The organism is Frondihabitans sp. PhB161, from assembly GCF_003814635.1.
GTDB lineage: Bacteria > Actinomycetota > Actinomycetes > Actinomycetales > Microbacteriaceae > Frondihabitans.
In genome coordinates, this window is the sequence record NZ_RKQW01000001.1 from 1,354,877 (window position 1) to 1,470,219 (window position 115,343).

The 115,343-nt window shown below is 68.3% G+C and carries 96 protein-coding genes (2 of these 96 running past the window's edge); 53 read left to right on the forward strand and 43 right to left on the reverse strand.

The features are described from left to right. The 5 genes from EDF39_RS06585 to EDF39_RS06605 form a co-directional block, all read left to right on the forward strand. Positions 1–166, forward strand: partial view of a serine O-acetyltransferase gene (locus tag EDF39_RS06585; protein WP_123941497.1) — the 3' portion only. The gene continues 218 nt to the left of window position 1, outside the view; only the last 166 of its 384 coding nucleotides appear in the window; its start codon lies off the left edge, out of view; it ends in the stop codon at positions 164–166. A gap of 142 nt (positions 167–308) precedes the next feature. Then, complete coding sequence (locus EDF39_RS06590) at positions 309–2,111, forward strand: DUF4012 domain-containing protein (protein WP_123941499.1); 1,803 nt, start codon at positions 309–311, stop codon at positions 2,109–2,111. Positions 2,112–2,161: 50 nt separating this feature from the next. Then, a complete protein-coding gene (locus EDF39_RS06595) occupies positions 2,162–2,713 on the forward strand; it encodes a hypothetical protein (protein ID WP_123941515.1) in 552 nt (183 codons plus the stop codon). A 118-nt stretch (positions 2,714–2,831) separates the two neighbouring features. Further along, on the forward strand, positions 2,832–3,722 hold the full coding sequence (locus tag EDF39_RS06600) for a VOC family protein (protein WP_123941517.1): 891 nt from the start codon (positions 2,832–2,834) through the stop codon (positions 3,720–3,722). A 52-nt stretch (positions 3,723–3,774) separates the two neighbouring features. Continuing rightward, positions 3,775–4,383 (forward strand): TetR family transcriptional regulator, encoded by a 609-nt coding sequence (locus EDF39_RS06605; RefSeq protein ID WP_055960164.1) that lies wholly within the window; start codon positions 3,775–3,777, stop codon positions 4,381–4,383. Positions 4,384–4,412: 29 nt separating this feature from the next. Here EDF39_RS06605 and EDF39_RS06610 read toward each other — a convergent pair whose 3' ends face one another. The 6 genes from EDF39_RS06610 to gabT all read right to left on the reverse strand — a co-directional run bounded on the left by EDF39_RS06610 (position 4,413) and on the right by gabT (position 12,668). Further along, a complete protein-coding gene (locus EDF39_RS06610; protein ID WP_158613177.1) occupies positions 4,413–5,237 on the reverse strand; it encodes an MBL fold metallo-hydrolase in 825 nt (274 codons plus the stop codon). A gap of 53 nt (positions 5,238–5,290) precedes the next feature. After that, positions 5,291–6,862, reverse strand: coding sequence for an APC family permease (locus tag EDF39_RS06615; RefSeq protein WP_123941521.1), 1,572 nt, complete (start codon positions 6,860–6,862; stop codon positions 5,291–5,293). Between the two features lie 119 nt (positions 6,863–6,981). Then, positions 6,982–8,403 (reverse strand): NAD(P)/FAD-dependent oxidoreductase, encoded by a 1,422-nt coding sequence (locus tag EDF39_RS06620; protein WP_255410119.1) that lies wholly within the window; start codon positions 8,401–8,403, stop codon positions 6,982–6,984. Then, the gene (locus tag EDF39_RS06625; protein WP_123941525.1) at positions 8,400–9,818 is read right to left on the reverse strand and encodes an aminobutyraldehyde dehydrogenase; all 1,419 of its coding nucleotides are present in this window, start codon (positions 9,816–9,818) and stop codon (positions 8,400–8,402) included. Before EDF39_RS06625 ends, EDF39_RS06620 begins: the two co-directional genes overlap by 4 nt. Positions 9,819–9,840: 22 nt before the next feature. Continuing rightward, a complete protein-coding gene (locus tag EDF39_RS06630; protein WP_123941527.1) occupies positions 9,841–11,322 on the reverse strand; it encodes an NAD-dependent succinate-semialdehyde dehydrogenase in 1,482 nt (493 codons plus the stop codon). After that, positions 11,319–12,668, reverse strand: coding sequence for a 4-aminobutyrate--2-oxoglutarate transaminase (gene gabT / locus EDF39_RS06635; RefSeq protein ID WP_233572994.1), 1,350 nt, complete (start codon positions 12,666–12,668; stop codon positions 11,319–11,321). The genes EDF39_RS06630 and gabT overlap by 4 nt, the downstream gene beginning before the upstream one ends. 145 nt (positions 12,669–12,813) lie before the next feature. Between gabT and EDF39_RS06640 the strand changes: the two genes are divergently transcribed. After that, a complete protein-coding gene (locus EDF39_RS06640) occupies positions 12,814–14,340 on the forward strand; it encodes a PucR family transcriptional regulator (RefSeq protein WP_123941531.1) in 1,527 nt (508 codons plus the stop codon). A gap of 119 nt (positions 14,341–14,459) precedes the next feature. Here the strand turns inward: EDF39_RS06640 and EDF39_RS06645 are convergent, their stop codons facing one another. Beyond that, positions 14,460–15,539: a phosphotransferase enzyme family protein gene (locus EDF39_RS06645; RefSeq protein WP_123941533.1), complete on the reverse strand. Its 1,080-nt coding sequence runs from the start codon at positions 15,537–15,539 to the stop codon at positions 14,460–14,462. A gap of 190 nt (positions 15,540–15,729) precedes the next feature. Between EDF39_RS06645 and EDF39_RS06650 the strand changes: the two genes are divergently transcribed. The 3 genes from EDF39_RS06650 to EDF39_RS06660 all read left to right on the forward strand — a co-directional run bounded on the left by EDF39_RS06650 (position 15,730) and on the right by EDF39_RS06660 (position 18,771). Beyond that, positions 15,730–17,076, forward strand: coding sequence for an aspartate aminotransferase family protein (locus EDF39_RS06650; protein ID WP_123941535.1), 1,347 nt, complete (start codon positions 15,730–15,732; stop codon positions 17,074–17,076). A 242-nt stretch (positions 17,077–17,318) separates the two neighbouring features. Further along, complete coding sequence (locus EDF39_RS06655; RefSeq protein WP_123941537.1) at positions 17,319–18,062, forward strand: GntR family transcriptional regulator; 744 nt, start codon at positions 17,319–17,321, stop codon at positions 18,060–18,062. Between the two features lie 73 nt (positions 18,063–18,135). Continuing rightward, positions 18,136–18,771 (forward strand): hypothetical protein, encoded by a 636-nt coding sequence (locus tag EDF39_RS06660; RefSeq protein ID WP_123941539.1) that lies wholly within the window; start codon positions 18,136–18,138, stop codon positions 18,769–18,771. Positions 18,772–19,047: 276 nt separating this feature from the next. Here EDF39_RS06660 and EDF39_RS06665 read toward each other — a convergent pair whose 3' ends face one another. From EDF39_RS06665 to EDF39_RS06680, 4 genes are all read right to left on the reverse strand, one after another. After that, entirely contained in the window at positions 19,048–20,610 is a 1,563-nt protein-coding gene (locus EDF39_RS06665; protein ID WP_123941540.1) for an amino acid permease, read from the reverse strand. 532 nt (positions 20,611–21,142) lie between these two features. Then, the gene (locus EDF39_RS06670) at positions 21,143–22,417 is read right to left on the reverse strand and encodes an MFS transporter (RefSeq protein WP_123941542.1); all 1,275 of its coding nucleotides are present in this window, start codon (positions 22,415–22,417) and stop codon (positions 21,143–21,145) included. Next, the gene (locus EDF39_RS06675) at positions 22,414–23,070 is read right to left on the reverse strand and encodes a GntR family transcriptional regulator (protein ID WP_123941544.1); all 657 of its coding nucleotides are present in this window, start codon (positions 23,068–23,070) and stop codon (positions 22,414–22,416) included. The genes EDF39_RS06670 and EDF39_RS06675 overlap by 4 nt, the downstream gene beginning before the upstream one ends. A 181-nt stretch (positions 23,071–23,251) precedes the next feature. Continuing rightward, positions 23,252–24,214, reverse strand: coding sequence for a sugar-binding transcriptional regulator (locus EDF39_RS06680; protein WP_123941546.1), 963 nt, complete (start codon positions 24,212–24,214; stop codon positions 23,252–23,254). Between the two features lie 176 nt (positions 24,215–24,390). On the opposite strand from EDF39_RS06680, the gene EDF39_RS06685 reads away from it, so the two are divergent. After that, on the forward strand, positions 24,391–26,238 hold the full coding sequence (locus EDF39_RS06685; RefSeq protein ID WP_123941548.1) for a glycerol-3-phosphate dehydrogenase/oxidase: 1,848 nt from the start codon (positions 24,391–24,393) through the stop codon (positions 26,236–26,238). Between the two features lie 620 nt (positions 26,239–26,858). Here EDF39_RS06685 and EDF39_RS06690 read toward each other — a convergent pair. Next, entirely contained in the window at positions 26,859–28,391 is a 1,533-nt protein-coding gene (locus EDF39_RS06690) for an MFS transporter (protein ID WP_123941550.1), read from the reverse strand. 134 nt (positions 28,392–28,525) lie between these two features. Beyond that, positions 28,526–29,143 carry a hypothetical protein gene (locus EDF39_RS06695; RefSeq protein WP_123941552.1) on the reverse strand — a complete coding sequence of 206 codons (618 nt, stop codon included), beginning with the start codon at positions 29,141–29,143 and terminating at the stop codon, positions 28,526–28,528. A 116-nt stretch (positions 29,144–29,259) separates the two neighbouring features. Between EDF39_RS06695 and EDF39_RS06700 the strand changes: the two genes are divergently transcribed. Then, a complete protein-coding gene (locus EDF39_RS06700) occupies positions 29,260–29,778 on the forward strand; it encodes a DinB family protein (protein WP_123941554.1) in 519 nt (172 codons plus the stop codon). Between the two features lie 8 nt (positions 29,779–29,786). Here the strand turns inward: EDF39_RS06700 and EDF39_RS06705 are convergent, their stop codons facing one another. Continuing rightward, positions 29,787–30,266 carry an NUDIX domain-containing protein gene (locus EDF39_RS06705; protein WP_123941556.1) on the reverse strand — a complete coding sequence of 160 codons (480 nt, stop codon included), beginning with the start codon at positions 30,264–30,266 and terminating at the stop codon, positions 29,787–29,789. Between the two features lie 140 nt (positions 30,267–30,406). Between EDF39_RS06705 and EDF39_RS06710 the strand changes: the two genes are divergently transcribed. The 7 genes from EDF39_RS06710 (at position 30,407) to EDF39_RS06740 (ending at position 37,148) form a co-directional block, all read left to right on the forward strand. After that, a complete protein-coding gene (locus EDF39_RS06710; protein WP_123941558.1) occupies positions 30,407–30,880 on the forward strand; it encodes a hypothetical protein in 474 nt (157 codons plus the stop codon). A gap of 105 nt (positions 30,881–30,985) precedes the next feature. Continuing rightward, the gene (cysK, locus tag EDF39_RS06715; protein WP_123941560.1) at positions 30,986–31,921 is read left to right on the forward strand and encodes a cysteine synthase A; all 936 of its coding nucleotides are present in this window, start codon (positions 30,986–30,988) and stop codon (positions 31,919–31,921) included. Positions 31,922–31,925: 4 nt separating this feature from the next. Continuing rightward, positions 31,926–32,453 carry a serine O-acetyltransferase gene (gene cysE, locus EDF39_RS06720; protein WP_123941562.1) on the forward strand — a complete coding sequence of 176 codons (528 nt, stop codon included), beginning with the start codon at positions 31,926–31,928 and terminating at the stop codon, positions 32,451–32,453. 107 nt (positions 32,454–32,560) lie between these two features. Beyond that, positions 32,561–33,766: an acyltransferase gene (locus tag EDF39_RS06725; protein ID WP_123941564.1), complete on the forward strand. Its 1,206-nt coding sequence runs from the start codon at positions 32,561–32,563 to the stop codon at positions 33,764–33,766. Positions 33,767–33,887: 121 nt separating this feature from the next. After that, the gene (locus EDF39_RS06730; protein ID WP_123941566.1) at positions 33,888–35,168 is read left to right on the forward strand and encodes an aminotransferase class V-fold PLP-dependent enzyme; all 1,281 of its coding nucleotides are present in this window, start codon (positions 33,888–33,890) and stop codon (positions 35,166–35,168) included. Continuing rightward, entirely contained in the window at positions 35,168–35,629 is a 462-nt protein-coding gene (gene sufU, locus EDF39_RS06735) for a Fe-S cluster assembly sulfur transfer protein SufU (protein WP_123941567.1), read from the forward strand. Before EDF39_RS06730 ends, sufU begins: the two co-directional genes overlap by 1 nt. Before the next feature lie 220 nt (positions 35,630–35,849). Beyond that, entirely contained in the window at positions 35,850–37,148 is a 1,299-nt protein-coding gene (locus EDF39_RS06740; RefSeq protein WP_055960088.1) for an LCP family protein, read from the forward strand. On the opposite strand, the gene coaBC is transcribed toward EDF39_RS06740, so the two are convergent. Then, positions 37,145–38,380 (reverse strand): bifunctional phosphopantothenoylcysteine decarboxylase/phosphopantothenate--cysteine ligase CoaBC, encoded by a 1,236-nt coding sequence (gene coaBC / locus EDF39_RS06745; RefSeq protein WP_123942345.1) that lies wholly within the window; start codon positions 38,378–38,380, stop codon positions 37,145–37,147. The two genes, EDF39_RS06740 and coaBC, sit on opposite strands and share 4 nt — an antisense overlap. 70 nt (positions 38,381–38,450) lie before the next feature. Between coaBC and EDF39_RS06750 the strand changes: the two genes are divergently transcribed. The 3 genes from EDF39_RS06750 to EDF39_RS06760 all read left to right on the forward strand — a co-directional run bounded on the left by EDF39_RS06750 (position 38,451) and on the right by EDF39_RS06760 (position 40,297). Further along, positions 38,451–39,182, forward strand: a complete 732-nt coding sequence (locus tag EDF39_RS06750; protein WP_158613178.1) for an NRDE family protein — start codon at positions 38,451–38,453, stop codon at positions 39,180–39,182. Positions 39,183–39,289: 107 nt separating this feature from the next. Beyond that, positions 39,290–39,868 (forward strand): alpha/beta hydrolase, encoded by a 579-nt coding sequence (locus EDF39_RS17490; RefSeq protein ID WP_158613179.1) that lies wholly within the window; start codon positions 39,290–39,292, stop codon positions 39,866–39,868. Between the two features lie 186 nt (positions 39,869–40,054). Further along, entirely contained in the window at positions 40,055–40,297 is a 243-nt protein-coding gene (locus tag EDF39_RS06760; RefSeq protein ID WP_055960079.1) for a hypothetical protein, read from the forward strand. A 123-nt stretch (positions 40,298–40,420) separates the two neighbouring features. Here EDF39_RS06760 and EDF39_RS06765 read toward each other — a convergent pair whose 3' ends face one another. Further along, positions 40,421–41,065, reverse strand: coding sequence for an MOSC domain-containing protein (locus tag EDF39_RS06765; protein WP_123941573.1), 645 nt, complete (start codon positions 41,063–41,065; stop codon positions 40,421–40,423). Positions 41,066–41,128: 63 nt separating this feature from the next. Continuing rightward, positions 41,129–41,473: an antibiotic biosynthesis monooxygenase gene (locus EDF39_RS06770; RefSeq protein ID WP_055960073.1), complete on the reverse strand. Its 345-nt coding sequence runs from the start codon at positions 41,471–41,473 to the stop codon at positions 41,129–41,131. A 347-nt stretch (positions 41,474–41,820) separates the two neighbouring features. Between EDF39_RS06770 and EDF39_RS06775 the strand changes: the two genes are divergently transcribed. The 3 genes from EDF39_RS06775 (at position 41,821) to EDF39_RS06785 (ending at position 44,804) form a co-directional block, all read left to right on the forward strand. Beyond that, positions 41,821–42,444, forward strand: coding sequence for a superoxide dismutase (locus EDF39_RS06775; protein WP_123941575.1), 624 nt, complete (start codon positions 41,821–41,823; stop codon positions 42,442–42,444). Positions 42,445–42,605: 161 nt separating this feature from the next. Beyond that, a complete protein-coding gene (locus EDF39_RS06780; RefSeq protein WP_123941577.1) occupies positions 42,606–43,760 on the forward strand; it encodes a Gfo/Idh/MocA family protein in 1,155 nt (384 codons plus the stop codon). A gap of 120 nt (positions 43,761–43,880) precedes the next feature. After that, entirely contained in the window at positions 43,881–44,804 is a 924-nt protein-coding gene (locus EDF39_RS06785) for a sugar phosphate isomerase/epimerase (protein ID WP_123941579.1), read from the forward strand. Here EDF39_RS06785 and EDF39_RS06790 read toward each other — a convergent pair. From EDF39_RS06790 to EDF39_RS06815, 6 genes are all read right to left on the reverse strand, one after another. Further along, positions 44,795–45,844 (reverse strand): hypothetical protein, encoded by a 1,050-nt coding sequence (locus EDF39_RS06790; RefSeq protein ID WP_123941581.1) that lies wholly within the window; start codon positions 45,842–45,844, stop codon positions 44,795–44,797. The genes EDF39_RS06785 and EDF39_RS06790 overlap by 10 nt on opposite strands. Before the next feature lie 400 nt (positions 45,845–46,244). Beyond that, positions 46,245–47,165 carry a cation diffusion facilitator family transporter gene (locus tag EDF39_RS06795; protein WP_123941583.1) on the reverse strand — a complete coding sequence of 307 codons (921 nt, stop codon included), beginning with the start codon at positions 47,163–47,165 and terminating at the stop codon, positions 46,245–46,247. Further along, positions 47,165–47,527, reverse strand: coding sequence for a metalloregulator ArsR/SmtB family transcription factor (locus tag EDF39_RS06800; RefSeq protein WP_123941585.1), 363 nt, complete (start codon positions 47,525–47,527; stop codon positions 47,165–47,167). The genes EDF39_RS06795 and EDF39_RS06800 overlap by 1 nt, the downstream gene beginning before the upstream one ends. A 190-nt stretch (positions 47,528–47,717) precedes the next feature. After that, complete coding sequence (aroD, locus tag EDF39_RS06805) at positions 47,718–48,491, reverse strand: type I 3-dehydroquinate dehydratase (protein WP_123941587.1); 774 nt, start codon at positions 48,489–48,491, stop codon at positions 47,718–47,720. Next, on the reverse strand, positions 48,488–49,336 hold the full coding sequence (locus EDF39_RS06810; RefSeq protein ID WP_123941589.1) for a shikimate dehydrogenase: 849 nt from the start codon (positions 49,334–49,336) through the stop codon (positions 48,488–48,490). Before EDF39_RS06810 ends, aroD begins: the two co-directional genes overlap by 4 nt. 9 nt (positions 49,337–49,345) lie before the next feature. Continuing rightward, positions 49,346–50,230 carry an alpha/beta hydrolase fold domain-containing protein gene (locus EDF39_RS06815; protein ID WP_123941591.1) on the reverse strand — a complete coding sequence of 295 codons (885 nt, stop codon included), beginning with the start codon at positions 50,228–50,230 and terminating at the stop codon, positions 49,346–49,348. A gap of 140 nt (positions 50,231–50,370) precedes the next feature. On the opposite strand from EDF39_RS06815, the gene EDF39_RS06820 reads away from it, so the two are divergent. The 5 genes from EDF39_RS06820 to EDF39_RS06840 are packed head-to-tail and all read left to right on the forward strand — an operon-like array spanning position 50,371 to position 56,144. Next, entirely contained in the window at positions 50,371–51,129 is a 759-nt protein-coding gene (locus tag EDF39_RS06820) for an NUDIX domain-containing protein (protein ID WP_123941593.1), read from the forward strand. Then, entirely contained in the window at positions 51,126–52,436 is a 1,311-nt protein-coding gene (gene nadA, locus EDF39_RS06825; RefSeq protein WP_123941595.1) for a quinolinate synthase NadA, read from the forward strand. The genes EDF39_RS06820 and nadA overlap by 4 nt, the downstream gene beginning before the upstream one ends. Before the next feature lies 1 nt (position 52,437). Then, the gene (gene nadB / locus EDF39_RS06830; protein ID WP_123941597.1) at positions 52,438–54,093 is read left to right on the forward strand and encodes an L-aspartate oxidase; all 1,656 of its coding nucleotides are present in this window, start codon (positions 52,438–52,440) and stop codon (positions 54,091–54,093) included. Then, on the forward strand, positions 54,080–54,979 hold the full coding sequence (gene nadC / locus EDF39_RS06835; protein ID WP_123941599.1) for a carboxylating nicotinate-nucleotide diphosphorylase: 900 nt from the start codon (positions 54,080–54,082) through the stop codon (positions 54,977–54,979). Before nadB ends, nadC begins: the two co-directional genes overlap by 14 nt. A 13-nt stretch (positions 54,980–54,992) precedes the next feature. Beyond that, positions 54,993–56,144: a cysteine desulfurase family protein gene (locus tag EDF39_RS06840; RefSeq protein WP_123941601.1), complete on the forward strand. Its 1,152-nt coding sequence runs from the start codon at positions 54,993–54,995 to the stop codon at positions 56,142–56,144. A gap of 477 nt (positions 56,145–56,621) precedes the next feature. On the opposite strand, the gene EDF39_RS06845 is transcribed toward EDF39_RS06840, so the two are convergent. The 3 genes from EDF39_RS06845 to EDF39_RS06855 all read right to left on the reverse strand — a co-directional run bounded on the left by EDF39_RS06845 (position 56,622) and on the right by EDF39_RS06855 (position 60,532). Next, on the reverse strand, positions 56,622–58,706 hold the full coding sequence (locus EDF39_RS06845; RefSeq protein ID WP_123941603.1) for a fructose-specific PTS transporter subunit EIIC: 2,085 nt from the start codon (positions 58,704–58,706) through the stop codon (positions 56,622–56,624). 72 nt (positions 58,707–58,778) lie between these two features. Further along, entirely contained in the window at positions 58,779–59,747 is a 969-nt protein-coding gene (locus EDF39_RS06850; protein ID WP_123941605.1) for a 1-phosphofructokinase family hexose kinase, read from the reverse strand. After that, positions 59,744–60,532, reverse strand: coding sequence for a DeoR/GlpR family DNA-binding transcription regulator (locus EDF39_RS06855; RefSeq protein WP_123941607.1), 789 nt, complete (start codon positions 60,530–60,532; stop codon positions 59,744–59,746). The genes EDF39_RS06850 and EDF39_RS06855 overlap by 4 nt, the downstream gene beginning before the upstream one ends. A 235-nt stretch (positions 60,533–60,767) precedes the next feature. Between EDF39_RS06855 and EDF39_RS06860 the strand changes: the two genes are divergently transcribed. Beyond that, complete coding sequence (locus tag EDF39_RS06860; protein ID WP_123941609.1) at positions 60,768–61,385, forward strand: hypothetical protein; 618 nt, start codon at positions 60,768–60,770, stop codon at positions 61,383–61,385. Positions 61,386–61,459: 74 nt separating this feature from the next. Further along, positions 61,460–61,855 (forward strand): VOC family protein, encoded by a 396-nt coding sequence (locus EDF39_RS06865; protein ID WP_123941611.1) that lies wholly within the window; start codon positions 61,460–61,462, stop codon positions 61,853–61,855. A gap of 207 nt (positions 61,856–62,062) precedes the next feature. Here EDF39_RS06865 and EDF39_RS06870 read toward each other — a convergent pair whose 3' ends face one another. Next, on the reverse strand, positions 62,063–62,812 hold the full coding sequence (locus EDF39_RS06870) for a fumarylacetoacetate hydrolase family protein (RefSeq protein ID WP_123941613.1): 750 nt from the start codon (positions 62,810–62,812) through the stop codon (positions 62,063–62,065). A gap of 13 nt (positions 62,813–62,825) precedes the next feature. Continuing rightward, complete coding sequence (locus tag EDF39_RS06875) at positions 62,826–63,776, reverse strand: D-2-hydroxyacid dehydrogenase family protein (protein WP_123941616.1); 951 nt, start codon at positions 63,774–63,776, stop codon at positions 62,826–62,828. Positions 63,777–63,878: 102 nt separating this feature from the next. On the opposite strand from EDF39_RS06875, the gene EDF39_RS06880 reads away from it, so the two are divergent. Beyond that, complete coding sequence (locus EDF39_RS06880) at positions 63,879–64,877, forward strand: LLM class flavin-dependent oxidoreductase (RefSeq protein WP_123941618.1); 999 nt, start codon at positions 63,879–63,881, stop codon at positions 64,875–64,877. A 247-nt stretch (positions 64,878–65,124) separates the two neighbouring features. Here EDF39_RS06880 and EDF39_RS06885 read toward each other — a convergent pair whose 3' ends face one another. The 5 genes from EDF39_RS06885 to EDF39_RS06905 form a co-directional block, all read right to left on the reverse strand. Continuing rightward, positions 65,125–66,165, reverse strand: coding sequence for an LLM class flavin-dependent oxidoreductase (locus tag EDF39_RS06885; RefSeq protein WP_123941620.1), 1,041 nt, complete (start codon positions 66,163–66,165; stop codon positions 65,125–65,127). 453 nt (positions 66,166–66,618) lie between these two features. Then, a complete protein-coding gene (locus EDF39_RS06890; protein WP_123941622.1) occupies positions 66,619–70,467 on the reverse strand; it encodes an ABC transporter ATP-binding protein in 3,849 nt (1,282 codons plus the stop codon). Continuing rightward, positions 70,464–70,934: a MarR family winged helix-turn-helix transcriptional regulator gene (locus tag EDF39_RS06895; protein ID WP_123941624.1), complete on the reverse strand. Its 471-nt coding sequence runs from the start codon at positions 70,932–70,934 to the stop codon at positions 70,464–70,466. Before EDF39_RS06895 ends, EDF39_RS06890 begins: the two co-directional genes overlap by 4 nt. Positions 70,935–71,781: 847 nt before the next feature. Beyond that, positions 71,782–72,441: a hypothetical protein gene (locus tag EDF39_RS06900; RefSeq protein ID WP_123941625.1), complete on the reverse strand. Its 660-nt coding sequence runs from the start codon at positions 72,439–72,441 to the stop codon at positions 71,782–71,784. A 65-nt stretch (positions 72,442–72,506) separates the two neighbouring features. Beyond that, complete coding sequence (locus tag EDF39_RS06905; protein WP_123941627.1) at positions 72,507–73,748, reverse strand: beta-ketoacyl synthase; 1,242 nt, start codon at positions 73,746–73,748, stop codon at positions 72,507–72,509. 215 nt (positions 73,749–73,963) lie between these two features. Here EDF39_RS06905 and EDF39_RS06910 point away from each other — a divergent pair, with 215 nt between their 5' ends. Then, positions 73,964–74,530, forward strand: coding sequence for a hypothetical protein (locus tag EDF39_RS06910; RefSeq protein ID WP_123941628.1), 567 nt, complete (start codon positions 73,964–73,966; stop codon positions 74,528–74,530). Between the two features lie 242 nt (positions 74,531–74,772). Here EDF39_RS06910 and EDF39_RS06915 read toward each other — a convergent pair whose 3' ends face one another. The 3 genes from EDF39_RS06915 to EDF39_RS06925 all read right to left on the reverse strand — a co-directional run bounded on the left by EDF39_RS06915 (position 74,773) and on the right by EDF39_RS06925 (position 78,072). Continuing rightward, entirely contained in the window at positions 74,773–74,967 is a 195-nt protein-coding gene (locus tag EDF39_RS06915) for a hypothetical protein (RefSeq protein WP_123941630.1), read from the reverse strand. 287 nt (positions 74,968–75,254) lie between these two features. Then, positions 75,255–75,890: a TetR/AcrR family transcriptional regulator gene (locus tag EDF39_RS06920; RefSeq protein ID WP_123941632.1), complete on the reverse strand. Its 636-nt coding sequence runs from the start codon at positions 75,888–75,890 to the stop codon at positions 75,255–75,257. A 142-nt stretch (positions 75,891–76,032) separates the two neighbouring features. Next, entirely contained in the window at positions 76,033–78,072 is a 2,040-nt protein-coding gene (locus tag EDF39_RS06925; protein ID WP_233572995.1) for a protease pro-enzyme activation domain-containing protein, read from the reverse strand. Positions 78,073–78,242: 170 nt separating this feature from the next. On the opposite strand from EDF39_RS06925, the gene EDF39_RS06930 reads away from it, so the two are divergent. Beyond that, positions 78,243–78,662, forward strand: a complete 420-nt coding sequence (locus tag EDF39_RS06930) for a hypothetical protein (RefSeq protein WP_123941634.1) — start codon at positions 78,243–78,245, stop codon at positions 78,660–78,662. A 210-nt stretch (positions 78,663–78,872) separates the two neighbouring features. Here EDF39_RS06930 and EDF39_RS06935 read toward each other — a convergent pair whose 3' ends face one another. Then, entirely contained in the window at positions 78,873–79,160 is a 288-nt protein-coding gene (locus EDF39_RS06935) for a hypothetical protein (RefSeq protein ID WP_123941636.1), read from the reverse strand. Positions 79,161–79,510: 350 nt separating this feature from the next. On the opposite strand from EDF39_RS06935, the gene EDF39_RS06940 reads away from it, so the two are divergent. Then, complete coding sequence (locus tag EDF39_RS06940; protein ID WP_055959973.1) at positions 79,511–80,353, forward strand: aldo/keto reductase; 843 nt, start codon at positions 79,511–79,513, stop codon at positions 80,351–80,353. Between the two features lie 110 nt (positions 80,354–80,463). On the opposite strand, the gene EDF39_RS06945 is transcribed toward EDF39_RS06940, so the two are convergent. Beyond that, positions 80,464–81,552 (reverse strand): hypothetical protein, encoded by a 1,089-nt coding sequence (locus EDF39_RS06945; RefSeq protein WP_123941638.1) that lies wholly within the window; start codon positions 81,550–81,552, stop codon positions 80,464–80,466. A gap of 447 nt (positions 81,553–81,999) precedes the next feature. Here EDF39_RS06945 and EDF39_RS06950 point away from each other — a divergent pair, with 447 nt between their 5' ends. The 7 genes from EDF39_RS06950 to EDF39_RS06980 all read left to right on the forward strand — a co-directional run bounded on the left by EDF39_RS06950 (position 82,000) and on the right by EDF39_RS06980 (position 89,767). After that, positions 82,000–83,565 carry a DHA2 family efflux MFS transporter permease subunit gene (locus EDF39_RS06950; protein ID WP_123941640.1) on the forward strand — a complete coding sequence of 522 codons (1,566 nt, stop codon included), beginning with the start codon at positions 82,000–82,002 and terminating at the stop codon, positions 83,563–83,565. A gap of 30 nt (positions 83,566–83,595) precedes the next feature. Then, the gene (locus EDF39_RS06955; protein ID WP_123941642.1) at positions 83,596–84,255 is read left to right on the forward strand and encodes a molybdenum cofactor guanylyltransferase; all 660 of its coding nucleotides are present in this window, start codon (positions 83,596–83,598) and stop codon (positions 84,253–84,255) included. Positions 84,256–84,263: 8 nt separating this feature from the next. Continuing rightward, positions 84,264–84,530: a DUF6457 domain-containing protein gene (locus tag EDF39_RS17605; RefSeq protein ID WP_199726155.1), complete on the forward strand. Its 267-nt coding sequence runs from the start codon at positions 84,264–84,266 to the stop codon at positions 84,528–84,530. Further along, a complete protein-coding gene (locus EDF39_RS06965; RefSeq protein WP_123941644.1) occupies positions 84,527–85,708 on the forward strand; it encodes a molybdopterin molybdotransferase MoeA in 1,182 nt (393 codons plus the stop codon). Before EDF39_RS17605 ends, EDF39_RS06965 begins: the two co-directional genes overlap by 4 nt. Positions 85,709–85,738: 30 nt before the next feature. Then, entirely contained in the window at positions 85,739–86,671 is a 933-nt protein-coding gene (fdhD, locus tag EDF39_RS06970; protein ID WP_084815995.1) for a formate dehydrogenase accessory sulfurtransferase FdhD, read from the forward strand. Continuing rightward, positions 86,668–88,974 (forward strand): FdhF/YdeP family oxidoreductase, encoded by a 2,307-nt coding sequence (locus tag EDF39_RS06975; protein ID WP_123941646.1) that lies wholly within the window; start codon positions 86,668–86,670, stop codon positions 88,972–88,974. The genes fdhD and EDF39_RS06975 overlap by 4 nt, the downstream gene beginning before the upstream one ends. 85 nt (positions 88,975–89,059) lie before the next feature. Next, positions 89,060–89,767 carry a metal-dependent transcriptional regulator gene (locus EDF39_RS06980; RefSeq protein ID WP_123941648.1) on the forward strand — a complete coding sequence of 236 codons (708 nt, stop codon included), beginning with the start codon at positions 89,060–89,062 and terminating at the stop codon, positions 89,765–89,767. A gap of 373 nt (positions 89,768–90,140) precedes the next feature. Here EDF39_RS06980 and EDF39_RS06985 read toward each other — a convergent pair whose 3' ends face one another. Then, on the reverse strand, positions 90,141–91,424 hold the full coding sequence (locus EDF39_RS06985) for a sodium:proton exchanger (RefSeq protein ID WP_123941651.1): 1,284 nt from the start codon (positions 91,422–91,424) through the stop codon (positions 90,141–90,143). A gap of 331 nt (positions 91,425–91,755) precedes the next feature. Between EDF39_RS06985 and EDF39_RS06990 the strand changes: the two genes are divergently transcribed. Continuing rightward, positions 91,756–92,322: an NAD(P)H-dependent oxidoreductase gene (locus EDF39_RS06990; protein ID WP_055959949.1), complete on the forward strand. Its 567-nt coding sequence runs from the start codon at positions 91,756–91,758 to the stop codon at positions 92,320–92,322. Positions 92,323–92,513: 191 nt separating this feature from the next. Further along, entirely contained in the window at positions 92,514–94,679 is a 2,166-nt protein-coding gene (locus EDF39_RS06995; RefSeq protein WP_123941653.1) for a glycosyltransferase family 39 protein, read from the forward strand. 937 nt (positions 94,680–95,616) lie between these two features. Here the strand turns inward: EDF39_RS06995 and EDF39_RS07005 are convergent. Continuing rightward, positions 95,617–96,762: a hypothetical protein gene (locus EDF39_RS07005; protein WP_123941655.1), complete on the reverse strand. Its 1,146-nt coding sequence runs from the start codon at positions 96,760–96,762 to the stop codon at positions 95,617–95,619. Between the two features lie 83 nt (positions 96,763–96,845). On the opposite strand from EDF39_RS07005, the gene EDF39_RS07010 reads away from it, so the two are divergent. Together EDF39_RS07010 and EDF39_RS07015 are read left to right on the forward strand one after the other, a co-directional pair. Beyond that, a complete protein-coding gene (locus EDF39_RS07010) occupies positions 96,846–97,280 on the forward strand; it encodes a MarR family winged helix-turn-helix transcriptional regulator (RefSeq protein ID WP_158613180.1) in 435 nt (144 codons plus the stop codon). A gap of 114 nt (positions 97,281–97,394) precedes the next feature. Next, positions 97,395–98,168: a Pr6Pr family membrane protein gene (locus EDF39_RS07015; protein WP_123941659.1), complete on the forward strand. Its 774-nt coding sequence runs from the start codon at positions 97,395–97,397 to the stop codon at positions 98,166–98,168. Here the strand turns inward: EDF39_RS07015 and EDF39_RS07020 are convergent. Next, complete coding sequence (locus EDF39_RS07020) at positions 98,108–99,586, reverse strand: FAD-dependent oxidoreductase (protein ID WP_158613181.1); 1,479 nt, start codon at positions 99,584–99,586, stop codon at positions 98,108–98,110. The two genes, EDF39_RS07015 and EDF39_RS07020, sit on opposite strands and share 61 nt — an antisense overlap. A 145-nt stretch (positions 99,587–99,731) precedes the next feature. On the opposite strand from EDF39_RS07020, the gene EDF39_RS07025 reads away from it, so the two are divergent. The 4 genes from EDF39_RS07025 (at position 99,732) to EDF39_RS07040 (ending at position 104,898) form a co-directional block, all read left to right on the forward strand. Then, positions 99,732–100,223, forward strand: coding sequence for a CarD family transcriptional regulator (locus tag EDF39_RS07025; protein WP_055959934.1), 492 nt, complete (start codon positions 99,732–99,734; stop codon positions 100,221–100,223). A gap of 1,026 nt (positions 100,224–101,249) precedes the next feature. Continuing rightward, positions 101,250–102,755, forward strand: a complete 1,506-nt coding sequence (locus EDF39_RS07030) for an alpha-N-arabinofuranosidase (RefSeq protein WP_123941663.1) — start codon at positions 101,250–101,252, stop codon at positions 102,753–102,755. Between the two features lie 97 nt (positions 102,756–102,852). After that, positions 102,853–103,899, forward strand: coding sequence for a LacI family DNA-binding transcriptional regulator (locus tag EDF39_RS07035; protein ID WP_123941665.1), 1,047 nt, complete (start codon positions 102,853–102,855; stop codon positions 103,897–103,899). Between the two features lie 30 nt (positions 103,900–103,929). Beyond that, positions 103,930–104,898 carry an aldose 1-epimerase family protein gene (locus tag EDF39_RS07040; protein WP_123941667.1) on the forward strand — a complete coding sequence of 323 codons (969 nt, stop codon included), beginning with the start codon at positions 103,930–103,932 and terminating at the stop codon, positions 104,896–104,898. A 370-nt stretch (positions 104,899–105,268) separates the two neighbouring features. On the opposite strand, the gene EDF39_RS07045 is transcribed toward EDF39_RS07040, so the two are convergent. After that, positions 105,269–107,749, reverse strand: a complete 2,481-nt coding sequence (locus EDF39_RS07045; protein WP_123941669.1) for a right-handed parallel beta-helix repeat-containing protein — start codon at positions 107,747–107,749, stop codon at positions 105,269–105,271. Positions 107,750–107,975: 226 nt separating this feature from the next. Between EDF39_RS07045 and EDF39_RS07050 the strand changes: the two genes are divergently transcribed. Further along, complete coding sequence (locus tag EDF39_RS07050) at positions 107,976–109,388, forward strand: hypothetical protein (protein ID WP_123941671.1); 1,413 nt, start codon at positions 107,976–107,978, stop codon at positions 109,386–109,388. Here the strand turns inward: EDF39_RS07050 and EDF39_RS07055 are convergent. Further along, positions 109,277–110,857 (reverse strand): DUF6056 family protein, encoded by a 1,581-nt coding sequence (locus EDF39_RS07055; RefSeq protein ID WP_158613182.1) that lies wholly within the window; start codon positions 110,855–110,857, stop codon positions 109,277–109,279. The two genes, EDF39_RS07050 and EDF39_RS07055, sit on opposite strands and share 112 nt — an antisense overlap. Positions 110,858–110,915: 58 nt before the next feature. Here EDF39_RS07055 and EDF39_RS07060 point away from each other — a divergent pair, with 58 nt between their 5' ends. Together EDF39_RS07060 and EDF39_RS07065 are read left to right on the forward strand one after the other, a co-directional pair. Next, on the forward strand, positions 110,916–111,602 hold the full coding sequence (locus EDF39_RS07060) for a hypothetical protein (protein ID WP_123941675.1): 687 nt from the start codon (positions 110,916–110,918) through the stop codon (positions 111,600–111,602). A 215-nt stretch (positions 111,603–111,817) separates the two neighbouring features. Then, positions 111,818–115,343 carry the 5' portion of a PKD domain-containing protein gene (locus EDF39_RS07065; protein WP_123941677.1) on the forward strand. 1,706 nt of this gene lie beyond the right edge of the window, so only the first 3,526 of its 5,232 coding nucleotides appear in the window; its start codon is at positions 111,818–111,820; its stop codon lies off the right edge, out of view.

Below are 115,343 nucleotides of genomic sequence, written 5' to 3' on the forward strand. Positions count from 1 at the left end.
TGTCGGCAACCGTGTTGACTTCGGGGCCGCCAGTCTCGTCCTTGGGCCCTACTCGATTGGTGACGATTCAAAAATCGGGGCGGCATCCGTGGTGCTTGCCGATGTCGAGGCTGAAGCAGTCGTGGTTGGTAATCCGGCCCGGACTGTGAAGTCACGCATTTCATAACTTTTCACGGATGCTTGTCGTCAGATGCGGACGTGACGTCACCTGAGGAGTTGAGCTCACTTAAGGATTTTGGCCCTGGCGGCGGCGATGAAGAAAGCAAGACCGTGCCGGATGCGAGAACGACACATGTTTGAATGAGCGCATGGCACTCGGGGAAGCCGGCGACGTTCGCGTTCGGCCGCAGCGACACATCGTCCGCTGGGTGATCCTGCTGATCGTGGTGCTGCTGGTCGCCTGCGTGGTGTGGGTCGGCGTGCGCGGCGTGCTGGCGAAGAACCACCTCGAGAAGGCCGTTGCGCTCGCAACTCAGGTGCAGAGCGACGTAACCAGCGGTAATGCCAAGGCGGCGCAGGCGAGTGCCGCCGAGCTGGCCGCCGAGACGAGCGACGCGAGACGACTGACCGCCGATCCGATCTGGAGGGGGGCTGAGATCGTGCCTCTGGTCGGCCCCAACCTGACGGCAGTGAGAGAGGTCTCCGGGATCCTCGCCGATGTCAGCACCGACGCGATCGAACCGATCGCCGGAGTGCTCGGCACGGTCAACGTCGCCCAGTTCAAGCCTGTCGACGGAGCCGTCGACCTCGAACCGCTCGTCAAGGCGCAACCGACGATCGCTTCCGCGACGGCCTCGCTGCAGACAAACCTCGAGCGTGCCCGCGCCGTCGACACCACCGGAACGGTCGGCCAGGTCGACACCGCAGTCGACCAGCTCACGTCGGTGCTCGCCAAGGCGAGCAGCGCGGCTGAGACCGCCGACCAAGCTGTCACCCTGCTACCCGACATGATGGGGCAGAGCGAGCCGAAGAAGTACCTCCTCCTGTTCCAGAACAACGCCGAGCTGCGATCGACCGGCGGCGTGCCGAGTGCCGTCGCGCTCATGACCGCGGAGAAGGGCCGCCTCGCGTTGCAGAAGCAGGCGTCGTCGGCAGACTTCCCCGAGCTCGCGAAGCCCGTCATCGACCTGCCGCTCGAGACCGAGGGCATCTACGGCTCGATCACCGGCCGCTTCTTGCAAGACGTCAACCTCACGCCCCGCTTCCCGCTCACCGGCGAGATTGCCCAGCAGCTGTGGAAGAAGCGCTACGGCGCCACCGTCGACGGAGTCATCTCGATCGACCCGGTCGCCCTCGGCTACCTGCTCACGGCGACCGGAGATGTCACGCTGCCGAACGGCGACATTCTCACGAGCAGCAACGTCGTCACCTCGCTGCTCTCGGATTCGTACGCCAAGTACCCGGATCCTGCGGTGCAAGACACCTACTTCAAAGCCGCAGCCGGCGCGATCTTCGCGAAGGTCGCCTCGGGCGACTTCGACCCGAAGCTGATGCTGACGGCTCTGACGAGGGCGGGCGACGAGGGGCGGATCCTGGTCTGGAGCGACGACAAAGCGCAGCAGAAGACCATCTCGAAGACGGCCTTGTCGGGCGAACTGCCCCGAGGATCCAAGACGAGACCGGCTTTCGGCATCTACCTCAACGATTCGACGGGCGCGAAGATGGATTATTACCTCTCGACGCAGGTCAGCATCGGGCAGGTCACCTGCCGCAAAGACGGACGCCCGAACTACGTCGTCGACGTCACGCTGACGAATAACGCTCCGGCCGACGCCTCCACGAGTCTTCCGGAATACGTCACCGGGGGAGGGGTCTTCGGCGTAGCACCCGGAAACGTGCAAACGACGGTCTCGATATACGCCCCCAAAACAGGGGTCTTCACCGGTGTTATACAAGACGGAAAGACGCGATCGCTCCATACCGCGACCGACTCCGGGTACCCCGTGAGTCAGTTCGAAACCCTGGTAAAGCCCGGAAAATCAACGACTTGGCGTCTCCAGTACATCGGGCCGAAGAATGCGACGGTAATTCCGTCCCTCACACAGACACCCGGAGTTAATGTTCTGGAAACAAAACAAATCTTGATTACCTGTAACTCCCTCGTAAGCTGAGGATGCTGCACTTACCAACCGCGCGGCTTCGATCACATCAGGGGATTATTTTGAAAAAGCTTATTGCTGCCGCGCTGCTCGTTGTAGTCGGCGTCTTCGCAGTTCCGGCCGCGGCTAACGCTGCCGGCTACGTGCCCACCAGCAACATCTCGGTCAGCGGCGCCGCCGCTCCGGGTGGAACCGTCGTCACCGGCTTCGCTGCTGGCTCGTTCACGCCGAGCGAGACTGTCTCGTTCTCGGTCACCGGTAGCGGACTCGCCACGCTCAGCGCGGCCACCGCCACCGCCAGCATCACGAAGCAGGCCGACGCCTCGGGCGCCACCGCGCTGAACGTGAAGCTCCCCGCCGGCGCCACCGGCTCCTACTCGGTCACCGCCACCGGCCAGACCTCGGGCAACGTCGCAACCGCCGCCATCACGGTCGCTCCCGTCGACGCTGCCGCTGCCGGCGGGTCCACCGTCGCCGACCCGTCGGGCGCCCTCGCCTTCACCGGTTCGAACGGCTCCATGCTGATGATCTGGGTCGCCGCCGGAGCAGTCATGCTCGGTATCGCGCTCATGCTCGTCCTCACGCTCGTTCGTCGTCAGCGCGCCAACGCGTAACTCGACAGCAGCTCTTCGAAGGCCCCGGTTTCGATCGGGGCCTTTGTCGTGTCCCCTGGGTGCGTGGTCTGGGGTGAATCAGTTGTCGCTACAACCATTGACTGCTACAGTCGGTGACATGTCCTCGACCTCTGCTGATCTCCTCGCCCCCGACACCAGCATGGGCGCGGTGACCCTGCGGGTGGCCGACCTCGACGGCATGACCGCCTACTACCGCGACGCCGTGACGCTCAGCGTCCTCGCGCAGGAGCCCGCGACGGCGGGGTCACCGGCACGCAGCATCCTCGGCCGCGGTGCCACGATCATCGTGATCCTCGAGCACGCACCTGAGCTGAAGCACGCGGGGCCTCGAGACGCCGGGCTGTTCCACACGGCCATCCTCTTCGAGACCGAGGCCGACCTCGCGTCCGCCGTCTACTCGGTCGCCAGCCGCTTTCCGCGCTCGTTCACCGGAAGCGCCGACCACCTCGTCAGCAAGGCGTTCTACTTCACCGACCCCGAGGGCAACGGCATCGAGCTGTACTGGGATCGCGACCGGACGGCCTGGAGCTGGACCCACGGCCAGATTCACATGGCGACTCTCGCCCTCGACCCGAACGCCTTTCTGCAGGAGCACCTCAGCGAGCACGATCTGGCTGCAGCGCCGTCCCGTGCCGCGACCGTCGGGCACGTGCACCTCAGCGTCGGTGACGTCGCCAGCGCGCGGCAGTTCTACGTCGACCAGCTCGGCTTCGAGACGACCACCGAGTTCGGCGCCCAGGCCCTCTTCGTCAGCGCCGGCAAGTACCACCACCACATGGCGATGAACACCTGGCAATCGGCGGGGGCGGGTCGACGGCAGCTGGCACTGGGGTTGGGCCTAGTGCGCATCGAGGTGCCGAGCGACGACGAGATCGGAAGTCTCGGGGAGCGCCTGGCCCACTTCGGTGTGGCAACGGCAGACGACGGGCGGATCCTGAGTTTCGACGACCCGTGGGCCAATCGAATTCAGGTGTCGGCCAAAAGCTGACGAACGGCTCGGCCCGGGTGCGTTTCAGGGGTGCGGCGGCTAGCATGCCGCCATGGGCATCCGGGAGGAACAGCGGGCAGCCACGGTCGCTCGGATTCTCGAAGCCGCGGGCGCCGAGTTCGAAGATCGCGGCTACGAGGCCACATCGTACGGTTCGATCGCAACCCGGGCCGGAGTCGCGAAGAGCCTCGTCAGCTACCACTTCGCCACCAAGGCCGAGATCGCTGCGAGTGTCGTCGCCGAAGCTTTTCCGCAGGGCACCTTCTTCGGCACCGAGCCGTCTCCCGACGGGCCCCTCGCCGACATCGTGCAGTCGACCGCGTACGTCGCCCGGCAGTTCGCAACCAACCCGCTGGCCCGAGCCAGCCTCCGCATCGTCAACGAGCACAAGCTCACCGACCCGAACGCCCCGCGCGCCTACGTCGGCTGGGTCGCCCGAATCTCTGACAACCTTCGCCGCGCGGCCGCCCTCGGGCAGATCACGATCGGCGTCGACACGCACCGCGAGGCCACCGTGCTCGTCGGGCTGTTCGTCGGGCTGCGGTACGTGACCGACACCCTCGACGAGCGCGAGCGGTTCACCGACATCGTGATGGCGTCGATCCGGCAGCGGCTCGTGTACCTCGGGGCCGACGAGGGAGCGCTCGCGCGCGTCGCGTAGGGGCGGCTGGGCGCTGGGGCGGCTGGTCGCTAGGCCGGCGCGCTGGTCGCCGGGGCCGGCGGCAGTCGATCGTCGTGAGGATCGCGGCTCGACCGCAGCGCCTCGATGTGGTGACGGTCGCGGGTAAGGCGAGCCGTCGGATCCTTGCCGGGCGTGCCGTGGCCCGGGATCACGATCGCGGCTCCCCGGGCGAACGGTTCGAGCGCGGTGAGGCCTGCGGCGTAGGCGCCGAGGGGGTCCGCGGCTGGGTTGCTCGGCGATGCGCTGGCTAAACCCTCGCGGTCGGCGGTCGAGGTGGTCCTAGGCCCAACTCGCAGACCGGACTCGAGGGTGTGTGCCGAAACCGAGGGGGCAACCGGCGGCGGCTCGAACGGCAGGGGCGGCTCGATGTCGCTGAGCATGTCTCCGGCGACGAGGATCCCACGGCTCGGCACCCAGACCGCGGTATGCCCCGGCACGTGGGCGTCGTGTTCGATCAGCTGCACGTCGACGCCTCGCCAGGGCAGGCGGTCGCGCGGTGCTGCCGTCACCGCGCCGACGAGCGGAAGCAGTTCGGTGGGCCACGCCCCGAGCTCGGCCAGGATCGCGGGTCTGTCGTCGCGCGCCCGCCTCGCCGTCTCGGCGGACGCCCAGCGCGGGGCGTTGCCGATCCCCGGGTGCCAGAGAAGGTGGTCGAAGTGGGCGTGGGTAGAGAACCCGGCCGTGACGGTCAGCCCGCGGCGGGCGAGGGCGTCGGCGATCGAGGCGAGCTCGTCGACCTCCCAGGCGGGGTCGATGAGGAGGCAGTCACGGCCGTTCGACCCGACCACCACTGTGGTGGTGGTCGAGTCGCGGCGGCTGGTGGCAACCAGCACCCCCGCGGCGACCTCGACGAACGGGTCGCCGCGGGGGCCGAATGATGCGGAGGTCAGTGGAACTTTGGCCCTTCCGGCGTGGAACGGGCCGATATGTCGTCGAGCTCGTGCTGCAGGGTGGCGTTCTCGCGGCGGGTCTTCGTGCCGAGGGCCCAGAAGACGACGCCCAGCACGATGAAGGCGACCACGGGGAGCAACTCGGTGAGGAGGTAGAGGCCGCCCTCGGAAGCCCCCCAGCCGTCGGGCCTGAAGCCCTCGCCGAACCAGTCGAAACCGAAGCCGGGCGCCATGAGCTGGATGACGGCGAACGCCAGGATCACCATGAGCAGTACCGTCAGCGGCTTGTGGAACGGCATCCGGTAGGGCCGCGGGGTGTCGGGGTGGCTTTTACGGAGCTTCCAGAGCGACGGGAAGATCAGCAGGTAGCTGATCAGCGTCGTCGAGATGGTCACACCGAGCACGGCGAAGAAGAACTTCGAGGCGCTGCCGTCGGCGATCGTGTTGGCGAGCACCAGCACGATGGTCGAGACGATGCCGCTGAAGATATTGACGCGCACGGGCGTGCCGAGCTTGGCGTTGATCACGCCGAGGAACCGGGGCGCGGCGCCGTCGTAGCCTGAGACGGCGAGTGCCCGGTCGGATCCCATGATCCAGGTCACGCCGGAGGTCAGCACGCAGAGCACCACGAGGGCACCCGCGACGCCGCCGAGAGTCGCACCCATGCCCGACAGCACGACGCCGTCGCTCGTGGTCTGGCCGCCGTAGACGGTGAACACCGACTTGATGGCGTCGACGAAACCCTCGAGGCCGCCGACCTGACTGACCGGGAGTACCAGCAGGATGCCGAGGATCGGAACCGCGTAGAGCAAGAAGGAGAACAGCGCCGACCGGGCGATGGCGAACGGCACGTCGCGGGTGGAGTCTTTCATCTCTTCACCGGCGCTGTTCGGCAGCTCGAAACCGACGTAGTTGAACAGCAGCACGCCGACCAGAGCGACGAAGCCGCCGGCCGTGGGCACGAAGCTGCCCGCGCCGAGGCCCTGGACGCCGTTCTGTACGCCGAAGATGATCACCGAGACGACGAACCCGCCGATGAGCACGAAGCGGGCGAACGCGCCGACCGTCGTGATCCACTTGCCGATTCGGAACGACAGCACCGCGGCGAGCACGGCCACCCAGATGAAGGGAATCGTGATCAGGTAGAAGACCGGGGTCGACTGGTCGCCGCCGCCGAGGAAGAACTCCTGAATCGCCAGTGCCGCGACGGCTGCGAGAGTGCCGCCGAGCCACACCGGGTTGGTGATCCAGTAGAGCACGTTGTTGATGGCCCCCACGAGGTGGCCGAACGCCATTCTCGTCCAGAGGTAGGGGCCGCCCTCCTGCGGAAAGGCGGTGCCGAGCTCGGAGAAGAGCAGCGCCTGCGGCACGAAGAACAGCACCGCCAAGATCACCATCCAGGTGAATGCCTCGCCGCCCGACGCGGCGACGGCCGCGATCGTGTCGACGCCGACGATGGTGCAGATCAAGAAGAACAGGATGTCGAAGCGACCGAAGTGCCGTTTCAGCTTGCTGCTCTCGGTGGCCGCGGGGGCTATCTGGGAGGGGGTGTCGTAGTCGAGTGCCATGGGTGCCGAGCCTCTTTCAAGAGAGTGGATGGAGCAGGGCAGAGATGTACAGCGGCAGAGAATGGTGCGGGGAGCGGATATGAAGTTGTGTTCGGGCGGGTGGGGCGGGCTGAAGGGGGTTAGGGGGCGGCGACCACTTCGGCGCCGAGGTCGCTGACGACCTCCGCCGCGAGTCGGTGACCCACCCGGATCGCCCCGTCGACGTGCTGGTAGCCGAGGCCGGCCAGGTCGCTCGACCCGAACCGGATCGGGCCGACGGGGGTGAGCTGATGGGCGCCGTAGCGCGTCAGGCCGCCGAGGTCGAAGCTCGTGGCGTAGGCGCCCTGGGTCCATTCTTCGGCCGCCCAGTCGCTCTCGTAGTAGACACTCGGGTTGCGGGCTTCGGGGCCGAAGTACGCGGCGAGAGAGTCGAGGATCCGCGCCCGGCGCTCCTCGGGGTCGAGCTCGAGCGCGCGATCCGCCTTTTCATCCGACACGAACCCGACCAGCGTGCCGCGGGTCTCGCCGTGGTTGCTGTTGTCGTAGGCCTCGTGCACGAGCTGGTAGGGGCTGAACGCGGTGCCCGAGAGGGCGGCATCGCGCCAGAACGGGGTCTCGTAGGTGGCGTGCACCTTGATGACGAGGCCGAGCGAGAGGTGCTGGTGCATCTGGTTGCGGCGGCGGGGGAGCGCCGGCACGTAGTCGATGCGACCGTAGAGGTTCGGCGGCACGGCGACCAGTGCCCGCTTGGCCTCGACGCGGAGGTCGTCGGTGGTCGCGACGACGCCGGAGTCGCTCCACTCGAGCGTCTGCACCGGCTGATTCAGGTGCACGCGATCGCCGAGCGATGCGGCGAGGGCCACGGGTACGCTCTGCAGGCCTCCGACGACGCGCTTGTCGAGGATGAAGTCGGCGTCGACGAGGTTGGAAAAACTGCCGGCGCTCGCCGCCATGAGCAGGGCTTGCAGGGTGGAGAACGCGTGGGCCGGCTTGGTCAGCATGGCGTCGGCGATGAAGAGCGCGATGTTGTCGCGGGCCTCTTCGTCGGTCGACTGCGCGGCGAGCCACTCCTTGAACGACACCCGGTCGAGCGCTTCGGCGTCGGGGTGAGTCCACGGCGCGTCGGGGTCGGTCTCGGCCACCAGGCGGTCGAGCAGCTCGATCAGTCGGACGATCTCGCTCTCGGTCGACTCCGACCCGGGAAAGATGTCGCCGGTGAAGCGCTTGGCCTCGCCATCGCGGCCGATGTAGACGCTCTCGCCCTCGCGGTAGCGGGAGTACGTCTCGAGGCCGAGCTCGTCGAGGGTGGCGATCAGCGCGGTCTGGTCGGGTGAGACCCATTGCCCGCCGATCTCGTACATCTGGCCTTCGATGCTGTTGGTCCAGAGCCGTCCGCCCACGCGGTCGCGGGCCTCGAGCACGACGACGGAGTGCCCCGCCTTGACGAGGTCGGCCGCTGCGGTGAGGCCGGTTGCGCCGGCGCCGATGACGACGACGTCGGTGGTGATGGTGTTCGGCATTGCGGCCTTTCGGAGGGAGGTGGTGCGGGTGGTGGGCGTCAGTGGGCAGACATGACGTGCTTGATGCGGGTGTAGTCGTCGACCGAGTAGGCCGAGAGGTCTTTGCCGTAGCCGGACTGCTTGAAGCCGCCGTGCGGCATCTCGGCGGCGAGGGGAATGTGGGTGTTGATCCACACGCAACCGAAGTCGAGGTCGCGGGCGAATCGCTCGGCGGTCGTGTGGTCGGCCGTCCACACGCTGGAGGCCAGGGCGTACCGCACACCGTTCGCCAGTTCGAGCGCCTCGTCGGCAGTGTCGAATGACTGCACCGTGAGCACCGGGCCGAACACTTCGTCTTGCACGATCGCATCCGTCTGCTCGACGTCGGCGATCACCGTCGGGGCGAAGAAGTATCCGACATCGCCCACCCGAAAGCCACCGGTGCGAATCGTGGCGTGCTCGGGCAGAGAGTCGATCGCGTTCGACACGGCCGCGAAGTGCCGGGCGTTGTTGAGCGGACCGTAGAAGGCGTCGTCTCCCACGCCCGTGATCGTGCTCTCAGCGGCCCGCATCAGGGCGTCGCAGAACGCATCGTGGATGGAGCGGTGCACGATCACCCGGGTCGCGGCCGTGCAGTCTTGACCGGCGTTGAAGAACCCGGCCTGCGCGATCGACTCGGCGGCCGCGTCGATGTCGACGTCGGGGAACACGACGACGGGGGCCTTACCGCCCAGCTCGAGGTGCACCCGCTTGAGGCCGGCCGCGCCCGACGTGGCCACGGCCCGCCCGGCGCGCACGCTTCCCGTGATCGCGACGAGCCCGGGAACAGGGTGCTCCGCGAGCAGTGCACCCGTCGACGCGTCGCCGAGCACCACGTTGAAGACGCCGTCGGGCAGGATGCCCCGGGTCAGGTCGGCGAGCACGAGCGTTGACTCTGGTGTGGTGTCGCTCGGCTTGAGCACGATCGTGTTGCCGGCGGCGAGGGCCGGGCCGATCTTCCATAGCGCCATCATGAGCGGGTAGTTCCAGGGGGTGACCTGGGCCACGACGCCGATGGGCTCTCGGCGCACCGACGAGGTGAGCCCCTCGAGGTACTCACCCGAGGCGAGCCCGGTGGCGCTTCGGGCGGCACCGGCGAAGTAGCGGAGCTGGTCGGCGCCGACCGCGACCTCCTCGGAGGCGATCGTCGCCTTGGGCTGACCGGTGTTGCGAGCCTGCGCCTCGACGAGGTCGTCGGAGCGCGCCTCCAGAGCGTCGGCCAGAGCCAGGAGCGCCTTCTGGCGAGCGCTCGGCGTGGTGCGCTTCCATGCCGGAAAGGCCTCGGCCGCCGCAGCCATCGCGGCGTCGACGTCGGCGGCACCCGAGATGGGCGACACGGCGACGACCTCCTCGGTGCGGGGGTCGATCACGTCGAGCGTGTCGGTGCCGACCGCGGGCACGAAGGCACCCGCGATGAAGTTCTGGAGGGTCGGGCTCATGTCGGTCGTCTCTCGTTGGCGGTCAGCTCGTGGGCAGAAGCGTGTAGGTCGTGTCGAGGTACTCCGCGATGCCCTCGGTGCCGCCCTCGCGCCCGAGGCCCGACGACTTGACTCCGCCGAACGGGGCCGCGGCGTTCGAGACGACGCCGGTGTTGAGGCCGAGCATGCCCGACTGAAGCTTGGCGATAAGGCGGTGACCGCGAGCGAGGTCGGTCGTGAAGGCGTACGAGACGAGGCCGAACTCGGTGGCGTTGGCGAGCGCGATGCCCTCGTCTTCGGTCTCGAAGGTGGCGATCGCGGCGACCGGGCCGAAGATCTCCTCTTTGAGCAGGCGGGTGCCGGGGGTGATGCCGGTGAGCACCGTGGGGGAGAAGAAGGATCCCGGCCCCTCGATCTTTGACCCGCCCGTCGCGACCGAGGCACCCCGCGAGGTCGCGTCGTCGACGAGCTCGGCGCTCTTGGCCACGGCGGCGTCGTTGATCAACGGCCCGATCGACACCCCCTCGTCGGTGCCGCGACCGACCTCGAGCGCTTCGACACGAGCGGTGAGCCGTTTCGAGAACTCGTCGGCGACGCCCGACTGCACGAAGAAGCGGTTGGCCGAGGTGCAGGCCTCGCCGATGTTGCGGAACTTCGCCAGCATCGCCCCGTCGACCGCGGCGTCGAGATCGGCGTCGTCGAAGACGAGGAACGGGGCGTTGCCGCCGAGCTCCATCGACGTGCGCAGCACGTTGTCGGCGGCCTGCTTGAGCAGCACCTTGCCGACAGGGGTCGACCCGGTGAAGCTCACCTTGCGAAGGCGGTCGTCGGCCATGACGGCCTTCGAGACGCCGGAGGCGTCGGTCGTGGTCACGACGTTGACGACGCCGGCCGGAACGCCCGCCTCGATCAGGAGCTGGACGAAGTAGAGGCTGGTGAGCGGGGTCAGCTCGGCGGGCTTCAGCACGATCGTGCAGCCGGCGGCGAGAGCGGGCGCGATCTTGCGGGTGGCCATCGCGAGAGGGAAGTTCCACGGCGTGATGAGGAAGCAGGGCCCGACCGGTCGGCGCGACACGATCATCGTGCCGGTGCCCTCGGGGTTCGCGCCGTAGCGGCCCGAGATGCGCACTGCCTCCTCTGAGAACCAGCGCAGGAACTCCGCGCCATAGGTGACCTCGCCGCGGGCCTCGGCCAGCGATTTGCCCATCTCCATGGTCATCAGCAGGGCGAGCTCATCGCGGTGCGCGATGGCGAGGTCGAAGGCACGCCGCAGGATCTCGGAGCGCGTGCGGGGCGGAGTCGCGGACCAGTCGTCGGCCGCGGCGGCAGCGGCGTCGAGGGCAGCGATCGCGTCGGCGGGCGTGCCGTCGGCCACGTCGATCAAGGTCTCGCCCGTTGCAGGATCGATCACGCCGAACGTCGCACCGCCCGATGCCTCACGCCAGACTCCACCGATCAGAAGCCCCGTCGGCACGGTGTCGAGCAGTCGCTGCTCGGTCTCGTTTGCGGCGGCGGTCGTGGTCATGATTCCTCCAGGGCGTGGGCGACGACGTCGAGGCCCTCGTGGAGCAGGGCGTCGTCGATTGAGAGCGGCGGAAGAAAACGAATCACGTTTCCGTAGGTGCCGCAGGTCAGGATTATCACTCCGGCGGCGTGACTCGCGGCAGCCACGCGACCGGTGAGAGCAGGATCCGGGTCTCCCGTCGCCGGGTCGACCAGCTCGATCGCGATCATCGCTCCGCGCCCGCGTACGTCGCCGATTCGCGGGTCGCCCGCCTGCAGGGCCGTCAGTCGCGTCTTCATGAGCGTCTCGATGTCGCGGGCGCGCCCGGCGAGGTCGTCGACCTCGTAGGTCTCGATGGCCGCGAGCGCGGCAGCGCAGGCGAGCGGGTTGCCGCCGTAGGTGCCGCCGAGGCCGCCGACGTGCGGGGCGTCCATCATCTCGGCACGACCGGTGACGCCGGCGAGCGGCAGGCCTCCGGCGATGCCCTTCGCCGTGACGACGAGGTCGGGCACGATGCCCTCGTGCTCGGAGGCGAACATAGCGCCCGTCCGCGCGAAGCCGGTCTGCACCTCGTCGGCGATGAACACCACCCCGTTCTCGCGAGCCCAGTCGACGAGGGCCTCGAGGAACCCGGGTGCCGGCACGATGAAGCCGCCCTCGCCCTGGATCGGCTCGATGAGGATCGCCGCGGTGGAGGCGGCGCCGACCTGCTTTTCGATCATCGCGATGGCTCGCTTCGCCGCCTCGGGCCCGGAGAGCCCGTCGCGGTAGGGGTACGACAGTGGCGCCCGGTAGATCTCGGGGGCGAAGGGGCCGAACCCGCTCTTGTAGGGCATCGCCTTGGCGGTCAGTGCCATCGTGAGGTTGGTGCGCCCGTGATAGGCGTGCTCGAAGGCTATGACGGCTTGGCGGCCGGTATACGAGCGGGCGATCTTGACGGCGTTCTCGACGGCTTCGGCCCCGGTGTTGAACAGGGCCGAGCGCTTTTCGTGGTCACCGGGCGTGAGCCGGTTGAGGGCCTCGGCGACGTCGACGTACGAGTCGTAGCCGGTGATCATGAAGCAGGTGTGGGTGAAGCGCTCGACCTGGCGCTGAACGGCCTCGACGACACGCGGGGCCGCGTTGCCCACGCCGGTCACGGCGATGCCGGTGCCGAGGTCGATGAAGCTGTTGCCGTCGACGTCGACCAGCACACCGCCGCCGGCGACGTCGGTGAAGACCGGCAGCGAGATGCCGACGCCCCGGGCGACCGCGGAGGTCTTGCGGGCGAGGATCTCGCGGGAGCGCGGCCCGGGAATCTCGGTGACGATCTTCCGCTGCTGCGGCAGCGAGGGCCCGCCGACGAGCGGTTCGACGTGAGTGGTCACGGACGGCCTCCGTATGGTGCGTGGCGAATGGGTCGTAGCGAACGAATGAAGCCAATCTAGGCAGTGGCCCCGACACCACGACTGCCATTTCGGCAATCTGTGGAGAACTGCTGGACCGAGCGGCAGTTGGGGATAACCTCCGAGGGTGAAGACCTCGTCCGCGCCGACCGTGCAGCCTCCGACCGTCCGCGGGCTCCTCGCCGAACCGCCGCTCCGCCTCCGGGTCCGGCTCGACGGCGACGGGCGCGACACCGCCATCGACTGGGTGCACAGCTCCGATCTCGTCGATCCCACGCCGTTCCTCACCGGCGACACGATGCTGCTCACCACCGGCACGCAGTTTCCCGCCGACGACGACGCTGCCTTCTACGGGAGCTACGCCGATCGCCTCCTCGATGCCGGCGTCGTGGCCCTCGGGTTCGGCCTCGAGGTGATCCGCGAGGGCACCCCGCCCTCCCTCGTCGACGCCTGCGACGCTCGCGGCATCACTCTCGTCGAGGTGCCCTACGAGGTCCCCTTCATCGCGCTGATCCGCTGGGTGGCCGATCGCATCGCCGCCCGCGATCGCGAACGCGACGCCTGGACTCTGGCCGCCCAGCGCGCCGTCTCGCTCTCTGCCCTGACCGCCGGCACGCTCGAGGCCGTCGTGCAGACGCTGGCCGACCAGGTGAGCGGTGCCGTGGTGATCCTCTCGCCCTCGGGCGAGACGGTGGTCGAGGTGCATTCCGCCGCCGTCGATCTGGGGGCACTGGCTGACGAGGGGCGAAGGATCCTGCGCCGCGGCACCCGCGCCTCCGCCGACGTGACGCTGCCCGAGTGGCTCGGCTTCGCCACAGTGCAGACCCTCGGGCCTCGCGGCGCCCTTCGGGGTGCGATCGGCATCGCCGGCGCCGGGCGGCACGACGTCGCCACGCAGGCCGTCGTCACCGGTGCCGTCGCGATCGTCGAGGTGCTGCTCCGCTACGGCGACGCCGAACGCCGACTCGAGCGCCGTCTCGGGGGAGTGCTGGTGCGACTGCTGCTCGACGGCCATCTCGCGGGGGCGGGGGCGGCCGCGGCCGAGTTCGGGTCGAAGATTCCCGACGCCCTCCGGATCGCCGTCGTGCCGCTGCCGGCGGGAGTGGCCGACGCGGAGCGCGATCGACTCCTCGACGAGCTGACGCGGGAGGGGCTGGCGTTCGCCGACTCCTCTGCCGAACGAGTGGTAGCGGTGGTGCCGGCAGCAGCGACCGACGCGTTCTCGCGGGCGGTGGCCGGCAGTGCCACCCTCGCGGCACTCCCGGTGGGGCTGTCGGCCGTGCTGGCACCGGCCGAAGCCTCGACCGGGTTGGCGCAGGCGGTGCGGGCCCTCGATCAGGATCCTGACGCCGGTGTGCACGTGTTCGGCGACTCGGCGGCCGGGCTCCTCGACGATCTCTGGTCGCCCGCGGCCGAGAACCTCGCGCGGCGTCGCCTCGGAGTGCTGGTCGGCGAGCCGGGAGAGCTCGTCGATTGCGCGCGGCTCTGGCTCGACCACAACGGCCACTGGGAGTCAGCGGCGCGCGAGGCCGGGCTGCACCGGCACACGCTCAAAGCCCGAATCGCGCGGATCGGCACGCTGCTCGAGCTCGACCTCGATTCGTTCGCCGGTCGTGCCGAGCTGTGGGCGCTCTTGCAGGCGTCCCGCGCCTAGCGCCGGGCCGCCGGCCGGCCGGGCCGACGGGCCGCCGCGATACGTATCGCGGTCACACCGACGGGCCACGGCAGGTCTCGGAGTCCGCACCGCGTATCCCGGCAGAGCGGCGCACTCCGCTACGCCCCGACGAGCCAGAGCGGATCGGCGTTGTAGCGCGCCGCGACCTCGACCGTGCCGGGCTTGTTCTCGTCCCAGAGGTCGGCGGGCAGCGCGTCGGCCCGGTGCGTCGTGGCCCAGCCGAGCATGGTGAGCCGACGCATCAGCGAGAGCGCTCCGGCGAGTTCGAGGTCGTCGCGGCTGAGAGTCGCGACTTGCCGGTAGCCGTCGAGCCAACGGGCGCCCATCTCGAGCGCCGACGGTCGGTGCTCGTAGAACGTCAGCGCCGATCCGAAGTCGTAGAGGAAGTAGCCGTACCCGCAGTCGTCGAAGTCGATGATCGTCATGGCGCCCTCGTGGGTCATGACGTTCGAGGGGCGGAGGTCGGAGTGGATGAGTCCCCAGTGCTGCGGCGTCCGCGGGATGCCCGACAGGGTGGCCCGGGCCGTCGTCTCGGCGCGCTCCAGAACGGCGCGATCGCCGGGCGTCAGCGGGGCGTTCCGCCAGTCGCCCCAGCGTGCGAGGCCGCCGGTCATGTCGTCGACGGTCCAGTCGAAGCGCTGGAATCCGGTCGGTCGCGCCCAGCCCCGAGAGTGACCGTGCAGCTGCGCCGTTAGGCGGCCGATCTCGACGAAGTGGTCGGCGAAGTCAGTCTGATCCTCGAGGATCGTACCCGTCACGAAGTCGAAGCCGACCGCCGTCCAACTCGCCCCGCCGTCGTCCTTCGGAAACTGCACGAAGTCGCCGTCGGCCCCGTGCCGCGGTGACGGTGTCGGCACCCCCGCGTCGCGCTGCAGGGCCTCTACCCAGAGCAGTTCGCTTCGCACGTGCTCGACGCTCACCGCGTATCCCGGGCGTCCGAGACGGACGACCAGACTCGGATCCTCGTTCACCGAGACCTTGAAGGTCACGTTTTCCGAGACCGCGATCAGGGTGACCCGGGTGGCCGCGAGCGGCAGACCCCAGGCGAGGCAGATGCCGTCGTGAACCCAGTGCGGAGCATCGTCGCCGCGGCCCACGTGATCGAAGGCCGACAGCGATCCGGCCGGTGTGCCCGACGGTGCGGGCACGGTCTCGGTCGTCGGGTGCGAGATCGTCATAAGCGTCGAACCTAGAGGTCACAATTCAGGATCCGACTCCTGAGACGCGATCCTTTACCAGCCGTTCACGCGGGTAACACGCCATTCATCCTGAGGGCTGCGCTCGTAACGTCCCGGCAACACGGCGGGCCCCCTCGCCTCCTCGTCGATCGAGAGAATGGACGTGCACCCACCGAACGACGGGAACCCCATGGCGAGCACCGCATCCATCCTCGACGGCAACAGCTTCAAGGCGTCGGACGCCGACGGGCTCGACCCGCGCACCCGGGCGCTCGCCGAGCGGCGCGAGGTGCTCGGCTCGGCCTACCGCCTCTTCTACAAGCATCCGGTCGAGCTCGTGCGCGGCCTCGGAGCCCACGCTTGGGACGCCGAGGGCAACGAATACCTCGACCTCTACAACAACGTGCCGAGCATCGGCCACGCCCACCCGAGGGTCGTCGAGGCCGTGCACCGGCAGATGTCGACGCTGAACACGCACACGCGATACCTGCACGAGGGCGTGCTGAACTACGCCGACGACCTCCTCTCGACCATGCCCGATGCCATCGACCAGGTCATGTTCGTCTGCACCGGCTCCGAGGCGAACGACCTCGCGCTGCGGGTCGGCCGCGAGTACACCGGCGGCACCGCGTGGATCGCGACGAGCGAGGCGTATCACGGAAATACGGCGCTCGTCTCGGCGCACTCGCCGTCGCTGCGCGGCCCCGAGCAGATGGACCCGACGCTCCGCATCATCGACCCGCCCGACACCTACCGCCTGCAGTCCGAGACCGCCGAGGGGGCCGGAGCCTGGTGGCTCGGGCAGCTCGGAGCGGCCATCGCCGAGATCGAGGCGTCGTCAGACGGGTTCGCCGGTCTCATCCTCGACTCGTCGTTCTCGTCGGACGGCATCTTCCTCGGCCAGCCGGGCATGATCCGGGCGGCGCTCGAGCTCGTCCACGCGCACGGCGGCGTCGTCATCGCCGACGAGGTGCAGCCCGGCTTCGGCCGCACCGGCGAGGCGTTCTGGGGCTTCGACCGCCACGACTTCGTGCCCGACATCGTCACCACCGGCAAGCCGATGGGCAACGGGATCCCGATCGCGTCGATGGCAGCGAAGCGCGAGGTGCTCGACGCGTTCGCCGCGAAGCGCCCCTACTTCAACACCTTCGGCGGCAACCCGGTCGCGATCGCGGCGGCGCAGGCCGTGCTCGACGTGATCCGCGACGAAGAGCTGCAGGCGAGGGCACTCACCGTCGGTGCCGCCCTGCGGGAGAGCCTCCGCGAGCTCGCGGCCGTGCACCCCGGCATCGGCGACATCCGCGGCTCCGGGCAGTACACCGGCGTCGAGATCGTCGCCGATCGCGCAACGCGAGCCCCCGACTCGGGCGTCGCGCTCGACCTGCTCGAGCAGCTCCGCGACCGGCGCGTGCTCACCAGCGTCTGCGGGCCGAACAACAGCGTGCTCAAGCTGCGGCCGCCGCTCGCGTTCACCGCCGCCGACATCCCGCGGCTCGTTGAGGCGCTCGACGGCGGGTTGACGGCGCTCGGGGTGTAGCTGCGGCTCATGTCGCGTGCGGCCCGGTGAGGTGACGCGGTTCGGCCAATCCGACGCGGCTCGCCGCGTCGCTATGGCCGAAACGCGTCGGTTTGCGAGCGGCCGGGCGTCGCACGGGCCCGGGCGGCATCGCGCGGGCCACATCGGCGTCGCTACGATGAGCCCCAGTCGCCGCCGCAGTCGCCGCCCGCCCCGCCCCAGCCGCCCCGCCCGCCCGTCCGCCCGCGCCTCCAGGAGACCCCGTGCCGCGAGACCCCTCCGAGCTCACCAGCCGGATCCAGCGCCTCATCGCCCGATCCGAGCTGCGCGTGGGCGACCGGATCGGCTCGGAGCGGGCCATCGCCGAGCAGTTCGGCGTGCCCCGGTCGGCGCTCCGTGAGGCCCTCGAAGAGCTGGAGGCCGCGTCGCTGATCCGCCGCACCATGGGCCGCACCGGCGGCGTGTTCGTGGCCGACGGAAAGATCGAGCGCCAGCTCAACACGATCATGGGCGTGCCGGACATGCTGCGCCAGCAGGGATTCATCTCGACGACGCAGGTGCTTTCGGAGGGGATCGGCCTCGCCACGCCGTCCGAGCAGCGCAGTCTGGCGCTGGCCGACGGCGACAACGTCTTCCGCATGCGTCGGCGTCGTGACGCAGCCGGGACGCCGCTCTCGCTCGACACGATGGTGTTGCCGATGCGCCTGTTACCCGGATTTCAGGATCGTGACCACACCGAGTCGGTGTATCGGATCCTTGCCCGTGACTATCGCATCGAGATGGCGCAGGCCGACGAGACGATCGACGTGACACCGGCGACGGCCGAGCAGGCGGCGATTCTGGGGGTGGCCGAGGGGGCGCCGCTGTTCGAGATCTGGCGCATCACCTTCGACGCGGCCGATACGCCCGTCGAGTTCTCGCACGACTTCTTCCGCACCGATCGCACGCGCATCTCGCTGCGCCGCTACGGCGCTAGATGGAAGCGCGCCGTGCCGCCGACCCGCTGAGTTCGTTCTGCAGGATGACCCCGTAACCGCGCCGGCAGGAGTAGCCTCAACCCACAATCACCCGGGGGGAATCATGCTCAACAAGGCATCCAAGACGACCATCGCTCTCATGATAACCGGAGCGGCCGTGGCGGCGCTCGCCGGGTGCTCGGGGGCGACGACCACTGCAGCCGTGACGACGGGGGCGAATGCCGGTGCGTCGGATCCTTCGGGCGGGACGACGGCGTCGAGCCTCGCCACCCCGACAACGCGTGCAACGACCTCGGCCGCCGTCGCTGTCGGCGCGATCCCGACGAAGTGCAAGTCGCTCATGAGCGCGACCACCTACAAAAAAGACGGCTTCGCGAAGACCCCGCTCACGCAGCCGTCCGCGCCCAAGACGCAGCTGAGCGCGGCTGTCAAGTCGGGCGGGGCGTCGATCTTCTGCCTGTGGCGCGACCCCCGGGCCGATATCAGCGGCATCAGCATCCAGGTCGTCACCGTCGACTCGTCGAAGGCCCTCGCCCAGTTGAAGAAGCTCCCGGCTAAAGGATTCACCTGCAAGAAAGCCTCCGACGCCTACACCTGCCAGAAGATCGGCCGAGACTCCCAGTACCCGGTCGAGACGGGCGACACGTACTACACGCGGGGTGATATCGGCATCCGGATCCAGCAGGCGAACGTCCCGACGTCGGGTCTCCTCAAAGAGGTCGTCGCGCGGGTCTTCTAGCGGTCGGCGTGTGCCGGACGCGATTCAGGAATTCTGGCTTGAGCGGGGCGGAAACACGAGGATCCGCGCCCACCCCGCGCTCGGCTACCTGATTTGCGCGCAGGGGTGTGGGTGAGCGGGGTGCCGCGGATCCTTGATTCGCGAATCAGGAAGTCTGGCGCGAGCGGGCGCAAACACGAGGATCCGCGCCCACCCCGCGCTCACCTGCCTGATTTGCGCGCACCCCGGCACAGCCGCACCGCGGCACCCCCGCACCGCCGCACCGCCCGGCCCGCCTCACACCAGGTCAGACTCCTTCGTGCGGGCCGGCGCATCCGCCAGCGCGTCGCCCGGCACCGGGATCGCGTCGAGCGCGTCGTAGTCCTCGACCTGGGGGTCGCGGTGCAGCCCTCCCGAGATCGCGTACTCCTCTTCGGGAGCGAGCACCAGGTTCTTGCGTCCCACGGTCGCGAAGAGCACGATGCCGACGACGTAGACGATCAGCATGATGACGATCGCCGACCAGAGTGCGCGGTTCAGGATCTCACCGATGAAGATCGCGAAGCCGATTATTCCTGCGATGTACGCACCACCGAGACCCCACGGCGACTTGTACGGGCGCTTCGCGTTCGGGTACTTGCGGCGCAGGATCACGAACGACACCATCTGCAGCATGTACGAGAGCACGGCTCCCCAGACTGCGATGTTGAGCACGAGCCCGCCACCGCCCGCCGGCACCGCAGCCTCGGCGGCGAAGAGGGCGGCCAAGCCGAGAACGGCGGCGACGGCGATGGCCAGCACGGGCGTCTGACGCTTGCCGGTGACGGAGAGTCCGCGCGGGTAGTAGCCGGCCCTCGACAGCGAGTACATGTTGCGGCCGGCGGCGAACATGATGCCCTGCAGGCTGGCCAGGAGACCGACCAGCGCGAACGCCGAGAGGACGGTGGCGACCTTGTCGTTGGGGATGATCGCGCGGAACCCGTCGAGCAGCGGTTCGGCGGATGTTCCGGCAGCCGCTCCGCCGAGGACGGCCGGGTTGAGGAACAGCACGATCGCACCGCAGGCGATCAGCGTGACGAGGCCCCAGACGCTGGCGCGAGGAATGTCGCGGGTCGGGTTGTGCGCCTCCTCCGCCGACAGCGGCAGCTCCTCGATGCCGAGGAACAGCCACACGCCGAACGGCAGGGCGAAGAAGATCGGCAGGATTCCGTGGGGGAGGAACGCACTCTGACCAGGATCCGGCGCGACGTCGAACAGGCTCCCGAAGTCGAGCTTGCCCGAGAATGTCGCCATCAGCGCGAACGTCAGCAGCACGGCCAGCGAGATCAGGGCGACGACCAGCGCGAACTTGAACGACACCGACGAACCGAGCGAGTTGAGCCCGATGAAGGCGGCATAGAGAATGATCCACCAGACCCAGGTCGGCAGGCTCGCGCCCGTGAGATCGGACAGGATCGCGTCGGCGTAGCCCGCGGAGAAGTACACGACGGCCGCGGTGGTCAAGACGTACTCGATCGTCTCGGCGAGGCCGGTGATGAACCCGCCCCAGGGGCCCATACTCGCGCGGGCGAACGAGTACGCGCCGCCGGTGTGCGGCATCGCGGCGCTCATCTCACTGATCGAGAAGACCATGCCGAAGAACATGATCACGACGATGCCGACCGCGATCAGGAGTCCGCCCCAGCCGGCCGTCGTGATGCCGGCGTTCCAGCCCGAGAAGTCGCCCGAGATCACGGCGGCGATCCCGATTCCCCAGATGCCCCAGAAGCCGGCGGTCCGGCGGAGTTGGCGTTTCTCGAAGTAGTTCGGGTCGGCTGACGTGTACGTCACGCCGCTGGTGGTGCTGGATCCGGTCGACATTCGGGTCTCCTCTGAGCAGCCTGGTGATGGGATCCCCCAGTGGAGCGTGCCGGCGGCGGCCTCGTGTGAAGGCGGCATGAATGGGTTGTAACAAGCGTGTTAACCGACTCGGCAGACGCTTACGGAGTTCCGGCAACTCAGGATCCGGGCCCGGCCACGCTGATGCCCACCGGGCCTGGCCGGATCCTTCGCCGCGTGCCAAGATCAGCGCATGCAGCAGCGCACAGCCGCGATCATGCGGTTGCAGGTGCCCTGAGCGGCGTGCGGTGCGTGGCGGTGCACTTTTCAGGCATCTAGTCCCGCGGCGAGCGTGGGAGGTGGGCTCGCGCGGGCTTGCGCGCCTGAATTCCTGTTGTGCGCACGCGAACGCTCGCGCACGCGTCCGCGTTGTGGGGCGGTGCGTGGCGGTGCACTTTTCAGGCATCCAGTCCCGCGGCCAGCGTAGGAGGTGGGCTCGCGCGGGCTTGCGCGCCTGCATTCCTGTTCTGCGCACACGACCGCGACCGCGCACCCGCCCATGCGCACGCACCGACTACGACGCAGGCAGGTGCTTCCTGAACGACACCAGCACGAGCGCCAGCGACACGAGCGCGAGCCCGATGACGATGAGCAGGATGAGCGTGACCGGCACGATCGCGGAGAGCGCCGCGATCGCGAGCGGTGCCAGAAATCCGACGTAGGCCACCGCATAGAAGACACCCGTGAGTCCGGCGAGGCCAGCGGATCCTGCGATCCTCTGTACTTCCTGAAGACCGGACACGAGCCCGATGCCCATGCCGAGGCCGATCACGACGTTGGCCGCGAGGCCGATCCAGACCGACTGCAGGGTGATCGCCACGATGACGACGCCGAGCCCTGCGGCGATGAGTCCGACCATCACGGCGAGGCCGCGCGCGCTCGTGCCCGAGTGGATGCGCCGGGCCACGGGTTGCAACGCTGACGAGACGCCGAGGGCGGTGACGGTCGCCGCGGTGGCGAACACTAGACCCCAGGATCCGGTCGCCGCTCGCAGCTGAGTCGGCAGGTAGCCGTAGCCGATCGCCGCCCCCGCGAAGATCCAGGGGCACGAGACGACTACGACCCGCACGAAGCGGCGGTGCGATGCGCTTGGGATCCGCAGCTGCCGCCACCACGGCCCGGCCACCCCGCCGCTCCGGTGTGACTCGGGAGCCCGCAAAACGACCACGACAAACGGGATCGTAACCAGAAGGTGGATGACGAAGGGCAGCACCTCGGGTATTGGCCCCCACTGCGCGATAAGTCCCGCCACGAGTGCGCCCGAGCCGGAGCCGAGGGTGAAGGCCAGCGATGCGCGCCGTGCGCCGGCAGCGCGATCGGCTCCCGGATCGAACGGGGCCTGCGACAGCTCCTTGATCCACGAATTTCCGACCGCCATCGCTACGCCAACGGTCGCTCCTGAGAACAGTCGCCCGACGAGCAGGAACTCCGGGCCGAACGGGCCAAGAGCCAGCAGGCTGCTGCCGACGAGCGCCGCTCCGAGGCCCGCCAGCAACACGGGTTTACGGCCGTGACGATCCGACAGCGAGCCGGCGACCAGCAGCGCGGGTGCCAACCCGAGCACGTACACGCCGAGGAAGGCGTTCACCAGCACCGAGCTGTAGTGCTGCCGGTCTTCGTACATCAGCAGCAGAGGGCTGAACTGGTTGCCGCCCCACGAGCAGACGAACACGGCACCCCAGATCAGGATCCACGGCCCCCGAGCCGCACGCCCGCCCCGCCGCGATCCCGGTGTAGGCCCGGGCCCCGCGCTCGGCACCGCCTGGGTCGCCCCGGTGTCGACGTTCACAGGATGCCCCGCAAGATGTCGACGTGGCGGGCCAGCACTCGGCGATACGCGTCGGCATCACCGGCGTCGATCGCGGCGGCCAGCTCGCGATGGTCGTCGAGCGTCACGGCGAGGTGCTCTGGGCGGACTCGGATCAGCTGGTGTCGGAGTCGCTGAGCGCGGTCGTGCAGGATCCTTGCGAAGTGGCTGGCTATCGGGTTGCGGCTGGCCGCGATCACAGCGGTGTGGAACGCGTCGTCGGCGTCGATAAAGCCGTCGATGTCGCCCCGGATGACGCAGTCTTCCTGAATCGCGAGCTGATCGGCGAGCTCCCGTGCGAGATCGCCCCGGTCGACGCTGATGGCGCGCGCCGCCGCCGCCGCTTCGACGGCCTCGCGCATCTCGACCACGTCGTCGGCCTCGCTCGGCGACATGGGCCGAACGACGGCACCCTTGCGCGACTCGAGCGTCAGCAGTTCGTCGGCGGAGAGTCGCAGGAATGCCTCGTGCACCGGCGTGCGGCTCAGACCGAGCTCCTGGCAGACGGTGGTCTCGCTCAGCGATGCCCCGCCCGTGAGATCGCCGCGCAGGATCCGCGCCTTCGTCACGAGGTAGGCGCGCTCTGCGGCGCTCGCCTCGGTTGATGCTGCAGGGCTGCTCGCGGGGTCGCTCATGCTGCTCACTCTGGGTTGCATGCATCGTTGCATGCAAGACGTAACGGGACGTCGCCGGTCGCGAATCAGGAATGCAGGCGCGGCGGGGAGGTGCAACCCAGGTGGGGCGACGCCGAGGGGACAGGATTCCTGAAGGACGAGCGGCAGAGCCGCGGCAGACCAGGATCCTGCCCTCCGCCGCTCACTCCAGAAGTGCCCGGGCGGTGCTCTCGTCGACGATCAGATCGGTCACGAGGCCGGCCGCGAGAGCGCCCCGGATGCCCGGTACCTTCGAGGTGCCGGCGACCACGCAGACGCGACGCGGCGCCCGCCGGATGGTCGCGAAGTCGGGCCCGGAGGCGCGCTTGTTGAGGGTGATGTCGCTCGACGAGCCGTCCTCGCGGAAGAACACCGTCGCGACGTCGCCGACCACCCCGTCACGGCGGAGGCTCGCGTGGTCGCTCTCTTCGAGGTAGCCGCCCGAGTAGACGTGGCTCGGTACGAGCGCATCTGGGGCGCCGATGCCGAAGACGACCACGTCCATGGAGTCCTGAAAGGCGAGCACGCGCTTGGTGCTCCGCTCGCGCCAGAGCGCCTGCTTCGTGTCGGGGTCGTCGAAGAACGCCGGCACCGGAAACTGCTGGACCTGAGCGCCGAACGCATCGCCGAATCTGCGAAGGATCTCGCTCGCGTAGACGATGCCGGTCGTACGGGTGTTCGCGGCGCCGTTGAGTTGGACGATCATCGAACCGTGGGTGGCCTTCGGCACGAGATAGCGGCTGATCGCGCTGACTGTCGAGCCCCAGGCGAGGCCGATCACCATGTTCGAGTCGACGAACGGGGTGAGAATTCGTGCAGCCGAGAGGGCGACCCGGTCGAGGCGATCGACGTCGGTCGTCTGGTCGGGAATGGGTACGACGTGCGCCACCACGTTGAACCGCCAGTGGAGCTGATCGCTGACGAGAGTCGCCTGGTCGAGGGGCGACTTGATCTGGATGTCGACGAGTCCGGTTTCGCGGGCATAACTCAGGAGTCGGGAGACGGACGAACGGGAAGTGCCCAGCTCGCGGGCGATCGCCTCCATCGTGAGATCTTGCAGGTAGTAGAGGTGGGAGGCGCGCAGGGCGTCCTGCGTCTTATCCGCCTGGTGCGGTGCGTTCGACATGGGTCGGCCCTCTCTATGCACGTATGTGCACAGGGGTTGACCGCCTGCTCACACGAGTCAAGTATGGACGAGTCGGCGATCGATGCACCATTCCGATCGATCGCGATCCGACACCACGACGAGTAGCACCGACGCCACGGCGCCGAAGCTCTCATAGCAGCGAAAGTGACAAGCCAGTGACGAAGTCGAAGAAGACAGACGACATCCGCGCCAACGTGTCCCGGATCAAGGAGCGCCCCACGGCGCAGGTCCTGATCATCGGTGGAGGCATCAACGGAATCGCGACGTTCCGCGACCTGGCGCTGCAGGGCGTCGACGTCGTGCTCGTCGAGCGCAACGACTACGGCTCCGGAGCTTCGGCTGCGTCGAGCCACATGATCCACGGTGGTATCCGCTACCTCGAGAACGGCGAGTTCCGTCTCGTGCGCGAGTCGGTCGAGGAGCGCAACGGCCTCCTGAAGATCGCCCCCCATTACGTCAAGCCGCTTCAGACCACGATGCCGATCTTCTCGACGTTCTCCGGCCTGATGAACGCCCCGCTGCGCATGCTCACGCACAAGCAGCGCTCCACCAAGGAGCGCGGCGCCGTGCTGATCAAGGTCGGCATGACCCTGTACGACTCCTTCTCGCGCGACGGTGGCACTGTTCCCCGTCACAAGTTCCTGACGAAGTCGGCCGCGCTCCGCGACATGCCTGCTCTGAACAAGAACCTCAAGTACACCGGCACCTACTACGATGCGTCGGTCCACGAGCCCGAGCGCCTCGCCCTCGACGTCCTGAAAGACGGAATCGCCGCTGGCAACCGCGGTGCCGCCGGCTCCAAGGCCCGCAGCGCGAACTACCTCGAGGCGGTCGGTGCTCAGGATGGCGGCGTGCTCGTTCGCGACGTCGTCACAGGCGACGAGTTCACGATCACTGCACCCGTGGTCATCAACGCGTCCGGCCCCTGGACCGACCTCACCAACAAGGTCTTCGGCGCCGAGTCGCAGTTCATGGGCGGCACCAAGGGCTCACACATCGTCGTCGACCACCCCGCTCTGCTCAAGGCCACGAACGGTCGCGAGCTGTTCTTCGAGAACAACGACGGCCGCATCGTCCTGATTTACCCGCTCAAGGGCCGCGTCCTGATCGGTACCACCGACCTCGAAGCCGACATGAACGAGCCGGCGATCTGCACCGAGGAGGAGGTCGACTACTTCTTCGACCTCGTCAAGCACGTGTTCCCGACCATCTCGATCACGCGCGACGACATCGTCTACCGCTACTCGGGCGTGCGTCCGCTTCCGAAGCACGACGACCTCGCCGCCGGATTCGTCTCCCGCGACTACCGCATCGTCGAGACCGAGGTCGCGTCGCTTCCCAAGACGAAGGTGCTCTCGCTCGTCGGTGGTAAGTGGACCACCTTCCGTGCCCTCTCCGCGCACCTCTCGACCGAGGCCACCACGCGCCTCGGCGTCGGACGCACGGTCGACACGACCGGCATGGCGATCGGCGGTGGCAAGGGCTTCCCGACGCTGCCCGGCGACCGCGCCCGCTGGATCACCGACCACCAGGGCGGCCTCGACCGCGACCAGGTCGACCGCCTCCTGACGCGCTACGGCACCCGTGCCGAAGACGTCATCGAGACGCTCCTCGACCAGCCGTCCGAGCCGCTCGCCTCCGACAACCAGTTCACGGCTGCCGAGATCGCCTACTTCGCCGAGAACGAAGACGCCGTGCACCTCATCGACGTCGTCCTTCGCCGCACCAACCTCGCCTTCGTCGGCGGTGTCACCATCGAGCTCCTCTCCGAGCTCGCCGGGATCCTCGAGACGTCGCTCGGCTGGTCCGACGATGCTCGCGACGCCGAGATCGAAGACACGCTCGAGATCCTGCGCACCTTCCACGGTGTCGAGGTCGCGTCGCAGCACGTGCCCGCTGGTGCTGGTGCGAACGCAGGTGCTGGTGCTCCGGCCCCCGCTGCCGCACCTGAGTCCGCTGAGAGCCCGGTCACGTCGGCCGCGTCCGGGTCGCCCCAGGCATAGCCCGTAACGCACCACTGCCCCGCTGCTCGAGCTTCCTGCTCGGGCGGCGGGGCTCTTGCGTGGGCGGTTTTCAGGCACGTGGGTGCGCCGCATGCGTGGAGGTGGCGCGGCGCCGTCGCGTGGGGACTGCATGCCTGAGTTGCGCGCGTTGGGCTGGGGGAGCGGGGCGTGCAGGATCCTGCGCGGGATACGTGGGCGACCCCGGCCCCGGCCACATGCACGTTTCAGGTATTCAGGCCTGGCCGTGCGTGGGTGCCGCCTGCTTCCGTGTCGCTGCGCCTCGTTTCCTGTTCTGCGCACCGCACGCCCACGCAGAAGAAGCACGCACGTTTCAGGTATCCAGGCCCGCCCGCGCGTCACCCGCGCCACCATGGTCTTGGCCACGTGCACATTTCAGGCATTCAGGCCCGGCCGTGCGTGGGCACCGCCTGCTTCCGTGTCGCTGCGCCTCGTTTCCTGTTGTGTGCGCTCCACGCGCACACCGCCCGCCCGCCCGCTCGCACCCGCCCGCCCGCTCGCACACCGCCCGCCCGCGCACGCACAACCGCACGCCCCCACCCGCGCGCACAAAAAGGGCCCCCCGCCACCGGCGGAGAGCCCCTTGGGTGCTGGCGCGAACGCTAGTGCGCCGCCACCGGAACGTCGTCGTGCGACGGAGTGCCCGCGGCCGCAATCTGGGCCTGGCGCACGGAGTGCTTCTGCAGCACAGTGCCGCCGATGATCGCGATAATCACGAACACGCCGGTCGAGACCCAGAACGACAGGTGGTAGCCGGAGAGCACGGCGTTGGCCTGGTCGATCTTCGAGGTGCCGTTCGCGTTGAGGTACCGGGTGACCGCCCCAGCGCTGAGCGTGGAGAGCAGCGCCGTGCCGATCGAGCCGCCAATCTGCTGCATCGTGTTGACCGTCGCCGAGGCCACGCCGGCGTCTTCGCGGCCCACGCCGGAGGTCGCTGTGTTCATGGCCGACGAGAAGATGAGGCCCATGCCGAGACCCATGACGATCAGACCGGGCAGCACCGTGCTGGCGTAGCTCGTGTCGAGACCGATGCGGCTGAGGAGAGCCAGGCCCGCAGCGCCCAGCAGACCGCCGACGAAGATGAGCAGACGCGGCCCGACTCGCGGCAGCAGGCGGCTGCCGAAGACGGTGGCGCTGAGCATGATCGAGAGCGGCATCGGCAGGAAGGCGACACCGGTCTTCAGCGACGAGAAGCCGAGGGTCAGCTCGAGGTAGTAGGTCAGGAACAGGAACACGGCGAACATGCCGATTCCGGCCAGGCCGATGACGAGGTACGAGCCGCCGCGGTCGCGGTTCAGGATGACGCGGAGGGGCAGCAGCGGGTGCCTGACACGCGACTGGATCAGAACGAACGCGGCCAGGAGGACGACGCCGCCGGCGAGGCAGATGATCGTGATCGGGTCGCTCCACGAGTTCGTCTCGGCGTTCGAGAAGCCGTAGACGATTCCGACGAGGCCGAGGGTCACGGTGATGACGCCGGGCACGTCGACGTAGTGCTTCTGGTCAGTCGTGCCGCGCTTCTTCAGGAACGCGACGGCGCCCACGAGTGCGACCGCGGCGAAGATGACGTTGACGAAGAGGCAGAACCGCCACGAGGTGTACTCGGTGAGCACACCGCCGAGGAGCAGACCGACTGCCGCCCCAGAACCGGCGATGGCGCCGAAGATGGCGAACGCCTTGGCCCGCTCCTTCGGGTTGGAGAACGTCGTGGTCATGATGCCGAGGGCCGACGGCGCCAGCAGTGCACCGAAAATGCCCTGCAGCGCCCGGGCTGCGACGAGCCAGCCGAACGATTCGGCTGCGCCGCCGAGCACGGAGGCCACGGCGAAGCCGATGAGGCCGATGATGAAGGTCGTCTTACGGCCGAAGATGTCGGAGAGGCGGCCACCGAGGAGCAGGAGACTGCCGAAGGCCAGCGAGTACGCGGTCACGACCCATTGGCGGTTGTCGTTGGTGAACCCGAGGGCGCTCTGCGCGGAGGGCAGGGCGATGTTTACGATGGTGGCGTCGAGCACCACCATGAGCTGGGCGAGCCCGACGACGGTCAGGATCAGCCACTTATGGTCGCGGACGGCGCCACCCGGAGTACGCGTCGTGGCGACGGACCCCGTAGGCGTAGATGTGGTGGTGGTCATGGCTGTCCTGACGATCGAGACGGGAGGAGGTGGGCGTTCGTCATTGGACGCGGTGTGCTGAGGTCAGCCTAAAAAGAGCCACCGACACTGGGGATGCAATCGTGCACCCACTGCAATTATTCCCGCCCGAACGACTATTCGCCAGGAGTCTCGGATGAATTCTTGCGGGCAGGCCTCGAGCGACGCGACGAGGCGAGTTCTGCCAGGTCGACGTCGAGCAGCTCTTTCAGCCGAGCCTCGCGCTGAGCGCCATAGGCGGTATCGGGCACGACGACCGCGTTCACGTGACTCATGATGGCGCCGCCGACGTCGTTCCAGGCGCGGTCGCGAGCCGACATCACGATCTCGGCGATGAGGGCGTCGTCGCGAGAGCGCTCCTCGAGGCGGGCTGCGATGGTCGTGTAGATCGTCTCGCGTGCGGCGAGGGCCGAGTTGTCGTCGGCGCGGTAGTCGAACTGGTGCCGCGAGCGACCCTTCGACTTCAGGGCCTTCGTGCGCGCATCGACCATTCGGGTCGCAAGGTCGCGCTGCTCGGCGGCGAGACGGCGGAGCTCGTCACCCACGGCCTCCGCGGTGTCGTCGCGGTCGAACGACTTCTGCTCGCGAAGCGCCCGAATGATGATCCGGTTGGCGACGCCGATCGTCGCCGCCGACTTCGCGATCAGCAGGCCGTCGCTGACGGCCCCCTCGACCTCTTTGGGGTCGACGGTTTCCGCCGCGAGTGCGGCACGCTTCGACTTGGAAATCACCACCCTTCGAACCTAGTGCCCACCGCCGACGATCGCCGGGTGAAGGGGTGGCACTTGTGGAACGGTGACTGGCAGTCCTCCGTCTTCGCGTGGGATCCTCGGCTCTCTAGCCTGGGGGCATGCCGATCGTTCCCGACACCAAGAACTGGACCTGGGTGCTCGACGAGCCCTGCACCGACTGCGGATTCGATGCCGCGACGGTCGCCTTCGCCGACGTTCCGGGCCTCGTGCGCCGCAATGCTGCAGCGTGGGCCTTGCCGCTCGCCTCACCCGACGTGGCACTCCGACCGGACGACAGCACCTGGTCGCCCCTCGAATACGCGGCTCACGTGCGCGACGTGTTCCGTATCTTCGACGCACGCCTCGCTCTCATGCTGACCCAAGACGGCCCGACCTTCGCGAACTGGGACCAAGACGCGACGGCCGTCGCCGACGACTACGGAGCGCAGGATCCGACGGTGGTCGCGAGCGAACTGGCCGAGGCCGCAGAGGCGGTCGCCCGGTCGTTCGACACGGTGCCCGCCGGATCGCTCGGCCGCACCGGCTTCCGCTCCGACGGCAGTGCATTCACCGTCGAGAGCCTGGCCACCTACTTCGTGCACGACCCGATCCACCACCTGCACGACGTTGTCGGCTGACGGGGCGTTCAGGAGTCGAAGCGGGCCTCACGCTCACCGCTGAGGGCGGCGTCGACGCGCTCCGCCATGTCGGGCGACATCTCAGGAAGGGCGTCGGCCGGGAACCATCGAGCCTCGGTGTTCTCGCCATCGGCAGGAAACGGCTCACCTGACACGTACTCGAAGAGGAACGTGTGGTCGATGTACTGGGCACGGTCGCCGTTGGCATAGACGATTTCGTCGGTCACGCCGAGCCGAGAGAAGCGCACGGGCACCGCCACGACATCGGCCTCTTCTTTGACTTCGCGTGCGGCGGCGACCGCCGGCTGCTCGCCCGGGTCGATGATGCCGGTCACCGGGGTCCAGGCGCCCGTGTCGGCCCGCCGCACCATGAGCACATCGCGAGGCTCTCCTGAATCGCGGACGACGACCGCGGTGACACCCGAGATCCAGAGGGGGACGGTGCCGATCTTCTCGCGGAGGGCAAGGACGAAGTCGGGGATGGCCATTCGTCGAGGCTAGCAATCGCTCCGGGGGAGCCGACCCCGCGAACTGGGGGCCTGAAGCCCCGGAAGGGGGACTGCCCCTGGCCGGCCGAGGCGGGGAACATCGATATGGGCCCGACGGGCGGGCCAGGGGAGTACCACAAGTGACCATCGTCAATCCTGCAGGAGCCGACGCGCTCCGCGAGATCGAGCTGCCGTACACCCGCATCAAAGCGGGCGACGGCCGCGGGACGCCTATGCGCCGATACTCCGTGCTCGACTCCACGCTTCTGATCGCCGCCGCGCAGTCCATCGTGATCGCGGCGCTCCTGCCTCTCGAGGGAACGGCCAAGATCGCTGCGATTCTCGCGGGTGTCGCCTTCACGGTCATCGCCGCGGTCATCAGTCGCCGTCGCAGCATCCACAGCCGAACCGTCCGCGCGGAGCGAGCGGCGATCATCCGCTGGCTTGCCATCTACAGCCCTCTCGATCATCGGAGCAGACTGGCCCTCGCCTGGTCGGAGCCGCAGGAGATCGGCGATCGGCAGTACGAATTCCGTTCTCTCAACGAGGGTGGCCGTACGCTCTCGCTGATCATTGACCTCGACATTCAGGTCGCATCGCTCGCCACTCTCTGATCGGATCCGTCGCCCCTGGCGCCTGTGGAAAATCGTCCCGAGGAAAGTGAGTGCGCGCCTAGAATCGAGGCGTCCCCAGTACCGACGACGGAACGAGACCCGAGCATGACCGGCATCTACGACGACATCACCCAGGCGTTCGGCAACACCCCTCTCGTGCGCATCAACAAGCTGGGCGAAGCGGGCGGCCCCGAGATCCTGGGCAAGCTCGAGTTCTACAACCCCGGCGGCAGCGTCAAGGATCGCCTCGGCGTCGCGATCGTCGACGCGGCCGAAGCCTCCGGCGACCTGAAGCCCGGCGGCACGATCGTCGAGGGGTCGAGCGGCAACACCGGCATCGCGCTCGCTCTCGTCGGGGCCGCGCGCGGTTACCGCGTCGTCGTGACGATGCCCGAGACGATGAGCGTTGAGCGACGAGTGCTCATGCGCGCCTACGGTGCCGAGATCGTGCTGACGCCCGGCGGCGAGGGCATGCGCGGTGCTCACGACCGTGCCGAGCAGATCGTGGCCGAGACTCCGGGCGCCATTCTCGCCCACCAGTTCGAGACCGTTGCCAACGCCGAGATTCACCGCACCACGACCGCACAGGAGATCCTGCGCGACACCGACGGCCGGGTCGACGTCTTCATCGCCGGCGTCGGCACGGGCGGCACCATCACGGGTGTCGGTCAGGTGCTGAAAGACAAGGTGCCGGGCGTCCGCATCGTCGCGGTCGAGCCGGCCGATTCGCCGCTCCTCTCGCAGGGTAAGGCCGGGCCGCACAAGATCGCGGGCATCGGTGCCAACTTCGTTCCCGAGGTGCTCGACACATCCGTCTACGACGAGGTCTTCCCCGTCGAGCTCGACGACGCGCTTCGTGTCGCCCGCGACCTGGCCACCCAGGAGGGCATCCTGAGCGGCATCTCGTCGGGCGCGATCATGCACGCGGCCCTCGAGATCGCCAAGCGCCCCGACATGGCAGGCAAGCGGATCGTCGCCATCGTCTGCGACACCGGCGAGCGGTACCTCTCGACAGTGTTGTTCAGCGACCTCTCGGACTAGCGCGGTGCGTCTGGTCGCGCGGCTGCGCGACGATGTCGCGGCGGTTCGGCGGGGTGATCCCGCCGCCCGCGGCTCGTTCGAGATCGTGCTGCTCTATTCCGGCCTTCATGCGATCTGGGCCTATCGAGTTACGAGCAGGTTGTGGCGCGTCCGACCCTTCGTCGGCGCGCGGTTCGTCGCGCGCCTGCTGTCGCAGCTGACTCGCTCGCTGACCGGCATCGAGATCCACCCCGGCGCCCGGATCGGCGACCGGCTCTTCATCGACCACGGCATGGGCGTCGTGATCGGCGAGACGGCCGTCGTCGGCCACGACGTGCTGCTCTATCACGGCGTGACCCTCGGGGGCCGGGGCACCGGCACCGCCTCGCGACGGCACCCGACGCTGGGTGACCGGGTGATCGTGGGCGCGGGGGCGGCCGTGCTGGGGGCGATCAGCGTCGGCGCCGACGCCCGCGTGGGCGCGGGTGCCGTGGTCACACACGATGTGGCGGCTGGCACCACCGTCGTGGGAGTGCCCGCGCGTCCGCTCTAACGTGGGCGTGCCCGCGCATCCGCTCTAGCCGCACGATCCGGTCGACAAGCGACACTCAGCAAATCGTTATCAGGCTCTCCATAGGTGAGAAAGAGTTCACTGGTCTGATGGCGACGACGACCCCGATCAAGCCGGTCACCGCTCCAACCCGTCCGGCGAGAGACATTTCGAAGCACGACAAGGCCCCCGCGAAGGGCGGACGAGTGCTGCCCCTGGATGGGCTGCGCGCGCTCGCCATCCTCGGCGTCGTTCTCTACCACCTGCACGTTCCCGGCATGAAGGGCGGCTTCGTCGGTGTCAACGTGTTCTTCGTGCTCTCGGGCTACCTGATCACGTCGCTGCTGCTAGAAGAGCACCGTCGGGAGGCCACGATTCGGTTGGGTCGATTCTGGGTGCGCCGGATCCTTCGGCTCTATCCGTCGCTCGTGGCCGTCGTGGTCGTGGCAGCAGCCCTGTGGTTCCTGGTGGGCGATTACGGCTACTCCGACGTCGGCGCCGGAAGCGGTGCGTTGATCGCTCTCACGTACACCGGCAACTTCATGCGCGCGTTCGCCCACGTGTCGCAGGGCGTCTTCGCGCCCGGCTGGAGCCTGGCGATGGAGGAGCAGTTCTATCTGATCTGGCCCCCGATCCTGCTTCTACTGCTCTCGAAGGGGCTGCGTCGCAAGGTGATCGCCTGGATCGGCGCCGCTGCCGTCATCGCCTCCTGCGTCTTCTCGGCTGTTCTCTACGACACGCCCTCGGGGATCGCGACTCCCGACATCTACTTCAGCCCGGTGTCGAACATCGCTCCGCTCATGATGGGCTGCGTTCTCGCCCTCGCCCTGACGCACGAACGGGCACGCACGTTCTTCGCGGGCTGGTTCGGGGCCGTGGCCAGCTGGATCGGATTCGTAGGCGTGGTCACGATCGCGGCGATGATGAACGACGGTCTGCCCGGCGAAGGCTGGCAGCAGACCGCGACGACCTTCGGCGTCACCCTGCCCCTGGTCGGCCTCGCGTCGGCCCTGCTGATCGGCGGAATGGTGTCGCGGCGTTCCCCGCTGTCGATCGCCCTGTCGTGGAAGCCCATGGCCTGGTTCGGCCGGAACGTGTCGTATTCGCTCTACCTCTGGCACATGGTCGTCATCGCCCTGGTCGACCCCTACGTCCACGGCCTCTGGGGCAAGTTCGCCCTGGTCGTGGCGGCCAGCCTTGTCGCCATCGGCAGCCACTTCGCCGTCGAGAAGCCGTTCTTGAAGATCAAGAAGCGCTTCGAGCCCGCGTCGTGGTCGCAGCCGGTCAAGCGCGAGGCCGTTACGGCCGACGCGTAACCGTCGGGGGCTCCGAGCGCTCGCGTTGCATCGGCTCCCCAGGCGCTCGGTAAAGACGCCCAGGGCGTAACCCTGTGGAGAACGCCTCGACAAATCAGACGAGTGTGGAATCGTTGTTTTCGTGACGACAAGCACCGCATTCGACATCAGCGCGAAACGACTCGATTTTCCCGGCCTCCACCACGAGGTGAACGGGTTCCCTCTGGCGTACCTCGATACCGGCGCGACCGCTCAGCGGCCGACGTCGGTGCTCGACGCTGAAAGGCGTTTTCTCGAGACGACCAACGCTGCCGTTCACCGCGGCGCGCACACGCTGGCGGGGCTCGCGACCGAGGCCTACGAAGAGGCTCGTGAGACCGTCGCCCGCTTCGTCGGTGCGGCGTCGTCCGACGAGATCGTCTGGACTTCCAATGCCACCGATGCGCTCAACCTGGTCGCGCACGGGTTCGAGGCGGCGACCGACGGGCGGGGAGGATCCCCCGCGAAGCGTTTCGCCCTCTCACCCGGCGACGAGATCGTGGTGACCGAGGCGGAGCATCACGCCAATCTCGTTCCGTGGCAAGAGCTCGCGGCCCGGACGGGTGCGGTGTTCCGGTACGTGCCCGTGGCCGATGACGGCACGTGGAGTCTCGACGACGCACGCTCCGTGATCGGGGCACGCACCCGGATCCTTGCCTTCGCGCACATCTCGAACGTCACCGGCTACGTCGCCCCGGTCGAAGAGCTCGTCGAGCTGGCCCACGGTGTCGGGGCCCTCGTCGTGCTCGACGCCTGCCAATCCGCGCCGCACCGCCCTCTCGACCTGGCGCGGCTGGGTGTCGACTTCGCAGCGTTCTCCGCCCACAAGATGCTCGGCCCGACCGGCATCGGTGTGCTCTGGGGCCGTAAAGAGCTCCTCGACGCGTTGCCCCCGTTCCGCACCGGAGGGTCGATGATCTCGACCGTGACGATGGAGTCGACGACGTTCCTGCCCGCCCCGCAGCGGTTCGAGGCAGGCACGCAGCCGGTGTCGCAGGCCGTCGCCTTCGCTGAAGCGATTCGCTACCTCGAGGCCGTCGGCCTGGGGGCCATCGAAGCCCACGAGGACCGCCTCGCGGAGCGTCTCGTCTCCGGCCTCACTGCCCTGCCGGGCGTTCGCGTCGTCGGCCCGGCGGCCGGAGTGCCGCGCTCCGGTCTGGCGAGCTTCGACGTCGCCGGGGTGCACGCGCACGATGTCGGCCAGTACCTCGACGCGCAGGGCATCGCCGTGCGTGTGGGGCACCACTGCGCGCAACCGCTCCACCGTCGCCTCGGGCTGACCGCGACGACCCGCGCCTCGACCTACCTCTATACGACCGACGACGAGATCGATCGACTGCTCGCCGGCGTCGCCGAGGTCCGCGGCTACTTCGGGGTGGCCTGATGGCTGACGCACTCGCGGGGCTCTATCAGCAGGTGATCCTCGACCACTCCAAGGCGCGGACGGGCGAAGGCGAACTGCCCGGTGCCGACGCGGAACACTTCGAACGGAACCCGACCTGCGGCGACGAGATCACGGTTCGCGTGGTCATGGAAGCAGGCGCCGACACGATTCGCTCACTCGCCTGGGAGGGCGACGGCTGCAGCATCTCGATGGCCTCCGCCTCGGTGCTGGCGGGGATGGCGCCCGGGCTGACCCTGGCCGAGCTCGCCGAACGAACAGAGGCCTTCCGCGGCATGATGCGCTCGAAAGGCGTGGGCGAGCCCGACGAAGATCTTCTGGGCGACGCGGTCGCCTTCCAGGGGGTGTCGAAGTTCGTCATGCGGGTGAAGTGCGCGATGCTCTCGTGGGTGGCGGCGGAGGCGTGCGCGACGCAGCTCGGGGCGCGGCTGGCGCCGAGCTAGCGGGCGCTGAGTCGCCCGGCGTCGAGCTAGTCGCCGCCGAGCAAAGAGACGCCCAGCGGACTCCGCGACGTGCCGCGGCGCGACGGAGAGTCCGCATGACGTATCGGCGCGCGATGGTTCGCACGTCCGACGCCCCCAGGACGGGGGTGTGTCGCACGTCACAGGAGCATGCACCTGTCGCTTACTCTGAGAATCCGACCCACGTCTCCGTTGGAGTGCAATGGCTCAGATTCAGCACGGGCGGCTCCGCGAGAGCCACCCGGTCGCCTCCGCGTTCCGATTCGTGGGGCTCGCGGTTGCGGTCGCGCTCGTCTCCTCGGCGTGCGTGGCGGCGTATGCCGCCCACGATGTCGTCGCGACCGCCGCTCCTCCGGTGCACATCCCCCACCTTCCGGGCCGCACGGCAGAGCCTCTGCCCAAGGCACCCGCCGGTCAGACGGTCGGCGAGGTGAACATGCTCCTGGTCGGAACCGACACGCGCTCCAAGCAGGGGGCCGAGTACTCCGATTCCGCTAACCAGAGCGCCAGCACCGGCTCCGGCAACAACGACGTCAACATCCTCCTTCACATCTCGAAGAACCACGATTCGATCTCCGTCGTGAGCTTTCCGCGAGACCTCGAGATCCCCATCCCGTCCTGCCCCACGGCGTCGGGCGGATCCTCGTATTCCAGTAGCAAGTCCATGCTCAACACGGCGCTCAGCCGCGGGGGAGACGATCGCAACGGCCTCGCCTGCGCCGTCCTGACCGTCGAACAGCTCACCGGCCTCGACATCCCCTACGCGGCCAGCGTCACATTCGACGGCACCAGCGCCATCTCGTCGGCGATCGGCGGGGTGACCGTCTGCCTGGCGACCCCGATCGTCGACTACAACGTCACGCCGCCCCTCGATCTCAAAGCGGGCGAGCGCACGCTCGTCGGCAGCGAAGCGCTTTCGTTCCTGAGAAGCAGGAAAGGCGTCGGCGACGGAAGCGACCTGGGGCGCATCAGCAACCAGCAGGTGTTCATGTCGTCGCTGGCCCGCGAGCTCACCAGCTCGACGACGCTGACCAACCCGTTCAAGCTCTATTCGATCGCGTCGGCGGCGGCCAAGAACATGCTGCTCTCCGACACATTGAACGTGAAGACCCTCCTCGGCATCGTGCAGGCGGTTCAGAAGGTCGGACTCGACAACATGGTGTTCGTCCAGTACCCGGTGGGTCAGGATCCTGACAATATCAACCGGGTGGTGCCCAACGTCTACGCCGCGGAGCAGCTGAACACGGCGCTTCAGTCCGATCAGCCCATCCGCTTGAGCGGAACCACCGGCGACGCGGCGGAGGTCGACACGAGCCCGTCGGCGACGTCGACGCCGAAAGCGACAGCGACGCCAACTCCCACGGGCGGTGCCGCACCGACTCCCACCGCCACCAAATCCACGCGACCAGGATCCGCCCCTGCCCCCGCGGTCACCCTCCCACCGTCGGTATCCGGTCAGACGGCAGCCCAGAAGACCTGCTCCAAGAAGGGGCAGTACTAGTCGGCTGCGGCCCGCAACTCCACCACCTGGTCGATCAGTGCATCGGCTACCTCGCGCTTCGACCCGCTGGCCTCGGCCTTGATCGACCCGTCGGGTGTCAGCATCAGGATGGCGTTGTCGTCGGTGCCGAATCCCGCCGCCCAGCCCACGGCGTTGACCACGAGCAGATCGGCCTTTTTGCGAGCGGCTTTGGTGCGGCCGAGCTCCAGCAGGGACTCCCGGTCGGGGGCGGTCTCGGCCGCGAACCCCACGATCAGCTGACCGGGCCGTCGGTTCGCCGCGAGCCCCGCCAGGACGTCGGGGTTGCGCACGAGCTGAAGCGTCAGATCGTCGCCGTGGTCGTCTTTCTTAATCTTCGACTCCGAGACGGTGGCCGGGCGGTAGTCGGCCACGGCAGCCGCCATGACGATCAGATCCGAGACCTCCGCGATGCTCTCGACGGCGAGAGCCATCTCGGACGCGGTGGTGACGGCAACCGTGTCGAGGCCGGTGGTATCGACATCAGGATCCAGGTGGGCGGCCACGAGAGTCACCTCGGCGCCGCGATCGGCTGCGGCTCGTGCGAGCGCCACGCCCTGCTTCCCACTCGAGCGGTTGCCCAAGAACCGCACCGGATCGAGGGGCTCCCGAGTGCCCCCGGCGGAGACGACCACTCGCACTCCCTCGAGGTCGCGAGCGCGTGGTTCGTCCTGAGGAGTGGCCGTGCTCTCCTGAAAAGCGGCCAGGGCGGCGGCGACGATGGCTTCGGGCTCGCTCATTCGCCCTTCTCCGGCATCGGCGCCGGTCAGGGCCCCTGACTCCGGCCCGACGAAGGTCACGCCGCGAGAGCGCAGCGTGGCGACGTTGGCGCGCGTCGCCGCGTTCAACCACATCTCGGTATGCATGGCCGGAGCCACGACGAGCGGTGCACGCGATGCCAAGATCGTCGTGCCGAGGAGATCGTCGGCCAGGCCGGCGGCCAGCTTGGCGAGCGTGTTGGCCGTCGCCGGAGCGACGATGACGAGATCGGCCGCCTGCCCGAGCGCCACGTGGCGCACCGCCGCGACATCGTCGTAGAGCGACACCGTCACGGGGTTGCGGCTCAGCGCCTCGAGCGTGGGGAGGCCGACGAAACGGAGCGCGGCCTCGGTCGGAACGATGTGCACGTCGTGCCCGGCCTTCACGAGCAACCGGGCGACGCCGACCGCCTTGTACGCGGCGATGCCGCCGGTGAGCCCTACGACGATGTTCAGGCGGTCGCCCACGATGGTCCTTCCGTTGCTGGCTGGGAGTGCCGGGGGCACTCGCCTCTATCCTGGCCGAGTGTGCACCGTCATCATCGGATTCGACCCGACCGCCGACTGGCCGGTAGTGCTCCTCGGCCTCCGCGACGAGGCCGTCGACCGCCCGTGGGACGCCCCGGGAGCCTGGTGGCCGGAGCTCGGCGACGCCGTCCGCGGCGTGCACGACCGCGAAGCGGGCGGGGCGTGGTTGGCGACGAACGCCGAACCAGCGCGGGCGGCCGTGGTGCTCAACCGACACGAGGTGGTCGCCGAGCCGGCCGACGGCTACATCTCGCGGGGCGCGCTGCCGCTCGACTCGGTGACGGGCTCGCTCGGTGAGCCGTCGGATCCTCGGTTCCGGTCGTACAACCTGGTCGAGCTGACGCCCGAATCGGTGCGGTTCACGCGATGGGACGGCCGCGCCGTGACGTCGACGGAGCTGCCCCCGGGCGTGCACATGATCACGCACGAGGGGCCGGACGTCGCCTCGGTTCCGCGCGAATTGCGCTGGCTGCCGGAGTTCCAGGCGGCGGCGCGACCGACGGGTGTGCTCGATTCAGGATCCTGGCAACCGTGGCTCGGGGTCCTCGCCGACAGCTCCTCCCTCTCGACCAGCGACGACCAGGCGCTTTTCCGCTCCGACGTCATCGACGGTCACCACTACGCCTCCCTCTCCGTCTCGACTCTCGCCCTGCAGCCGGGACGCGTCGACCTGCGCCACGCGCGACTCGATCACCCCGGGCATCTGGAGGGCGGGCTCCACTGGGGCTGAGCCGTCGTCGCGTGGCGTCGCGGCTTCTGTCGCTCTCGCGGCTTGCCAGGAGCGTCACAGATCGTCACGTCGTGGCGGCTGTCGCTCGAAACGCGGACCATCGATACATGCCCACCTCCGCGCGCGGAACCGTCGTCCTCCTTGGTGGAGGCGATCCCGGCGTAGATCTCCACCATCTGGTCGATGTGCTGAAGGTCGCCGAGTTCAGCGTCGAGACGATCGCCGACGTCGCTCTCGACACCCGCGCGTCGTTGCAGCGAGCGCGAGACGTCTTCGCTGATGCCACCCGTGAGCTTCCGCGGATCCTGATCGGCTCCGGCGTCGGGGCCACAGCCGCCGCGTCGCTCGCCGCCGAGCCGTTCGTCACGGTGGAAGCGCTCGTGCTTGCCAACATCGTCACGTCGGCGTCGCGCGGAATCAGCCTTCCCCCGGGAATCGCGCTGACCGAGGCCCGCTCCATCCGTCAGCCCACGCTCGTCTTCCACGGTGATGCCGACCCGGTGACCGACATCGCCGACGCTGCGAACTGGGCGACGCAGCTGCCGCGCGGCGTGGTGCGCGTCGTGCGTGGGGGAGGTCACGGCGTGCTCGGGGGAGACTCGCGGCGATCGGTCGCGGCGTCGATCGTGCTCTTCGCCGAGAGGCAGCGCGCTGGGGAGCCCGTGCTGACCGACGGGTTCGCCTGAGGGTGGGTCGCGGCGTGGTGGTGCTGTGCGCCCGTCAGGAAATGGGTCGCGCACGGGCGTGGGCATGGGGATCTCGCGACCTGGAGCGCCCGCATTCCTGACGGATGCGCACGCGCCGCCCCCTCCGCACGGGCGTTCGCCCGCTACAGCGCCTACCGTGCACCTCGCCCCCACGAAAGGAACACCATGAGCGATCAGCCCGACACCACCGAACCCCTCGGCGGCGTGACCTCCGGCGAAGCCGACTACGTCGCGGTGAACTCGGCCGGAGTCTCCGCCGAACGCCACGTGCCGAAAGGCGATGAGGAAGTCGGCAAAGGCGAGCAGCTCGACGAGGCCGGACACTTCGACCCCGAGCAGCAGGCGGACGGCAGCGACGGTGGCGACGAGCTGGAGCAGGCGCCTCAGGCGCGACCCGCGAGCGACTGATCTGGCGTCACTGCTCAGTTCTGAGGCGCAGAAGTCAGGAAACGAGGTTCGGGAGGTGCGTGCTTTCGCGCCCCCGTGGGATCCTCGGGGCTCGTTACCTGAAAAGTGAACGAGCGCGGCGACTCACGCCAGCTGCTGAGCGGCCGTCTTGCGCGCGATCTTGACGACAGGATCGGCCACGAAGCCGCCCTCTCGCTCGATCTCGAGCAGATCGCGGGCCTGCTCGGCGGTGAGTCCGGCGAAGCAGTCTCCGATCGTGATTCCGTGGGCGGGGCGAGCGCCCACCACGATCTCGTCACCAGCGACCACCGGACCGGCCTTGATCACCCGGAGGTATGCGCCGGGGCGACCTTCGGTCGTGAAGCGCTTGACCCACTGGGGCTCGCGCATGCGGCGTGCGAAGGTGGCGCACGGGGTGCGTGGCATCGTCACCTCGACGACCAGGCTTTCGCCGATGTGCCAGCGCTCGCCGAGCATTGCCCCGGTGACATCCAGGCCCGACGTCCGCAGGTTCTCACCGAAGAGCCCTGGCTCTACGTCGCGACCCAGCAGTGCCCCGAAGTGAGCGGCGTCTTCGTCGGCGAAGGCGTACACGGCCTTGTCGGGACCGCCGTGATGCACCCGGTTGGCCTGAATGTCGCCGTAGACGCCCATCTTCTTGACTGCCACGGGCTCATCAAGAGGCTGCTTGTCGATCGCGGTCACGCCGAGCGACCCCGAATCGGGCTGGAGGCGGGCGACGCGGCAGACGGCAGTGATCGCAGGCATGAGCCCATGGTGCCATCCCGGTCGGCGCACCGCGAGAGCGAGGATAGCTCGAGGCGCAGGGCTCTAGAGCTCGACGACCTCGAATTCGAGAAGATCGGCGCCGGTCGCGACGGGCTTGGGGGCGGTCGGCTGCTCGGAAGCGGCAGAAGGGTCGGGCGCCGCAGCGGACTGCGCGCCCTGGCCGTGAGCCGCCTTCGCGCCGTTGGCTGACCACTCCTGGAAGCTCTCTTCGGAATCCCACGTGGTCACGACGAAGTAACGCTCCTCGCCCTTGACCGGACGCAGAAGCTGAAAGCCCTCGAACCCCTTGGAGCCGTCGACGGAGTGCTTGCGCGCGGCGAAGCGCTTCTCGAGCTCCGCTCCCTGGCCTTCAGGAACGTGGATGGCATTGATCTTGACGACAGACATCAGGTTCTTTCTCTCGGGGCAGCGCTACTCGCACCGCTTCACGAAACTTCGCTGGGGGACGAAGACAGCCTATCCAGGGCGTCTCTGGCGACGCCGGGAGTCTCCACAGGGGCCCCGGGGTCGCGCGAATCAGGAACTCAAGAGCGCAGGATCCCACGGGGCGGGGAAGAACGCCCCTCCCGCGCCCAGATGCCTGATTTGTGAGCGGGGGCCGAAGGTAGGGAGCGCGTCATATGTCGCCTCAATCGCTCGAACCTGAACGCCCGCTTGACCTCGGGTCCACTTGAGATCCTAGGCTTGAAGCGACTCCGAACACCGGACGGAAACATCGAGAGAAAGCGACCATCGTGGCTGAATACACTCTTCCCGACCTTGCCTACGACTACTCGGCCCTCGCGCCGAGCATCTCGGGCCGCATCATGGAGCTGCACCACTCCAAGCACCACCAGACCTACGTCACCGGCGCGAACACCGCGAACGCCGCCCTCGCCGAAGCACGCGAGACCGGCAACCTCGCGAACGTCAACAAGCTTGAGAAAGACCTCGCGTTCAACCTCGGCGGCCACGTCAACCACTCGATCTTCTGGACCAACATGTCGCCCGACGGCGGCGACAAGCCCACCGGCGACCTCGCCACCGCGATCGACGACCAGTTCGGGTCGTTCGACAAGTTCACTGCCCACTTCACCGCGACCGCCCTCGGCGTCCAGGGCTCCGGCTGGTCGGTGCTCGCGTACGACATCCTCGGCCAGAAGCTCAGCATCTTCCAGCTGTTCGACCAGCAGGGCAACGTGCCCTTCGGCCTCGTGCCGCTGCTGATGCTCGACGTGTGGGAGCACGCGTACTACCTCGACTACCAGAACGTCCGCGCCGACTACGTCAAAGCGTTCTGGAACATCGTCTCGTGGGAGAATGTCCAGGCCCGCTACACCGCCGCGACCACCAAAACCGACGGCCTCCTCGTCTTCTAAGACCCGCTGTGCTGTGCGCCCATCGCCCTCGTGGCGGTGGGCGCTTCTTTTTTAGACGCCGGTGACCCGACTTACGGCGCGATAGTGAGGACTTTTGATTGACAGTCGGCAGAAGTCCCGGTTAGATCGACTCGAGACCGTTCAACGAATGAAGGATTTCCATGGCTCCCTCCTCTCTGCGCGTCGCCATCGTCGGCACGGGCATGATCGGCGCGGTCCATCGCCGTGCCGCCCGAGATGCCGGTGCCGAAGTGATCGGAGTTCTCGGATCGAGTGCGGCCCGCTCGGCTGAGTTCGCCGCAGCATGGGGCGTCCCCAGCGGTTACGCCACCTTCGATGAGCTTCTCGCCGACTCACCCGACGTCGTGCAGATCTGCACTCCTAACGGCTCGCACTTCGACTACGCCCTCCAAGCCATCGACGCCGGCGTCAATGTCGTCTGCGAGAAGCCGTTGGCGATGACTGCCGAGGAGGCCGCGGTGCTCGCCGAAGCCGCTACTGCCGCGGGGGTTGTCGCCACCGTTCCGTTTGCCTACCGCTATCACCCCATGGTGCGAGAGCTTCGTGCGCGACGACTCGCAGGTGAGCTGGGCGAAGTGCATCTCGTGCATGGCTCCTACCTCCAAGACTGGCTGCTCGATCCTGAATCGTCGTCGTGGCGGGTGGACGCCGCGGTCGGTGGTCGATCTCGTGCATTTGCCGACATCGGATCGCACTGGTGCGATCTCGCCGAGTTCATCTCGGGCGAGCGGTTCGTGGCGGTGTCGGCGACCACGACGGTCGTCTATGCCGAGCGACCTGTTCCGAGCGGCCCCTCCTTCGGCGCCGAGCGGTCGTCGTCGTCCGAGGTCATGCCGGTGACGACCGAAGACGCGGCCATCGTGACTTTCAAGACAGCCTCCGGAGGAGTAGCCAACACTGTCATCTCGCAGGTCTCTGCCGGTCGGAAGAACCGGCTCTGGGTTGAGGTCGATGGATCGAAGGCCTCCGCGGTCTTCGATCAGGAAAACCCCGAGACGGTGTGGTTGGGGACGGAATCGGGCACCATGCTCCTGCACCGTGCAGAGGGTGTGCCGGATCCTGATCAGGCTCGTCTCAATCGAGTGCCATCGGGTCACCCGCAGGGCTACCCCGACGCGTTCTCCGCGTTCCTGGCCGACACGTACGCGGCTGTTCGGGGCGAGACTCCCGATGGGCTTCCGACATTCGCGGATGGTCTGCGCGCCGCACGCATCATCGATGCCGTCCTCGACAGCGCCGAGTCGTCGTCATGGACGTCGATCGCCGAGGCATCCCCGGTGCTCACCGAAGGCTGAACCCTCGGGCGCAGGCAGCCTGCAGCCGTCGTTGCACCCTGCCGCGTCGTCAGCGGCACCCGCCGATCGTGGCAGCCACACCCAGCCGACCCCGGTCGGCACACCTGAATTGGAGAATGCGTGAAACTCGGAATGCTGACCGCCTGCTTGCCGGACTGGTCTCTCGACAAGATCGCCACGTTTGCTCGAGACACCGGATACGAGCGACTCGAGGTCGCAGTCTGGCCCAAGGTCGGAGGTCGCGAATTCGAGGCGTCTCATCTGCCGGTCGCGACTTTCACTGACGACGATGCGGCTCAGACCCGCGAGATCCTCGATCGCACCGGTCTCGAGATCAGTGCCCTTGCGTACTACGAGAACAATCTGCACCAGGATCTCGACACTCGCGAGGCTGTTCGCACGCACTTGAAGCATTCCGTCGACGCCGCTGCCAAACTCGGCGTGCCCTACGTCGGCACGTTCATCGGCCGCGACAACTCGAAGAGCGTCAAAGAGAACATGGTCGAGGGCTCTCGGGTGCTGCCGGAACTCGTCGACTACGCCGGAGAGCGCGGGGTCAAGCTCATCATCGAGAACTGCGTGATGGAAGGCTGGCACCCCGACGGTTACCCGGGCAACATCGCCTATAGCCCGGAGCTCTGGGACTGGGTGACGGGGCTCGGTTTCGGCCTCAACTGGGATCCTTCGCACCTCACCTGGATCGGGATCGACCCCCTGGAAACGATCCTTCCGTTCGCCGAGCACATCGTTCACGCGCAGGCGAAAGACCTGGAGCTGTTTCCGGATAAGCGCAACCAGTACGGCTTCTTCGGCAAGGTCGATAAGGGCGATAACCCCTGGGAGATGGGCTGGTGGCGCTTCCGGGTGCCCGGTCGCGGAACCGTCGACTGGCCCCACGTGGTCGACCGACTCTACGAGGCAGGCTTCGACGGAACCCTCTCGGTCGAGCACGAAGACCCGCTGTGGGGTGGCTCGGACGCCAAGATCACCGAGGGTCTTCGCATCGCTCAGAAGACCCTGCGCCCTCTCATCGCTCACGAGTGAGACTCGGCCCTCGCGAGGTCTGAGGCGGGTCTTCGATCGAGTATGCCGACTGCCTCGCGTTCGCTCGATGTGAGGCGCCGCTCCGGTGGAGCAAAGTGATCGCTCCTGAGATCGTCTATGCCCAAGCGTCGGCATCTCCATCGCCTGCGGCGTGGTGCGCGGCGAGGTGATGGAGCCCGAGATGCCTGACGCCGAGGGGGCGGCAGACTCGGAATGTGCCGGGCAATGGCCTCGCGAGCGGCTACCGTGACGCGGTGCCAGGCTCGCCGAATGAGTGCGGAGCTCAGCCGCATCGGGACGCGGCCCTCACACGTGATGGCGAGGTCTTTCGAGCGATCCGCTTCGAACGAGTCGGCGTGAAAGGCGTAGCCGTCGATCTCGACACCCAGAACCCCGTCGACGACGAGGTCGATCGAACGGCCGCCCTCCACACCGACCTGCGTCTGCACGTCGTGCCCGTCGGCGACGAAGCGAACCCGGCCGACGCTCTCGAGGAAGCTCTGCGACTCCGCATCCGACCAGGTGACGATGCCACGGGCGTCGGCAGGCAGGGCGCGTGCGACTTCGTGGAGCTCGGCAGGTGTGAAGTGGGGTGACCGGCGTGCCCAATCCCACAGGGCGACCGCCTCTTCGAACTCGGCCTCGACGACGGCTCGCGCTAGGGCGTCTCGCGGGTCAACGGCCCAGGCAGGGCCGCGTGCGACGACCGAGGGGCGGTCGTGAACGACGCGCACTCCTCGTCGCCGATGAAGCCTCGCCGCATTTCGAGCGACGGAGACCACGGGTGGGGGATCGGCCGCCCACATCCAGCCACCGAGCAGCTTGACGGCCGCAGCGCCGGTGAGGCGGCCGCCTACGCTCATTGCGACGAAGCGGGGGTCGTCCGGTTCGAAGGTGGAGTACCAGCCGCGCCTCGGGCGCCGCACGATGCCGTCGCGGACAGCGCAGGTGAGTTCGCGGGGGCGGATGCCATGACGGAGGAGATCTCGGCGGTGAAGGGCGCCGCCGGCTGCTGTGACGAGTTCTTGGATGGAATTCATGCCACCAGCGTGGGGCTGTGTCAATGGGCGCGGAGTCGCCGACGGCGATCTGTGGAGAAGTGGGGCCGGGGTGCGCCCTGTGGAGACGAGGACGTCGGGGTGAAGGGACGCGCACGTCTCAGGAGTTGAGGATGGGGTGGGAGCCGGGGAGTGGGATCCTGCGTTTGGTGGGGCCCATGTTCCTGACGGACGAACCGGTGCGAGCTCGGCGAGCCAGCCAGGTGCTCCGGGTGAGGGGGCAGGCGGAATTGCGGCGGAGGAGCGCGGGCCGCGCGCAGGGATCAGGACTAGGAGCGCGCCCGCTGCGCAGAGTCGCGAAAGGCAGCCACCCGCGAGGCCAGATGCCTGAATTGCGCCCCCGAATCGGAGACGACCCCACCGCACGACCCGCGCGCGAGCCCTAGTCGTGCCCGGGGTGCTCGTGCTGCTGGTGCGTCACCGGTTCGAGCTGGAACGTAGAGTGCTCGATTGGAACGCTGAAGTGGTCGAGCACGCAGGTTTGGAGATCGTCGAGAATGCGCGGCGCATGGCCGTCTTCGAAACAGCCCTGCTCGACCACCACGTGGGCGCTCAGGACGGGTAGCCCGGTCGCGATCTGGGAGGCGTGCAGGTCATGGACGCCCTTCACGTGCGGCAGCTCGAGCATGTGAACGCGCACGGCATCGAGGTCAAGGCCCCGTGGCGTCGACTCCAAGAGAACGCTGGTGGTTTCGCGCAGCAGCGAGATGGTGCGCGGAACAATCAAGACAGCGATGAGCATGCCGGCGACGACGTCGGCTCGCGCCCAGCCGGTGAAGGTGATCACGAGCGCGGCGACGATGACCGCAACGGAACCGAGCGCATCGTTCAGGACTTCCAGGAAGGCGGCGCGGAAGTTGAGGTTGGTGCCACGCTCAGAGCTCAGGACGGCCAGCGAAACGGCGTTTCCGACGAGGCCGATGATTCCGAAGACGAGGAGCGAGGACGAGGGCACCGACGGCGGCTCGAAGAGACGCTGGACTCCCTCGACAAGCGCGTAGATACCGACCGCGAGCAACACGGCTGCCTGCCCGAGAGCGGCGAGAACCTCGGCCCGACGGTAGCCCCAGGTGAGGCTCGCGGTCGCGGGCCGTGCCATCAGCGAGGCGGCGACAAGTGCCGCGGTGAGCCCGGCGGCATCGGTCAGCATGTGGCCGGCGTCGACGAGCAACGCCAGGCTGTCGGTGACGACGGCTCCCACGACCTCGGCGACGAGAATGGTGAGCGTGATTGCCAGCGCGATCGCCAGGCGGATGCGCGACGAGGGGCCAGATCCTGAAGTGTGACCGTGGTCGTGAGCCATCAGATGCTCTCGTGGTGGTGGCGGATCGTGCCTCCGACGGAGTGCTCCGCCTGGTGGATGGCATCTTGCACGAGTTTCGAGGCGTGGTCGTTCGCGAGGCGGTAGAAGACCCTGTTGCCGTCCTGACGAGTGGACACCATGCGGGCCATCCGGAGCTTGGCGAGATGCTGCGAAACCGCGGTCGGTGATTTGGAGACGCGTTCAGCGAGGCTGTTCACCGACTGCTCGCCTCCACCCAGGGCCAGAACGAGTCGTACGCGAGTCGCGTCGGCGAGCATGGAGAAGACTTGGACGGCGAGTTCGACGTAGGGCTCATCGGTGTCGACCGGGTCGACAGGGACAACCTGCGTATCTTCGAGCATGCGTAGATAGTTGCACGCGAAGATGGCAGGCGCAAGGGAACCGGTCGCGAATCAGGAGATGAGGCGCGGCGAGCGCCAGAACACAAGGATCCGACGGGGAGACAGGCCAGATCTCCTGAACGACGCTCGCGGGTCACAAACCCAGCGACGACCAGCGTCTGCGAGCGCCCGCCAGCGCCCGCCGCGCCCACTAACCCTGAGCCGAGTGCACCGCCACGAGCGCCCGCCGCACGTCGCGCGCGGCGAGCTGCCCCGGCGCGCTCGCGGCGCTCACCGAGCCGAACGTCGCCGAGGATCCGAAGACCTCGCCGGCAAGACGGCTCACGACGCCGAGCGGCCCCATCGCCATGGTGATCGCGGGCCGGACGGCCTTCGTCGTCGCGAACTCGGTGGTCGCCTGCATCAGCGTCAGCACGTCGCTCGGCGTCTTCGGCATTACCGCGATCTTCACGACGTCGGCGCCGAGATCCTGCTGGAGTGACAGCCGGGCGAGAATTTGCTCGATCGTCGGGGTGCGCTCGAACTCGTGCGACGACATAACGACCGAGGCGCCGGCCGCGTGGGCGCCGTTCACGATGCGCTCGAGCGAGCCGAGTTCGGTGAACATCTCGACGTCCACGGCTTCCACCAGCCCGGACGCGAGAGACAGGAGGGCCTCGTACGAGCCCGCGTCGATGTCGCGGTGCCCGCCCTCCGGCTTCGAGCGAAAGGTGAAGAGTATGGGCACACCGTGCCGGAGCTCGTCGCGCACGGTCTCGATCGCTCCTTGTACTTCGTCGAGGTCGTCGACGGCGTCGAAGTGGTCGATGCGGAGTTCGACGAGATCGAGGTCGTCGTAGTCGAGTGCGGCGATCTCATCGATCAAGGCCTCGCGGGTCGAGCCGAGGAGGGGCACGATCACCGCCGGCATTCCCGGTCCGAGCACGACGGTGCCGATGTGGGCGGGGCGAATATGGTCGCTCATGCGGAGGCCTCCGCGGGGAGCCCGACAGAGACACGCATGGCCGTCCTGATGTCGTCTTCGCTCGGGAGCGGGGAGTCTTGCCGGAGCCCTGAGAAGAGGCGCACCTGGCCGATCGCCTGTTCGACGAGCATGTCGAGGCCGCTGACCGCGATCGCTCCGGCGGCCTGCCAGGAGGTGGCGGGTGGGCTCGGCCACGGGTCGTAGGCCACGTCGAGCAGAACGGATTCGGCGGAGGCCGGCGCGATCCGGGGCTTGTCGACGTCACCGGGGAGCGTGCTGATGACGAAGTCGAGGGTGCGGACGGCGTCGTCGACGGTGAGTGGCTCGACGGTCAGATCGAGGTCGAGTCTCTCGGCCAGGTCGCGCGCGTCGTCGGCCTTCGAGGTGTCGCGAAGGAGGAGGGTGATGCGACTGGCCCCGAGTTCGGCTGCGGCGGCGAGTGCCGAAAGGGCGGTTGCGCCTCCGCCGAGGATCGTGCACGATTCGTGCCGCGTCGACGTGGCTCGGCCGACAGCGCGTGTGATGCCGTCGACGTCCGTGTTGAAGCCAGCGAGAGTCGCGCGGCCCTGATCGTGTTTCAGGATGACAGTGTTCGCCACGCCAAGGGCCTGAACCAGCGGGGAAGCGTCGTCCAAAAGGGGGATCACCTCACGCTTCAGGGGCATGGTGAGGCTGAGGCCGAGCCAGCTCTCGTCGAGCCCGCCCACGAACGCCTTGAGCTCGCCCGAGGCGACCTCGGCGCGACCGTAGTCCATTTCGAGGCCGAGGCGCGCGAACGCGGTCGACTGCAGAAGGGGGGAGAGGGAATGCTCGATGGGTGACCCGAGCACGGCGAGACGGCGCATTCTGCGATCTTAACGAGGCTCGCGGAGGACCGAGGCCATCTCGTCGAGAGCCGTTCGCGCCTCAGGAACCCAGGGGGCACCCGGAAAGTCGTGGAAGCCGCCGTGGACGACGTGCAGGTCGACATGCCCACCCGCGCGAGCGATTCTCCGTGCGAGTTCCTCCGCGTCGGCGAACAGAACGTCGTGATCGCCCTGCTGAATGTGAACCGGCGGCAGCGAGGCCAGGTCGCCGAGAAGCGGACTGACGAGCGGATCGGTCGGTGCCAGCTCGCCAGCCCACATCCGGCCGGCCTCGGCAAGCCCACGCGGCGCCAGCATGTGGTCGAGGGGCGCTAGGGCATCGACTCCGGGATTCGTCATCGTGGCCTCGACCCAGGGGGAGATCAGCACGATGCTCGCGGGCTGGATGCCGCCTCGGTCTCGGTACTGCTGCGCCTGCGCCAGAGCGAGCCCGCCGCCCGCCGAATCGCCCCCGAGGTGGACGGCCGCGCCGAACTCGGTCGTCGCCTGATCGAAGACTTCCTCGAGAAACGGCAGGGCGTCCGACACGGTGTACTCAGGCGCCAGACCGTAGAGGGGAACGTCGATGCTGACGCCGCTCCGTGCGACGAGCCGCGCCAGGATTCCCCACTGGGCCGCACCGATCGGGAACACGTAGCAGCCGCCGTGCATGTAGATCAGGTGGGTGCCGCTGGGCGAGCGCCGGGGAGTCAGCCGGATGACCCGCCGCCCGGCGACAGTGCGCTGGGTGACGTGCGCCACGCGTTTCACCAGCGGTGTCGGCTCGGCAGCATCGCCGCGCGATTCGATCGCGTGGCGGAGCGTGACGGCGTCGGTCGTTGTGCGCTTTCGCAGAACGAGGAGCCTGCGGGTGGCGGTGAGCAGCGTCGACATGAGCCGAGGGTAGCGGGATGAAGAGCGAGGGGGTGCCGAGCGGCGCGGGCCGGATCCTTTGCCAGCACTAGGTCAAACTGACCTTAAGGGTTAGAGTCAACTCGACCTTAACTCTGGACACCGACCGGCGAGGCATCCTGATGAGCGAACCAGCACCGCACGACGTCGCAGTCGCGTCGCCCGCGCTCGCCGTCTCGACGGTCATCTTCTCGCTCCTGCCCTCCGAGTCGACCGGGCGCATGGCGCTGCACATTCCTCTTGTCCGCCGTATTCGTGAGCCGTACCGAGGCCTGTGGGCGCTGCCGGGAGGGCCTCTCGGTGCCGACGAAGACCTCTCCGACGCCGCCCGACGGCATCTGCTCGACACCACCGCACTCTCGCCGACCTATCTGGAGCAGCTCTACGCGTTCGGGGCACGCGGCCGTTCACTCGCCGAACGCGTCGTGTCGATCGTCTACTGGGCGCTCGTAGCCCGGCAGGCAGAAGATCAGAGCTCGGGATCCGGCACGGCCGACCCCGTGCCACTCGTCCAGGGGGACCCGAACGTCTGCTGGTTCGACGCCGACGACCTGCCGTCCCTGGCCTTCGATCACGGCACCATCGTCGACTACGCCCTCTGGCGGCTCCGCACGAAGATGGAGTACAGCCGCATTGCGGGGGCATTCATCGGCGACACGTTCACGCTCGCCCAGCTGCGCGAGGTGCACGAGGCCGTGCTCGGGCGCGAACTCGACCCCGCCAACTTCCGCCGGATGATCGAGGCGAGCGATGCGGTCGTTCCGACGGGCGAGTTCTTGACCGGCACGAAACACCGGCCTCCGCGTCTCTACCGCTACAACCACGCGTCCGCTCCGAGCGGCGACAACCCCCTGAGCACTCGAGAAAGCCGAACCGCATGACCAGCGTCGACACCACCATCCGTCGCATCACGAACGGCGAGAGCCAGGGCGAAGTGTGCGCCACCGACCTGCGCGAGGCGCCCTGGGCCTTCGACACGGGCGTGCCCTCGTACGGTCCGGGCTCGTCGATGTTCGACCCGATTCCTGCCCGGTCGCCCCTGCAGGGGGAGATCCCCGCGGAATACCGCGAGGCATCGGCTGACGAACTGCACCGTCGGATCCTTGCCGCGAAAGCGATCCTCGGCGACCGCGTCCTGATGCTCGGACACTTCTACCAGCGCGACGAAGTCGTGCAGTACGCCGACTACGTGGGCGACTCGTTCCAGCTCGCGGTCAAGGCGAAGGCGTCGCCCGAGGCCGAGGCGATCGTGTTCTGCGGGGTGCACTTCATGGCCGAGACGGCCGACCTCCTGTCGACGCCGTCGCAGGCCGTGATCCTGCCCAACCTCGCGGCCGGCTGTTCGATGGCCGACATGGCCGACATCGACAGCGTCGAGGCGGCGTGGGAGCAGCTCGAAGGCGTCTACGGCGACCTCACCGCACTCGACGACGAGGGCAAGGTGCCGGTGATCCCCGTCACCTACATGAACTCCGCCGCCGATCTCAAGGGGTTCTGCGGTCGCCACGGCGGCATCGTCTGCACCTCGTCAAATGCCGAGACAGTGCTCGAATGGGCCTTCGCGCGAGGTCAGCGCGTGCTCTTCTTCCCCGACCAGCACCTCGGGCGCAACACCGCGAAGGCGATGGGCGTACCGCTCGAGGCGATGCCGATGTGGAACCCGCGTCGCCCCCTCGGCGGATCGACGCCCGAGCAGCTCGACGACGCCAAGGTGATTCTCTGGAACGGCTTCTGCTCGGTGCACAAGCGCTTTACCGTTGCGCAGATCGATGCGGCACGCGCGGAGCACCCCGGTGTTCAGGTGATCGTCCACCCCGAATGCCCCATGCCAGTCGTCGACGCGGCTGACTCCTACGGTTCGACCGACTTCATCGTCAAGGCGATCGCTGCGGCTCCCGCCGGATCGACGTTTGCCATCGGCACCGAGATCAACCTCGTCCAGAGACTCGCGCAGGAGTATCCGCAGCACACGATCTTCTGCCTCGACTCGGTCGTCTGCCCGTGCTCGACGATGTACCGCATCCACCCCGGCTATATGGCGTGGGCTCTCGAGGCGCTCATCGGCACGGCCGACCGCCCCGCCGAGGTGCTGAACCGCATCACGGTGCCGGCCGGCGTCGCCGAACCGGCCCGGGTCGCTCTCGAGCGGATGCTCCAGGCCAAGCCGAACCACACGGTCTCGGTCTGACATGACGCTCACGAATCAGGAACAACGCGAGGTCGTGGTCGTCGGATCCGGTCTCGCCGGTCTCACCGCGGCCCTCCGCGCCGAGTCGCTCGGGCACAGCGTCACGCTCGTCACAAAGGGGGCTCTCGACGAGAGCAACTCGCGCTGGGCGCAGGGGGGCATAGCCGCCGCTGTCTTCGACGACGACTCGGTCGCCCTGCACGTGACCGACACCCTCGCAGCGGGCGCGGGGCTCTCGATTCGCCGGGCGGTCGAAGTGCTCTGCGCCGACGGGGCGGTTCGCATCGACGACCTCGTCCGCTGGGGAGTCGACTTCGATCGAGACGGGGCGGACTGGTCTCGCGGGCTCGAAGCAGCCCACAGTCGGCCGCGGGTGCTGCACGCCGACGGGGACGCGACCGGTAAGGCCATCGTCCTCGCCCTCATCGAGCGCCTCGGCCACACCACCGTCCGCGTCATCGAGAATGCGTTCGTTCTCGACCTGGTGGTTGCGCGGGTGCAGCCGGCCGGAGCGCGCAGTGCCGCTGGCACGCGCGTCGTCGGCGTCGACCTGCTGGTCGCCGGTTCAGAGCTCAGGATCCGAGGCGACGCCGTGGTGCTCGCGACCGGAGGTGCCGGGCAGCTCTACGAATTCACTACCAATCCGGCCGGAGCCACCGGAGACGGCCTCGCAGCGGCCTGGCGCGCCGGTGCCCGGGTCGACGACCTCGAGTTCTACCAGTTCCACCCCACGGCACTGGCGGTACCCGGAAGCTTCCTGATTTCTGAAGCGGTCCGCGGTGAGGGGGCCGTTTTGCTGGACGCAGGCGGACGCCGATTCATGGCCGGGGTCGACCCCCGCGCCGAACTCGCACCACGCGACATCGTCGCGCGCGGGATAGCCGCACAGATGGCGGCGCAGGCGGGGCTGCCCGTGCATCTCGACGCCACCGCCCTCGGCCGAGCCACCCTGGAGCGCCGGTTCCCGACGATCACCGCCGCCACGCGCGCGGCCGGGCTCGACTGGTCCGTCGACCCGATCCCGGTCACACCTGCAGCTCACTACTTCATGGGCGGAGTGACGACTGACATCGACGGCCGTACGTCCATTCCAGGTCTCTATGCGGTCGGCGAAGTCGCGTCGACCGGCGTCCACGGCGCGAACCGTCTGGCCTCGAACTCACTGCTCGAAGCCGCCGTATTCGGGTGGCGGGCGATCGAGGCGATCGGTGGCGACGATCTCGGCGACGCGAGCACTCTCGAAGGCGCTCGCCCCGAGCCCGTCGCGCGAGACGGGGCGACCGGGGCGAGCCGTGGGATCCTGCGTTCTGATCTGCAGCGGGTGATGTGGGAGCACGTCGGAGTGACCCGGTCGGAGCAGGGGCTGCGTAAGGCCGAGAAGTGGCTGGCGGAGGCGACCGTCGAGGTGCCACAGGACCGCCTCGGCGGCGGAGACAGCGTCGATCGCACGGACCGCACCGACCGCACGGACCGCACCGACCGCTTCGACCTCGTGACTGCCAACCTGCTCGATGTCGCTCGTCTGGTCGTCGCCGGGGCGCTTGCTCGCGAGGAGTCGCGCGGGGCACATTTCAGGATCGACTTTCCGTATCCATCCACCGAGTTCGCCCACCCGCTGTCGTGGGCACGAGAGGTACCGCAGCATGCTCACCGATGACGCGATCGAGCAGGTCGTCCGACTGGCCCTTCGGGAGGACGCCCCCTGGGGCGACGTGACGAGCGAGGCGCTCATCCCCGTCGACGCCACCGCGTCCGCCTCCGTCGTGGCCCGCGAGGCCGGGGTGCTGAGCGGGGTCCGAGTGCTGAGAGAGACCGCGCGGCAGGTCGATCCGTTGATCGAGGTCGAGACCCGTGCTGCCGACGGCGATCGGTTCGAGGCCGGAGACACGGTGGCTGTCGTGCGTGGATCGGCACGATCCATCCTGAGAGCCGAACGCGTCGCGCTCAACCTGCTGCAGCGGCTGTCGGGCATCGCGACTCTGACCTCCGAGTACGTGGCTCTGACCGCGGGCACGTCAGCCCAGATCGTCGACACGCGCAAGACGACTCCGGGGCTCCGCGCGCTCGAACGCGACGCGGTCGTGGCCGGTGGCGGACTAAACCACCGCTTCTCTCTCTCGGACGCGGTGCTCGTGAAAGACAATCACCTGGCCGTGCTCCTGGCCTCCGGATTGACGGTGACCGAGGCTCTTCTGACCATGAAGGCGAAGCTGTCGCATACGACTCACGTGGAGGTCGAGGTCGATCGCCTCGACCAGATCGAAGAGGTCCTTGCCGCCGGAGTGGACACGATCATGCTCGACAACTTCTCGCCCGCCGACCTCGTCGCCGGGGTCGCCGCCGTCGCCGGACGAGCTCTCGTGGAGGCGAGCGGAGGCGTCAATCTCGAGACGGTCGCCGCCATCGCCCGATCCGGGGTCGATCTCATCTCGGTGGGCGCTCTCACGCACAGCGTGCGGGCGCTCGACCTCGGTCTCGACATCTCGATCGACTCCCGCGCGGGTTCGTCGGGCCGAGCACCCGCCGGATTCGCCGCCCTGTGATGGGTCGCTGACCGTGCTCTATCTCGACGCCGCAGCCACGTCGCCTGTTCGTCGCGAGGCGCTGGAGGCGATGTGGCCGTATCTCACGGGTGATTTCGGCAACCCGTCTAGTAGGCACACCGTCGGTGAGTCGGCCGCGCGTGCACTTGAGGGTGCGCGCTCCGCCGTCGCATCCTGGCTCGGATGCCGCCCGGGCGAGGTCGTCTTCACGGCGGGGGGAACAGAGGCCGACAACCTGGCCATCAAGGGCATAGCCCTCGGCAACCCGCGCGGCCGCCACCTGGTGACCACTGAGATCGAGCACGAAGGGGTGCTCGAGTCGGTGTCGTTTCTCGCCCGATTCCTCGATTTCGAGGTCTCGTTCGTGCCGCTAACTCCGACCGGAATTGTCACGCCCGACGCCCTCAGGTCCGTCCTGAGAACTGACACGACGCTCGTCTCGATCGCCCACGCCAACAACGAGATCGGCACCGTCCAAGACATCCCGGCGCTGAGTGCCATCACCAGGGCTGCGGGCATTCCGTTCCACACCGATGCCGTTCAGTCCGCAGGATGGCTCGACACGCGAGTCGACCACCTCGGTGTTCAGGCTCTGACGATCTCGGGCCACAAACTCGGCGCGCCCAAGGGGGGCGGCGCCCTCTTCGTGGCCGGCCGTCTACCGATCGAACCGGTTCTGCACGGCGGTGGACAGGAGCGAGGTCGCCGTTCAGGAACAGAGAATGTCGCAGGATCCGTGGCGCTGGCCGTGGCCGCTCAGCTTGCCGAATCCGAGCGTCTCGCGCGAGAGGACTCGGCGCGCACTGCCCGCGACGCCTTCATCACCGACGTCCTGGCGCGCGTTCCCGATGCTCGGCTCACCGGCCCGGCAGGTGCTTCGCGCCTGCCGGCGAACGCCTCGTTCGTGTTCCCGGGCACGAGTGGCGAATCGGTGCTGCTCGAACTGGAGCGCCGAGGCGTCGTGTCGTCGAGCGGCTCCGCGTGCGCGGCTGGAAGCGACGAGCCGTCACACGTGCTGACGGCGCTGGGCGTGCCGGCGGACGTGGCGCAGACGTCGGTGCGATTCACGTGGGGCGGCGAGGTGACGGCCGCGGCGCTGACCGAGGTGGCCGCGGCGGTCGAGGCGGCGGTGGGTGTGGTGAGCGGGTTGGGCGCGCGGCGCTGAGGGCGCGCGTTTCAGGAGTGTGAGCGCGGGTGGGCCGCGCGTGCGGGGCTGAAGCGCCGCGTCGCGCCTGGTGGCCTGAGTTGGGCTCGTGGGAGGGCCGTGCGAAGCGCTCGCTTGCGAGGCGCGGGTGCGTGTGAGGGTGGTGGCTTGCGCGGGTGCGTGTTTCAGGAGTGTGAGCGCGGGCGGGCCGCGCGTGCGGGGCTGGAGCGCCGCGTCGCGCCTGGTTGCCTGTGTTGCGCGCGTGGGAGGGCCGCGCGGAGCGCTCGCTTGCGAGGCAGGTGCGTGTGAGGGTGGTGGCTTGCGCGGGTGCGCGTTTCAGGAGTGTGAGCGCGGGTGGGTCGCGCGTGCGGGGCTGGAGCGCCGCGTCGCGCTCAGATGCCTGAGTTGCGCGCGCGAGATACCCCGCCGCACGCACAAGGGCGCCACCCCGCACGAAGCAGGATGGCGCCCAGGAGCAGCAAGCAGCAAGCAGCCCAGCTACACAGCCACGGGTTCGCGCTGGTCCACGACCGCAGCGGCGGAGGCAGCCTCTTTCTCGTCCGCACCCACGGGGCGGCGGCGCACGAAGCGCTTGAGCGCGACGAGCACGACCGCGGTCACGACGGTGCCGGAGAGGATCGCGACGGTCCACATGAGCAGGTTGCCGATCGCGAAGAACACGAAGAAGCCACCGTGCGGTGCCTGAGAAGTGACCCCGGCCGCCATCGAGATGGCACCGGTCACGGCACCACCGACCATGCTGGCGGGGATGACGCGCAGCGGGTCGGCCGCAGCGAACGGGATTGCACCCTCCGAGATGAAGGAGGCGCCGAGCAGCCATGCCGCGCCGCCGTTGGTGCGCTCGACCTGCGAGAAGCCCTTGCGGTAGAGCACGGTCGAGGCGAGCGCCATCGCGAGCGGGGGCACCATTCCGGCACCCATCACGGCGGCCATGATCATCCACGGGGCGGGGTTGTCGACCGAGCCGGCCGAGAGACCGGCGACCGCGAACGCGTAGGCCACCTTGTTGACGGGGCCACCGAGGTCGAAGCACATCATGAGGCCGAGGATCACGCCGAGCAGGATCGCGCCGGAGCCGGAGAGGCCGTTGAGGAAGTCGGTCAGAGCCTTCATCAGGGAGGCGATCGGGCCGCCCAAGAACAGAAGCATCAGGCCGGAGGCGAAGATGGACGCGAAGAGCGGGATGATCACGACGGGCATCAGGCCGCGGACGAAGCGGGGCACGTCGAGCTTGCCGATGTAGTAAGCGGCAGCACCGGCGAGCAGACCTCCGACGAGCCCACCGAGGAATCCGGCATTCATGAACACGGCGATCGCACCGGCGACGAAACCGGGTGCGATACCCGGGCGGTCGGCGATCGCGTAGGCGATGTACCCGGCGAGAGCTGCGACCAGGAAGCCCATCGAGGCGCCGCCGATCTGGAATGCGGCGGCACCGAGGTAGTACCACAGACCCTCGGGGGGCAGGTTCGCGAGCGAGTAGTTCTGCAGGGCGTAGACCGCGTTGTTGACGGTGTGGCCGTCGGCGGTGAGCGCGATGCCGAAGCCCGAGAGCAAGAAGCCGAGGGCGATTAGTAGACCTCCGCCGGCGACGAACGGGATCATGTACGAGACGCCGGTGAGCAGCCAAGTCTTGAGCGACGAGCCGAAGCCGCGACGGCCCTGCGCCATGGCGGGACCCGAGGCGACGCTTCCTGTCACACGAGCGGCACGCGGGTCGGTCGAGGCCGCGATGGCCTCCTCGACCATGGCGGTCGGCTCGTCGACTCCGCGCTTGACGGGGCCCTGCACGAGCGGCTTGCCGGCGAAGCGGCCGCGGTCGCGGACGTCCACGTCGACGGCGAAGATGACGGCGTCAGCGGCCTCGATGACCGCAGGATCCAACGGGGTCACCCGTCCGGAACCCTGCGTCTCGATCTGGAGGTCGGCGCCGAGTCGCTTTGCTGCCGCGACGAGTGCGTCGGCGGCCATGTACGTGTGGGCGATTCCGGTGGGGCAGGCGGTGACGCCGACCAATTTCACGCGGTGACCCGAGTCGGATCCTGAATTCTGACCGGCGGAGCCGGCGGCGGGAGCGGTAGTGCCGGTGACTCCGCGAGCGGCGTCAACCTCGCCACCGACCTCGGCATCGACGAGGGCGACCACGTCGGCGGGCGTGGCCGCAGCGCGCAGGGCAGCCGTGAAGTCGTCGCGGATAAGCGCTCGGGCGAGCGTCGAGAGCACGGTCATGTGGTCGGCGTCGGCGCCTTCGGGCACCGCGATCATGAAGACGATGTCGGCGTCGCCGTCCGGAGCGCCGAACGGCACCTTGCGAGCCAGGCGCGACATCGCGAGTGTCGGCTCAGAGACCGACGACGAGCGGGCATGCGGAATGGCGATACCGCCGGGCACTCCGGTGCCGACCGAGGCCTCGCGCTTGATGGCGTCGTCGGCGAGTGACTCGGCCGATCCGGCGCGACCGTCGGCGGCGACACGCGCCGCGAGGGCGCGGATCACGTCGGACGAGGTCTCGCCGAGATTCTCGTCGAGACCGACGAGCTTCGTGTTGATGAGGGTGGACATGGGCTGGAGCTCCTTTGCTGCGGCTGCTGCTGTGGTGCGCTGAGGTGAGATGAAACGGCTAGGGGAGGAGGATCAGGCGCGAGTTGCGGACGCCTGCGAGAGAGACACGACGTCGATCACGTCGGGGAAGGTCTGCGCGAGAGTCGGCACGAGGCTTCCCGGCAGGGAGGCCGCGGCGGCGCCTGAGGCGACGGCCTGGGCGAGCCGGCCCGCGGGGGAGGCCCCCGCCGTCTCGGCGAGCAGGTAGCCCGCGAGAGACGAGTCGCCTGCTCCGACGGTTGACAGAGCCACGATGGTCGGGGCTGCGGCAAACCAGGCGCCGGTGCCGTCGACGAGCACGGCGCCCGCGCTTCCGAGAGTGAGCAGAACAGCGCCGACTCCGCGGGAGAGAAGGATCCGGGCACCCGCGACGGCCGCATCGCGGTCGGTCTCGTAGACGGCCGGGTCGCCTCCGACGATCTCGGCGAGCTCTTCGGCGTTTGGTTTGACGAGGTCGACCCCGACGCCGGACTCGATGAGGGCCCGAAACGGGGTTCCTGAGGAGTCGACGGCGATGCGAGGTGCGTCGGCGCCGAACGCGAGTCGCACCGAATGGACGACCCCCGCGAGGAAGTCGTCGGGCAATCCGGGAGGGAGCGAACCGGCGATAACCAACCATTCGGTGGATGCGGCGTGCTCGACGACCAGGTCGACGAGGGCGACGGCCTGGGTCGAGAGGTCGGGGCCGGGCTCGTTGATCTTGGTGGTCGTGCCATCGGGGTCGGTGATCGTGATGTTCTGGCGAACGTGGCCGTCGATCGGCAGGTTCACCGTTGGAACGCCACGGGCTCGGAGCGCGACCAGCATGGGGTCGTCGAGGGCTCCGGGCAGGATCGCGACGGTGTCGGCGCCCGAAGCAGCCAGGCCGCGCGAGACGTTAACCCCCTTGCCTCCGGGCTCGTCGGTGGTGCGGATCGACCGCTGCACCGCACCGTGTGCGAGAGGCGCAGACAGCTCGATCGTGCGGTCGAGCGAGGGATTGGGTGTGAGCGTGAGGATCATGCGACGAGCACCTCCACGTCGGCGTCGCGAAGGGCTCCGGCCAGGTCGGCCGCGGGCTCCAGGTCGGTGATGACGGTGTCGAGCTCATCGAGCCGGGCGAAGCGGCTGAGTGCCTCGACGCCGTGCTTGGTCGAGTCGACGACGGCGACGGCGCGGCGCGCGGCCCGGATGTACGCCGTCTTGACCGCCCCCTCCAACTCGTCGGGGGTGGAGAGGCCGAATCCGGCGCTGATGCCGTTGGCGCCGACGAACGCGATGTCGGGTCGGAGGGCGGTCAGCTGTTCGACCGTGGCGCTGCCGACGGCGGCGCTCGTCAGGCCGCGGACGCGACCACCGAGCAGACGAAGATCGATGTGCTCGCTGTGCTGGAGCAGTGCGGCGATCGGCACGGCGTTCGTGATGACGGTGAGGAGAACGCCCGGGGTAGCGGGTGTCCAGCCGGTGAGCTCGGCGGCGACGGCAGCGGTGGTCGTGCCAGCGTCGAGGGCGATGGAACCAACGAAGGTCGGGGGCACGAGGTGTGCGGCGAGACGCGCGATCGTCGATTTGGCGGGCGTCTGCTGGTCTTCACGCTCGGCCAGGCTCAGCTCGGTGACGCTGGTGTGACCCGCGGCGACGGCTCCGCCGTGCACCCGCTGGAGTGCTCCGGCCTGCTCGAGGCTGTCGAGATCGCGGCGGATCGTCTCGGTCGTGACGGCGAAGCGCTCGGCCAGATCAGAGGCGACGACGCGGCCCTCGACGCGGAGGAGCTCGGCGATCGAGTCGTGGCGTTCGATTGCATACATGGGGTGACCTCCTCGTCGCCTGGATCTGTCTGTGCTTTCGACAGACCATAGGCCCGTTTCGCAGACAAAGCAAGATGATCGCAGAAAAAGCCACATGCAAGCCGGCGCAGGCAGGCGTGGGAAGGGGCGTTCGTCAGGAAACGAGACGCGCGACAGGCGCCAGCGCGCGGATCTTCCGGGGTGCGCGCCTGGCATCCTGAATCACGATCACGGCACCCGCGCGTAGGCTCCGCCCATGACTCGCACCCGCCCCGACGACCACTTCGTCGGACGCATCGCCGGCGTGGGGACGACCTCCGGCACGCGCATCGTCGTCGGCATGTGGCAGAGCTCGCCACTCGGGCGCTTCGTCGACGTGATGATCGAGACCAAGGCGGGGCGCAGGATCCTGCTGGCCCCTTGTCAGGAAGTCGCGGACTACGTGAGCGCGACTTACACGTTCGACGAGGTCCGCGTGCAGACGGTCACCTGGGCGAAGATCGACGGCGGCCTGCGCGTCGACGGCGAGGGAGAGCTGGCGCTGACGCTCGGCGTGGGGCAGATCTCAGGCCTGGGAATGCTGCTTCGCGCCGTGCCGAGGCCGATGGCGACACGGCCCGGGTGGCTGCGGTTGATCGACCCGGTGGCCCGGATCCTCGTGCCCGGTTCGGCGACGGCAGGCACTGCCGGAAGCGGCCGGCGTGAGTTCTACGGGGTCACTCTGGCGCGCCACATCACGGCGCTCTCGGGGTCGTTCGGGGGCAACGATCTGGGCACGCTCGCGCCCCTCACCCCGGCCGTGCGGTTCGGGTTCGCCTCATCGCCGGCCACCCCCACACTTGTCGACGTCACCACGACGATTCGGCACGGCTAATGCGACGCGGTCACCCCTGCACAGGGGCAGCGGCACGGGTAGCGGGCGCGCGCGAACGCGAGTAGACAAGCCGCATGACAGTGCGGTGGGAAAGCGTCGTCGTGGATTGCCGCGACCCGAGAGCGCAGGCGGCCTGGTGGGGCGAGACGCTCGGCTGGCCGGTCGTCTACGACGAAGAAGACGAGGCGGGAATCGCGCCGCCCTTTGTCGCTGAGCACACGCGCGAGACTCCGCCGATCGAGCGCTGGCCGGAGATGACGTTCGTGCCTGTTCCTGATGGCAAGACCATCAAGAATCGCCTCCACATCGACCTCGCGCCCGGCATCGACGACTCTCAGGAGGCAGAGGTCGCAGCGCTCGTGGCCCGGGGCGCCCGCCTGGCCGACGTCGGGCAGGGCGACGACGTGACCTGGGTCGTACTCGAAGACCCGGAGGGCAACGAGTTCTGCGTGTTGTCGCCGCGGGTGTGAGGCGCGCACTTCTCAGGCGATCAGGCGCGCTCGAACCGTCTTCGTAGGGCGGCGTCGCGCCCGTGCGCCTCGTTTCCTGATGCGCGAACGCAGGATCCCACGGGGCCGCCACGCAGGTCTCCGCGCCTCCGCGCTCACCCCCGCGCACGCATCAGGAACCCAGTCGCGCATCCACCGCGGGCAACGGCCGCGCCCGCACCTCCGCGCTCAGCCTCCTGATAACTGCGCCCCCGGTCGTGGCCCCAACAACGCCGCCGGCCTCGGGCCCACCGTGAAGGCGAATTCCGCGACGCCGTCCACGCCGCCCGTCACGACGTCGCCCGGAAGGAGCGGGCCGACCCCGGCCGGCGTCCCGGTGAAGATCAGGTCGCCCGGTGCCAACTCCCACGCCCGCGAGGCCGCCGCGATCACGTCGGCGACCGGCCAGATCATGTCGGCCAGATCGCCCTCCTGAGCGGTGTGCGCGTTCACGGCGAGCCAGATTCGTCCGCCACCCGGTACCGCGACGTCGACCCGGCTCGCCGGGACGATCTCCGACATCGGCGCCGATGCATCGAAGCCTTTCGCGACGTCCCACGGCCGCCGGGCGTCTTTCGCCTGCTGCTGCAGATCGCGGCGAGTGAGATCCACTCCGACGGCGTACCCGAAAACGTGGTCGAGCGCATCGACCGATCGGATATCGCTTCCGCCATGTTTGAGCGCGACAACCAGCTCCACCTCGAATTCGAGTCGGTCAGTCTGTGTCGGGTAGGGGACCACTGCGTCGGCGGCAACCGCGGCATGCCCGGGCTTGGCGAAGAAGAAGGGAGGTTCGCGTGTCGGGTCGCTACCCATCTCACGGGCGTGGTCGGCATAGTTGCGACCGACGCAGAGGATGTGACGGACTGGCAGAAGGGCGTCGGATCCTGAAATCCGAACGGACGGCTGGGCGGGCGGATCGAAAACGTAGGTCGGCACGAGGGAGCCTTTGCTACGACAGAGTCCTGATCGGCGAACCCGCCACGAACGCCAGCACGTCGTCGACGGCCTCCGAGTAGAACACCTCGTACACCTCGCGGGTGACATAGCCGAGGTGAGGCAGGAGCAAGACGTTCGACAGCTTGCGGAGCGGGTCTTTGAGGGGGAGCGGTTCGATGTCAAACACGTCGAGCGCGGCGCCCTGCAACGTGTCGACCATGAGCGCCATCATCAGGGCCTCGGCGTCGACGATCGGCCCGCGCGACGTGTTGATCAGGAACGCCGTCTCTTTCATCTCGGCGAGCTGGTCGGCCGAGACGAGGCCCCGGGTCTCTTCGGTGAGGGGAACGTGCACCGAGAGGAAGTCGGAATCGGTGAACAACTTCTCGAATGTCACCACGGATGCACCGCCCTCGGAGGCGCGCTCGTCGGTGAGGGTCGGGCTCCAGGCGATGATCGTCATGCGGAAGGCGGTGGCGAGTTCGGCCACCCATCGGGCCTGTTTGCCGAAGCCGAGGAGCCCCAGCGTCTTGCCCTCGAGTCGCGTGCCGATGGTGTGCTGCCATCCGTCGGCGTGCAGCGCGGTGTCTTCGGCGACGATGTTGCGGGCCAGGGCGATCATCATGCCGATGGTGAGTTCGGCGACCTCGCGCCCGGATCCCCCGGTACCCGAGACGACGATGCCCTGTGCCTTCGCCGCTTCGACGTCGATCGCGGCGTTCGCCATTCCCGTGGTCACCAGAAGGCGCAGCTGCGGCAGTTGCTCGAGGGTCTCGCGCGAGAGGGCGGTGCGCTCGCGCATTGCCACCACGACCACGCTGGATCGCAGGCGCTCGATGAGCTCGTCACCCTCGAGATGTTCCGTCACCACGTCGATGTCGTAGTGGTCGCGGACCGCGCTCCAGTCGGCCGACTCGAGAGCAACCCCCTGGTAGTCGTCGAGGATCGTCAGGGTCTCGGGCATGGCTCCACGATATCGGCTGATCCCTCGTGCGGCCGATGCCGATAATTACCTGACTTCAGGATCCGCGGGAACGTTCTGCCCCTTCCGCGCGTTGTCTCCCGCATGACTCCTCGCCTGTCCATCCTCGACCTCGCTCCCATCGCCCCGGGTGAAACCGTGGCGGAGAGCTTTGCCAACAGTGTCGCTCTGGCGCGGGCCGCCGAAGCGAACGGCTACGAGCGCGTCTGGTACGCCGAGCACCACAACATGCCCACGATCGCCTCCAGCGCGACGTCGGTGCTGATCGGCCACGTTGCAGGAAAAACTTCGACGATCCGACTCGGCTCGGGCGGCATCATGCTGCCGAACCATGCGCCTTTGAGCATCGCCGAGCAGTTCGGCACCCTCGCGTCGCTCTACCCGGGCCGCATCGACCTGGGTCTCGGTCGCGCGCCGGGCAGCGATCAGGCCACCATGCGTGCCATGCGGCGCGACCCGATGTCGGCGGAGTCCTTTCCGCAGGACGTCCTCGAACTGCAGGCGTACCTGAGTGGCGAGTCGCGTATTGCCGGAGTCTCAGCGACCCCCGGCGCCGGGACGAACGTGCCGCTGTACATCCTCGGATCCTCGCTTTTCGGAGCGCAGCTGGCCGCCGCCTACGGGCTTCCCTACGCCAACGCCTCCCACTTCGCACCCGACTCGCTGCACGAGGCCGTGGCGTTCTACCGCCGCGAGTTCACGCCGTCGGCCCAGCTGGCCGAGCCCTATGTGATCGCCGGGGTCAACGTCGTCGCGGCCGAGTCGCACGACGAGGCGCAGGCGCAGTTCGACTCGACGCGTCGCACCCGCGTGCGCGGAATGATCTCGCGCGGCGCCGCGTCGCCGGAGTACACCGACGAGCAGATCGAAATCTTCCTGACCACGCCGAACGGTCGGCAGATCGCGAACATGATGAAGTACGCCGCGGTGGGAACGCCCACGGAGGTTGGAGACTACCTGCGCAACTTCGCGGAGGAGGCTCAGGCCGACGAGCTCATCATCGCGCACCAGTCGCCGCAGATCGCCGACCGGCTGGCATCGGTGGAGCTCACTGCGGGAGCGATGCAGGCGGTCTCCGTCTAAGCGGGGCGGTCGCGCGCACATCAGGAAGATGAGCGCGGCGTGGGCGCGGATCCTTGGGTTCGGGGTCCCGCCGCGCTTGGCTGCCTGCGTTGTGAGCGCCCGCGGCGCCGTACCTGGCAGGACGCCGGGCAGGGCAGGCGCGCGCGATTCAGGTATTTGGGCGCAGCGTGAGCGCGGATCCTGAGGTCCGCGGGTCAGACGAGCTTGCATGCCTGAGTTGCGACCGCCCGCAGCCGCCCGCACCCGCTCAGGCCAGCGCCCGAGCCTCCGCACCCCAGCCGAGCTCGAGCCCGATGGCCCGCACCGCTTCGAGAAGGCGCGCGTTGAAGTCCACGCCCAACTGGTTGGGCACAGTCACGAGCACGGTATCCGCGGCAGCGACCGCGGCGTCAGAGGCCAGCGAGGCCACGAGATCCTCGGGCTCGCCGATGTACGAGCGACCGAAGCGAGCGAGAGTGGTCGCGTCGAGGTGTCCGACCTGATCCTGCGCGTCGACCTGGGCGCGCAGCCCGAAGTAGTGGCGCGACTCGTCGTCGATCAGGGGCACGACGCTGCGTGACACCGACACGCGGGGTTCGCGTTGCCAGCCCGCTGCCGCCCAGGCCGTCCGGTACAGGGCGATCTGTTCGGCCTGGAGTTCGTCGAAGGGCACTCCGGTGTCTTCGGTGAGCAGCGTCGAACTCTGCAGGTTCACTCCCTGCGCGGCTGCCCACTCGGCCGTCGCACGGGTGCCCGAGCCCCACCAGATGCGGTCGCGCAAGCCGGGAGACTGCGGCAGGATCGGCAGGTATCCCGTCGACCCGGTCATTGCCGGATTCGCCGGTGCGACTCCGGCGCCGTCGATCGCCTCGAGAAAGTCGGAGAGGTGCTCGCGGGCCATATCGGCGTCGTTCTGAGCGTCACCGGGCGTGTGGCCGAACGATTCGTAGCCGGCGAGAGACGTCTCGGGTGATCCGCGGCTCACGCCGAGCTGCAGACGGCCTCCTGAAATGAGGTCGCTCGTCGCCGCCTCTTCGGCCATGTAGAGCGGGTTCTCGTAGCGCATGTCGATCACGCCGGTGCCGAGTTCGATGCGCGAGGTGCGAGCGGCCATGGCGGCGAGCAACGGGAACGGCGCAGCGAGCTGGCGGGCGAAGTGGTGCACGCGAACGGAGGCGTTGTCGATGCCGATCTCTTCGGCAGCGACGGCGAGCTCGATCGTCTGCGTCAACACATCGGACGCGGTGCGCACTCGCGACCCGGGCACGTCCTGATAGTGCCCGAACGACAGGAATCCGATTCGCTTCATACCGCTGCAACTCGCGCCGGCACAGGAGCATTCCCTATGCGTACGTATCGAAGCGGGTGACGGCGGGCGGATCCTGACGAAAGGGCAGGGGGACCGCAGCCTGCAGAGCCAACGGAGGCGCTCCCGCGGGCCCTCGCCCCGCGCTGCACGGCCCCTGGCTGCGCGCCGCTCAGGAACCCGGGCGCCGCTAGCACCAGCGCCGCAGCCGCTCGGCGGGAGCCCTGCAGTAGTCCTGACGGGCGAGCGGCCGCGGTGGTGGGGCGGCGCCAGGGCCCGCGCGAGCGCCCGGCCGTGCTCGCGCCGTCGTTGGACGGATCCTGTGCGTCTATCAGGAACCCAGCCCCGCCACTCGCCAAGTCGCCTGCTCACTCCTGCGAGCTGGGCCTGCCTGCCTGAAAAGTGCCCCCGGCGCCGCGAACCCGCCGACGGAGCCCCGCCCACGGAGACCCGCCCCTATCGCGCCTCCACCGCCTCGTACGCCTGCCACATCGCCGCGTACCGGCCACCGGCGGCGATGAGCTCATCGTGCGAACCCACCTCCGCGAGGCGTCCGCCCGACAGCACCCCGATGCGATCCGCGGCCCGCGCCGTCTGCAGCCGGTGCGCGATCACGATCGTCGTACGCCCCGACGCCACCCGCTGCATGGCCCGCGTCACGTGCGCCTCCGTGAGCAGATCGAGGTTCGACGTCGCCTCGTCGAGCAGCAGCACCGCCGGGTCGACAAGCTCGGCCCGGGCCAGGGCGATCAACTGCTTGTGGCCCGCCGCCAGCGATCGTCCACGCTCGGTCAGGCGGTGGTCGTAGCCGCCGGGAAGGTCGCGCACGAACTCGTCCGCTCCGACCGCGGTCGCCGCCGCGATCACTTCGTCGCGCGATGCGTCGACCCGGCCGAACGCGATGTTGTCGTGCACCGTTCCACCGAACAGGAACGCCTCCTGCGGCACGTAGCCGAGCTGAGTGCGGAAGGCATGCAGGTCGAGATCGCGCAGATCGTGCCCGTCGATCGTCACGGCCCCCTCGTCAGGGTCATAGAAGCGCGCGAGCAGCTTCATGATCGTCGACTTGCCGGCGCCTGTCTCGCCGACCAACGCGACGGTTTCACCCGCGGCGATGTCGAGCGTGATGCCGTGGATCGCCTCGGGCGGCTTGACCCGGATCGGCCCGGTCGTCATCAGAGAACGAGGATCCGCGGGCCCCCGCCGCTCGACCACCCGCTCCGCCGCCTGCGGGTACGAGAACCGCACCCCGTCCAGCCGGAGCGCTCCAGTGAGGCGGCCCGGCGTCACGGCGGCCTCGCGCTCCGGGGTCAGCGTGTCGAGCGCCATCAGATCGCCGATGCGCGCGACCGACACACGCGTCTGCTGCCAGGCGTCGAAGACCTGCGACAGCTGCTGGATTGGCGAGAAGAACATCGTGATGTAGAGCAGGAACGCGATGAGGTCGCCGGGGGTCAGCCGACCGTCGGCGATCAGTACGGCCCCCACACCGAGCACGATCACGTCGGCGAGGCCCGATAAGAACTGCACGAAGGGGAAGTAGAGGGCGACCAGGCGCTGCGCGGCCATCCTCGACTCCAAGAACCTCCGCCCGAGCGCATGGAAGCGCGTGACCGTGGCGGCCTCGTGCACGAACGCCTGCGACTCACGAATGCCCGACAGGCTCTCCTGGAAGTCGGCATTGACGATGGCGATGCGCTCGCGGGCCACGTCGTAGAGCTTCGTCGACCGCGAACGGAACACCACCGTCGCGGCGGCCAGCGGAACGACGACGCTGAGGGTGACAAGGCCGAGCTCGGCGTCGATCAGCACGAGCGCGACGCCGACGCCGACGAAGGTGACGATCGAGACCAGGGCGGAGAGCAGTCCGTTCTGAATGAGCCCTTCGAACTGATCGACGTCGGTCGTCATCCGCGTCATCACGCGACCGGCCATCTCGCGTTCGTAGAAGTCGAGAGACAGTCGCTGCAGCTGCGCGAAGATGCGCACGCGCAGGCTGAGCATGATGCGCTGCGCGGCGCGACCACTGACCAGCGTCTGGGCCATCCCGTTGGCGAGATCGGCGAGAGTCACGACGAGGAACGCGCCGGCTGCGACGAACAGCACCGTCTCGGATCCTTGCTGAACCCCCGAGTCGATCCCGGTCTTGACCAGGTATGGCCCGATCAGCCCAGCGATCGCGTCGAGAATGACGAAGACGAGCGCCAGCAGCAGCGGCTTGCGGAATTCCCGCAGCAGCGTGCCGAGCGAGAACGACCGATCTTGGAGGGTCTCGCGATCGAGGTCGAGAGCCGGCACGTCGCGGAGCGGGCCGAGGGCCTTGACCTTGGTGAGCAGCTCCGGTGTGGCCTGGCCGAACGTGTTCAAATCGGCGCCTGCTGCCGCCCGAGACGCCGATTTGGGCACGCTCGCGGCCGGGACGCCGGCAGCAGCGGCACCTGCCTCAGCAGCAGCAGCACCTGCCCCGGCACCGGCCGCAACGCCCGCGAGCGCGTCGATCTCATCGTCGTCGTCATCCCCGAGCCCGCTGATCAGGGCCCGGTACAGCGCGCTCGACTCCTGCAGCTCGTCGTGTGTGCCCTCGGCCGCGACCCGCCCGTGCTCGAGCACGACGATCCGGTCGGCCAGGTGCAGCGTCGACTCGCGGTGGGCGATGAGCAGCACCGTCCGCCCGGTGAGCTCGTCGCGCAGCGCGTCGTGGATGGACTGCTCGGTGGTCGCGTCGATCGCGCTGGTCGCGTCGTCGAGAACCAGAATCCGAGGATCCGCCACGACCGCCCTCGCCAACGCGATCCTCTGGCGCTGACCGCCCGAGAGGCTCAGCCCGCGCTCGCCGACGACGGTGTCGAATCCGCGCGGCAACTCGTCGATGAATCCTGCGGCGTGAGCGACCTCCGCCGCATGACGGATCTCGGCGTCGCTCGCCTCCGGCTTCCCGTAGGCGATGTTCGCCCGGATCGTGTCAGAAAACAAAAAGCTCTCTTCGAAGACCATGCCGATCGACGAGCGGAGCGACGCCAGCGAGACGGTGCGGACGTCGTGGCCGTCGACGCTCACGGCGCCGGACTCGGGGTCGTGGAACCGAGCGACGAGCGACGCCACCGTCGACTTGCCGCTGCCACTCGGGCCGACGAGCGCGACGCGTTCGCCGGCACGGAGGTGCAGCGAGAAGTCGTCCAGGGCGGGGCGCCCGGACTGGTACGAGAACGTGACACCGCTGAAGGCGATGTCGCCGGTGACGGGGGTGAGGTCTGTCGGATCCTCGGGGTCGGTGATCGTCGGCTCGCGGTCGAGGAGCTGGAAGATGCGCTCGATGCCCACCTGCGCCTGCTGGCCGATCGCCAGCACGCCGGCGAGCTGCCTCGCGGGTGCCATGAGCGCGGCGATGTACGAGGTGAAGGCGAGAAACGTGCCGATCGTCAGCTGGCCCTGAAGGGCGAGCCAGCCGCCGAGCGCCAGGATCGCGACCTGGGCGAGCGTCGGAATCGCCTCGAGCACCGGCTGGAACCGGGACTGAATGCGCACCGACCGCATCTGCGCCCCGTAGACACCGGTCGCGACGCGCGACATCGTCTCGACCTCGTGCTTCTCGCGACCGAACGCCTTGACGACCCGCACTCCGCTGACCGCCTCGTCGACGATCTGGGCGACTTCGCCCTCGCGCTGCTGGGCGTCCCAGGTGGCGGGGAGCACCTTGGCGCGCATGCGGTAGCCGACGATCACGAGCGCCGGAAGCATCACCAGGCTGATCACGGCCAGCAGCGGCGACAGCGTGAACATCACGACGAGCGAAAGCACCATCAGCATGACGTTGCCGCTCATGATCGGAAGCATCATCAGGAGGCTCTGCACGAGGGCGGCATCTCCGTTGGCGCGGCTGACGAGCTGACCCGTCGACATGCGGTCGAGGGAGGCCTGGTCGAGACGCTGCAGGTGATCGTGCATGTCGTTGCGCAGGTCGTTCTGCACCTCGAGCGCGACCTTGCCACCCCGATAGCGCCGCAGGTACGTGAAGAAGAACGTTGCGAGCGCGAGCGCGAGCATCAGCCCGAGCCACGGGCCGAGCGGCGAGGTCTTCTCGACGATGACGCCGTCGACGATCTCGCGGGCGACGAGTGGCACCAGTACCTGGCAGAGGCTTCCGAGCACGGCGGCTGCCAGCGAGATGACAAGGCTCTTGCGGTGACGGAGGAGGTATCGCCAGAGACGGTGGATCCAGCCCTCCGGGGGTTGGGGGGTTGTGGCGGGCGGGGTCGTCGGGGCGCTTGAGTTGGCCGGGGCGGTTAGGTTCGCTGGGGTGCTCATGCGTTCTCTTTCGTGCGGCGCTCTTCGACGGCCCGATCGACGGCATCGCCCAGCGAGGCCAGGGCGGCGATTAGGGCCTCGGGTGCGTCGGCCCGGTCGGCCAGCAGTTCGAGCTGGCGGGCCATCCGCCCTTCCATCCGCTCGAACACCTCGCGGCCGTCGTCGGTCAGCGCCAGCGAGCTCGCGCGGGCGTCGCCCACCACGGCGTCCCTGCGGATCAGGCCCCGCCGGTGCAACGAGTCGACCGTTGCGCTGATCGCGGGTTTGCCGATCTCGAGGCGCTGCGACAGGCGGGACGCGCGCTCCTCCCCGCCGTCGATCGTGGCGAGCACGCGGTAGTCGGCGAAGCTGAGGTCGTCGCTCGCGCGCTCCACGATGCGGGAGGCCCGGGCCAGAGCGCGGACTGCCCGGACGAGATCGGTGGGCCCGGCTGGGGTAGCGGCTGCGGGGGAGGTGGTGGGAGGCACGCGCTCACTCTACGCCGATGGTTCGAGTGGCGAACTATCTCGGTGTGGGTGGGGTGGGGCGCTGGGCGCTTTTCAGGAGATGGGGCGCGTTGCCGCGGCGGATTAGCGTGGATTTGGCGTAGAGGGGCCTGAATTCCTGTTCTGTGCACGGGTACGGGTGCGGCCGGATGGTGGCTTCGCGACGCTCGCGAATCAGGCAATGGGGCGAGGTACCGCGGCGGATTGGCGTGAATGCGGCCTGGAGGGCCCTGCATTCCTCTTCTGTGCACGGGTACGGGCGGCGCGGGTGGGGCGCATGCGGGTGCGGGTGCGGGTGCGTGTGCGGGTGCGTCACGGGCGCGGCGCGCGTGCGGAGGGCTTGCAGCGCTCGCGAATCAGGCGATGGGGCGCGGTGCCGCGGCGGATCCGCGTGTGCGCGGCGTGGAGGGGGCTGCATTCCTGTTCTGTGCACGGGTACGGGCGGCGCGGGTGGGGCGCATGCGGGTGCGGATGCAGGGTCGGGGCGGGGTGGGTGCGGGTGCGTCACGGGCGCGGCGCGCGTGCGGAGGGCTTGCAGCGCTCGCGAATCAGGCGATGGGGCTCGGTGCCGCGGCGGATCGGCGTGTGCGCGGCGTGGAGGGGCCTGCATTCCTGTTCTGTGCACGGGTACGGGCGGCGCGGGTGGGGCGCATGCGGGTGCGGGTGCGAGTGCGGCGGGGCGGTGGGCTGGCCGCGCTCGCGAATCAGGAGATGGGGCGAGTTACCGCGGCGGATCGGCGTGTGCGCGGCGAGGAGGGGCCCGCATTCCTGTCTTGCGAGCGCAGACGAGCGCCACCACCCACGACACCACCCCTCACGACTCCACCCCTCACGCGACGAGGCGCACCACCGTCTTCACGATCACGACACCCAGCAGCGCGAACCCGGTGAACGCCTCAACACCCGTCAGGATCCGCGCCCGAAGCGTCAGCGACCTCGGCCCGGAGGCGGTCACGGCGAATGCTGTCCGCAGCGACAGCACGAGGTAGTCGCCGAAAGAAGGTGCCCACGTCGGGTCGCTGTAGCGGCCCGGCCCGGTGAAGTCGAAGTCGGCAGTGGCCAGCTGCTCGATCGGGCGATGCCGCCTGGCGGACGGCCCGCCGCGGTCGACCAACCAGAAGACGAGCGCGAAGGCCAGGATCTGCGTGACGCCGACCTGGGCTGCGGCGATCAGGAGACGGACGAGCCCCAAGGATCCCGGCTCACCGAACCCGATCATGACGTCGACGCCGCCTCCGACGTTTGCCGACACCAGCATCGCGGCGACGATCTGGGCCACGATGCCTGACCACCGCACCGGGCGTTCGATCTGCTTCCAGTGCATGATCGCGACCGACAGCGTGCCGACCACGAGCAGCCCGGCGATCGGCAAGCGGTGATACACAGGGAACGTCTCGGGCACGGCCAGGTAGAGGAGCACCGCGACGCCGAGGGCCACCAGGGGTGGAGCCGTCGGCTCCCCAGGGGCTCGGCGTCGATTGGGGCTCACGACGAGTCAGTGTAGGTGGCGGACGGCACTGGGCTCGGGAAGCCGCCCCGCCCGATCGGTGCCCGTCAGGGGGCGGGAACGAACACGAGGCTGCCGTTGTGTCCGCCGAACCCGAAGCTGTTCGAGAGGACGGGCCCCGGCTGCCAGGGTCGAGCCTCGACGGGGATGTCAAGGTCGATCTCGGGATCCTGGTGCTCGAGATTTGCTGTCGGGGGGATGGTCTTCGTGGCGATCGTCAGCGCGACGGCGACCGCTTCGACGGCGCCCGCGGCTCCGAACGAGTGGCCCGTCACGCCTTTGATGCTCGTGACGACGGGTCGGGTGGTGCCGAAGACTCGGCTGACTGCCTCGCTCTCGGCCTTGTCGTTGAGACCGGTCGACGTGCCGTGGGCGTTGATGTGCGCGACCTGCTCGGGCGCGATGCCGGCGTCGTCGAGGGCGAGGCGCATGGTGCGCTCGGCGCCGGTGCCGCCGGGTGCGGGAGCGGTCACGTGATACGCGTCGGCGGTCGATGCGGCACCGTCGATCGTCATGTAGATGCGGGCACCACGCGCGACGGCGTCGTCGTAGGGCTCGAGGACGAGCATGCCGGCCGCCTCCGACGCGGCAAGTCCGTCGCGATCACGGTCGAAGGGGCGCGCGATACCGGTCTTCGAAAGGGCACGCATGTTGGCGAACCCGGCGATGCAGACGGGAGTGAGGCTGGAGTCGGACCCGCCGGCGACGACGAGGTCGGCGGTGCCCTGGGCGATCATCCGCGCCCCGGCCGCGATGCCGTCGGTGCCGGCGGCGCAGGCGGTCGTGATCGTCGTGGCGACACCCCGAAGGCCGTAGCGGATGCTGATGGCACCGGCCGGCGCATTCGGCATGACCATCGGCACGGTATGCGGCGAGACAAGACGCTCGCCTTTCTTGTCGAGGAGCAGAATCTGCTCGGCCAGCGTCTGAACGCCGCCCATGCCGGTGCCCAGAGAGACGGCGGCCCGATCGTGATCGATGGTGTCGATGAGCTCAGCAGTGTCGGTGGTGGACGGATTCGAGGCCTCCGGGTCGACCTTGACGAGGCCGGCATCGCGGAGGGCCTCATCGGCCGCGACGACCGCCATGCGCGTGACGATGTCGGAGTTCTTCGCATTTTTGTGGCTCATCAGACGGCGGGCGTCGAGCTCCGTCTCGTCGACGCGACGCACGGCCAACGGAGCCACCGGTTCGAACAGGCTCTTCCAGAACGCATCGACGCCGATGCCGCCGGGGGTGACGACACCGATTCCGGTAACGGCGACTCTTCGATTCTGGACCGGCTTCATGCGTGTGGCTCTCCTTGACTGGTGACTGCGATCTCGTCGGGTCGCTCACTATTCAACACGGTCGGCCTCCGTCGCCGAGAGCGGAGTCGTCCAAGATTCGGCGCAGGGATTTGTATCGTCGGCGAGTGGTCAGGCGCCCTCGAAGCGCGATGACAGGCCCTGTGGGTGCAAGATGTTTCTATGCACGTGTCACTCTCCGGTCTGCGAACCCGCTGATGGTCGCCTCGTTCGTCAAAGCGGTCGGCGCCATCGTCGTCGGGGCACCCGTCGCGGTGCTGCTGGGGCTGACGGCCCGATCGGTCGCGAAACAGGAAGACGCCGCCGTGCCGGTGGTCGTCGCCTCCGAATCGCCGATCGTGATCACCGTGTTCAGCAACTGGCTCGACAAGCGCAGCCACGAGCACCTTGCGCCGACCTCCTTCAAACCTGGCTACTCGGCCTACGACCTCCGAGTCGAGAACCGCAGCGGCCAGTCCGTCAGGGGAGTGCGCGTGGAGCTCGTCGAGACGGACGGCTCCGTGATCGGAGCCACCAAGATCGGGGAAGTCGCCGCGAAGGGCAGCTCCGTGTTCACCGCGAGCAAGCCCTGGAAGCGCGTCCTCGACGCCGATCGCTCGCAGCCCACCCCGACCCTTCGCGCCGTCGTGACCTGGCGTGGGCCGAGTGGCCGCCTCCGCGCCGCCCTGCCTCTCCCCATGCGTCGCGTGCTCGGCGAAAAGCCCGCCGACATCCGCCGCCGCCACCGCGAGAAGGCGATCATTACCGGGCATGTCATGAGCTGATTTCTGCCTCGCCGGGCTCGGCATAAGGGTTCCAGCGGGCCTACGGCGTTGTTTTATTTCCTCGCCCGGCTGCGCCGCCGCTGACTTCCGCCTCTCCGGGCTCGGCACAGGAGTTCCAGCGGGCCTCAGGCGTTGTTTTGCTGCCGCACCCGGCTCCGCCATTGCCTCCCGTTGAATGGCACCGCAGTTCCAGGGGTCTTAGGGCACTGGGTTACTGCCTAGCCCGGCCGCGCCGCGGACGGCTACTTCCGGCGCAGCGAAGCCAACCAGGTCAAGCTCAGAATGAGGATCACAGCGACCCCGACCAGCCACGGGGCCGCAGCACCGGTCAGCAGATCTATGGCCGCGCCCGCCGCCAAGACGGCGGCCGCGACAATGGCGAGAGCGACCGGGACGATGAACGCCGGACGCCGAGAACGTCTCCGTGAATCTGACACATGCTCATTGTGGCGGGGTCGCAGGGGTGTCGATAGACGGCAGAAGAGAGGACACGCGGCGCGGTCGGGCGGGTGCTAGGGCCGGCTGAGGATTCGAGGTGCGCGGGGTGGGAGGGCGCCGGTTCCTGCGGCGTGGAGGCCCCGCGGGAGCGCAGCGCTGAGGTTCGCACGTCAGGAACCCTGCTCTGAATCGTCCCAAGGGCGGCCAGGTTTCGTGAAGTCGCGAGCACATTTCCTGACTGATAAGCACAAGGCGACACCGACGGGCCAGGCCCCACCCGCACGCGTCAGCGCAGGCGCGCCCCGAGAGACCGGATCAGCTCGACGGCCCTGACCCGCACGACGTCGGCGGGCTCGGGCGCACCGTTGTCGACCCACTCGTGGATCGCCGAGCGCACCGCCCCGCCGCAGGTCGTGAGCAGCACTTCCGCCTCAGCGCGAGAGACCCCGGCACCCGACGCCCCTGCACCCGCACTGCCCATCTCGAGAATGGTCGTGGTCGCCTTCACGAGCCCGTCGATCATTCGCGTCATCTGGATCATGTGCCTCGAGAACAGCTGCGGGTACCTCCGAAGCACCTCGAGGCGCTGATCGTCCAAGGCCTGCCCCTGGATCGACGGTCGGATCAGACCGATCAACAGCATCACGGTCGACTCGATCGGGTCGGCTCCGTCGGTGGCGCGGACGTGCTCGGCGATGTCATCGGGGGTGAGCTCGGCATCGTGGATGCCGAGGATCGCGTCTTCTTTGGTGTCGAAGTAGTTGAAGAACGTGCGCGACGACACGTCGGCCAGGGCGCTGATCTCGTCGACGGTTGCTCGTTCCAGCCCGTTACGGAGCACGAGGTCGACGGCAGCCGTCTCGAGTCGGCGTCGCGTCTCTTCGCGTTTGCGATCGCGCAGGCCCGGTTTCACCGAAATCATGCCCACCATCTTGCCGTGTCTGCATTTTTTCGCAACTGAAAGACTGCAGTCGTGCAGAGGGGCCCGGAACAGCTTCAGGATCCGGGGCCCACCCCGCTCGGAACAGCGTCGGGCGCGGTGCCAGCCCTGCGCGCGGCGGCGCCTACCGGGCAGCCGCTGTCGGCGCGAACGCCGCAGCCGACGCGACGTTCAGCTCGCCGAGCCCGGTGACCGCGTCGTAGCCCTTGCGCGTGACGAGGCTCGTGTCTTTGTCGAGGGTGACGGCGTAGGTGGCGTTCCAGCTGGAGTAGGCGAGGGTCGTGGCCCGGCCGCGCGGGGCGATGTCGCGGAAGGCCGCGGGCGTCGTCTTCGCAACCGAGTACAGCGTCGGGTTGGCGAAGCCGATCTGCACGCCCGTCCGCTGCTGGATGATCGCCATCTGCGCCGCGACGAGGGGAGCTGCCAACGAGGTGCCGCCCGAGACGCCCATGCCGAACGCGCCGGTCGAGAGGGTCCGCTCGTTCGTGATGGAGCGGTAGCCGATCAGGAACCCGGTGAAAGGATCCGCGAGCGCGGCCACGTCGGGCGAGATGCGCTGGCCGTGCGCCACCGACGACGGGACGCTCGACGCCTGGTAGCTCGGCTGGGTGAACGACGCGATCCGGCTCGGGCCGCCGCCGGCTCCACCGGCGAAGAGCGTGCCGGGCAGCTTCTTCATGTAATAGAGGGTGCCGTTCTTCTTGGAGACGACGTTCAGTCGGTTGCCCCAGCCGACGGAGAAGATGCGCGAGCCCGTCTTCGACAGGCCGATGCTGGTGCCGCCCACGGCGGTTACCCAGGGCGAGGAGGCGGGGAAGTCGGGGGCGGTGTAGGTGAGGTTCGCCTTCTCGTCTCCGTCGTCACCCGAGGAGAAGTAGAGGCCGATGCCCTGGCCCGCGGCCTGCAGCTGCAGGTTCACCTCGCCGTTGATGTAGGCGGTCGATCCTGCTCCGGTGGGCTCGCCGACGTTGCCGTAGCTGTTGCTCACGATGGTCGCGAGGCCGCGGTCGAGCACCTTCGACAGTGCGAGGTCGAGACCGCCGGCGCAGTTGAACCCGCCCGCGTAGGCGATGTTCGCCTTCGGTGCCAGCGCATGGACCGCCAGGACGTCGAGCGTCTGCTCGCCCTGCCAGCCGCTCGGCAGCCCGCACGCGGTCTTGTCGCTGAACGACGCCTTCGGAGCCGAGTAGTCGGTGTACTGGCCGGAGGTGAAGGCCGCCTCGCCCGTCTTCTTCGCATAGCTGGCTACGTCGGTCTTGATGGTCGGCGAGGCGTAGGCGTCGATGATCGCGACGGTCTGGCCTGCGCCGTCGGAGGAGCCAGTGCCGTACACCCGACGGATCTGCTTCGGCGAATAGCCGCAGTTCGCAGTGGCGACGCCGGTCTTGCCGTAGGTCTTCGGGAACTTCACGTAGCGCTGCCCGATGTAGGAGGAGCAGGGGGTCGTCACGGTAACCGCTTTGGGCGTCGCGAGGCTCTCGCGGAGCGACGACAGGGTCTCGGTCGGGGCGATCCCGGTGCCGGTTTTGGTGCCGGCGCCCTTTTCGGTGCCGGCGGCGCCCGTGCGGTTGACGCTCGAGGGGCGGGTGCGCAGGCGCCCCTGGTCCAGGCTGAGCCCGGCGATGCCGCTCGCCTCGGTCGCGCTGAGCGTCGGTGTGGTCGAGGGCGCGAGCAGCTTCTCGCCATCCACCCGGTAAGTCGCCAGAGTCGTGTTGAAGGCCTTGTTGATCGCGGTGACCGATCCGCGGAACACGATGTACTGCCGACTCTTCGGCGACCCCGTGATCGTCAGCTTCTTCGCCTTGAGGGCCTTCACCTTCGCATCGAAGACGGTCTGCGTGGGCGCGTAGCTGTCGATCCACTGCTGCGGAGTGACGTACTGACGGTACGAAGGGCTCCGAGGATCCGAGACTGCCGCGGCCAGCGCCTTCGCCCCGGCCCGGTCACGGAGTGCGAGGTAGAGCTGCCCCTCGACGATGGTGGTCTTCGACGCGGTGCCGGCGAGGTTCGCCTTCTTCGCCCAGGTCGGCACGGCCGACGAGAACGGCACGGACGTGGCGGCCGAAGCAGAGCTGGCGAGACCGAGACCGGCGACAGTCGCGACGGCCGCGGTGATGGCGACGGCGGTGCGGAATGCGCGATGACGCGACGAATTGGTGATCACAGACGGGTCCTTCCCCCAGAACAGGCGGAGCGGAGCCCCGAGGTCAATCTAGGGGCAGCCGGGGCGAACCACACGACCCCCGGTCGGGGAGGAGCGCGTGCTCTCCTCCCCGTGGATGAAAAAGGCGCCGCCGGGCGGTGGGGCACGCCGTGCGGCTCTACCGTCGAACCATGCAGACACCCAGCCGCGTTCTCGGACGCACGACGACTCGGATCCTCGTGGTCGTCCGGCAGCTCGTCGCGCCGCTCGCGGGAGCGCTCTTCTTCGTCCTGTGGTTCGTGGCGGAGTACAACCGCCACGGCGACCACCCGTCGCCCGAGCTCTTCGCTCTCCTCGCGGTCGTGATCGCGCTGTCGGTGTGGATGCCGGTCGTCGCGATGGGGCTTGCGGTCGTGGTCGGCGTGCTCCAACTGGTCGGCCTCGTCGCCGCGCCGAATGAGAACACCTGGCCCGCCGAAGCTGCCGTCGCCTTCGCGGTCTTCTTCATCGCCGTGTTCCACCGGGGCCTGACGCGCTCGCTGGCGCTGCCGGCTCTCGCCGTCTGCAGCATTCTGCTCGGAGTCGTGACGGGCGTGCCGACCGATCAGTGATCGCGGGCAAAACGTCTCCAGGCGGTTGTGGTCCTCGGCGCTGCCGGCAGGAGCAGCGGCATGCAGATGCCCCTCGCGAGAGTGCCTAAACGGGCGTTTGCCGGCGTTTTTGGGGACGTTTTGGGCACTCTCGGCGCGGGCGCGGAGCAACGCCAAACGGCGCCCACCCCGAGGGGTGAGCGCCGTTCGTGTGAGGCTGCGTCGAGCTGCTTATGCGGCGAACGACAGTTCGCGCAGCTGCACGTCGTGCGCCTGCACGATCGTGCGGCTGGGCTCGTCGCGCCAGGCGCGGCCGGGAACGACCCAGCCTTCCGCGCCGGTCGCCGACACCTGAGCACCGGGCATGACGTGCATGCCGAGCTCGGTACGGGGAAGACGGACGAGGAACTCGCGGGCGAAGCCGTCGACGACGACGAACTCGATAAGGTTGTCGTGGGTGAGGGAGGGGGCCGTGGTGACGGTCCCGTCGATTCGGATGAGTGTGATGGTGCTGTTCATGATGCGTTCTTTCGATGCTGGGTGGCGACGTGCCCTCGCCTGCCGAGCCGGTGGATCCTGGTGAAGAATCGGGCCCGGGGAGGGTGGTGTCGCACACGCCGAGTGTCGGCGTGCTGGTGACTTCGCGCTTCGACTTCGCAAGAAGACGACTTCATAGGTCGGTGACTTGCTGTGCCTGTCGCGAGGACGGGGTGGATTCGGTGGAATGCGTCTCGGGAGAGGCGGTACGAATCGGTGGGTGCGAGCGAGATAGATAATCTCGACTCAGAACACCGACAGCAACGATACCAGGGGTACACCTGCTAATCAAATCTGGAATGCCACCAAAGCGGGGGGTGTTCGATAGAAGCATGACTGACGAAACAGTTCCCACGATCACCCTGAACAACGGCAACACGATCCCGCAGCTCGGGTTCGGCGTTTACCAGATCGACCCCGCCGAGACGAAAGAGGCCACGCTCAAGGCCCTCGAGGTCGGCTACCGTCACATCGACACGGCCGAGATGTACGGCAACGAGAAAGAGGTCGGTGAGGCAGTCGCCGCGTCGGGCATCGCTCGCGAAGAAATCTTCGTCACCTCCAAGCTGAACAACGGCTTCCACGACCACGACGACGCCCTCAAGGCCTTCGACGGAACTCTGGAGGCGCTCGGCTTCGACTACATCGACCTGTTCCTCATTCACTGGCCCCTGCCCAAGGTGGGCGACTACGTCGAAACCTGGAAGGCGCTCGAAGAGATCTACGCCTCGGGTCGCGCCCGTGCCATTGGTGTCTCGAACTTCCAGGAGCACCACCTGCGCCGCCTCGCGCAGGAGGCCACTGTGACCCCGGCCGTCAACCAGATCGAGGTGCACCCGTTCCTCACGCAGGAGCCCCTGCGAGCCTTCGGTGCCGAGCACGGCATCGCCACCGAGGCCTGGTCGCCCATCGCCCAGGGCAAGGTGCTCGACGACGAGACCATCGTCCGCATCGCCGAGCGCGTGGGTAAGTCGCCCGCGCAGGTGACTCTCCGCTGGCACATCCAGCGCGGCGACATCGTCTTCCCGAAGTCGGTGACCGCCTCGCGCGTCAAGGAGAACTTCGAACTGTTCGACTTCGAGCTGACCGACGGCGACATGACCGACATCTCGATGCGAAACAAAGACGAGCGCACCGGCCCCAACCCGGACGAGTTCAACTACATCCCTAGCTAGTCACTCCATCTAGCTCGAACGCCCCGTCGACTTCGGTCGGCGGGGCGTTCTCGTGTGTGCGGGTCGTGTTCGTGCGGTCCGCACAGAACCAAGGATCCGACGGCTCGCGATCAAGGGAAGTACGAGTACCAGAGCGCCACGACCGCGATCGGCTGCGCTACAAGGCAGACGGCGAGGACGACACGGGGTCGCCACCGTCCGCGGGTCAGAGCGAGGTCGCCGAAGAGCGGCGCCATCGGAAGCAGGAGAAGTCGGATGAGGCTCTGCTGTGGGAGGAACACGGCAAACAGGTACAGGCCGTAGCTTGCTCCGTAGGCGAGCAGGTCGGAGCCGAGCGGTCGAAGAGACCGCCGCGAGATCCACAGCACGAAGAGTGCCGCGAGAACGACCGGCACCGCAAAGCCGACTGCTCCGAGCTTGGAGTGGAAGAACAAGAACCAGGGTGTCAGGGGTAGGAAGTCGACGTAACCGATGTACTTCGACCACCACGCCATTTCTGTCTGAAGGTAGGCGTCGGGTACGCCGGTGACCACCCAGGCTATGACGGGCCAGGAGAGGCCGGCCGCTGCTATCAGGACGCCGACGGTGACGGCTGCACGGAGTTCGTTGCGGGGAAACTTATGACCGGACCGTAGCCGGAGGACGACGTGAATGCCGAGGGCGAGAGCGAGAGCGAGTGCTCCGGGTCGGGTGAACGCCGCGACGAGCGCGAAAGGCAGCATGATCCAGTAGCGCTGTTGGGAGAGAGCTATCAGCGTCGAAAAGGTCAAGAACGCGAACAGGCCCTCGGCGTAGCCCGCCTGCAGCAGAAATCCGAGTGGGCTGAAGGTGAAGAAGGCGACTGTCCGCAGGGCCGGACGGTGACCGATCCGTGGCTCCACGAGCCGATAGAGCGCGTAACTGGCGGCTCCGCCGGCGAGGCAGGAGAGCATGGCCGCCGCGGCGCTGTAGTTGAGTCCCGTGACCGTGGCGACGAGTCCGGCGAGAACGCCGAAGACGGGCAGAAATGCCCAGGAGTTGTCGTCGACCCTTCCCTCGTCGGTGGTGGGCAGAGTCGTCGGGTATCCGACCGAGGCGATCTCGCGATAGTGCGTGCCATCCCAGAGCGTCAGGAAATCCAGGAACGAGCCGTTAGTCGACTCGGGGGAGAACGGCGTGAGCCCGAGATCGGTGCAGGCAAAGAAGACGCCCGCCAGCAAGCCGGAACTCCACAGCCGCGAGACGGCGAAAAGAACCGAAACGGAAACGATCGGGCTGAGCCGCACCAGGGAGGAGCGGCCTATCTGGCGGGTTTGACTAAAGCGTTCACGGGTTAGAGACACGAATTCAAAATATCACTGTCAATCTAAAATACAAAGTATTTGTCCTGTCCTGGGGTAATGCCTGCGTGAGTTGGCCGGGGTCAGTGCAGGTGGGTGGTCGCGAGGATTTGCTCGTCAGGAAAGAGAGCTCGCGGACGCCGTGGGCACTGGGCGGTGGAGCCCGCCCGCGCCTGGAATCCTGATGCGCGAACCTCTTCTCGCCTCGGGCCTTCAGAATGTCGGCGGCAGGGGGAATACTGACCAAACCACCACGTTCGATCCTTGACGCGTTCAGCGCCACGCGTCTCTCTCCCCCTCTTCACCGCGCCCGCCACGATCACTGGAATGCTCTTGACGAACGACACTGTCTCCACGCCGGCCGCCTCGCGCGGCACCTCACCTGGCGCCGCCTCGGCCGGCGCCACAGCGCCTGCCAAAGGCACTGCGCCCGCCGGAGGCGCCTCTTCCGCCCCTGCCGACGACAGCGCCCGCAACCGCCTCGTCATCGGGCTGCTCATCGTCTCGGCCTTCGTGGTCATCCTCAACGAGACGATCATGAGCGTCGCCCTGCCGACCCTGATCATCGACCTGAAGGTCACGGCCGCGACCGCCCAGTGGCTCACGACCGGCTTCCTTCTCACGATGGCCGTCGTCATCCCGGTGACGGGTTTCCTGCTTCAGCGATTCCACACCAGGCAGGTCTTCCTGCTGGCGATGTCCCTGTTCAGCGTCGGCACCCTCATCGCGGCGATCGCGCCCGGGTTCTCCGTGCTGCTGATCGCCCGCGTCGTCCAGGCGAGTGGCACCGCGATCATGCTGCCGCTGCTCATGACCACGGCCATGACCCTGGTTGCGCCCGCAGCTCGCGGTCGCACCATGGGCAACATCTCGATCGTCATCTCGGTTGCGCCGGCCATCGGCCCGACTATCTCCGGCATCATTCTCAGCGCGCTCAGCTGGCGCTTCATGTTCATCATCGTGCTGCCGATCGCGGTCGCCGCATTGATCCTCGGTGCCGTCAAGATGAAGAACGTCACCGTTCCTCGCAAGGTGCCCCTCGACGTCCTCTCGGTGATCCTGTCGGCCTTCGCCTTCGCCGGTCTGCTCTACGGTCTCGCGGGCGTCGGCGAAGCGGCTTCCGGGTCGCCGCAGCCGGTTCCGCCGCTCGTGCCCGTCGTGGTCGGCGTCGTGGCTCTCGCTCTGTTCATCCTTCGTCAGACCCGTCTCGCACGCGTGTCGTCGCCCCTACTCGACCTGCGCACGTTACTGACGCGAAATTTCTCGATTTCCATCGCGATGATCGCCGTCTCGAGCATCGCGCTGTTCGGCACGCTCATCATCCTGCCCATCTACATGCAGTCGGTCCTCGGCCTCACGACGCTCACGACCGGCCTGCTGCTGCTGCCGGGCGGGCTCATCATGGGTGTCCTCTCGCCCTTCGTCGGCCGTTTCTACGATCGATTCGGTCCGTCGACCCTGCTCATCGTCGGCTCGATCCTGGTCAGCGGAGCGCTCTGGACGATGGCGATGTTCCTGCACGCGGGCACTCCGGCGTTCATGATCCCGGTCACGCACGTGATCCTGAGCATCGGGCTGGCCATGACGTTCACGCCGCTGTTCTCGTCGTCGCTCGGCTCGCTCAAGCCCGAGCTCTACTCGCACGGGAGCGCGATCCTGAATACCGTTCAGCAGGTGATGGCGGGCGTCGGCACGGCGCTCTTCGTCACCCTGCTCTCGACAGGAGCCGCCTCCAAGATCGCCGCGGGCGCGAGTGATGTCGATGCCACTGCTGCGGGAGTCCAGATGGCGTTCCTCGCCGGGGCGCTGGTGTCGCTGCTGGCCATCGTCGCGAGCTTCTTCGTGCGCAAGCCGCCGGTGATCGAGGGCGCTCCGACGCCGATGGCGCACTGAGCCCACTTCTCAGGGGCTAGCGTCACCGGTATGGAAGGCACGTTCGACGCGGTGATCCTCGCGGGCGGTCGCGCATCCCGTCTCGGTGGCATCGACAAGACGGCACTCGTCGCCAAAGGCTCGACGTTACTCGAGCGTGCCGTGCAGGCGGCTGCGGGTGCAGAAAGAATCATCGTCGTCAGCGCGCGACCCGGGCAAGTCGTGCCCTCGGCCGTTCTCTCCGCCGGTGAGGAGCCACCCTTTTCCGGCCCTGCGGCCGGCCTCGCCGCCGGGCTCGCTGCGCTGTCGCGTGATCGGCGAGGCTCCTCGTCGCGGTCGTCGACATGGGTGCTGGTCCTGGCCGCGGACGTTCCGAGGGCCGCAGAGGCCGTGGTCGCACTTCGCGAAGGGGTTGTCGACCGGTCCGGGCAAGACGACCCGGAGGGGTACGTTGCGGTCGACGATTCCGGTCGCAGGCAGCCACTGCTCGCGCTGTACCGGGCAGAGAGCCTCCGCGCCGCGGCTCGCGAGCACGAGGCTGCGGGTCAGCTCGCCGGGCTCTCGCTGCGGCGGCTCCTCGGCCCCCTCCGGGTGGTCGAGGTGCCGGTGGCGAGCGCGCTCTGTGCCGACGTGGACTCCCCGGACGACGCGCGGCGACTCGGTGTCAACCCTGTGGAAAACGCCGACGGCGATCTCGGGCGGGCTGATTGACTAGCTCCATGACCGACCACGACGTTCTCACCACCTGGGTCGCGAGGCTCTCCGAGGCCCTCCAGCTCCCCGCCGATTTCGAGCTCGATCTCGATGAGGTCCTCGACCTCGCGCGCGATGCAGCCCATGGCGTCGCGCGGCCTGCCGCCCCGGTCACGACGTTCCTCGTGGGGTATGCGGCCGGGCTGCAGGGCGGGGGTGCGGCCGACGTGACCACCGCGGTCGGAGTCGCCACACGGCTCGCGACCGACGACGCTGGTACCGCCTCGCGATGAGCCAGTCGCTTCCTGGCTGGCTCGCCGCCCGTGCCCTGGCTCACGAGGCCGGTGCCGGTCAGCCGATGTGCGTCGAAACCATCTCCCTGGCTACTGCCGTCGGCCGCACCTTGGCAGACGATCTCTTCGCTCCGACCGACGTTCCCGCACACGACGGCTCGGCCATGGACGGCTGGGCCGTCTCGGGAGACGGGCCGTGGGCGATAGGAGCACCCATCGTGGCGGGCGACGTGCCAGCCGGGGCTCCTTTGGCGCTGGGCGCTGCTCGGCCGGTGACGACGGGAGCACCGGTTCCCGTCGGGGCAACCCGGGTCGTTCGAGCCGAAGACGGAGAGGTCGACAGTGACGGTCGACTCGTGCTCCGCGCCGCGCTCGGGGGCGATGCACCGCGACGTCGCCACATCCGGCCGGCGGGAGAGGAGGTCCGGGCGGGCGAGCTCCTATTCACGGCCGGAACAATCCTGACGCCGCCTCGGGCGGCACTCGCCGCCGCCGCCGGGGTCGACAGCGTCGAGGTGGCGGAGGCGCCCGTGGTCGCCGTGCGAGTGCTGGGCGACGAGATCGTGGGGTCGGGGTCACCTCGGGCGGGGCAGGTGCGCGATGTGTTCACCCACGTGTTCCCGGGGATCCTGCGGTCGGTCGGGGCTGATCCTCGAAGCGCCGAACGCGTTCCCGACGACCTCTCGTCTACGGTCGCGGCACTGGATGTCGAGGCGAAGCTCGTCGTGACGACGGGCGGCACTGCGGCGAGCAGCACAGATCACATCCGTGCCGCCCTCAGCGCACTCGGCGCCGAGCTCGTCATCGATCGCACAGCCATGCGGCCGGGGCACCCGGTTCTGCTGGCGAAGCAGGCCGACCGCCTCTACCTCTGTCTTCCCGGTAACCCCATGGCAGCGATGGTCTGCCTCGTGAGTCTAGGGCTCCCTCTCGTCGCCGGCCTCCTCGGGCGGCCGCTGCCGGCAACCGGTCGAGTCGCAACCGGAGTCGACATCGACAACCACCGCGACGACGACCTCGTTCTCGCCTACGCGATGGGGGAGAGCGGGGCTCTGCCGGCCTCTCAGCAGTCATCCGCGATGCTGCGGGGTCTGACCGAATCCGAGGGGCTGATGATGGCCCCTCCGGGCGGTGCTCGACGTGGAGACATGCTCGACACCGTGCGACTGCCCTGGTGATCCTCTCCTTCGAATGATAGGCCTGCACTTATGAACCGCATCACGTCCCGTGCCCCGGTCACTCGGGTGACCGTCGGCAAGGCCCCGACGCTGACCATCGACACACTTGCCGTCGAAGAGCCGCTCGAGATTCGCGTCGGCGGTACCGCTCTCGCCATCACGATGCGGACTCCCGGCAACGACTTCGATCTCGCCGCCGGGTTCCTGGTCTCCGAGGGGGTCATCGCGCGAGGCGACGAGTTCATGCGGGCCATGTACTGCGCCGGCGCGACCGACGAGGGGCTCAACACCTACAACGTGCTCGACGTGCTCCTGGCTCCGGGAGTTGCGCCACCCGATCCGAGTCTCCAGCGAGCCTTCTACACCACCAGCTCCTGCGGGCTCTGTGGCAAAGCCTCTATCGATGCCGTGCGGACGAGCTCCCAGCATGCGGTCGAACACGACGAACTCGTCGTCGACCCTGCCGTTCTCGCGACGTTCCCCGACGCCCTGAGAGAGGCGCAGGCCGTGTTTGAAAAGACCGGAGGGCTGCACGCGGCCGCCCTCTTCGACGGCGCCACCGGCGAGATGCTCGTGATCCGCGAAGACGTCGGGCGGCACAACGCCGTCGACAAGGTGGTCGGTTGGGCAGTGAAAGAAGACCGCCTGCCGCTCACCGGCACCGTGCTCATGGTGTCGGGTCGGGCCAGCTTCGAGCTGACCCAGAAGGCCTCCATGGCGGGGATCCCCGTGATGGCCGCTGTGTCGGCTCCCTCCTCGCTCGCCATCGACCTGGCGACGGAGCTCGGTGTCACGATCGTCGGGTTTCTGCGGGGGCAGAGCATGGTCGTGTACTCGCGCCCGGATCGGATCCTGGGCGCTGTTCCCTCCGCGTCGACCTCCGAGCCCTCGCCTGACGGGCGGGCCACACTGCAACTCACGAACGAACTGACGATCTCCGAGAAGACTGCGAGCGCGCGATGACCGAAAAGCCTCCCGTCCACGATGTGAATGACGACGACCTCACCGTGGGGCCGCCCCGCGAGTGGGCGGCCGGGGTGCCGGGCGTCTTGCATTCGATGGAGCCCGCGATCAAGCAGCTCGGCCTCGCCCGCACCGTCAAGCTGATGACCTCGCTCAATCAAAAAGACGGCTTCGACTGCATGAGCTGCGCCTGGCCCGACCCGGATCACCGCAAGGTCGCGGAGTTCTGCGAGAACGGCGCCAAGGCGGTCACCTGGGAGGCCAACCCGGTGCTCGTGCCGCGCACGTTCTGGGCCGAGCACCCGATCAGCGACCTCCTCGACAAGAGCGAGTACTGGCTGGGCATGCAGGGGCGCCTCACCGAACCGGTCTACAAGCGAGAGGGCTCTGAGTTCTACGAGCCGGTCACGTGGGAGCGCGCGTTCGAGATCATCGGGTCGAAGCTCAACTCGCTCGCCTCTCCCGACGAAGCGTCTTTCTACACGTCTGGCCGCACCTCCAACGAGGCGGCGTTCATCTATCAGCTCTTCGTGCGTGCTTTCGGCACGAACAACCTGCCCGACTGTTCGAACATGTGTCACGAATCGACCGGTGTGGCGATGTCCGAGACCGTCGGCATCGGCAAGTCGACGATCGCGTACGACGACTTCGAGAACACCGACCTCATCATCGTGATGGGGCAGAACCCGGGCACGAACCACCCGCGGATGCTGACCGCCCTCGAAGACGCCAAGAAGAACGGCGCCAAGATCGTCGCGGTCAACCCTCTGCCCGAGGCCGGCCTGCGTCGATACAAGAACCCCCAGCGTGTTCGCGGCGTCGTCGGGCACGGCACCGAGATCGCCGACCAGTTTCTGCAGATTCGCCTGGGGGGCGACATGGCGTTGCTCCAGGCCGTGTCGAAAAGGGTGCTCGCCGCCGAAGACGCGGCGCCCGGCACCGTGCTCGACCACGCCTTCCTCGAGGAGCACTGCGCTGGGCTCGAAGAGTTCCGCGCGCACGTCGCCGAGATCGACGACGACGAGGTGCTGCTGGCGACAGGCTTGAGCACGGCCGAGATCGACGAACTCGCCGAGCGTTACATCTCGGCCGATCGGGTCATCATCACCTGGGCGATGGGTATCACCCAGCACCGCAAGGCCGTCGACACGATCAAAGAGATCATCAACCTGCTCCTGCTGCGGGGGAACATGGGCAAGTCCGGAGCGGGTGCGTCGCCGATCCGAGGTCACAGCAACGTGCAGGGTGACCGCACGATGGGCATCTGGGAGCAGATGTCCGACACCTTCCTCGACGCTGTGCAGCAGGAGTTCCACTTCGATCCGCCGCGCAAGCACGGGGTTGACGCGCTCAAAGGCATCAAGGCGATGCAGAAGGGCGAGATCAAATTCTGGATGGGCATGGGCGGCAACCTCGTCGCCGCCATCTCCGACACGCAGGCCGCTGAGAAGGCATTCCGCGGCACCGAGATGACCGTGCAGGTCTCGACGAAGCTCAACCGATCGCACGCGGTCGTGGGAGCGGAGGCACTCATCCTGCCCACGATGGGTCGCACGGAGATCGACATTCAGAAGGCCGGTCCGCAGTTCGTCTCGGTCGAAGACACGGTGTGCTCGGTTCACGGCAGCCACGGGCAGGTACCTCCGGTCGCACCGGGCCTCCTCTCCGAGATCGCCATCGTCGCCCGGCTCGCAAAGGCGACGCTCGGAGACAGCGTTCCCGTCGACTGGACGGCAATGGAAGACGACTACGACGTCATCCGCGATCACATCAGCCGGGTCGTCCCGGGGTTCGACGACTACAGCGCGCGGGCCGGAAGCCGCGAGGGCTTCGTTCTGCCGAACGGGCCGCGCGACTCCCGCACCTTCGACACCGCGACAGGCAAGGCCATGATCACGGTCAACGACCTCGAGCACGTCGAACGGCCCGAGGGGCGACTTCTTCTGCAGACCCTGCGCTCTCACGACCAGTACAACACCACGATCTACAGCCTTAACGACCGCTACCGCGGCATCAAAAAGGGCCGCGAGGTGGTCTTCATCAATCCAGACGACCTCGACGAACTCGGTCTCGTCGATGGGCAGTCGGTCGACGTCTTCACCGACTGGACCGACGACGTCGAGCGCGCCCTGCGGGGTTATCGCGTGGTGTCGTATCCGACGGCGAAGGGATGCGCCGCCGCCTACTTCCCTGAGGCGAATGTGCTCGTGCCCCTCGATAGCGCATCGATCGCCAGCAATACGCCCGTGTCGAAGGCCGTGCTGGTGAGAGTCGTGCCGGCTGCGGTTCCGGCGGCGGTGTGAGCGGCGGTAGTTGTTTCGGCGCTGACGGCGCCGGTGTGGTCGGCGGCAGGTGATGGGTGCGGTGTCGGGCCAATACCCTGAGAGCATGAGCACACCGACCGCCGGCACCATGACGGAGGACTACGTCAAGGTCATCTGGAAGGCCCACGAGTGGTCGGGTGAGGGTCTCACGACAAACGAGCTCGCTTCAACTCTGGGTGTCGTCGCGTCGAGTGTCTCGGGCAACCTGAAAAAGCTCGCCCGCGAGGGGTACCTCGAGTACGAGCCGTACGGTCGCGCGACGCTGAGCCCGACCGGCCGTGCGCTGGCCATTCAGGTGGTCCGGCGTCACCGGCTCATCGAGACCTATCTTGTGGAGCACCACGGTTACGGCTGGGACGAAGTGCACGACGAAGCCGAGATCTTGGAGCACGCCGTCTCGGATCGCCTCCTCGCCAAGATCGACGCCGAGCTCGGGTTTCCTGACCACGACCCCCACGGCGATCCGATTCCCCGCGCTGACGGAACAATCACCCACCCGCGCGGTCGGCGCCTGACCGAACTCGGCGACGGATCGTGCGCGGGTGTCGTGCGCGTCAGCGACCACGATCCTGCGCTGCTGCGCTTTCTCGGAGGGCTCGCCATCACGGTCGGGTCGCACGTCCGCCTCGCAGAGCGGCACGCCTTCGCCGGGAGTCTCGGGCTCGAGATCCTCCAGGCGGGCGACCTGACCGTCGTCGCGTCGACCGAGCTCGCGACCGTCGCGGCCGAGGCGATCTGGGTGACGAGCGCGGCCGAGGGGCACGCCCACTAGCAAGCGCTCTCGCGAGGTGGCTTGATCGACGGGTGCGCGGCGGTGGGGGCGCGGTTTGGGCCATCTCGCGAGCGGCGCGGGGTGCGCGGCGCCGAGCCTGGTGGCGTCGGGGCCTGCGGGAGCGCGGTGCTCGGGTGCCCACGAGTCAGGAACCCAGGTCCGTTCCGTTGTCGACGCACCCGGCTCAGGAAAACCAGGGGGACCTCAGCGCGATCGGCTCAGCGCGGCACTCCCGCGGGCCCTGGCGTCTGCCCTCACAGCGCCCTGCCCACCGTGCAGGTATCAGGAAGTCTGCATCCGCTTGGCCGCGCAGCGGGGTGAGCGCTGCCGGGCGCGCCTGCATGCCTGAAATGCGCGCCCGCACCCCGAGCCGCTAGCGCTCCGAACCCGCCAGCTCCCGCTCGCCCGGGCCCGCCGCGATCGACGACTGCCGCCGGAACGGCGCCGTGATCGTCGGCAGGATGTCGCGCCGCTGTAGCCACAGCGCCACGAGCGCGACGGCGATGTGCACGGCGCTCAGCACGTAGCGCCCGGTCTCGCCGGTGACGACGAACTGCAGGGCGAACAGGGCGACCAGCGCGATGGCGGCCCACCGGTGGAACCGCAGCGCGACGATGATCGCGACCCCCATCACGGTCTGCGACGCCGTCAGGACGAACTCCTCGACCTGGCGTCCGTCGAGGGGGAGGTCGGTGCCGCCGCCACCCAGGAGGTGGGCGATGGGGAGCGATCCGACGAGGAGGGTCCACTGGTTGATCTTCGAGGCGATCAGCGTTCCGATGGCGGCGGCACCCTGGCCGCGCAGGGCGAACAGCACGGCGACGATGAACTCCGGCGCCTCGGTGGCCAGCGGTGCGAGCCACTGCACGAGGAAGTAGCTGTCGATGCCGAGCGACGATCCCGACTGCACGAGGGCATCGGCGAAGGGTTCCGCCGACGAGAGGATCACGGCCGCCGCGACGACGAACATCGCCACGAACGTGATCTTGCGAAGGCGCGCGGGCAGGCCCGCGATGTGCGCTGCCGTTCCGACGAACTCCTCGTCGCCGTCATCGTTCGCGGCGTTGCCGGCCCGCCAGAGGTAGGCGGCGAAGACAGCGATCAGGATGATTCCGAACCACAGCGCGATCTGTCCGGTGAGCGGGATCACGAACGCGATGACGGCCACGATCGCGAGCACGCCGACATCGAGACGCGAGGATCCCGGCAGGTTGAGTGCCCGGGGAACCGCGCGGCCGGATGCTCCTCGAGCCGCGGCGGCGCGACGGGCGATGAAGAGCGCGACGAATACGACGAGCGGCCAGCCGAAGCCGAGCAGCAGGCGGTTCGAGCCGGTCATGTTGGCTGCGGCGAACTGCTCGTAAGCCGGATCGGAGCCGGAGCGGAACGCGTAGTACAGGTCGACGGCGTATTCGGGCAGCACGGCGATGAGAGCGAGGATCGCGATGGCGAGCGCCCCCGAGATATCTTTCTGCGCGGCCTCGGCAGCCCAGGCGAGCAAGAACGACGCCGCGACGACGGCGGCCCCGAACACGACGAGATCGACGACGGGGTTCGGCGCGAAACCGGTGATGCGGAACACCACGGCCGGCACGGCGATGGCGAGGCAGAGCAGGATCCGACGCACCAGTGGCGCAGGAAGAGAACGAGTGAGCATGGCGGGCTTTCGGTCGCGGCCGAGCGCTTCCGGGCAGGGAGGAGCTTCGGCCTGAATGGCCGAAGGTCTCGTTCGCCTCGCTCAGCCACCGGGAGCGGCTGTCACGAGGAGGTACGCCGGGCTGGTCGTCGTGACCGCCAGTATGTCGACGCACCGTTGGAGGAACTACTCCCCTTCGATTCGTCCACCCTGGCATGGGGTGTCGCCGTCGCACCAGCTTTTCGGAAGGCCGAAATCGACATCACGCGTCGGCTAATTCGTGACCGCGGGAATACGACCGCGGTCGGCCGAATTGAGCGGGTTGTAGCTGTTTGCCACCAAAGGAGAAAACATGTCCGATTCCTCGATCCTCGTCCTCGTGGGTAGCCTCCGCGCTGCCAGCACCAACCGCCAGCTCGCCGAGGCGGCCGCCCAGGTCGCCCCCGAGGGCGTCACGCTGACGATCCACGAGGGCCTCGGCCACATCCCCTTCTACAACGAAGACATCGACGTAGACGGTGCCGTGCCGGAGGGAGCCGCAAAGCTCCGTGCGGCGATCGGCGCGTCCGACGGGATCCTCGTGGTCACACCCGAGCACAACGGCACCATCCCCGCCAGCCTCAAGAACGCAATCGACTGGGCGTCGCGCCCCTACGGCGAGTCGAACCTCGTGGGCAAGCCCACGGCAGTGATCGGCTCCGCGTTCGGCCAGTTCGGCGGCGTGTGGGCGCAGGACGAGACCCGCAAGGCCTTCGGCATCACCGGCGCCAAGGTGCTCGACGATGTCAAGCTCGCGATCCCCGGCTCGGTCGTCCGCTTCGCCGAGACGCACCCGAAGGACGACGCCGAGGTCGTCGGCCAGCTGAGCGACGTCGTCGAGAAGCTCGTTGCCGCGACCTCCGAGACTGCCGCCGCCTAGAGCTGTGCTTTTAGCGCGGCTGCGGATGGACGTGGCGGACCTCGGACGAGCCTCGGTCGTCCGCCATGTCCATTCGCAGCCGCCCGCCTGCCCGGCCCCGCGCACGATGCATAGCAGGCGTATCGACGCCTCATAGAAAGCCGAAAGCCGCGCCAGCGATCCTCGAAGTCCGCCAACCCGGAGGACTACCCATGACCGCACACGCCGGACCTCTCACCGGAAGCATCGCGACCAGACCGTCGCCCGGTGCCACCGGAGAACGCCGACTCGCCGCCCGAGTGCTCCTCGGCAGCCGCGCCGACCCCGCCTGGGTCAGGCCGAGCCTCTGGGGGCTTCTCGTCGCCACCGGCCTCCTTTACATCGTCGGGCTGTCGGCCAGCGGCACGGCGAACTCGTTCTACGCCGCCGCCGTGCAGGCGGGGAGTCAGAGCTGGAAGGCTCTCTTCTTCGGATCCTTGGATTCGTCGAACTTCATCACCGTCGACAAGCCGCCGGCTTCGCTGTGGGTGATGGGCATCTCGGCGCGGATCTTCGGCTTCAACTCGTGGAGCCTCCTCGTTCCGCAGGCGTTGATGGGCGTGGGCAGCGTCGCACTGGTCTTCGCCATCGTGCGGCGCAGCCTCGCCGCGCTCGGCCCGCGCCTCTCGGCCGCCGGTGCCCTCGTCGGCGGCCTCGCGCTCGCCTGCACCCCGGCCGCCGCGCTGATGTTCCGCTTCGACAACCCCGATGCGCTTCTCGTCCTGCTCATGACGCTGGCCGCCCACTTCGTGGTCCGCGCTCTGCCGAAGGCGAGCTGGAAGTGGCTGGCCGCGGCCGGGCTCGTGCTGGGCTTCGCCTTCTTGACCAAGATGCTGCAGGGCCTTCTCGTGGCCCCGGCCTTCGTGCTCGTCTACCTGCTCGCAGCCAACACCACGATCTGGAAGCGCCTCCTGCACGTGCTCGGCGCTCTCGTAGGAGTCGTCGTCGGCGCTGGCTGGTGGGTCGCGATCGTCGCCATCTGGCCGGCCGACTCCCGCCCCTACATCGGCGGCTCGACCAACAACTCGGTGCTGGAGCTCGCCTTCGGCTACAACGGACTCGGCCGGTTCTTCGGCTCGGGGTCGGGTAACGGCGGCGGTGGCGGTGCCGGAGGGGGAACCGCAGGCGGATCCTTCGGCGGTTCGACCGGCCTCACCCGCCTCTTCTCGAGCGAGATGGGACTCGAGATCTCGTGGCTGCTGCCCGCCGCACTGCTGTTGCTCGTGCTGGGTCTGATCATCGCCGGTCGCCGGTCGCGCCTCGACCCGCTGCGCGCCGGCCTCGTGATGTGGGGCGGCTGGCTGATCGTCACGGCCCTTGTCTTCAGCTTCACCAGCGGCACGATCCACCCCTACTACACAGTCGCTCTGGCACCCGCGATCGCCGGACTCATCGGCATCGGCGGCGCCCTCCTCTGGCGCATGCGCACCACCTGGCTCGGACGCCTCGGCCTAGCAGCCGCCATCGCCGGAACGGGCGCGTGGTCGTTCCACCTCCTCTCCGAGAACGCGACCTGGATGCCCTGGCTCAAGTGGGTCGTGCTGATCGGCTCGGTGCTTGCGGCAATCGGTTTCGTGATCGGTTCGATCGCGGCCTTCCGACGTGTGACCCTCGCGGCCGTGCTCGTCGGCACCCTGTTCGCCTTCGGGGGATCGGGAGCGTATGCCGTGGCGACGGCGTCGGTCGGGCACTCGGGGTCGATTCCGAGCGTGGGATCGTCGTCGAGTTCGTCCGGCATGGGTGGCGGCGGCATGGGCGGTGGCACGGGTGGCGCTGGCGGTGGTGGAACCCCGCCGTCTGGCACTGGCGGGCCCGGCGGCAGCACGATCGGCGAGTCGGGCTCAGAGGGCGAAATGCCCTCCGGTGAGATGCCTTCGGGCGACTCCGCTCCGAGCGGCACCGCGCCGGGCGGATCGGACTCGAGCTCTGCCGGCACATCGGATGACTCGGCGTCGGGCGGATCCTCGTCTTCGTCTTCCGCTGCGGGAATGGGTGGCACGACCTCCTCGACGGCCCTCGATACCCTCCTGAAGAAGAGCACCGCGCGCTGGGCTGCGGCCGTCAACAACGACCAGTCGGCGGCGACGCTCGAACTGTCGAGCGGCACTGCGGTGATGGCGATCGGCGGCTGGAGCGACGACCCGACGCCGACTCTCGCCGAGTTCAAGGCCTACGTGGCCGCGGGCGACATCGGCTACTACGTGTCGAGTGGCTCCGGAGGCGGGATGGGCGGCGGCTCATCGTCGACCTCCTCGGCGATCAAGACCTGGGTGGAGGCAAACTTCACCGCGACAACCGTGGGTGGGAGCACGGTGTACGACCTGTCCGCTGCGAAGTAGTTCACACGGGTGAGCGGCCGCAGGATGCGAGGGCGTCCTGGGGCCGCTCTGTGCGTGCGGTTCGCTTTTCAGGTGATGGGGGCGCGCGCGGGGCAATTTACGCGGGTGTGGGGCCTCGCGGGGCTTGGATACCTGAGTTGCGGGCGAGGTTGGGATGAGCGGCGTTGGGCCGGATCCTGCGCGCGGTCCGCTTTTCAGGCAACGAGGCGCGTGACGGGCAATTTGCGCGGGCATAGGGCTTGGCCGGGTCTGTATACCTGAGTTGCGCGCGGGGGTGGGGTGTGCGGCGCGGTGCAGGATCCTGCGTGCGGTTCGTTTTTCTGGTGACGGGGTGCGCGACGGGTTGTTCGCTCGGGTGCGGGGCCTCGCGTGGCTTGGATGCCTGAGTTGCGGGCGGGGGCGGGGTGTGCGGGGTGGTGCAGGATCCTGCGCGCGTTTCGCTTTTCAGGTGACGAGTCGCGTGACGGGTGATTTGCGCGGGTGAGGGGCTTGGCCGGGTCTGTATACCTGAGTTGCGGGGAGTGTGGGGGTGCGCGGGGTGGTGCAGGATCCTGCGCGCGTTTCGCTTTTCAGGTGATGAGGCGCGCGTGGGGCGATATGCGCGGGTGTGGGACCTCGCCGGGCTTGGATGCCTGAGTTGCGCCCAGAGGAACAGAACCAGGAGTTCCTGGCGTGCTCCAGCCGGCCAAGCGCTCCCGCGGGCCCTGGCGTCGGGTGGCTCTGCGGTGCGATCGCTCCGGCGCCGGTCGTACTTCAGGCGTTCTGTCGCTGCCTGGCGCCACACCCCGCATACTCACGCCCACGCGCGACTGGTCTCCTGTTCTGCGAACGCGAACGCGAACGCGAACGCGAACGCGAACCCCAACGCGAACGCGAACGCGAACGCGAACCCCAACCCGCACGCAACCGCAACCGCGCACGCAACCGCACCACCCACCTACGCCGCCACCACCTGCTCCTCCTCGCGCATGACGACGCGCTCGTTCGCAATGCGCGTGCGGCGACGGCTCAGGAGGTGGGTGAGCAGCGTCAGGCCGAGGCCGACGGCGGCCCAGATGCCGAGGCGGAGGATGTCCCACCCGAAGGCCTGGCCGGGGAAGTACTGCATGGTCTGCGCGGCGTCGAGCCAGGCGGCGCCGTTCCAGAAGCCGTTCATAGCGGCGAAGAACGCGGGCATGAGGTGCACGGCGAAGATTCCGCCCGACGAGGTGAAGTTGAACATCACGAAGAGCATGGTGAGGGCGGCGGTGGTCCAGTGGCGGAGCACCGGGTGCAGGCCGACGCCGATCAGCACGATGGCCAGCGAGTAGAGCCAGCCGGCGAGCCAGGTGCCCCAGACGTGGCCGTCGACCACGTGGTAGACGGGCCCGGCGATGATCAGGGCGATGGCTGCGACGACACCGGAGAGGACGGCGGCGGTCACGAGCGACCAGCGGATGCCGAGACGTGAGGCGAAGGCGGCGACCGCGGCAGCCGTGGCGTACGAGCCGACGCTGAGCCCGACGAGGAGGAAGAAGAGTCCCTGTCCGGTGGAGTCGTTGGCGGACGACGGCACGACGTCGACGACGGTGAACGGCAGCTTCGACTCGTAGGCGATCGGCAGGAACACCTTCTGGGCGACGTTGGCGCTCGTCTCGGACGCGGCCGACGAGACGAGGAGCGACGCACTGGTGGCGGTGGGCTCGTACGCCGCGGTGATCTCGCGGTCGGTGATGAGCTGGCGAGCGACCGCGTCGGAGGCGACGGTGCGCACGCTGAGTTGGCCGTCGGCCCCGTCGCTGAGCGTCTGCGCGAAGACCTTGACCTCGGCGCTGGTGCCCACGACGGCTACGGGGAGCTCGTGCGGCGTCGGCTGGTGGAAGGCGCCGAGGTAGGCGAGCGTCATTCCGAGGCCCAGGAAGAGCGGCACGAGGATCGCGGTGCCGAACGCCTTGAAGACGGCGACCGGCGTGCCCAGGAACATGCGCGGACCAGCGGGCGTCTCGCGGCCCGACGAGGACGACGGCAGCCGGTGGCTGTGGTCGTCACGACGCGGGGACTGGCGGATCGCGACCTCCTGGAGCGAGTGCGTATTCGTAGACATGCTGCCTTTCAAAAGACGAGGGGAGTTATTGTTGCAGTATGCAACACAGAAAGACATTACACCCGATCGTTAAGCTCGACGACGTGACCACGAAACGCGACGACCGAATGCAGGCCGTCTACGCCGAACTGCAGGCCATCTCCCGCCGGGCGGCCGCGCGAAGCCGCCGCACGGCCGAGCCGCTCACCGTCGTGCAGCACACGCTCCTCAACTTCATCGCGGTCACCCCCGACTGCCGCGCCGTCGACATCGCGTCGGCCATGCGCTTGAACCGCTCCACCGTCTCGCGCCAGATCGGCGACCTCCAAGAGCTCGGGCTCGTCGAGGTCGGCGTCCAACCCATCACGAGTCAGGCGCGCGGCCAGCTGCTGCTCCTCTCCGACCGCGGGCGTGAATTGCTGCAGCGGTCGATCCGGGCCAACCACGCCGAGCTTGAGCGGAGGCTCGCCGACTGGAGCGACGACGACATCGACCGTCTCGCCGACGGGCTCGAGCGATTCAACGCCGTCGACGAGTAAGCGCTCGTCGCCAGCGACGGGAAGCCCTGCGTCGAACCGGCCGGCCGTGACCCGGTGACCCCGACGGATCCTTCGCTCGGTGCTCTCCCTGCCGCTCTCGGTACCCTCGGTCGGATGCAGACGCCGTGGACCTTCCGTGTCTCCGGCCTCCTGCGCCTCGCCGCGGCCGGAGTGGCCATCGCCGCGCTCGTCGCCAACTTCGAATACGTCATCGGGTTCTCGACTTTCGCGACCGCGAACTACTTCAGCTACTTCACGCAGCAGAGCAACATGGCGAACGTGGCCGTGCTGGTGGTCTCGGGCATCCTCACCTTCCGGGGCCGGAGCGACCCACCCTGGTTCGCCGCGGTGCACGCCATCGTCACCACCTACGTGATCGTCTCAGGAGTCGTCTTCGCCGTACTCGTCACGCAATCGGCCTCGCACCACTACGCGCTGGCGTTCCCCACCTCGAGCCAGGTGCTCCACTTCTGGATCTCCGCCTACGTGCTCCTCGACTGGATCCTCGCTCCGGGTCGCACGCCCGTCCGCTGGCGCACCCTCGCTCTGGTGCTGATCTTTCCGCTGATCTGGGGTCTTTACACGCTCGAGCGCGGCCGTGAGGTGCGCTGGTACCCGTACTTCTTCCTCGACCCGACGCAGGTGAGCCCCGAGCAGTTCCGGCTCTACAACGCTCTCGTGCTCGCAATCTTCGTCGGCGTGCTGACGGCGCTCATCGGCCTGAGCCATGTTCGGCCCGGGCACCTGGCGAGGCGGCGCCGCGTGCTCGCCTCGGGTGACGACACGAACGCAGGATCCGACGGCTCACCCGAGCGGGCGACCGCACCTCACGAGCTCGGGGTCGGCGACGGGGTGGGCGACGCGTCGTCTGCCACCCGGTCGAGGTAGGGCGCGAGATCGGCCACCGCCGCAGCGACCGCTTCGGCGTCGCTCAGCTTTTCCGCCGCCACCGCAGACTCGCCGCCGATGAGCGCCACCAGGATCGGGTAGCCCGTCGCCGGCTCGAGGTTGACCCACAGGCGGTAGGTCGCGTCGTCGTCGAGGATCGCCCAGACGGTGTCGTCGGTCGACCAGATGCGCTCGTCGAAGCGCAGCCAGAGGACGTCCTGCACGCCCATGCCGAGCCGGTCGATGGCGCTGCGGCGCACCGCCGACTGCTCCGGGACGAAGACGATCCGCTGCTTCTTGAACACGCCCAGCGGGATCGTCGACACGACCCGGTCGGCCGAGAGCGACTCGCCCGTCACCAGACGGAGGCCGACACCCTCGTTGGCGTAGGTGATCTGAGTGACGTTGCTGCCCCGCAGCACGTCGAGATCGGTCAGCAGCCCGGCGACGTAGGCGGCGAATCCCTTCGTGACGAGCTGGGCGTCAACCGGAGCGGCCCCGACGGAGAGCGCGCGAGACGACAGCGCGTCGGCGTCGGCGCCGAAACGCGCGGGGAGCGCCTCGGCGAGAACCCAGGCCAGACGGTCGGCATCGGAGACGCCCGACGCGTCGGGGGCACTCGACAGCTTCGACCGAACACCGGAACCGTCGAGTGCGCCATCGACGCTGACCTCGGCGCTCTGACGGTCGGCCCAGGCGCGGGCCGAAGCGAGAGTGGCGGCGACGGTGGCGGTGGTCGGAAATCGGGTACGCGCGGATCCTTCACGTGCTGTCGTCTCGGCCTCGAACGGCACCGTCACAACGCCGGCGCTCGTGAGCAGACTCTCCAGGTCGGCGGCTCCGTCGCCGAACAGCATCGAGACGCCGGTCTGTACCTCGATTGGCCAGTCGTCGCCCTGGGAGGAGGCGATCCGGCCGCCGACCCGCTGCCGAGCCTCGATCACGACCACGTCGAAACCCTGATCGGCGAGCGTGCGAGCGGCCGTCGCACCGGCGATGCCCGCGCCGATCACGGCGATGCGCTCGCCCGGAGCCGCTACGGCAGCGACCTCGGCGGCCACGGCGACACCCGACAGGCGAGCACCCGTGACGGTGCCGGGCCACGTCGCGGCGACGGCCTCGCCCGCGAAGAACACCTTGTCGTCGAGCGAAGCCCGCAGGGTCTCGCGGTCAGTGGAGGTGGACTCGGTCGTCAGGACGCTGTTCGAGCCGTACGCGTAGGGGTCGTCGCCCCACGAGCTGCGCCGGAATGCGGCCGGCGTCACACCCGAGGCGGTCGTCGCGGTGGGCGTCGGCGTACCGGTCGGCGCCGGACTGCTCGCCGTCGGAGCCGGAGACGGACTCGAGCAGGCCGACAGCGCCAGTACCCCGGCTCCGGTAAGGGATCCGGTCACGAAGACGCGGCGGCTGATCGGCATGGTCGTGCCATTGTCGCAGGATCCGGCCCACGTCACCGGGGAGGGCGTCCCGGTCGGTCTAGAGCGGCGGATCATACAACGGATTTATCGGGTAGAATGGTAAGACTGCCGAGACGACACGCAAAGAGAACAGAGGCACGACTAGATGATTTTCGAAGTAGGGGAGACCGTCGTGTATCCCCACCACGGCGCCGCCACCATCACCGCGGTCAAGACCCGCACCATCAAGGGCGCTGAGAAGAAATACATCACCCTGAACGTCCACGCCAGCGATCTCATGATCGAGCTGCCGGTCGACAACGTCGATCTGGTCGGCGTCCGCGACGTCATCGACGCCAAGGGTGTTGAGGCGGTGTTCGACGTGCTCCGCAGCGATCACGTCGAAGAGCCCGGCAACTGGTCGCGTCGCTTCAAGGCGAACACCGAGAAGATGGGCAGCGGAAGCGTCTACAGCGTGAGCGAGGTCGTCCGCGACCTCTGGCGCCGCGACCAAGACAGCGGCGTGTCCGCCGGCGAGAAGCGCATGCTCCTCAAAGCGCGTCAGGTGCTGATCAGCGAGCTCGCTCTCGCCCAGAAATCCACCGACGAGGAGGCCTCGGCCGTCCTCGACGAGGTGCTCGCGACCGTCACGGTCTAGCGACTCCTCCTCCTTTTCGCAGTCGCTGCAGGCAGGCCTTCGGGTCTGCCTGCGGTGGTTAACGGGTGTGCGTGCGTGCGTGCGGTGTACGTTTCAGGAATGCAGGCGCGGGGGAGCGCGGGCGCGGGGTTCGCGGGGCGGAACGCGCCCGGGTGCCTGATGTGTGAGCGGGGTTGCGCAGGATCCTGGTCTGCCGCGGCATGCGAACGCCACTGGACGCGCTCGCGGGTGCGCGTTTCAGGAATGCAGGCACGGGGGCGTGTGGGCGCGGGGTCCGCGGGGCGGAACGCGCCTGGATGCCTGATGTGTGAGCGGGGTTGCGCAGGATCCCGGTCGGCCGCGGCGAGGACGCGCAACGCGCCGCCCTCGCGGGGCGCGTTTCAGGAATGTAGGCACGCGGAGGCCGCAGGCATGGGGATCGCCGGGCGCAACGCGCTCAGATGCCTGATGCGTGAGCGGTGGCGAGCGGCACTGGGTGATGGATTCAGGAATGCAGGCGCGGGGGAAAGCAGGGATGGGGATCGCGGGGCGGGACGCGCTCAGATGCCTGAAGTGTGAGCGGTGGCGTGCGGCGCTAGGTGATGGATTCAGGAATGCCAGCGCCACGGGAGTGCGGGCGCGGGGTTCGCGGGGCGGAACGCGACCGGATGCCTGATGTGTGAGCGGGGTTGCGCAGGATCCTGGTCTCCCGCAGCGAGGACGTGCAACGCAGCACGCTGGAGGTGCATGAGTCAGGCATGCGAGCGCGACGGGAGCGCAGGCATGGGGATCGCGGGCGGAACGCGCCCGGATGCCTGAAGTGTGAGCGGGGGTGCGCAGGATCCTGGTCTGCCGCGGTGTGCGAACGCCACCGGACGCGATCGCAGGTGCGCTCATCAGGAATCCAGCCGCGCACAAGCGCAGGCCAGCGGGTGCGCGAGCTGGGACGCGCCCAACCGCCTGAGAAGTGACCAGCGCAGCCCCCTTGACGCGCAAGTACAACGTTGTACAAACTGGGCGTTACAACGATGTACTGAAGGAGATCCTATGCCCAACGCCCGCCTCGCCCTCGACCCGTCCTTTGTGGTGGCTCCCGTCTCGCGCCGCACCTTCGGCACCTTCGTCGAACACCTCGGCCGCTGCGTGTACGGCGGCATCCACGACCCGGGGCACCCCACCGCCGACGCCGACGGGTTCCGCGGCGACGTGATCGACTTCGTGCGCGAGCTCGGCATCTCGACCGTGCGCTACCCCGGCGGCAACTTCGTCTCGGGCTACCGCTGGGAAGACGGCATCGGCCCGGTCGCCGACCGCCCAGTGCGCAAAGACCTGGCCTGGCACTCCACCGAGCCGAACCTGGTCGGCGTCGACGAGTTCATGCGCTGGGCCAAGAAGGCCGGCGTCGAGCCCATGATGGCGGTGAACCTCGGCACGCGCGGCGTTCAGGAGGCCATCGATCTGCTCGACTACACGAACGGTGCCGGCGGGTCGTTCCACTCCGACCTGCGCAAGAAGAACGGCTCGGCCGACCCCTACGACATCAAGATGTGGTGCCTCGGCAACGAGATGGACGGCCCGTGGCAGATCGGCCACAAGACCGCCCGCGAGTACGGGCGCCTCGCCTCCGAAACAGCCCGCGCCATGCGCCTCATCGACAACGACCTCACGCTGGTCGCCTGCGGAAGCTCGGGCGCCGACATGCCCACGTTCGGTACCTGGGAGCGCGAGGTGCTCGAAGAGACCTATGACGAGGTCGACCTGATCTCGATGCACGCCTATTACTGGGAGAAAGACGGCGACCTCGCCAGCTTCCTCGCGGCGGGTGTCGAGATGGACCACTTCATCGACGACGTTGTCGCCAGCGTCGACCACGTGCGCGCAGCCCAGAAGAAGACCAAGCGCATCAACATCTCGTTCGACGAGTGGAACGTCTGGTACCTCGACGGCGAAGCATCGAAGAACCCGACCGACTGGCCGGTCGCCCCGGTGCTGCTCGAAGACCAGTACAACGTCGCCGACGCCGTCGTGGTGGGCGGCCTGCTCATCTCGCTGCTGAAGCACTCCGACCGCGTGGCCAGTGCGAGCCTCGCGCAGCTTGTCAACGTGATCGCTCCGATCATGACCGAGACCGGTGGGCGCAGCTGGAAGCAGACCACGTTCCACCCGTTCGCGCAGGCGTCGAGCTTCGCGCGGGGCGACGTGCTGCGCGTCGAAATGCAGTCGCCGGTTCACGAGACGGCGAAGTACGGGGCTGTTCCTGCCTTCGACGCCGTCGCCACCCACGACCCGGAGACCGGCGATGTGAGCGTCTTCGCGATTAACCGATCGCTCACCGAAGAGCTCACGGTCGATGTCGACACCCGGGCCTTCGGTGGAGTGCGTCTCGTCCAGGCAACGACGCTGCACGACGCCGACCCCTACAAGTCCGTCACGGTCGACAGCGCCGACAGCGTCGCTCCGGTGGCGAACGACAAGACGAGCTGGGACGGCTCGGTGCTCAGCGTCGTGCTGCCGCCGCTGAGCTGGAACGTCGTGCGCCTGGCCAAGCAGTAGAAACAGCGCTAGCGCCCGGGCCAGCCGCGCCACCGCGAAAGCCCGCGCCAGCCGCGCCGCCGCCGCGACCGCACCGACGAGGAGGAAGGCCAAGCCCATGCCCGCGACCATGAACGACGTGGCCCGCCTCGCCGGCGTCTCGCTCAAGACCGTGTCGAACTACTTCAACGACTACCCCTCGATGCGCCCCGAGACCCGGGCGCGCATCGGGGCGGCCGTCGACAAGCTCGGCTATCGGGTCAACCTGTCGGCGAGACGACTGCGCACCAGGCGGACGGGCATGATCTCGCTCATCGTTCCCGAGCTCGATCAGGCCTTCTTCGCGGAGCTCGCTCAGGAGGTGATCGCGGTGGCTCGCGAGCACGACCTAACGGTGCTCGTCGAGACGACCGGCGGCGATCGCGATCGTGAACTCCAGGCGATCAGCGGGGAGCGCCGCCAGCTGATCGACGGGGCCATCATCGACCCGCTGGCCATCGGCCCGAGCGACGCGCCGCAACTCGCCGGAGAACCACTCGTGATCATCGGCGAGCGCCAGTTCGAGGGGCTCGCCGATCATGTGCTGATCGCGGATGAGGGGGTGGCGAAGCGCGCCACGGAGCATCTGCTCGAGATCGGCAGGCGCAGGATCCTGGTGCTCGGCCCCGGGGGAGCGGTCGCGACCCACACGTCCGCTCTGCGCCTGCGGGGGTTCCAGGCCGCGATGGCCGAGGCCGGCCTCCCGCTGGTCGACGCGCTCCTGGCGCCGACGGACGCGTGGAGTCGCGACGCGGGAGCCGCCGCGGCGGTGGCAGCACTCGAGGCCGGGGCGAGGGATCCTGCGGTGCGGTTCGACGCCGTTCTCGGCTTCAATGACGCGCTCGCGCTCGGGGCGCAGTGGGCGCTGCTGCAACGCGGTGTCGACGTGCCCGGCGACGTGGCCGTGATCGGCATCGACGACACCCGCGACGCCCGATTCGCCCACCCGACCCTCACGACGATGTCGCCGGGAAGCTCGCAGATCGCGCGGCGTGCGGTCGAGCTGCTGGTGGCGAGGATCAAGGATCCGTCACCCGCGCTCGGATTCGCCTCGATCGTGGCCGACTACGAGCTCGTGGTCCGCCAGTCGACCGGCGTCGCTCGGCCGCCGCGACCTCTACCCTGAAGACCGAACCCTGACGAAAGACGACATTCGATGACGAATTCCCCGCTCTCCGGCGAGCAGACCACCATCACCCACGGCCCGTACAGCGCAACGATCGCCGCGGTCGGAGCGGCACTGCGCGTGCTCACGCACGACGGACGCGACCTGGTCGTGCCGTTCGAGGCGGACGAGATCCGGCCGGTGTTCCGCGGGGCGATCCTGGTGCCGTGGCCGAACCGCGTGGTCGACGGCACCTACACGTTCGATGGCGTCGATTACCAGCTGCCGCTGACCGAGCCGGCCCGCGGGCATGCGCTGCACGGCTTCCTGGCGTGGGCGCGCTACACGGTGATCGACCGGAGCGATTCGTCGGTCACGCTGACCGCCGACGTGGTTCCGAACGACGGCTACCCCTGGCCGCTCACGATCGAGGTCACCTACGCGCTCGGCGACGACGGGCTGACGACGACGGTCGCCGCGACGAACACCGGCTCGTCCGAGGCCCCCTATGGCACGGCGCCGCACCCGTACCTCCGCGCCGGCGAGGGGCACGTCGACGACTGGACGCTCGAGCTGCCCGCGTCGCAGGTCGTCACGGTGACGGAAGAGCGCCTGCTGCCGGTCGCGGTCGAGCCGGTCGACGGCCCCGGGGCCGGTTCGCCGCTGGGCGTCTTCGACTTCCAGGCACCCCGGGTGATCGGCGAGACGTTCATCGACCACGCGTTCACCGGGTTGACGCGAGACGACTCGGGTGTTGCGCGAGTGGTGGTGCGGGCTCCGGGCGAGGGAGGCGTGGGCGTGGGCTCCGGCGCGGGCTCCGGCGTCTCGATGACCTGGGGCACCGAGCTGCCGTGGGTGCAGGTGCACACGGCCGACCGCCCGGAGGCCGCACTCAACCGCGTGGGCCTCGCCGTCGAGCCGATGACGTGCCCGCCCGACGCCTTCTCGACCGGCGACGACGTGGTGCGCCTCGCTCCGGGTGCGACGCACCGGGCCGCCTGGACGATCGCGGCGCTGTAGGGGCTTGCTCGCGGCGCTGACGCGCGCGGTTCAGGATGCGGAGCGGCGGGTGGGCGCGGATCCTTGTGTTTCGGGGTCTTTGGGGACTGTGTTCCTGAGTCGTGCGCACCGACCGGAGCGCTCCCGCGGGCCCTCGTGCCGCAAGTGCCCCGCGCCGTGCCTCCGCGCGTCCCGGCGCCGCGTGTGCCCGCGCCGCGCTGCCGCTCGTCCGGCAGCAATCCAGGCGCGTTCCGGCCTGCCCACGCGCGAGAACGCGCTCATCACGCCCACTTGCCTGAGTTGCGCGCTCGTCGCACGGCCCACACCCGCCGCAACGCCAGACGCCGCCCGGGTCGTGCCCGAGCGGCGTCTGGTGTTCGTGGTGCGGGGTCTAGTCGTCGAAGACGCCGAGGCCCTTCGTGCCGGACTTCACTCCGATGGCCGCCGCAACATCGTCGGGAATGCCCACGGCGACACCCAGCGCCGACTTGATCGCCGCGATCATGCTGGCGATCGGCAGGACCGCGGTGGTCTCGACGTTGTTCCAGCGCGATCCCTTGGCCTTGGCGAGAGCCTGGACCGAGTCGTACCGGGTCACCGTGCGGTTGTCGCCACCACCCCAGCCGACCAGGGTGGACTGGGCTCCCGTGAGGCGCTGGTTGAAGAGGTTGCCGGTGATGACGAGGTTCATGTTGTCGACCGGGATGTTCGTCACGCCGTCCAGGGCGTAGATCTGGAAGAGACCGCCGGATCCGAACACGTTGTTCGAGACCGTGACGTTCTTCGTGATCCAGGTGAGAGTCGGGTCGGGAAGGGGACGTCGGCGATCATGGCCGGTGAGAGCCGTGTTCGCCTGGCGACGCTCGTCTTGAGCGAGCTTCACGCCGAACAGCCGGTTGCCGCCGATGTCGTTGTTATAGATCTGCACGTTGGCCGTGTTGTAGACGATCACACCGATCTTGTTGCCGTTCAACTCGTTGTTCGCGACGATCACGTGGTCCGAGAGCTCGACAAGGATCCCGTCGACCGTGTTGTCGGTGGAACGACTGTTGACGACTGTGGCGTCGTACACCGACTCGTCGAGCCAGATGCCGTTTCCGACGTTGTCGCTCGCGTCGACGTTCGAGATGTCGACGCCGCGCGACCGGGTCACCTTGATTCCGCCGGCCACGGGCTGGGCGTTGAACTCCTGGTCGTTGTTGTCGAGAACCAGGGAGTTCTGAACCTTGAGCCCGTACGCCGAGTTCGCACCGATGCCGAGAAGACCACTGCCGGTCACCGTGAGGTGATCGAGGGTCGTGTTGTCGCTCTCGACGTTGATGCCGATCATCGCGTTGTCTTCGACCGTGAGGTTGCGTGCCGTGATGCCGGTGTTGCTGAGTCGGACAGCGCCGCGCTGGAGGTACGGAGTGCCGTATCGGCGGACTCCGAAGCCCTGCAGCACTGTGTTCGGCGACTGGACGACCAGTGCCTGCTCCTGGTTGCTGATGCGAACCGAGTGGCCGTTCGGGTTGGAGCCTAGGACGATGCGTCCCGAGTTCGCGTCGGGGTAGAAGGTCCCGGCGGTCACGGCTGCGGCGGAACCGACCTGCGTGAGCTCGGTGCCGTCGAGGAAGACCTGGTCGGGTCGCGCCGCGTACGGCTTAGCGGAGTCGACGAACCACGGGTTGTCGGAGATGCCGTCGATCTGCGACGACGGGAAGTAGTTCCACGGCGTCGTCCATCTGGAGCCCGAGGTGTTCCAGTCGGTGACCTGCTTCGAGCCGTCGAGCCAGACGGTCTCGCCGGGGTACGACTGGATGGTCAGCGTCTTCGACCGGGGCACCGTGACGGACTCGTTGTAGACGCCCGCGCGGAGGACGATCGTCGCTCCGTTGCTGGCCTTCGCGACGGCAGCGGCCAGGGTGCGAACGGGGGCGTTCGAGTTGCCGTTGGCCGAGTCGTTGCCGGAGGGCGACACCAGGATGGCGCCGGCTGGAACGGCATAGCGGGTGCTGCCGACGGTCGCCGAACCTCGATCGCCGGAGGTCACCGGGGTGGAGACCGGCGGCGTGACCGGCTGCGCGGGGGTGGCCGGGGGTGTCGTGGGCGACGGGGTCGGCGCTGGCACTGGCACTGGCGCGGGGGTGTTCGCGTTCGTGGTGGGGTTCTGTGTCAGCGACAGGTTGTCGAGGGTGGTGCTGGCCGCGTTGGTGTTGCTGCCGCTGGCGTACTCCCAGAAGGCGAGGCTCCCGGCGCCCGAGATGCGCGACGACGACGAATCCGTCAGAGACAGCTGCCACCCGGGCGCGACGGCTCCTGAGGGGTAAGCGCGGGCCCGGATCGAGACCTTGGCTGAGCCCGTCACCTGGAATTCGGCCGCGATGTCAGCACCAGGGGCGTATGTGCCGGGAAGTGTGAAACGGCCCAGATTGACCTCGACCGTCTTGTTGAGTCGTGAGACAGCGAGAACGGCTGAGCCGGTCTTGCTGATCTCGACCCGGCCGCGATACGTGGAGTCGTCGCTCTGGCGCCGGATCTCAAAGGCGGTGTAGACCGTTGCTGACGCGGTGGGAAGACCGATGGTGGCCCGCACTCCGGTGTCGAGAGAATTCGCCTGCTTGAGAGCGAGTCGAGCGGAAGCACCCGGCTTGAGCCCGGTGATCCGGCCCTCGCCCGAGGCGACCGCTGCGCTGGCGCCGGCGCCGAGACTAGCTGTCCAGGAACCGCCCTTGGCGGCGGAGCCCCAGCCGCTCGAGACGGTTCGCGCGAACGAGTCAGAGACGACGGTGGCGGGGGCCGCGGTCGCGAACTGGGCGGGAAGAGTGGCGGCGAGGAGCACGCCGGCGGAAAGACCGGCGACGGCGGGGAAAGAGAATCGCCGCCGTCTCACAGCGTGGCGAGGCGCAGAGGAAGTCACCCTTGGGTGGTCCTTTCGTCGGAGGAGCGTCAGTGGGTGTCCCCAGAATGGGGGCCACAAGGGAACAATGCGTGTAACCCTATCCGTGCTGAAAGCTTCCTGGAACAGGCAATTTGCCAAAAGCCCCCGACAGAGTGTGGACGCTTTGGAGGACAGACCATACGTTCCCTCGTGTTCGCGACTCGCTTAGAGTTGCGAAATGACTTCTCTCTCCGGCCTTGTGGCGCGCAAACGGGCCACGACCGACGAGAAGCCGGCAATGGCGGAAAGAAGCTCGGGCGAGGCTTCGATGCAGTTGCCGCCCCTGTATTCGAGGGGCATCGCCGCCGTCGCACTCGTCCTCCTGGCGATGCGAATTACCCTGCCGCAGGGTGTCGAAGTCGGCTTCGTTGTCGCGGCCCTTCTCACTCCCCTCTGGCTGCGGACAGTGCGCTACTACCGCTTCATGCCGCTGCTGCTAATTGTCGGAACGCTCGCCGCGGGTGCCGGAATCTGGCTGCAGATCGCGAACAGGGGCGACCACGCGGTGGATAGCGGCATCGCGACGAGCACCACGGTGCTCCTGATCGGTGCCCTGCTGTCGATCGGCCTCGTCCTGTGGGCCCGCACCGTCTTGTCGTTGCCGATGGTGGCGCTCTTCTTCGGAGTGGGGCTCCTGCTCGGAGTGGACCCCTCTGCGGCGCAGTTCGCGACGAACCCCTACAAGTTCGGGTTCGCCATTCCTCTGGCAGTCATCGGTCTCGCGGCGGCGAACCTCTCCCGTCGGTGGTGGGTCGAGCTCCTGGTCGTCCTCGCGCTGACGGGTCTCGCCGCGACGAACGACGCCCGCGCGACGTTCGGCCTCCTGTTGTTGGCGGTCGTTCTCCTCGTCGCGCAACTCCCGTTCTTTCGTGCAGGGCACGGCGGGTCCGCTTTCCTGGTCTCGCTGGGTGTCGTGGTCGTCGGACTCGTGGTCTACAACGTCGGGCAGACCCTCGTGCTGTCCGGAATCCTCGGCGAGGCGACTACGGCCAGATCGTTGGCGCAGTTCAACGCGTCCGGGTCGCTGGTGCTCGGCGGCAGACCCGAGCTAGGCGCGACCCTCGGCTTGATCGGCCACTCGCCCTGGGGCTTCGGGGCCGGTGTCGTTCCCTCTGCATCTGAGGTCCGGGTCGCTCAAGAGGGCATGAGCTCGATCGGCTACGACCCGAACAACGGCTACGTCACCCGATACATGTTCGGCGGGCACATCGAACTCCACTCGGTGTTCGGCGACATCTGGGCTCAGACCGGTGTCGTCGGTCTCCTCTTCATCGCCGTGGCGGCGCTCGCCATGGTGTACGGAATCACCCGGAACATCGCCGACGGCACCGCCGCCGCCGTGCTGCTCTACGTCGTCGCCAAGTCGCTGTTTGACCTGCTGTTCAGCCCGTTCTTCAGCGCCGAACAGCTCTTCGTTCTCGCGATCGGGCTCGTCGCAGTGCCGGTGGCGTCCAGAGGTTTGCCGTTGCCAGGTCGGGGTCAGCGAACGTATTCGAGCACGTCGTCCATGGGGCCCTCGAAGCGGGCCTTGGAGCGGAAGCCTGCACTCTTCAGGGCTGCAGCATCGGAGTCAGCCGACTCGCGGGCGTAGTCGCTCGGACGGACGACCCAGAGGCGCTGCACGTCGCGAAGACGCGGGTTGTCGGCGTGGAGTCGCTCGGAGACGCCGCGAAGGCTGGCGTCCGAGGTCGGCGCGACGATGAGGGTCAGGTCGCGCAGTCCGGCGAAGTCGTTCGGGTAGGCCACGGCGATGTTCCGCGTCGTGCGCTCGACGGTGGCGGCCGTCGTCGTGTCGAGTGGCGCGAAGTACACCCCGTCGCCTGGCTGGGCATGATCGCCGACCCAGCTCGCCGTCGCCGACCAATCGGTTCCGCTCTTGCCGGTCTCTTGGCGTTGCGAGAGGTAGATGGGCAGGGCCAGGATGACGACTAGCGCGAGCGCGGAGATTCGGATCCAGCGCCGGCCGAGAGAGGTGATGCCGATCCCGATGAGGAGGGCTGCCGCCGGCGCGCAGAAGGTGAAGTACCGCGGGTTGTAGAGGGGTGAGACGGCCAGGGAGTAGACGGCGACGATCGCGGTGGGAAGCAGCAGCCAGGTCAGCGCGACGACCACGGCGAGGCGATCGCGTCGCCGAACCAAAGCCACGACGGCGACCACGATGAGTGTCCACCCGACCACTGCGAAGGCGAGCGCCGCGAGCGACCACAGCGACTGACCATCGCTGGACGCCCCCACGCGCGTGGGCGTCTCGCCGAGGAACCACTGATTGACGATCGCGCGGCGGACGAGAGCCGGGGCCGACACCGCGTTGTCGCCGAGCTGTCCGCGCTGGCCGAGAGAGGCCACCACGACGGGGGAGGCGATCGCGACCCCGAGCACCGCGCTGATCAACCACGCGGCGGCACGACGCACGCTGGCCGCCCGGGCGGCGAGGAGGGCTGCCACGGTGACGGCGTGGGCGACGACGAGCAGTGCGACGTAGATATTGAGTGCGCAGCCGGCGGCGACGAGGATCCCGTACCCGGCCCAGGCGCGTGCCTTCCGTTCGCCTCGCAGTGCGACGACCAGGGCGACGGTCGCCCAGACCGCGATGGCGGCGCTGAGCCCGAACGACCGCGCCTCGATGCCCATCCAGGTGATGCGGGGCAGGACGATGGCGACGAAGGCTGCTGTCAAGGCGGCATCCGGACGCCCGAGTCGTCGTGCCAGCGACCACACGCCGACGACGGTGGCCCCCGCGGCAAGGGCGCTCGGCAGCCGCACCGCGAAGGCGCTCCACCCAAATGCCCCGCCCCAGAAGTGGATGATGAAGTAGTAGACGGCATGCACCGCGTCGATGTTGTGGACCAGCTGCCACAGCTCTCCGGTGCTGCGTCTCGCGGCGGAGATCGTGGCTGCCTCGTCGGTCCAGAGCGACACATTCCACGAACCCAGGAGCGCGATCACGGTCGCCACGACGAAGAGCGCGACGGCAATACCGGCGGGAGACAAGCGGAAGCGGCCGGTCGCGGTCGCCGGGTCGGCTCTTCGGGAAGCGACGCGCTGTGATGACGGGGTCAAGGTCCGGCGATAATAGCAGTCGGTCGCCGTAGCGCCCTTCGACCCGAGAGGACCAGGCATGAGCGTCTCCCGTCGCGCCGTCATCACCACAGCCAGCATCGTCGTGGGGGTCGCCCTCGTCGTCGTTCTCCTCGTCGTCGTGCTCACGAATGCCGGCAACGCTCCCGTTGCCGGGCCCACGAACAGCGCGACTGCGACGTATTCCGACGCCCCGACCTCGAGAGCCAGCGCGACACCGGGCGCCGGCTCGGCAACGATCGAGCCGACGGAGATGCCGGCCGCTGGCACTCAGAGCGTCCCAGGGTCGACCCCATCGGCAACGGCAGAGCCCGGTACCTCCTCGGGTCTCGCGCAGGAGCCCGTCGATCTCGGCACACCGGCGAAGCTGACCTCGCTGGTGGGTGTGTCTCTTGACGGTGTTGCATCCGTCTCGGGCAAGGGAGATGGAGTCGGGGAGGTCTCCGGCCCCTCCGTCCGCTTCACCGTCAGCATCGACAACGGCTCGTCGAAGACGCTCGATCTGACATCCACTGTCGTGAACGTCACCTACGGTTCTGACGACACCCCCTCGAACGAGCTCGTATCGCAGCGAAAGGGGTTCCCGAACTCGATCGCCGCTGGCAAGACGGCGACTGCGACGTACACGTTTCCGGTGCCGACCAAGGAGCAGGGTGACGTGCGGATCACCGTCGATTACGGGACGTCCGTTCCGGCCGTGGTGTTCCAGGGTGAGGCCGCCAAATAGGCTCGTCCGAACCTGAACCGGAGCAGTCGGATCCTTGTTTTCCGTTCTGCGAACCGTTCCACCCCTATTTGGGGGTATGTAACCCGAGCGGGGGTCACCTATAGTCGGTTTACTGCTGTGAACCCGAAACTCGCGGCAGTCGTGAACCCGAAACTCACGCAGATCACACGTGGGAAACCCGACCCCACGGCTTACCCGAAGTGTTAGAGGCCTCCATGGAGCAATCCGTGTCGCCGCGCCTGCGCGTTGCCAGCATCGCCGCCGCCGCCGTCATCGTCCTGAGCAGTTTCGCCCTGGCAGCCCCCGCGCACGCGGACACGGCGCCCACGAATCCGGCGGATCCGAAGACTCCGACCACCGTGACCGCGGATTCACTGCCGACGCCGCAGATCAACGGCGTCGTGTGGTCGCAGACCATCGTCGGCAACACCGTCTACGCGGGCGGAAACTTCACGACGGCGCAGCCGGCCGGGTCCGCGTCGGGTGCGAACACGGTCTCTCGCCCGTATCTGCTCTCGTACAACCTGACCACCGGTGTGCTCAACTCGGCCTTCGCTCCCGTGCTCAATGGCCAGGTGCGTGCGGTGACTGCCTCGCCGGACGGCTCCCGCCTCTACGTCGGCGGTGCGTTCACCACCGTCAATGGGGCGAACGCCTACCGGGTCGTCGCACTCGACCCCACGAGCGGCGCAGTTCTGCCGGGCTTTGCGCCGACGATCAACTCGACCGTCAACGCCATCGCGGTGAACGGCTCGTCCGTCTACATCGGCGGCGTCTTCTCGAGCGTCAACAAGGAGACCCACAACAAGGTGGCGGCCGTGACCACCGCGGGCAAGAACATCCCGTTCACGGCTTCGGCCGATGGCGGCGACGTGAACGCCCTCGCCGTGTCGCCGGACGGCCAGAAACTCGTCGTCGGCGGGAGCTTCACCACCCTCAACGGCTCATCGAACCCCGGTTATGGTCTCGGCGCAGTCGACGCGACGGGTGCGCTCCAGCCCTGGGCATCCAACAACGTCGTCAGGAACGCGGGCACGCAGGCGGCGATCACCTCGCTGACCAGCGACGCGACCGGCGTCTACGGCTCCGGCTACACCTTCGGCCCGGGCACCCTCGAGGGCTCGTTCCGTGCCGACTGGGCAACGGGCAACCTGGCCTGGGTCGAGGACTGCCACGGCGACACCTACAGTGTCGCCGTGACCGACAATGCCGAGTACGTCGCGGGCCACCCGCACTACTGCGGCAACATCGGCGGCTTCCCCCAGACCGACCCGCAGTCGAACTGGACGTTCCACCGCGCCATCGCGTTCTCCAAGGACGCGACGCAGACGGTGACCGCTGACCCCTACGGCTACTACAACTGGGCCGGTAACCCCGCCCCGTCGCTGCTCAATTGGTACCCCGAGTTCAACACGGGCACCTTCACCGGCAAGACCCAGGGCCCCTGGAGCGTCGCGGCCAACTCGAAGTACGTCGTCTACGGCGGCGAGTTCACGACCGTCAACGGCGTCCGTCAGCAGGGCCTCGCCCGCTTCGCCGTTCCGTCGGCCGCCCCCAAGAAGATGGGCCCGCAGGCAAGCGGCGCGACATTCGTGCCGAGCGGCATCTCGCTCTCGTCCGGTTCAGTTCGCCTGAGTTGGCCCGCCAACTCCGACCCCGACAACTCGTTGCTGTCGTACGAGCTCTACCGCGATAACAACCAGACCACTCCGATCTACAAGGTCACGGCCGACTCGTCGGTCTGGAACAAGCCTGCGATGGGCTTCACCGACACCGGGCTCACCCCGGGGGCCACGTACAGCTACCGCCTCCGCGCCACCGATCCGGACGGCAACACCGTTCTCGGTGACGGCGTCTCCGTGACGGTCTCGTCAAAGCAGCCCTCGACCTACACGAACACCGTCCTCGCGCAGGGTGCGTCGTCGTTCTGGCGCTTCGACGAGGCCAGCGGCACCACGGTCTTCGACGCCGCCGGCTACAACGACATGACGGCAGGATCCGGAGTGTCTCGCGGCGCAGCGGGAGCAACCGTCGACGGTGACACCGCGTCGACCTTCGATGGCACGGGCAACGGTCTCGCCGCAACCCGGACGGCCGTCGCAGGGCCCCAGACGTTCTCGGTCGAGGCGTGGGTCAAGACCACGTCGACCGACGGCGGCAAGATCGTCGGCTTCGGCAACTCGCCCACCGGCACGTCGTCGTCGTACGACCGCCACCTCTACATGGACCAGTCCGGCAAAGTGAACTTCGGCGTCTACAATGGCAACACGCAGACCCTCACGAGCCCCTCGGCCCTTAATGACGGCGCGTGGCACCAGCTGGTCGGCACGCTCAGTAGCTCGGGAATGCAACTCTTCGTCGACGGCAAGCGCGTCGGCACCCGCAGCGACGTGACGAACGCCCAGGACTACAGCGGCTACTGGAGAGTCGGCGGCGACTCGTCGTGGTCCGGTGCCAACTTCCTCAACGGCTCGATCGACGACGTGTCGGTCTACCCGACGGCTCTGACGCAGACGCAGGCGAACAACCAGTACGTCGCGGCCGGCTACGCCTCGCAGCTCAATTCGGCTCCGAGCGACAACTACGGCAGCCGGGTCTTCACCGACGACCCGTACCTCTACTACCGCCTCGGTGACGCCGCGGGCGCCTCCACGGCAAAGGACTCGAGCCTCTCGGGTGCATCCGGCAGCTATGCAGGCGGCGTGACGCAGGGTACGGAGGGCGCTCTCTCGGGAGTCTCCGACACGGCGGCGACGTTCGACGGCTCGAGCGGTCAGGTCAACAGCTCGCAGTCGTTCAACGACCCCGAGGTGTACACGATCGAATCGTGGTTCAAGACGACCACGACGTCGGGCGGCAAGATCGTCGGCTTCGGCTCCAGCCAGACGGGACAGTCGGGTTCGTACGATCGGCACGTCTACATGCAGGACAACGGTCAGCTCGTCTTCGGCACCTACACGGGTCAGACGAACACGATCACGACCCAGGGCTCCTACAACGACGGCACCTGGCACCAGGTCGTCGCATCGCAGTCGTCGGACGGCCTCAAGCTGTACGTCGACGGCGTGCTCCAGGGCACGAACCCGACCCCGAACGCCCAGGCCTACACGGGGTACTGGAAGATCGGCGGCGACACCACGTGGGGCTCCTCGAGCGCCTACTTCGCCGGATCCATCGACGAGGTGTCCATCTACAGTCGGGCTCTCTCGGCCGCTACGGTGAGCGACCACTACGCACTGGGTGTCGGCACCGTCAACGTCGCGCCGACGTCGTCGTTCACCTCCTCGGTGAAAGACCTCTCGGCCTCGTTCGACGCCTCGGCCTCGGCCGACACCGACGGAACCGTGGCGGGCTACGCCTGGGACTTCGGCGACAACGCCTCGGGCACCGGCAAGACACCTGCGCACACCTACGACAAGGCCGGCACGTACACGGTCACCCTCACGGTGACCGACGACAAGGGAGCGGTCGGAACGTCGACCGGTCAGGTGACGGTGACGGCGCCGCGGGTCAACGCCGCGCCCACGGCCTCGTTCACCTCGACGACCACCGACCTCTCGGCAGCGTTCGACGCGTCGGCGTCCTCCGACTTCGACGGGTCCGTCGCCTCCTCTGCCTGGGACTTCGGTGACGGGCAGACAGGCACGGGGAAGACCGTGACCCACGCCTACACCCAGGCGGGCACCTACTCGGTCAAGCTGACCGTGACCGACAACGAGGGCCTGTCGTCGACGTCGACCT

What these genes read in the sequence shown, in the direction of transcription:
- EDF39_RS06590 (WP_123941499.1), top strand. Translation starts at nt 309, where the DNA reads ATGGCACTCGGGGAAGCCGGCGACGTTCGCGTTCGGCCGCAGCGACAC.
- EDF39_RS06600 (WP_123941517.1), top strand. Translation starts at nt 2,832, where the DNA reads ATGTCCTCGACCTCTGCTGATCTCCTCGCCCCCGACACCAGCATGGGC.
- EDF39_RS06605 (WP_055960164.1), top strand. Translation starts at nt 3,775, where the DNA reads ATGGGCATCCGGGAGGAACAGCGGGCAGCCACGGTCGCTCGGATTCTC.
- EDF39_RS06615 (WP_123941521.1), bottom strand. Translation starts at nt 6,862, where the DNA reads ATGGCACTCGACTACGACACCCCCTCCCAGATAGCCCCCGCGGCCACC.
- EDF39_RS06625 (WP_123941525.1), bottom strand. Translation starts at nt 9,818, where the DNA reads ATGAGCCCGACCCTCCAGAACTTCATCGCGGGTGCCTTCGTGCCCGCG.
- EDF39_RS06630 (WP_123941527.1), bottom strand. Translation starts at nt 11,322, where the DNA reads ATGACCACGACCGCCGCCGCAAACGAGACCGAGCAGCGACTGCTCGAC.
- EDF39_RS06645 (WP_123941533.1), bottom strand. Translation starts at nt 15,539, where the DNA reads ATGACGATCTCGCACCCGACGACCGAGACCGTGCCCGCACCGTCGGGC.
- EDF39_RS06650 (WP_123941535.1), top strand. Translation starts at nt 15,730, where the DNA reads ATGGCGAGCACCGCATCCATCCTCGACGGCAACAGCTTCAAGGCGTCG.
- EDF39_RS06660 (WP_123941539.1), top strand. Translation starts at nt 18,136, where the DNA reads ATGCTCAACAAGGCATCCAAGACGACCATCGCTCTCATGATAACCGGA.
- EDF39_RS06665 (WP_123941540.1), bottom strand. Translation starts at nt 20,610, where the DNA reads ATGTCGACCGGATCCAGCACCACCAGCGGCGTGACGTACACGTCAGCC.
- EDF39_RS06675 (WP_123941544.1), bottom strand. Translation starts at nt 23,070, where the DNA reads ATGAGCGACCCCGCGAGCAGCCCTGCAGCATCAACCGAGGCGAGCGCC.
- EDF39_RS06680 (WP_123941546.1), bottom strand. Translation starts at nt 24,214, where the DNA reads ATGTCGAACGCACCGCACCAGGCGGATAAGACGCAGGACGCCCTGCGC.
- EDF39_RS06690 (WP_123941550.1), bottom strand. Translation starts at nt 28,391, where the DNA reads ATGACCACCACCACATCTACGCCTACGGGGTCCGTCGCCACGACGCGT.
- EDF39_RS06700 (WP_123941554.1), top strand. Translation starts at nt 29,260, where the DNA reads ATGCCGATCGTTCCCGACACCAAGAACTGGACCTGGGTGCTCGACGAG.
- EDF39_RS06705 (WP_123941556.1), bottom strand. Translation starts at nt 30,266, where the DNA reads ATGGCCATCCCCGACTTCGTCCTTGCCCTCCGCGAGAAGATCGGCACC.
- cysK (WP_123941560.1), top strand. Translation starts at nt 30,986, where the DNA reads ATGACCGGCATCTACGACGACATCACCCAGGCGTTCGGCAACACCCCT.
- EDF39_RS06725 (WP_123941564.1), top strand. Translation starts at nt 32,561, where the DNA reads ATGGCGACGACGACCCCGATCAAGCCGGTCACCGCTCCAACCCGTCCG.
- sufU (WP_123941567.1), top strand. Translation starts at nt 35,168, where the DNA reads ATGGCTGACGCACTCGCGGGGCTCTATCAGCAGGTGATCCTCGACCAC.
- EDF39_RS06740 (WP_055960088.1), top strand. Translation starts at nt 35,850, where the DNA reads ATGGCTCAGATTCAGCACGGGCGGCTCCGCGAGAGCCACCCGGTCGCC.
- EDF39_RS17490 (WP_158613179.1), top strand. Translation starts at nt 39,290, where the DNA reads ATGCCCACCTCCGCGCGCGGAACCGTCGTCCTCCTTGGTGGAGGCGAT.
- EDF39_RS06760 (WP_055960079.1), top strand. Translation starts at nt 40,055, where the DNA reads ATGAGCGATCAGCCCGACACCACCGAACCCCTCGGCGGCGTGACCTCC.
- EDF39_RS06765 (WP_123941573.1), bottom strand. Translation starts at nt 41,065, where the DNA reads ATGCCTGCGATCACTGCCGTCTGCCGCGTCGCCCGCCTCCAGCCCGAT.
- EDF39_RS06770 (WP_055960073.1), bottom strand. Translation starts at nt 41,473, where the DNA reads ATGTCTGTCGTCAAGATCAATGCCATCCACGTTCCTGAAGGCCAGGGA.
- EDF39_RS06780 (WP_123941577.1), top strand. Translation starts at nt 42,606, where the DNA reads ATGGCTCCCTCCTCTCTGCGCGTCGCCATCGTCGGCACGGGCATGATC.
- EDF39_RS06790 (WP_123941581.1), bottom strand. Translation starts at nt 45,844, where the DNA reads ATGAATTCCATCCAAGAACTCGTCACAGCAGCCGGCGGCGCCCTTCAC.
- EDF39_RS06795 (WP_123941583.1), bottom strand. Translation starts at nt 47,165, where the DNA reads ATGGCTCACGACCACGGTCACACTTCAGGATCTGGCCCCTCGTCGCGC.
- EDF39_RS06800 (WP_123941585.1), bottom strand. Translation starts at nt 47,527, where the DNA reads ATGCTCGAAGATACGCAGGTTGTCCCTGTCGACCCGGTCGACACCGAT.
- aroD (WP_123941587.1), bottom strand. Translation starts at nt 48,491, where the DNA reads ATGAGCGACCATATTCGCCCCGCCCACATCGGCACCGTCGTGCTCGGA.
- EDF39_RS06810 (WP_123941589.1), bottom strand. Translation starts at nt 49,336, where the DNA reads ATGCGCCGTCTCGCCGTGCTCGGGTCACCCATCGAGCATTCCCTCTCC.
- EDF39_RS06815 (WP_123941591.1), bottom strand. Translation starts at nt 50,230, where the DNA reads ATGTCGACGCTGCTCACCGCCACCCGCAGGCTCCTCGTTCTGCGAAAG.
- EDF39_RS06820 (WP_123941593.1), top strand. Translation starts at nt 50,371, where the DNA reads ATGAGCGAACCAGCACCGCACGACGTCGCAGTCGCGTCGCCCGCGCTC.
- nadA (WP_123941595.1), top strand. Translation starts at nt 51,126, where the DNA reads ATGACCAGCGTCGACACCACCATCCGTCGCATCACGAACGGCGAGAGC.
- nadB (WP_123941597.1), top strand. Translation starts at nt 52,438, where the DNA reads ATGACGCTCACGAATCAGGAACAACGCGAGGTCGTGGTCGTCGGATCC.
- nadC (WP_123941599.1), top strand. Translation starts at nt 54,080, where the DNA reads ATGCTCACCGATGACGCGATCGAGCAGGTCGTCCGACTGGCCCTTCGG.
- EDF39_RS06845 (WP_123941603.1), bottom strand. Translation starts at nt 58,706, where the DNA reads ATGTCCACCCTCATCAACACGAAGCTCGTCGGTCTCGACGAGAATCTC.
- EDF39_RS06850 (WP_123941605.1), bottom strand. Translation starts at nt 59,747, where the DNA reads ATGATCCTCACGCTCACACCCAATCCCTCGCTCGACCGCACGATCGAG.
- EDF39_RS06855 (WP_123941607.1), bottom strand. Translation starts at nt 60,532, where the DNA reads ATGTATGCAATCGAACGCCACGACTCGATCGCCGAGCTCCTCCGCGTC.
- EDF39_RS06860 (WP_123941609.1), top strand. Translation starts at nt 60,768, where the DNA reads ATGACTCGCACCCGCCCCGACGACCACTTCGTCGGACGCATCGCCGGC.
- EDF39_RS06865 (WP_123941611.1), top strand. Translation starts at nt 61,460, where the DNA reads ATGACAGTGCGGTGGGAAAGCGTCGTCGTGGATTGCCGCGACCCGAGA.
- EDF39_RS06875 (WP_123941616.1), bottom strand. Translation starts at nt 63,776, where the DNA reads ATGCCCGAGACCCTGACGATCCTCGACGACTACCAGGGGGTTGCTCTC.
- EDF39_RS06880 (WP_123941618.1), top strand. Translation starts at nt 63,879, where the DNA reads ATGACTCCTCGCCTGTCCATCCTCGACCTCGCTCCCATCGCCCCGGGT.
- EDF39_RS06885 (WP_123941620.1), bottom strand. Translation starts at nt 66,165, where the DNA reads ATGAAGCGAATCGGATTCCTGTCGTTCGGGCACTATCAGGACGTGCCC.
- EDF39_RS06890 (WP_123941622.1), bottom strand. Translation starts at nt 70,467, where the DNA reads ATGAGCACCCCAGCGAACCTAACCGCCCCGGCCAACTCAAGCGCCCCG.
- EDF39_RS06905 (WP_123941627.1), bottom strand. Translation starts at nt 73,748, where the DNA reads ATGAAGCCGGTCCAGAATCGAAGAGTCGCCGTTACCGGAATCGGTGTC.
- EDF39_RS06910 (WP_123941628.1), top strand. Translation starts at nt 73,964, where the DNA reads ATGGTCGCCTCGTTCGTCAAAGCGGTCGGCGCCATCGTCGTCGGGGCA.
- EDF39_RS06920 (WP_123941632.1), bottom strand. Translation starts at nt 75,890, where the DNA reads ATGATTTCGGTGAAACCGGGCCTGCGCGATCGCAAACGCGAAGAGACG.
- EDF39_RS06930 (WP_123941634.1), top strand. Translation starts at nt 78,243, where the DNA reads ATGCAGACACCCAGCCGCGTTCTCGGACGCACGACGACTCGGATCCTC.
- EDF39_RS06935 (WP_123941636.1), bottom strand. Translation starts at nt 79,160, where the DNA reads ATGAACAGCACCATCACACTCATCCGAATCGACGGGACCGTCACCACG.
- EDF39_RS06940 (WP_055959973.1), top strand. Translation starts at nt 79,511, where the DNA reads ATGACTGACGAAACAGTTCCCACGATCACCCTGAACAACGGCAACACG.
- EDF39_RS06950 (WP_123941640.1), top strand. Translation starts at nt 82,000, where the DNA reads ATGCTCTTGACGAACGACACTGTCTCCACGCCGGCCGCCTCGCGCGGC.
- EDF39_RS06955 (WP_123941642.1), top strand. Translation starts at nt 83,596, where the DNA reads ATGGAAGGCACGTTCGACGCGGTGATCCTCGCGGGCGGTCGCGCATCC.
- EDF39_RS17605 (WP_199726155.1), top strand. Translation starts at nt 84,264, where the DNA reads ATGACCGACCACGACGTTCTCACCACCTGGGTCGCGAGGCTCTCCGAG.
- EDF39_RS06965 (WP_123941644.1), top strand. Translation starts at nt 84,527, where the DNA reads ATGAGCCAGTCGCTTCCTGGCTGGCTCGCCGCCCGTGCCCTGGCTCAC.
- fdhD (WP_084815995.1), top strand. Translation starts at nt 85,739, where the DNA reads ATGAACCGCATCACGTCCCGTGCCCCGGTCACTCGGGTGACCGTCGGC.
- EDF39_RS06975 (WP_123941646.1), top strand. Translation starts at nt 86,668, where the DNA reads ATGACCGAAAAGCCTCCCGTCCACGATGTGAATGACGACGACCTCACC.
- EDF39_RS06980 (WP_123941648.1), top strand. Translation starts at nt 89,060, where the DNA reads ATGAGCACACCGACCGCCGGCACCATGACGGAGGACTACGTCAAGGTC.
- EDF39_RS06985 (WP_123941651.1), bottom strand. Translation starts at nt 91,424, where the DNA reads ATGCTCACTCGTTCTCTTCCTGCGCCACTGGTGCGTCGGATCCTGCTC.
- EDF39_RS06990 (WP_055959949.1), top strand. Translation starts at nt 91,756, where the DNA reads ATGTCCGATTCCTCGATCCTCGTCCTCGTGGGTAGCCTCCGCGCTGCC.
- EDF39_RS06995 (WP_123941653.1), top strand. Translation starts at nt 92,514, where the DNA reads ATGACCGCACACGCCGGACCTCTCACCGGAAGCATCGCGACCAGACCG.
- EDF39_RS07005 (WP_123941655.1), bottom strand. Translation starts at nt 96,762, where the DNA reads ATGTCTACGAATACGCACTCGCTCCAGGAGGTCGCGATCCGCCAGTCC.
- EDF39_RS07015 (WP_123941659.1), top strand. Translation starts at nt 97,395, where the DNA reads ATGCAGACGCCGTGGACCTTCCGTGTCTCCGGCCTCCTGCGCCTCGCC.
- EDF39_RS07020 (WP_158613181.1), bottom strand. Translation starts at nt 99,586, where the DNA reads ATGCCGATCAGCCGCCGCGTCTTCGTGACCGGATCCCTTACCGGAGCC.
- EDF39_RS07025 (WP_055959934.1), top strand. Translation starts at nt 99,732, where the DNA reads ATGATTTTCGAAGTAGGGGAGACCGTCGTGTATCCCCACCACGGCGCC.
- EDF39_RS07030 (WP_123941663.1), top strand. Translation starts at nt 101,250, where the DNA reads ATGCCCAACGCCCGCCTCGCCCTCGACCCGTCCTTTGTGGTGGCTCCC.
- EDF39_RS07035 (WP_123941665.1), top strand. Translation starts at nt 102,853, where the DNA reads ATGCCCGCGACCATGAACGACGTGGCCCGCCTCGCCGGCGTCTCGCTC.
- EDF39_RS07040 (WP_123941667.1), top strand. Translation starts at nt 103,930, where the DNA reads ATGACGAATTCCCCGCTCTCCGGCGAGCAGACCACCATCACCCACGGC.
- EDF39_RS07050 (WP_123941671.1), top strand. Translation starts at nt 107,976, where the DNA reads ATGACTTCTCTCTCCGGCCTTGTGGCGCGCAAACGGGCCACGACCGAC.
- EDF39_RS07060 (WP_123941675.1), top strand. Translation starts at nt 110,916, where the DNA reads ATGAGCGTCTCCCGTCGCGCCGTCATCACCACAGCCAGCATCGTCGTG.